Source organism: Nocardia colli (genome assembly GCF_008704205.1).
GTDB classification, from domain to species: domain Bacteria; phylum Actinomycetota; class Actinomycetes; order Mycobacteriales; family Mycobacteriaceae; genus Nocardia; species Nocardia colli.
This window is the reverse complement of record NZ_VXLC01000001.1, coordinates 1,260,498-1,375,840: the sequence shown is the minus strand read 5'-3', so window position 1 is coordinate 1,375,840 and position 115,343 is coordinate 1,260,498. Positions and strand designations below refer to the sequence as shown.

The window sequence follows — 115,343 nt, the reverse complement described above, 5'->3', positions numbered from 1 at the left end:
CACCGTTACGACGGACATGATCGATAAGCGTGCGGAATACGCCCGCTTCGGCATCGAGCACTACTGGATCGTCCGCATGGCCAATGACGACGGCCCGGCGATCTCCGTCGAGCGGCTGGTGCTGAACTCCGATGGAAGGTATGTCTCGAGCGGTCACCGAACCCGCACGGAACCGCTCGACACTGCGATCGAGACGCTGAGCCCATTGGACGTCCACATCACCTGGGAAGACCTCGACCTCGGCATCGACTGATCCGCGTACGTTGCAACCCTGCTGCGATTGATGCACAGTCCGCGCACGAAATGGATACGCACCGCCCTCGCACCCGCCGGACGGATCGCGCTGACCAACTACCTCGGCCAATCCGCCGTCGGGCTGCTCCTGTTCACCGGCATCGGATTCGGTGCGGCGGGGGCACTGTCGCCACTGGGCACATTCGTAGTCGCTCTGCTCGTCTTCACGGCCCAATTGGCGGTCAGTGCGGTGTGGTTGCGCCGGTATCGCTATGGGCCCGCGGAATGGCTGCTGCGGTGGATCACCAATGGCCGTCGGCCCGCCTGGCGAGTGCTGGAAAGCCGGACGGTGTAGCGAAGCAGTCGATTTTGGGCGGACGGGGACGGCATACTGGGCCTCTGCTGGGCACCCAGCGGCGAACCTGGAAAGGCAAGGCCATGAACATGACCGGCCCGCTTGCCGGAAAGACCGCCCTGATCACCGGCGCGGACACCGGAATCGGCAAGTCCATCGCCAAAACCCTTGCCGGGCAGGGCGCGCAGGTGGTGATCCAGCACCCGCACAGCCCCGAATCGGCCGCCGACGTGGTCAAGGAGATCACCAACGCCGGCGGTTCGGCGCTCGCGCTCGCCGCCGACCTCGGCGACCGGGACGAATACGAGGAGCTGATCCAGGCGCTGCTGGAGGAATGCGGGCACTGGGATGTGCTGGTGCACACCGGTGCGGCGGCCATCACCACGCCGCTACGGGAGATCTCCGCCGAGGAGTTCGATCTCGGCTTCGCGGCGCCGGCCAAGGCCGTGTTCAACGGGATCCAGCTCGCCGCGGCCCACCTCGCCGACGGTGGCCGCATCATCACCGTCGGCGGCTCGGCGACGCCCGGCAACGCCGTCGAAAACGCCGCGACGGAGGCCATCGCGGAGTTCACCCGCTCGCTCGCCCCGGATTTCACCGAACGGCGGATCACGGTCAACGCGGTCAGTCCCGGGACGGCGGGCGAGAACAACGGCGGCCAGGCCGAGGGCGAGCACGAACCGAGTTACGTCATGGGGACTGGCGCCGCCGAACGCCTCGGCGCGGCAACCGAGCTCACCGACGCGGTGGCCTACCTGGTGAGCGACGAGGCCGAAGCGGTGACCGCCCAGCACATTCGAGTCAAGGCCGCGACCGCCTGAAACATCCCATGACTCAAGCAAACTGCCGGTGAAACTCGGGCAACGCGGGCCGCTCGGCCGCACCCGATCGGCCGGTCAGCGAATGGTTCTGCGCGACCGCGAGACTCCGGGTGAACGATCTCGATCCGGATCGTGCACACCGGGTTCGCCGCGACCGAGCGAGCAAACGCTTACGCTGTGAAATATGACTCGTGTTACCGCGCAAGCGAGCAGAGTGGACAGCGCGACGACGTCATCGACGCCCGTGTATCGGAATGCCGAACTTTCCGATCTCGCCGATGTCGCGGCGATCGAGGCCGAACGCTTCGGCGATCAGGCCTACCCCTACTTCGTGCTGCGCCAGCTCTTCGACTTGCACGGCGCCAATTGGCTGATCGTCGAGGTCGGCGGCCTCGTCGTCGGTCACGTCCTGGTCGCGCTCACCCCCGACCGCCGCGGCTGGCTGCTCAGCCTGGCGGTCCGCACCCACAGCTGCGGTCGCGGCTACGGATCCACCCTGCTCGCCGAGGCGATCAACCTCTGCCGCCGCCAGGCGATGCGCAGCGTCCTGATCACCGTCCGCCCGACCAACCAGTCGGCATACAACCTCTATCGCCGCATCGGCTTCGCCTGGACGGGCTACGAGGAACGCTACTTCGGCGCCGGCGAACCCCGAGACGTCCTCGAATACAAATTAGCCAATACCTGATGCCTCAATAGTCCAGCACCACAGCACATTTCGAGCACTACCCACGGGACACGTTGCCCCACTGCGTAACCCGAGATCGACCCACACCCGCCCGATCGACGCGGACCCTCATCGAGGCCGTCAGCGATAGAAGTGTCGGCAGACGCCAGATCCGGCAAAGCTCATCGACCACGTGCGCAGCCGATCACCGCACTCACCCCACCTCACGCGGCCGGCCCGGATATACGGTGAGGAGACTCTTACGCCTTGCTAACCTGTCGTCACATCGATGAAACGCGAGCTCCATAGCGTATACAGGTATGTCGACACGGTTGGCCACACTGGAAGACGCGGCGGGGAAGCCACTACGGGACGTGGTTTATGCGGCGTTGCGCAGCGAGTTGATGAATGGCGACATCAAGTTCGGGGAGCGGCTGACGGAGCCGAAATTGTCGGCGCGGTTCGGGATTTCCCGGACGCCGATTCGGGAAGCGTTGACCGTGCTGTGTTCCGATGGATTGTTGCAGCGCGAGGAGTACGGGTTCAGCCCGGTGCGGCCGAGCATTCCGTTGATCCGGGACCTGTACGAGCTGCGAATCACGGTGGAGCTAGGCGGGATTCAGCGGGCGATGACGAATCCCGCGGTGACCCATGACCGTGCGTTGCTCGAGGTCGAGCGCGACGCGTGGCTGGCGTTGCGGGCCGATCCGCCGGTCCAGGAGCCCGGATTCGTCGTGCGCGACGAGGAATTCCACGTCACCCTGCTCACCGCGGCCGGAAATGCGGAGATGGTGCGCGCGCTGACGGCGGTGAATTCACGCATCCGGCACGTCCGGATGTACGACTTCATGGTCAACAATCGCATCGAGACGACCATTGCCGAACACCTCGGCATTCTGGATGCCGTTCTCGCCGAGGACCTTCCGCTCGCCTACCGGCTGCTGCACACGCATATCGGCGAATCACTCGACGTGGTGCTCGAACGAGTCACCCGGGCCATCGCGGCGATGGCCGCCGAATAACCCTCAACTGAATAGGGAGAAGCACGTGAGGCTGGAATTCGATACGGTGCTGGTCGCCAATCGCGGTGAGATCGCCTGCCGGATCATGCGATCCGCGAAGGCCCTGGGGCTCAAGACGGTCGCCGTCTACTCCGATGCCGACACCGGCGCGGCGCATGTCGAAATCGCCGATGTCGCAGTACGTCTCGGCCCCGGCCCGGCCGCCGAGTCCTACCTGCGCTCGGACCTGGTGATCGAGGCGGCGCTGGCCACCGGCGCCGGCGCCATTCATCCCGGTTACGGATTCCTTTCGGAGAACGCGGATTTCGCCACGAAGGTGGCCGAGGCCGGCCTGCGGTTCGTCGGCCCCACACCGGAGCAGCTGCGCGTCTTCGGTGACAAACACACCGCGCGCGAGGCTGCGCGGGCCGTCGGCGTTCCGCTGATCCCCGGCAGCGGCCTGCTCGACTCGGCCGAGCACGCGGTCGCCGAAGCCGCCCGGATCGGCTACCCGGTGATGCTCAAGGCGGTCGGCGGCGGTGGCGGCATCGGCATGCAGGCCTGTTTCGCCGCGGACGAACTGCGCGCCGCCTACCAGCGCGTTCAGCGCCTGGCGGCGACGAACTTCGCCTCGACCGGTGTCTTCCTGGAACGTTTCGTCGCGCGGGCGAGGCACATCGAGGTCCAGCTGTTCGGCGACGGCAACGGCCGCGTGGTCAGCCTCGGCACCCGGGATTGCTCGTTGCAACGACGCAATCAGAAGGTCCTCGAAGAGGCGCCGGCACCCGGCCTCAGCGCCGAACTGACCGACCAATTGCTCTCGGCATCACGAGAACTCGCCCGATCGGTCGGCTACCGCTCGGCCGGAACGGTGGAGTTCGTCTACGACACCGAACACGGCACCGCCTCGTTCCTGGAGATGAATACCCGGCTGCAAGTGGAACATCCGGTGACCGAGGCGGTGACCGGCGTCGACCTGGTCGCCTGGATGCTGCGCCTGGCCGGCGGCGACGCCTCGATGGTGGACGAACAGCCGGAGAGCGGTCCGCCGATCACCGGCTGGGCCGTGGAGGCCCGGGTGTACGCGGAGGATCCGGGCCACGACTACCGGCCCAGCGCCGGATTGATCACCGCCGCGGCCTTCCCGGTCGAGACCTACACCGGCGCCACCACCGCGAGCGCGGCGCCGCAAGGCCTCCGCGTCGACACCTGGGTGGGCACCGGCACCCAGGTCAGCCCGTACTACGACCCGTTGCTGGCCAAGGTGATCGCCACCGGCGACAGCCGTGACCACGCCTTCACCCGCCTCACCGGCGCCCTCGCGGACTCCCACATCTACGGCGTGCAGACCAACCTGCCTCAATTGCGCCAGGCGACAAGCGATTCGCGGGTATTGCGCGCGGAGCACGTCACGACGACGCTGGCCGAGATCCGCCCGGTCGGCCGCCGCCTCGACGTACTGCGCGGCGGCACCATGACGACGGTGCAGGACCACCCGGGCCGAATCGGCCTCTGGCAGGTCGGCATTCCACCGTCCGGCCCGATGGACGATCTGTCGTTCACCCTCGCCAATACCGCCGTCGGCAATCCGGTCGGCGTGCCCGCGCTGGAGTGCACGCTGCACGGCCCGCAACTGCGCTTCTCCGACACCGCGGTGGTGTGCGTGACCGGCGCACCCACCCCGGTCACGGTCGACGGACAACCCGCGCCGATGTGGCAGCCGATCACGGTGCCGGCCGGTGCGATGCTCGACGTCGGCGCACCGACCGACGCCGGCCTGCGCACCTACCTGGCGGTGCGCGGCGGCATCGACGCCCCGCTCTACCACGGCAGCGCCGCCACCTTCACCCTCGGCGGTTTCGGCGGCGTCACCGGCAAAGCCGTTGTGGCGGGCGATGTTCTGGGCATCGCACCGACCGCCGAGCACACCCTTGGCACCCCCGCCGAGGTGCCGGAGCACGAGCGCCCCGACTTCACCCACGACTGGCAGCTCGCCGTCGGCGAGGGACCGCAGACCTCCCCCGCCTACTTCACCGACGACGACATGACCCAGTTCTATACCCACCCTTGGCAAGTCGGCAGCCACGCCAACCGCACCGGCATCCGGCTCGAGGGACCCAAACCGACCTGGTCTCGCACCGACGGCGGCGACGCCGGGCTGCATCCGTCCAACCTGCACGACAACCCGTACAGCGTCGGCACATTGAACGTTTCCGGCGACACCCCGATCCTGCTCGGCCCCGACGGCCCCAGCCTCGGCGGCTTCGCCTGCCCGCTGACCGTGGTCTCGGCCCACCGCTGGAAACTCGGTCAGCTGCGTCCCGGCGACACCCTCCGATTCGTGCCCGTCACCGACGACGAGGCCGTCCTGCTGCGCGAGTCGAACTCCACCCGCGCGCACGACATCGTCCCGAATCCACGTGCCGCACTGCGTGATCACGGAATTCTCGGCGCCGTCGACGGCGACGGCGATCGCCCGCGGGTCGCCTATCTGCGCGGTGGTGACGACAACATCCTGGTCGAATACGGCGACATGGTGCTGGATCTCGGCCTGCGCATGCGCGTCCACGCGCTCGCCGAGGCGCTGGCGGGCACCGGCCTGCCCGGCATCCTCGACGTCACCCCGGGCGTGCGCGCACTGCACATCCACTTCGATCCCGAAGTGCTGCCGCAGTATCGGCTGCTCGGCACGCTGCACGAGATCGAACTCGCGCTCCCCGCGACCACCGACCTGGTCGTGCCGAGCCGCACCATCCGGCTGCCGCTCTCGTTCGACGATCCGTCCATCGCCGAGGCGATCGACCGCTACCGCAGCGGTGTGCGCGACACCGCCCCGTGGCTGCCGTCGAACACCGAGTTCATCCGCCGCATCAACGGACTCGACAGCGTCGACGACGTGCGCGCCACCGTGTTCGACGCGGAATACCTGGTGCTCGGCCTGGGCGACGTGTATCTCGGTGCACCGCTGGCGGTTCCGCTCGATCCGCGGCATCGCCTGGTGACCACCAAGTACAACCCGGCCCGCACCTGGACACCGTCGGACGCGGTCGGCATCGGCGGCAAGTACCTGTGCGTGTACGGCATGGCCTCGCCCGGCGGATACCAGCTGATCGGCCGTACCGTGCCGATCTGGTCCAGTTACCGGCAGTCCGCGCCGTTCGAACCGGGCACGCCCTGGCTGTTCCGGTTCTTCGACCGCATCGTCTGGGAACCGGTGAGCGCCGAACAACTCCTCGACCATCGCGAGGCGGCCGCGGCGGGCCGGTTCGACGCGGAGGTCAGCGACGGCACCTTCGCACTGGCCGACCACCTGGCGCTGCTCCGCGCGGAAGCCGAGTCGATCGCCGAGTTCACGGCCAAGCAGACGGCGGCGTTCGAGGCGGAGAAGGCGGCCTGGCGCGCGGCGGGCGAGTTCGACCGCCCGACCGCGACCGCGCCGGTCGCCGATCCGGCCGACGATCCGCTGGCGGACCTGCCGCCCGGCGCGACGGTCGTGACGGCGCCGATGATCGGCAATGTATGGCGCGTCGAAGTCGAAGCGGGACAACGTCTTACGGCAGGAGCACCGATCGCGGTGCTGGAAGCGATGAAACTGGAACTGCCGGTGCACAGCCCGGGCGCAGGCACGGTGTTGAAGGTCCTGGCCACGCCGGGCGCCAAGGTAGAACCGGGAACCCCACTAGCAGTGATCGGAGTCGACTGAATGACCGCCGGCGAGCTCTCCCCACCCACCCCGCCGGCTCCGCCGGCTGCCGTCCCCTTCGGCAACAGCACCTCACCCACCGAACGAGTGGCCGCCGCGTATCGGCGGATCGCCGAGGTGGATCGGCCCGAGGTGTGGATCACCCTGCGCCCGGAGAGCGAGGTCGCCGCCGACGCCGCGGCCGTCGAACAGCGTCTCGCCGACGGCGCCACACTGCCGCTGGCCGGTGTACTGGTGGCGGTCAAGGACAACATCGACGTCGCCGGGCTGCCGACGACCGCGGGCTGCCCTGAATTCGCCTATACCGCGGAGGTGACCGCGTCCGCGATCGAGCGGCTGGTCGCGGCGGGCGCGATCGTGCTCGGCAAGACGAACCTCGACCAGTTCGCCACGGGACTGGTCGGGACGCGCAGCCCTTACGGGGCGGTGCGAAATGCGTTCGATCCCGAGCTGATTTCCGGCGGTTCCAGTTCGGGCTCCGCGGCGGCGGTGGCGCTCGGCCTCGCCGATATCGGAATCGGCACGGACACAGCGGGTTCCGGACGGGTACCCGCGGCGCTGCACGGAATCGCCGGCATCAAGGCCACTTTGGGCATCATCCCGGCGCACGGTGTCGTGCCCGCCTGCGTGGACTACGACGCGGTCACCGTCTTCGCCACCGAGCTCGCCGACGCGGTGGCGGCCGCCGCGGTGATGTCCGGGCCGGAGCCGCGCGATCCGCGCAGTCGCACCTGGCCGGCCGACGTCCGGCTGGCCGCGCCCCTGGCCGCGCGGATCGCGATCCCACGGGCGGCCGACCTGGTCGCGCTGAGCGAGCCGTATCGGGAGGCGTTCGCGCGGACCGCCGCCGTCGTCGCGGATTCCGGCGCGAAGATCGAGGAGGTCGACATCTCCGGCCTGCTCGACGCCGCGCTGCTGCTGTACGACGGCGCGATCGTCGCCGAACGCTACGCCGCGGTCGGCGCCTTCCTGGAAACCGAGCCCGCCGGAGCCGATCCCACGGTCGCCGCGATCATCGAATCCGCCGGTGCGACAACCGGTCCCGCGTTCGTGGCGGATCTCGACACGCTGGCCCGCGCCCGCGCGTCCGCCGCCGAACTGCTCGGCGGTTTCGACGCCCTGCTGCTGCCCACCACCACCGAACACCCGAGTATCGCCGCGGTGCAAGCGGATCCGATCGGCATCAATCGACGCCTGGGCACCTTTACCAACTTCTGCAACCTGCTCGACCTGGCATCGATCGCGATCCCCGGCGAACTCACCACCGCGGGTGCGCCGTTCGGCGTGATGCTGGTGACCCCTGCCTTCACCGATCAGGTCGCTATCGATCTGGCTGCCCGCATGGTCGGCAGCGATCCCGCGCCGTTGCTGGTCGAACGCGGCGTCGACTTGGCCGTCTTCGGCGCGCACCTGCGCGGCCAACCACTGCATTGGCAGCTGGAACAGATCGGCGCCCGCTTCGCCGGAGACGTCCGCACCACCGACGCCTACCGTCTCACCGCCCTGGACACCACACCGCCGAAGCCCGGACTCGTCCGTCACGGGGACGGCCTCGGCGCGCCCATCCTCGGCGAACTCTTCCGCGTCTCCGAAGCGGGACTCGGCAGCTTCCTCGCCGCCCTGCCCGCTCCCATGGCCCTCACCAGCGTCGAATTGTCCGACGGCCGTTCGGTTATCGGCTTCGCCTGCACCTACGACGCCGCCATCACCGCCACCGACATCACCGCTTACGGCGGCTGGAAGTCCTACCTGTCGCGGTAGCACCGCCTGCGCACCGAGCCCCGTGGCCCGCCGATCAACCGGCGGGCCGCGTTCTGTGTGTGGGCTCTACATGAACCGCCATTTGCCCTGCCGCCCTCGGCATACCGCGATGAGCAGGCAATTCTTTGCCAGAACATTCGTCTTACACATTTGTACTAGACATCCGTGCAAGCGTGCTGTAGACATATGTCTAAGACATTCAGCACCAAGCAAGGGACCAGATCATGAGCACGAACTCCACCCAGCCCCGCATCCTCATCGCCGGTGGCGGCATCGGCGGCAACGCGGTCGCGCTGCAACTGCTTCGCGCAGGCATCCGCGCCACCGTGGTGGAGCGGGCCGACGCGCCGCGGCCGGGCGGGCAGGCCGTCGACCTGCGCGGGCCGAGCGTCGAGGTCGCCGAGCGGATGAACCTGATGCCGGGCATCCGCAAGTACCAGCTCGACGAGCGCGGCATGAAGTTCGTCGACGCCACGGGCCGCGACATCGTGCGGATGCCGACCGAGCTGTTCGAAGGCAAGGGTGGCGTGGCCGAAATCGAGCTCACCCGAGGCGATTTCAACCAGGTGCTGCTCGACGCGCTGGCCGAGGCGGGCGGCGTGGACTACCGCTACGGCGAGTGGATCGTCGAGCTCGCCCAGGACGCGAGCGGGGTCGACGTCACCTTCGCCTCCGGCGCGCAGCAGCGCTTCGATCTGGTGATCGGCGCCGACGGACTGCATTCCGGCACCCGCCGGATGGTGTTCGGCCCGGAGGAGCAGTTCTCCACCTACCTCGGCGGCTACATGTCCTTCTTCACCCTGCCGTCCCCGGACAGCGTGGAGAACAACTGGTTCACCATGCACTCGATGGTCGGCGCGACCAATATCGGGCTGCGCCCCGACGCCGACCCGGCCACCTCGAAGGCCCTGATCACCATCCGCACCGACGCGGATCCCGCACTGCGCCGGGATGTTCCGGCTCAGCAGGAGCTGATCCGGCAGCGGCTGGCCGGCGGCGGCTGGGAAGCGACCACCATCACCGACGCGCTGGGCGGGGCGAGCGACTTCTACTTCGACGAGCTGGCCCGCATCGACATGCCGACCTGGTCGAAGGGCCGGGTCGTGCTGCTCGGCGACGCCGGTTACTGCGGTTCACCGCTCACCGGCAACGGCACCGCGATGGCGCTGATCGGCGCGTACGTGCTCGCCGGTGAGATCGTCACGCAAGCAGGCGATCCCGAGCAGGCGCTCGCCCGCTACGAAGCGGTGCTCCGGCCGTTCATCGCGAAGGCGCAGGAGCTCCCGCCGGGTGGGCTGAAGGCGATGACCCCCAAGTCCAGCTTCGGCATCCGCGCGGGGCACACCGTCAGCAAGCTGATGACCTCGAAGGCGATGAAGCCGCTGATGATGAAGATGCTCACCAAGACCGAGTCCTACGACCTGCCCGACTACTCCGCGCAGACCGTCAGCCAGTAATCCGAACCGCAACGACCGGAGCCGTCCAGTACGGCTCCGGTCGTTGTCGTGCAGGACTATTCGACGACCGTTCGCCGGTCGAGCAGGAACGGGAGGGCGAAAGTGCGCAGTAGGGCGCGCTCCTCGTCCTCGCCCGCACCGGGCAAGGTCAACAGCGACACCATCACCCGGACGAACCATTGCCCGAGCCGGCGGGCGGCGGGGCCGGGCAGGTCCGGGCGGAAGCCGCTGACGAAGCCGGTCGCGAGGGTATCCACCACTTCCGACGAATTCGACAGCTGGGCAACGATTCCCGCGTTGGCCGGCTCGAACCACACGGCCAGGTGCGGAGTTTTGCGCACCTCGGCGATCAACGCGGTGAAACCGTCGAGCAGTTGCTCGCCGGGGTCCGCCGCCGCGGTGACCGCCGGATCGCGCCATACCCGCTCGACCACCAGCCGGGCCTCGCGGCCGGCGAAGGCGACGTACAGGGCCTGCCGATTGTCGAAGTATCGGTACAGCGTCGCCCTGGAACATCCTGCGGCCTCGGCTACTTCGGCCATTCCGACGCCGGTGACGCCCTTGTCGATGAACAACGCGCGCACCGCGTCCAGGATCCGCTCACTCGCCAGTTCCGCGCGCCCGTCCGCCAGCCAGTCCCCGGTCATGCCGCGCACCGGAACGGGACGGTGGTCGGCCGCCGGACGTACGGCCCCGGCGCGTACTCGACCGCATCGATGTCCACGGTGAAATTCGGGAAGCGATCGAGCAGTTCCTCCAGTGCCACTCGAGCCTGCATCCGCGCCGCAGCGGCACCGAGGCAGTGGTGCGGGCCGTGGCCGAAGGTGAGGATGCGCTGCGGATTCCGGTCGATATCGAGCTCCGCCGCGTCCGCGCCGAACGCGCGTTCGTCGCGGTTGGCCGAGCCGAACATCAGCAATACCTTGCGCCCCACGGGGATTGTCTTGCCATCCAATTCGACCGGGCGGGTCACGGTTCGCGCCAGACCCTGCACCGGCGCGGTCAGCCTCGCGAATTCCTCTATCGCCGTGCGGATTCGGTCCGGGTCGGCGGCCAGCTCGGCGCGCTGGTCCGGATGTTGTTGCAGCAGTTGCACGGCGCCACCGAGCAATCCCGTCGTGGTGTCGTTGCCGCCCGCGACCATCGTCCAGGTGTAGGCCAGAATCTGCACCAGCCCACGCACATCCGCGTCGTCCGCCGCCATGCCCGCCTGCACGAGCAGCGACACGGTGTCCTCCCCCGGGTCGGTCCGCCGCCGCTTGATCAGCTCGGCGAAGTAGCCCATCATCTCCATCGACGCGGGCAGCGCCTGGGTTTGCGCGCGATCGATGCTCCCCGCGACCACCGCGTCGGTCCAGCCGTCGAACCGGGCCCGATCCTCCTCCGGTACGCCGAGGTAATAGGCCACCACCATGCTAGGCAGCGGCTTGAACACCTGCTTGACGATGTCGCCGCCGCCGTCCGCGGCGATCCGGTCGAGGCGGTCGCGGACGAATCGGCGCACCACCGGTTCCACCTCGCTGACCTGCCGGGGGGTGAACCCGCGGGCGACGAGCTTGCGAAAGTCGGTGTGCTCCGGCGGATCCTGCATGACCAGCGGCGGATTGTCGGTCAGCCCGATCTGTTCCAGCTCGCCGTATTCCACGGTCAGGCCGTCGCGGGAGGAGTAGGTCTCGCTGTCGCGGGCGGCCGCGTAGACGTCGGCGTGCCGGGTGAGCACCCAGTAATCGTGGTCGGGGCGGGCCGGCGGCACCACGTGGTGCACCGGATCCTGTTCGCGCAGTGCGGCATACATCTCCCACGGCGACGTCCAGGTGGCGCCGGAGCGGAGCTCGAAGACGGGAGCAGGCTGATACGCATCGATCAACATGTATTGACGGTAAGACAAATACGCAAAAGTGTCTAGAACAAGTTCTACCCGTGGCGCCGGGCCGATTACCCTCCGAAACCGGTCCGGCCGCCCCTCGTCTCGGGATCATCGCCCGCGCACCCGCGGTTACCTTCAGCAGTGGCAACTTCGGTGTCCGTTGCCGGTCAGCTCCCGGAAGAGCCTGCGAAAACGTGTCCGGTGTCCCGAGTGGCCTGCCAGGCCGGTCACCCCTCGTGGACCGGCCCGGCAAGCACTCTCCCCCGGAGCCCGACCTGTCAACCCCTCGAAGACAGGTCACGCTCCGTTCCCCACCCCCGGTGGTGGACTGACCCACCGAACGCTCCGGTTCCCCCAAACCGGAGCGTTCGGTGTTGAGACAAACAATGCCTGCGCGGGCTTAGCACGGACTTAAGAACACCTTGCAGGCGTAAAACCGCAGGTGATGGCGTCAGATGGGTGACGAATGTGCCGCGTTTGTATCAACCGGTCCCGGATGACGGATGATGGAGACAGGTGCGTGCAGGAGATTGGGAGCAACGATGGAAACCGTGGTGGTCTGGGTATTGGCCTGCGTGCTGTATTGGTGGGGCCTGCTGTAGCCGTGGACAGAAACCTGGCCGGAACCGGCCAGGTCTACTACACTCGGTCGTAGAGCGGCGTGCACCGTTGCCGCCGCGTCTCCTCCGATGGGGGTCACGATGACGCACCCGACAGCCGCCCGGCCCGATCTCGCCGCAGGCCCGGCCTTCTCCCAATTACGTTGGGCTACCGCTCTGTTCGCGGTGGCGCTACTCACTCATGGCGCCGATCATCTGCGGCGCGGGATGGACACCGTCTCCAGCACCGTAATGGTGCTCGGCACAGTGCAATTCGTGCTCGGTGTCGCGACCGTCGTGCTGGTGTTCACCGGTCATCGGTGGGCGGCGCTCGCGGCCGTCGGGATCGGGTTCGTCAGTGCCGCCGGGTTCGTCCTGGTGCATCTGTTCCCGGACTGGTTCGGTCCGCTCAGCGACAGCTTCATCAACGCGCCCGCCGCGGCCAAGGTGAACGGATTCTCTTGGTTCGCGGCGATTTTCGAGATCATCGCCGACCTGCTCATCGGCATCGCCGGCTTGCGCGCCCGGCGCGCGGCGGCCTGAGGACGACGTAATCAGCGTCAGTGCACGGCTTCGACGGCCACCCTGGTGGCGTCGGCGATCACGTCGTTGCTCGATTCGGCTTCCTTGACCGACTTGCAGGTCTGGATCGCGATGACCAGCGGGGCGGCCGAGCCGTCCGGCCAGGTGACCGCCGCGTCGTGCGCGCAGCCGTAGTCGCCGGTGCCGGTCTTGTCGCCGGTGCTCCAGCCGGCCGGCACGCCCGCGCGAATTCGCTTGTCGCCGGTGGTGTTCGCCTTCAGCCAGCCGGTCAGCCGCGCCCGCTCCGGCGCGCCGAGCGCGTCACCGACCACCAGCGCGCGGTAGTCGGTGGCGAGCGCCGCCGGGGTGGTGGTGTCGCGTTCGTCGCCGGGAATGGCGGTGTTGAGCTCCGGCTCCCAGCGATCGAGGTGGCTCACCTGGTCGCCGATGCCGCGCAGGAAGCCGGTGAGTCCTTGCGGGCCACCGAGTTCGCGGAGCAGGAGGTTGCCCGCGGTATTGTCGCTCTGGGTGATCGCGGCCTCGGCGAGCTGGGCGACGGTCATACCCTCGGCGACCTTGGTCTTGGTGACCGGCGAATAGCTCAGCAGGTCGGCGTCGGTGTAGTGGATGACCCGGTCGAAGTAGCCGGTGTCGAGTGGATGCGCCTTCAGCAGGGCCGCGGCGGCCAGGCCTTTGAAGGTGGACAGGAACGGGAAGCGTTCGTCGGCGCGCGCGGTCAGCGTCTTGCCGCTGCCGGTGTCGACCGCGAACACGCCGATCCGCGCGTCGTACTTCTTTTCCAGCGCGGCCAGCTCCGCGGCCGACGAGTTGCCGGACTGGGCGCTGGAGGTCGGCGAGTCGGTATGTGCCGTAGTGGAATCGGGGCCGCATGCGGCGAGCAACGGTAGGACGAGAGCGGCGGTGGTCAAGGCCACCCGGGAATCACGCGTCAGCCGAAACATCCCATCACTTTCGCAGGCGGGCCGACGCCCGGCAAACCGAGACCTCAGTCCGTATGACCTGCGGCTATGACCGAGGCGGGTGCGCACCTCGGGTGCGCACCCGAGGTGCGCACCCGCCTCGATGTCACGATCAGCCCTGCGCCGGCGGCGGCGTCGAACCGGCATCGAGACCGGCCCGGACGCCCTCCTCGACGCGCTTGCCGAGATCGGGATCCACGTTCGTCCAGTACTCGAACACCCGGCTCAGCACCGGCTCCTGCACGCCGCCGAGCACGTGCCCGACGATGTTGTTCACCAGGCGCTCGCGCTGGTCATCGTTGAGTACCTCGCGAACCAGCGTCCCCGCCTGGGTGAAGTCGCCGTCCTCGGCGTGCTGGACGTAACCCGCCCGCACCATCGTCGGATCGAACTCCCACAGACCGCCGTCCGGCGCCTGCGCCGGGTCGGCGTGCGGTCCGCCATAGGAGTTCGGCGCGTACACCGGCACGGTCGCATCGTTGTAGGCGAACCGCATCGCGCCCTCCTTGGAGTAGGAGTTCACCGCCGCGGCCCGCGGCAGGTTCGGCGGCAGCTGCGCGTAGTTGGTGCCGATCCGGTAGCGGTGCGCGTCCGCGTAGGCGAACACCCGGCCGAGCAGCATCTTGTCCGGCGAGAAGCCGATGCCCGGAACGACATTCGACGGCTCGAACGCGGCCTGCTCGATGTCGACGAAGTAGTTGCCCGGGTTGCGGTTCAGCGTCCACTTGCCGACCTCGATCAGCGGGTAGTCCTTGTGCGACCACACCTTGGTCAGGTCGAACGGGTTGAACCGGTAGCCCTCCGCGTCGGCGGCCGGCATCACCTGCACGTGCAGGGTCCAGCTCGGGAAGTCGCCGCGCTCGATCGAGTCCCACAGATCCTTGCGGTGGAAGTCGGCGTTCTCGCCGGCGATCCGGTCCGCGTCGGCCTGGGTGAGGTAGTCCACGCCCTGGTCGGTCTTGAAGTGGTACTTCACCCAGAAGCGCTCGCCGGCCTCGTTGACCCACTGATAGGTGTGCGAGCCGTAGCCGTTCATGTGCCGGTAGGTCTTCGGGATGCCGCGGTCACCCATCAGCCAGGTCACCTGGTGCGCGGTCTCCGGGCGCAGGGTCCAGAAGTCCCACTGCATGTTGTGGTCGCGAAGTCCGTTGCCGGGCAAGCGCTTCTGCGACCGGATGAAGTCGGGGAACTTGATCGGGTCCTTGATGAAGAAGACCGGGGTGTTGTTGCCGACGAGGTCGTAGTTGCCGTCCTCGGTGTAGAACTTCACCGCGAAACCCCGGGGGTCGCGCCAGGTGTCGGGGCTGCCCTGCTCGCCGGCGACGGTGGAGAACCGGACCAGCGACTCGGTCCGCGCACCCGGCTGGAACAGCTTGGCCTTGGTGTAGCGGCTGACGTCGTTGGTCACCACCAGCTCGCCGTAGGCGCCCGCGCCCTTGGCGTGCACGATCCGCTCCGGCACCCGCTCGCGGTTGAACTGGGCGAGCTTCTCGATCAGGTAGTGGTCGTGCAGCAGGATCGGGCCTTGCGTTCCGGCGGTGAGCGATTCGTCGTCGCTCTGCACCGGGGTGCCGGTGTTGGTGGTTGTCGGCTTGGTCATTCTCGAAGCCTCCTCGTCGTCACGAATGCCCGGGGGTGGGCTGTACCCCCGCGGCTCAATCAGGATTGCTGCCGCTGTTCGCGCGGCAGGCCGGGCATAGGCCCCAGAAGACGACCTCCGCCTCGTCGACCGCGAAACCGTGGTCGTCGGCGGGGGTCAGGCAGGGCGCTGCGCCCACGGCACAGTCGATGTCGACGACCGTGCCGCAGCTACGGCACACCAGGTGGTGATGGTTGTCCCCGGCGCGGGTCTCGTACAGCGCGGCCGAGCCGGCCGGCTCGATGCGCCGCAGGAGTCCGGCGTGCACGCAGGCCCTCAGCACGTCGTAGACGGCCTGCGTGGACACCGAACCCAGGGCTTCCCGGACGGTGGCCGCCACCCGATCCGCATCGGAATGCGGCGCGGCGGCGACCGCGTCCAGCACCGCGACCCGCGGGGCGGTGACCCGCAGACCGGCCGCACGCAGCTGCGTCCGGGGATCGGTGTGGTTGGTGCGCATGCCTTCGATCCTCCACCTTTTCTGGAATTAGTCAAGAAAAGGACAGTGGCGCGCATCACATCCGCTGCCGCGGAATACATCCGGGCGGGTGGTCGTTGATCACCACTGTCGACGTCCGGACAGCCCCGGGCCTCACCCCTTTGTCGCTACGAGCGACCACCCGCCGAGAGGCGCTTGTGGGACGTCGACTCCGAGTCGTGACGCTGGCGTGGCGTCCGGCGACTCAGCGCCGCCAGGTTTTTTGACCTGGCGGCGTTTGTGTTTTCCGCCCGGCTCGCCGCCCAGGTGTCCCGGTCCTGGCGGGCCTGCGCGATAGCCTCGTGCGCATGGGGCGATTCGGTGGGTTCCTGGTTGGGTTCGCTGCGTTCTCGCTGGTCGCGGGCAATGTCTTCGCCGGCAGCGCGCAGGCGGCGCCGAGCCGTGTCGCCGGCGACCTACGGTGCACGCCGCAGTCCGGGCGGGAGTTCCCGCGGGCCCGGCCCGAGCAGGTCGGCCTGGATTCGGCGCTGCTCGCGGACGCGCTCACCTTCGCCGCCACCCGAAATCGGTTGAACGTACAGGTGTTCCGGCACAACTGCCTGATCGGCGAGGGGCCGACGAACGCGCAGACCGGGAACGTGGCGTGGAACATCTGGAGTTCCACCAAGAGCGTCGTCTCGATGCTCGCCGGGATCGCTTGGGACCAGGGCAAACTCGATATCTCCGCGCCGATCGACCGCTACCTGCCGCCGGAGCTCGGCGACACCGAGCATCGCTCGATCACCGTGGAGAACCTGCTCACCGAGACCTCGGGGTTGAAGGTCGGCGCGCTCACCGAGGGCATCAGCGGCGTGGTGCCGATCGACCCGAACAGCGCCGTGCAGGCGTTGGGCATGCCGCTGGTCCATCCGCCGGGTACCAAGTTCACTTACAGCCAGCGCAATGTCGACTTGCTCAGTTACGTACTCGAATTGGCGGTCGGCGAACCGTTGCAGCAATTCGCGCAGCGGGAGCTGTTCGATCCGCTCGGCATCGAACGCGGCGATTACTACTGGGCGCGCGACCGCGCCGGACACACCTACGGGTATGCCCATCTGATGCTTCCGCCGAACGATTTCGCCAAGCTCGGCCTGCTGGTGAGCAACGACGGGCGCTGGGGCACACAGCAACTCATCTCGGACAAGTATCTGCGCAAAGCGCTTCGGCCGTCCTCGGCCAACGAATGCTACGGATATCTGTTCTGGCTCGGACCCGAGTGCGCGGCGCCGCTCTACAACGTGCCCGAGGACGTGTTCATGATGGACGGCCTCGGGATGCAGAACGTTTTCGGCATTCCGAGCCTGGACCTCACGGTGGTCTGGACCGGATTCTTCGGTAACCGCAGCGGTAAAGGCGTGACCGGCAGCCTGCAGAATCAAGCGGAACTGCCCTACGAATTCTTCCGCAAACTGTTCGCGGCATTCCATGATCGGCCGCTGCCCGACCCGGGCCCGTTCGTCGAACCGCCGGTGGTGCTCGACCCCCGGACGTACGTCGATCCGGACATCCTGCTCGCGGTATTCGGCATCGGCCCGGACGCCTACCCCGGCTGCAATGTCTTCTCCTGCCTGAACTATCCGCTGGCCCCGCCGTTTTGGGACACCGCACCGGGTTGCGCGATCCTGGTCTGCCTCGGCCCGGACGCGCCGGGGATCCGGTGAATCTCCGGCACCCTCGCCATTCGCCGGTCGCCGCCTCGTTCGCGCGATAGCCTCGTGCGCATGGGGCGATTCGGTGGGTTCCTCGTTGGGTTCGCGGTGTTATCGCTGGTCGCGGGGAATCTATTCGCCGGCAGCGGGCAGGCTTCCGCCGAACCGGTGAGCTGCGAGGTGCAATCCGGTCGGGAATTGGCCCGGGCGACGCCGGAACAGGCCGGGCTGGACAGTGCGCGGCTGGCCGCGGCATTGACCTTCGCCGCCGGTCGAAATCGCATCAATATCAAGGTGTTCCGGCACAATTGCCTGATCGGCGAGGGGCCGAACAACGCGCCGACCGACAATGTGGCGTGGAACATCTGGAGCGCGACCAAGAGTGTGGTCTCGCTGCTCGCCGGAATCGCCTGGGACCAAGGCAAACTCGATATCTCCGCGCCGATCGACCGGTATCTGCCCGCCGGACTCGGCGACGCCGGGCATCGATCGATCACCGTGCAGAACCTGCTCACCGAGACCTCAGGGATGAAGGTCGGCGTCTTGGCCGAGGGCGCCACCGGCGTCGTGCCGATCGACCCGAACAGCGCGGTGCAGGCGCTCGGGGTGCCGCTGGACAACCCGCCGGGCGCGGTATTCAGCTACAGCCAGCGCAATGTCGACCTGCTGTCCTATGTGCTGGAATTGGCGGTCGGCGAACCACTTCAGCAATTCGCGCAACGAGAACTGTTCGATCCGCTCGGCATCGAACGCGGTGACTATTACTGGGCGCGCGACCGCGCGGGGCACACCTACGGTTACGCGCATCTGCTGCTTCCGCCGAACGATTTCGCCAAGCTCGGACTGCTCACCAGCAATGACGGGCGTTGGGGCGCACAGCAACTCGTCTCGGCCGACTACCTGCGGCAGGCGCGCGAGCCGTCGATGGCCAACAAGTGCTACGGCTATCTGTTCTGGCTCGGACCGGGGTGCGCGGAATCGGACAGCATCCTGCCCGCCGATGTGTACATGATGGCCGGGCTCGGCCTCAACAACATCTTCATCATCCCGAGCCTGGACCTGGTGGTGATGTGGACCGGATTCTTCGGCAATGTCAGCCAGTACGGGATCTCCGGCACCATCCAGAACATCGCGGAACTGCCACACGAATTCTTCCGCCGGTTGTTCGCGGCGTTCCAGGAACCGCCCATGCCCGACCCGGGACCGTATGTCGAACCGCCGGTGCGATTGAACCCGAGCCAGTTCGTCGATCTGAACTTCGTGCTCGCGGTTTTCGGAGCCGGACCGTTCGCCTATCCCGGCTGCGATGTCCTGTCCTGCTTGAACTTCCCGTTGGCCCCGCCCTTCGCGGACAACGCGCCGGGCTGCGCGATCATGGCCTGCCTCGGCCCGGACGCGCCCGGCATCCGCTGAATCACACGCCGAGGAAGGGCAGCTCGCCCTCCTTGGCGCCGTGCGCGCGGAAGTGCTCCGGGGTGACGACGATGAACGGCGCGTCGGACTCGGCGATGAGTTCGCCGTCGAGTTCGAGCCGGGCGTAGATGTGCAGCTTGCGGTCGCCGTCGCGGCGATCGATGTGCGCGGACACCGCCATCTGGCGATGCAGCGGCGCGGGCTTGACGTAGTTCACCGTGAGTTTGGCGGTCACCGCGGGGATCCCGCTGTGCGTCGGCACGGTGCCCGAGGCCTCGTCCAGCACGGCCGCGACCACGCCGCCGTGCGCCAGGCCCGGTGCGCCCTGGTGTTTCTCGTCGAAGGTGCAGGTGCCGGTGAGACGCCCGTCCACCAGCGCCGACACCATCGCTACCCCGGCTCGATTGGCCGGTCCACAGCCGAAACAGTTGTCCCCGTGTGCGGACTCCGGTCCCTGGCCGCTCCCGGTGCCCTGTGGGCCATGATCAGCGGCTTCGGCGAGTCCGGTCATGCGCACCCCCCAATCAGGAATCAACTGTGTCCTGAGTGAAGTTACGCCACACTTACCCATCGCCGCTTCCCGCGGCAGACCCCGCGGCCGGTGATCCGCTACGGTTCAACCGATTCACCGCATTGCCGTTAGGAGCCGAGCAGTGACCGACCGCGTAGTGCCCTCTGCGGAGGATGGATTCTTCAGCGCCCATCGGATGGGGGCGTTCGCCGACGCGGTGCTGGCGATCGCGATCACGCTGCTGGTCATCGAGATCAAACGGCCGGAGGGCGCAGAGCTGGCGAGCCCGCACGCCTTGGCCGAATTCCTCTGGCACGAGAAGGCGTCGTTCGTCGCGTTCGTGCTGGCGTTCTTCCTGCTGTGGTCGGTGTGGCGCAGGCACCACATCTTCATCGACGAGGTCGAGCGGCTGGACCGGGCAACCACCGCGGCGCACGCGCCACTGCTGCTGTTCGCCGCCTTCCTGCCGTTCCCGACCGCGATTTTCGGGCACGCGTCGGACAACAAGCTGGCCGCGTGCCTGTTCGCCGCGACCGCCGCGGCGCTGTTCGGCAGCGAGGCGATCATGAAGGAATTCGCCTGGCGACGTGCGGAACTGCGCCCCGGCGTCGATCCGGCGAAACTCCGGCTCAGCGCCAACGCGTCCGTGGCGGTCACCGCGGTCTTCGCGGCGACGGCCGGGCTGGTGTGGGTCACGCCCTACATCTGGTACGTCTGGTTCTTCGTTCCGCTGGCCGCCTCGTTCGGCGGGAAGCTGCTCGATCGCCTCCGGCCGGAGGGCACGGTGCGCCGGGCCGAGCACGCGCAGGCCTAGCCCGGACGCACGCGGGGGTCAGTTCAGCGGGGTGATCCAGCCGTGCAGGTCGTCGGTGCGCAGCGCGGCGGCGTGCCGCTTGCGCAGGGCCTGGGAGATCGGGCCCGCCTGCCCGTCGGCGACCGTGCGACCGTCGACCTCGAAGACCGGGGCGGCGCCCGCGGAGGTGCCGGTGACGAAGACCTCGTCGGCGATGTAGAGCTCGGTCAGGTCGACGGCGCGTTCGACCACCGGGATGCCGTCCTCGGCCGCCAGGGTCAGGATGGTCCGGCGGTTGATGCCGTCGAGGATGTCGCAGGACACGTCCGGGGTGATCAGCGTGCCGTTGCGGACCAGGAAGATGTTGGCGGCGCTGAGCTCACAGACGTGTCCGTTGCCGTCGAGGAAGATGCAGTCGTCGTAGCCGCTGTCGATCGCGTCCTGCTTGGCCAGCACCGAATTCACATACGCGCCGTTGACTTTCGCGCGCGACGGGATCGCGTTGTCCGGAATGCGCCGCCACGGACTGGATTTCAGCCGCATGCCGTCCTGCGGGACGATCGGCACCGCGTCGTAGACGAAAATGCTGACCTGGATCGCGCAACCACGCACCCGGGTACCGGGGATCGACTCGACGACATGCACTGTCGCCCGGACGAATACGTCCTCGACCGGCGCATTCTGCCCGACCACCTCGACCACCGCGGCGTAGAACCGCTGGTAGTCCCACTCCTGCGCGAACCGATCGATCCCGATGATCTTGCACGACTCCTCGAGCCGCCGGAAGTGATCGTCCAACCGGAACGCGGTCCGTGCCGCCCCCGCCACATGAACCGGAAACACGGTGTAGACGCTGAGCCCGTACAACACCGCCGACGATGCGACCCCGACCGTTGCCGCCTCGGCCGCAACGATCCGGTCACCTAGATACACCTGGGGATAGGGGTTTGCCATCGGCGGAGGCTAACAGCCCCGCGGGCGAGCAGGCGACCCGATTTCGGGCCGGTCGCCTGCGGCGACGTCATTCGTAGTGCTTACCGACCTTGGCGATCCACACCGCGTCCTCGACAACTTTGTAGACGATGCGGTGCTCCTGAGTGATTCGGCGCGACCAGTAGCCGGCCAGGTCGTGCTTCAGCGGCTCGGGTTTGCCGATGCCCTCGAATGGGTCGTTCATGATCGCCTTGATCAGCACGTTGACCTTCTTCAGCACGGTGCGATCACGCGGTAGCCACGCGCTGTATTCCTCCCAGGCCGATTCGGAGAAAACGAGCTTCATTCGAGGAGCTCGCGAGCGATGCCTCCACCGCCCTCGAGCTCTTGAATCGACTGACGTAGGCGGGCGCCATCGGGTCCGCTGAGCAGCTGGACCGTGGTCATCAGCGAGTCGTAGTCTTCCTTGGACATCAGCACCGCATTTCCCCCCTTCGACACGATCTCTACCGTGTCGTGGTCGTCGTTTACCTGTTTGACCAGAGGAAATAGGTGCTTTCGTGCTTCGCTCACAGTAATCGCAGCAGCCATAAATCCTCCTCAACCGGTACCAGATACGGTACCACTTCGCGAGCCGCGGGCGAATGCTCCGGCCACACTCCGAAGTCGGGTCGACCGGGAGGCGCGGCGCGGCTGGTTACGCTCGGGCTTGTGACTCAGGGACAGCAGAGCGGGCAGGCAGTGCAGACAAAGGAGTTCATCATGAGTCCAGCCGACGAGGCCCGTGAAGCAGCGGTGACGGCGGCCGTCGGGAAGCTCGACCTGCCGGCCAAGGCCCGGTTGCTGATGGGGCAGGACATGTGGTCGCTGCCCGCGCTGCCGGAGATCGGTTTGCGGTCGCTGGTGATGTCCGACGGGCCGATCGGGGTACGCGGGGTGCGCTGGACCGCCGACGATCCGTCCATCGCACTGCCGTCGCCGACCGCGCTCGCGGCCACCTGGGATCCGGAACTGGCCAGGCGGGCCGGGCGGCTGCTCGCGCAGGAGGCCCGGCGCAAAGGCGTGCACGTGCTGCTCGCGCCGACGGTCAATCTGCATCGATCACCGCTGGGCGGAAGGCATTTCGAGAGCTACTCCGAGGATCCGTATCTGACCGGGCGGATCGGGACCGGCTACGTGAGCGGGGTGCAGGACGGCGGAATCGGCACCACGGTCAAGCATTTCGTCGCCAACGACGCCGAGACCGAACGCTTCACGGTGAACAATGTCGTGTCCGAGCGGGCGTTGCGCGAGCTGTATCTGGCGCCGTTCGAGGCGATGGTCCGCGCGGCCGGGCCGTGGGGCGTGATGGCGGCCTACAACCAGGTCAACGGCACGACGATGACCGAGCACGGCGAACTGCTGAACGGAATACTGCGCGGGGAATGGGGTTTCGACGGGATCGTCGTCTCGGACTGGATGGCCGCCAGGTCGACTGTCGCCGCGATCACCGCGGGGCTGGATGTCGCGATGCCGGGACCGCGTGGGGTCTACGGGGAAGCGCTTGTCGCGGCGGTGCGCAACGGCGACGTGGACGAGTCCGTCGTCGATGCGGCAGTGCGCAATGTGCTGCGGCTCGCGGCGCGGGTCGGGCTGCTGGAGGGCGCGGAGCCCGCGGTTACCACGCCGCCCGCCCAAATCGACGGCGTCGCGTTGGCGCGGGAAATCGCCTCGCGCGCTTTTGTTCTGGTGCGTAACGAGCAATCCACCCTCCCCCTCGACGCGAGCCGGACGAAGGTCGCGCTGATCGGCCTGGCCGCCCGCGATGCCCGCATTCTCGGCGGCGGTTCGGCCACCGTGTTCCCGGAGTCCGTGGTGTCGCCGCTGGACGGGCTGAACGCCGCGCTGCCGGACGGCGCGCTGACCTATGCGATCGGCGCCGCCCCGAGCGACGTCCTCGGGGCCGCGGATCGCGGATTCGACTTGCACGCCAGGGTTTTCGACGCGGATGGCACCCTGCTCGGGGAGAGCTCGCTGCCCAACGGCATGGTCAACTGGCTCGGCGAACTGCCGGACGGCATCGACTACGACGCACTGCACTCCGTCGAGGTGTACGGCACGTTCACTCCTGAAGAAACCGGCGCGCATGTGTTCGGCACCAAGGGTGTCGGCGATTTCCACCTCACCGTCGATGGCACCGTACTGTTCGAGGGCGACGAATCCCTCACCGGCGCAGACCCGTTCGAGGCTTTCTTCGGCACGCCGACCGAACGCGGCACGGTCGACCTCACGGCTGGAACTACGGTCGAGGTGCGCATGACCCATACGCCGATGAAGGTGGCGGATCCGCCGATCCAGGCGATCCTGTTCACCCTCGCGCACAGCGATCCCCGGCGCGATCCGGACGAGCTGATCGCCGAGGCGGTCGAGGCGGCCCGCGCCGCCGACGTCGCGGTGGTCGTGGTCGCCACCACCGAGCAGGTCGAGTCCGAGGGCTTCGACCGCAGCAGTTTGAAACTCCCCGGCCGCCAAGACGAATTGGTCAGCCGGGTCGCCGCGGCGAATCCGAACACCGTGGTGGTGGTGAACGCCGGCTCACCGGTCGAAATGCCTTGGCGCAACGACGTTCCCGCAATCCTGCTGAGCTGGTTCCCCGGCCAGCAGGGCGGCGCCGCGCTCGCCGAGGTGCTGCTCGGCGGCACCGAGCCGGGCGGCAGGCTGCCCACCACCTGGCCTGCCACCCTGGCCGATTGCCCCGTCTCGGAGGTCACCCCGGCCGACGGCGAACTCGTCTACCGCGAGGACCTGTTCATCGGCTACCGCGCGTGGGAGCGAGCGGGTACGACTCCGGCCTACCCGTTCGGGCACGGGTTCGGTTACACCACATGGGATTACGAGTCGATCACCAACGACGGCAGCACGGTGACCGTCCGCCTGCGCAACACCGGCGACCGACGCGGCGGCGAGGTCGTGCAGGTCTACCTTGCGCCTGTCAACGATTCGGCGCTCCGTCCCGCTCGCTGGCTGGCCGGTTTCGCCCGCGTCGAGGCCGATCCGGGCGAACTGGTCGAGGCCGAGATCCGCATCCCGGATCGGGCCTTCGAGATCTGGGACGACGGCACGTGGCGAAAGGTGCCCGGCACGTACGCGATCCGAGCCGGGCATTCGATCGCCGATCAACGGCTGACCATCGACTACGAACTGGGGTAGACGACCGCGGCCGTGGATCCGGTAGGGATCCACGGCCGCGTCGTACCGAAACGTCCTCAGCGCTCGCTGAGCAGAACCTCGGCGATCTGAATGGTGTTGAGCGCGGCGCCCTTTCGCAGGTTGTCGCCGGAGATGAACAGCGCGAGACCGCGGCCGTCGGGCACGCCCGGATCCTGCCGGATGCGACCGACGAGGGAATCGTCGGCGCCGGCCGCCTGCAGGGGGGTGGGCACCTCGACGAGCTTGACGCCGGGCGCCTTGGCGAGGATCTCCTTGGCCTGTTCGACCGAGAGCGGCTGGTCGAATTCGGCATTCACCGACAGCGAGTGCCCGGTGAACACCGGCACGCGCACGCAGGTGCCGCTGACCAGCAGGTCGGGCAGGCCGAGAATCTTGCGGCTCTCGTTGCGCAGCTTCTGGTCCTCGTCGGTCTCGCCGGAGCCGTCGTCGACCAGCGAACCGGCCAGCGGCAGCACGTTGAACGCGATCGGCGCGACGTACTTGTTCGGCGCGGGGAAGTCGACGGCGCTGCCGTCGTGGGTGAGCTGCTCCACGTCATCGATCACCGCGCGCGCCTGCGTCGCAAGCTCTTCCACGCCGGCCAGGCCGCTACCGGACACCGCCTGGTAGCTCGACACGATGAGGCGACGCAGGCCCGCGATGTCGTGCAACGGCTTGAGCACCGGCATCGCGGCCATGGTGGTGCAGTTCGGGTTCGCGATGATGCCCTTGACCAGGTTGCGGGTCTGCTCGGGATTGACCTCGCTCACCACCAGCGGGACGTCGGGGTCCTTGCGGAAGGCAGACGAGTTGTCGATCACGGTGACGCCCGCCGCGGCGAAGCGCGGGGCCTGGATCCGGGACATGGTGGCGCCGGCGGAGAACAGCGCGATGTCGAGGCCGGACGGATCGGCGAGTTCGGTGTCCTCCACGACGATCTCGCCGCCGCGCCACGGCAGCGTCTTGCCCGCCGAGCGCGACGACGCGAAGAACCGCACCTCGTCGGCCGGGAAGTTGCGCTCCTCCAGCAGTTTTCGCATGACGGCGCCGACCTGACCGGTCGCGCCGACGACTCCTACTCGAACACCCATGGCTTACCGTCCTGTTCCGGCGTGCACCACGGCGACCTCGTCGCCGCCGAGATTGAACGCCCGGTGCAGCACCTGGACGGCCTCGTCCAGTTCGCTGTCGCGGACCAGCACCGAGATCCGGATCTCGGAGGTGGAGATCAGATCGATGTTCACGCCCGCGTCGGCCAGCGCCTCACAGAACGTGGCGGTGACCCCGGGGTGGCTCTTCATGCCCGCACCGACCAGGGACACCTTGCCGATGTGGTCGTCGTAGAGCACCTGCGAGAAGCCGATCTCGGCCTGCTGCTTGGTCAGCATCTCGACGGCGCGCGCGCCGTCGGTCTTGGGCAGGGTGAAGGTGATGTCGGTCTTGCCGGTATCGATCTTGGAGACGTTCTGCAGCACCATGTCGATATTGATCTCGGCGTCGGCGACCGCGCGGAACACCTTGGCGGCGTAGCCGGGGACGTCGGGCAGCCCGACCACGGTGACCTTGGCCTCGCTGCGATCGTGCGCGACGCCCGTGAGGATTGCTTGCTCCAAGGGGATGTCCTCCATCGATCCGTAAACGTAGGTGCCCGGCTTGTCGGTATAGGACGAGCGAACATGCACAGGCACGTTGTACCGGCGCGCGTATTCGACGCAGCGCAGCATCAGCACCTTCGCGCCGCAGGCCGCGAGCTCCAGCATCTCCTCGTAGGAGACCTGCTCCAGCCGCTGCGCGTCCGGCACGATCCGCGGGTCGGCGGTGAAGACGCCGTCCACGTCGGTGTAGATCTCGCAGACGTCGGCCTCCAGCGCCGCGGCCAGCGCGACCGCGGTGGTGTCGGAGCCGCCCCGGCCGAGCGTGGTGACGTCCTTGCTGTCCTGGCTCACGCCCTGGAAGCCGGCGACCAGCACGATCTGCCCGTCGTCCAGCGCCTGACGCAGGCGGCCGGGGGTGACGTCGATGATCTTCGCGTTGCCGTGCGCGCCGGTGGTGATCACGCCGGCCTGCGAGCCGGTGAACGAGCGGGCCTCCGCGCCGAGCGAGTGGATGGCCATCGCCACCAGCGCGTTGGAGATGCGCTCACCCGAGGTGAGCAGCATGTCCATTTCCCGGGCCGGCGGCGCGGGCGCCACCTGCTGGGCGAGGTCGAGCAGTTCGTCGGTGGTATCGCCCATGGCCGAGCAGACGACCACCACGTCGTGGCCTGCCTTCTTGGTCTCGACGATCCGTTCAGCGACGCGCCGGATGCGCTCGGCGGTAGCCACCGAGGATCCTCCGTACTTCTGAACAACGAGAGCCACGACAGGGTCCTCCAAGATCGACTACCAGCTGCTAACAGCCACCCAGACTACCGGCCGTGGTCCAGCGAATTCCGGCTGGCTCCTCAGCCGAGCGCCGCGGCGGAGCTGTTTCGCTGGTCGGACTCGGTCGCGAACTTCGCCGGAAGCGCCGCCGCAGCTCCGGCATTGCGTGCGGCCGCCGCCGGGTGCATGACGCACGATGGAGTGATGAAGAGCACGGTATTAGCGGTGACCACCGGTCGGACCGAGGTTGTGCAGGACATCACCGGCCAATGCGCGTCGTTCGTGCGCGACGCGTCCGGCGGCGGGGACGGGTTGCTCAATGTCTTCGTGCCGCACGCGACGGCCGGGGTCGCGGTGCTGGAGCTCGGTGCGCGCAGTGACGACGATCTGCTGGCGGCGCTGCGCGATCTGCTGCCCGCGGATGATCGCTGGCGGCACGCGCACGGGTCGCGCGGGCACGGGCGCTCGCACGTGATGCCCGCGTTGATCGCGCCCTACGCGACGATCCCGGTGATCGGCGGGGCGATGGCGTTGGGAACCTGGCAGTCCGTCGCGCTGGTCGATCTCAATATCGACAATCCGGATCGGCAGGTGCGGTTGTCGTTCCTCAGCTGAGTCAGCCGTCCGCGGGCACGTGCAGGCGGGCGAGTTCGGTGCGGTTGGCGATGCCGAGCTTGGCGTAGACGTGGGCCAGATGGGTTTTCACGGTGCCGCGACTGATGAACAGGCGCGCGGCGATCTCCGGATTGGACAGGCCGTCGACGGCGAGGTCGACGACGGAGCGTTCCATCGGCGTGAGACTCGCCCAACCGGAGTCCGGTCGGTTGCGTTTGCCGCGTGCCTTGGTGGCGTAGTCGACGGCCTGGGTGATGCCCATGGATCGGCCGCGATCGAGGTGGCCGGCCAGGTCCTGTTCTGCGACACGGGAATCCAGCAGGGTACGGGCTATCACCACCGAACTTCCGGGTGCCGACCCGGTGTCGGCGCGGGCGCGCTCGGCGGCACCGAGCAGGACGGCCGCCGGTTCGAGGGTGCCGCGCCGGGCCAGCACCGCGGCCAGCGACTCGAGACTCGCTACGCAACCGAGAACGAGTTCGCGCTCCGCGCGGAGACGTAATGCTTCGTGGTGCAGGCGCAGCGCCTGCTCGATATCGCTGTCGTGCAACAGGAATGCCTGCTGGTCGAGCACGTCGGCGTGCACCGCGGGCAGTGCCCGGATCATCGGCCCGGCGGCGAGCGTGTCGAGAAGTGCTGCGGCCGAGACGGATTCGCCGAGCTCCCGCAGTGCTGCCGCGAGCACGACCTGGGTCCACGGAGTGAGCGGCCCGTCGGCGGTGTCGCCGGGCGTGCGGCCCTCCCTGCGGCACCACGCGATCGCCTCCGCCGGGTGGCCCGCCGCCAGCGCGAGCATGCCGTGCACGCGCTCCCAGCCGGGTACGAACGGCGAGGCTTCACCGTCGAGCAGGCGATCGATCGGCTCGAGCACCGCGGACGCGTCGTCGAAAAGTCCCTGATACACGCGTATTTCGGCGAGGGCCGCGCGGGCCGAGCCCAGGTGGTGGAAGTCGTGCAGCGGTTGCGCGGTGGCGACCGCCTGCTCGGCGAGTTCGGCGGCGCGCGGCAGGTCGCCGGACCGGGCGGTCGCGGTGGCGAGCCAGGTCAGGGCGAAAGCGGCGAAGCCTCGATCGTTGCGCTTGCGCATGCCGACGAGGGCCTGCTCGAGTTGTTCGATGGCGCTGCGGTATTCGTCCCGGAACAGGTGGATCAGGCCGAGCAACGCCTGGGTCGAGTCGGCGACGAAGCCATCGTCGGCATGGAGTGCCTCGGTCCGTAGCGCCTCGGCGTCGGCGGACGCCCGGTCCAGGTCGAGGCCGAGTTGCTCGACCGCGCAGAGCGAACGAGCCAGTCTGCCGACCGCGTCCGCGCCGAGTTCGGCGGCTAATGCCGCTGCGGCGCGGGCGGATTCGTAGCCGACGAAGCCGTACACCGCCGTGTCACACACCAAGGCCAGCCCGGCCAGCACGCGCGCCTGTAGCTCGTCACGCTTTCCTTTGCCGCGGTCGACAGCCAGTTGCAGCACCTGCACGCCCTCGACACCACGCGGTTCGAGATACCAGAACCACGCCATCGCCGCGGCGAGCCTGCGCCCGTCGGACGGATCGTCGCGACCCAGTCCCCAGTCGATGGCCGCGCGAATGTTGGCCAACTCCACCGTGATTCGCGCCCGCCAGGCGTCCTGGTCGGTGTTGCGCAACGGTTCGGCCTGCTCGACCAGGGCGAGGTAGGCGGCGAGGTGGCGATCGCGCAGCGGCTCGGTCTCCGCGGCCTCGGCGAGTTGCAGCAGCGCGTAATCCCGGACCACGCCCAGCATTCGATAACGCGCCACCGCGCCGGTGGTATCCGCGGTCACCAGCGACTTGTCGATCAACCCGCGCAACGTCCGTAAGGCGCGACCAGGCGTCGCGTCGAGCTCCCCCACCACATCGGCGGAAAACCCCGGCTCGAACACCCCGAGCCGCCGGAACAGCACCCGTTCGTCGTCATCGAGCAGCTCATGACTCCAGCGCATCGACTCCGCGAGCGTCTGCTGCCGGAACGGCGCGGTGCGGGCGCCGCCGTCGAGCACGGCATAGGGCTCGTGCAGCGAGTCCGCGAGCTGGGCCAGTGACAACGTGCCCGCCCAGCCCGCGGCGAGTTCGAGGGCCAGCGGCAATCGATCCAGGCGGTCGCAGACCCGCCGGGCCGCGGTGCGCGCCTGCGGCGTCGGCTCCCCCGCGTGCGCTCGGTCGAGGAACAGCGTCAACGCGTCCGCCAGCCCGAGCGCGGGTACCCGGCGCACCTGCTCACCGCCGACGCCGAGGGGCGCGCGGCTGGTCGCGAGCACGCCGAGTCGCGGACAACGCCCGAGCAGTCCGGTGACCAGCGCCGCGACACCGTCGCCGAGGTGCTCGCAATTGTCGAGGATCAACAGGGTTTCGCGATCGGTGAGGCCACGCGCCACGGTCGCGACCGGATCCGCGCCGCCGGGTATCAGCACATCGAGGGCCGCGGCGACGCGCTGCACGACCGCCGCGTCGTCGTGTTCGTCCTCCAGCGCGACCCATCGCACACCGTCCGGCCACACCTCGGACACGGTGCGCGCGGCCCGGAGCGCGAGCCGCGTCTTGCCGCAGCCACCGGGTCCGACCAGCGTGACGACCCGGCCCGGTCCGACGGCGGCACCGATCGCCGCCAGTTCCTCGGCGCGGCCGATGAACGAGGACAGCTCGGCAGGTAGTGCGTCGGTGGAGTCGGACATCGCGTCAGCAGTCTGACACGCCGGGCCTACCCGGGCGACCCATATCCGGTCCGGTAACTCGGCCACCTCACCCGCCGGATATCGGCCAGGTGGCAGATGTTCCGCGCCCGCCGCGGCGGAAGTATTTCTCTCAACGACGCGGACAGCGTCACCGACAAGAAGGACACACCATGACGAACACAGCAAACCGCCGGGTCGTTGCCAACATCTCGCTCTCGCTGGACGGCCGCACCAACGGTCCGGGCGGCGACTACGACATGAGCTGGATCGTGCCGCACGCCGTGAGCGACACGACCCGCGACCGGATGGTCCAGATGACCGAGGCGGCCACCACCGCGCTGCTCGGCCGCAAGAACTACCAGGGCTTCGGCGGTTACTGGCCGACCGTAGCGGTCGACGAGAACGCCGACCCGCGCGACCGCGCCTTCGGGCAGTGGCTCGACGGCGTGGAGAAGGTGGTCTTCTCCAGCACGCTCACCGAGGCGCCGTGGCAGCACTCGCGGATCGCCGACGCCGACCCGGTGGCCACGGTCAAGCACCTGCGCGAGCAGGACGGCGGCGACATCGTGGTGCTGGCCAGCAGCAGCGTGATCAAGGCGCTGCTCGCGGCCGACGAGGTCGACCGGATCCGGATAACCCAGTGCCCCGAGATCGCCGGCGGCGGCGCCCGCCTCTTCGAGGACGGCCTGGCCGCGTCGAGCTGGTCGCTGACCGACCTGTCCAGCACCGAGTCCGGCGCGCTGTACCTGATCTACGACCGGATCCGCGGCGAATGATCTCCCCCCGACGGCGACGGCCGAGCAGCGCACGCTGCTCGGCCGTCGCCATGGGTCAGGCGCGGGTCAGCCAGGTGACCTGGTTGCCGTTGCCGAATTCCTTGCGTGCGGTCGGGGTGAACAGCGTCGGCTTGAACTCGCCGGCGAAGGCCGGGACGCCGGTGCCCGCGACGACCGGGTAGCTCTTGATCACCAGTCCATCGATCTCATCGAGCAAGGCGGCGGCGAGCTTCCCGCCGCCGGCCAGCCAGATATCTTGGCCCTCTTCCTTTTTGAGCCGCTGAACCAGGGCTACCGGGTCCTGCTCGACCAGCTCCACCGCCGGGTCGTCGATCCGGCCGAGCGTGCTCGACACCACGTACTGGCGCATGTGGCCGTACGGGCTGGTCAATCCGATGGCCAGCCCCGGCTCGTAGGTTCCCCGGCCCATCACCAGCGTGTCGAACTTCTGATTCGGCGCATCCGGCGCCACCCCGAAATGTGGACGGACATGAGTTGGCAGGGTCTCCGGGTATTCCTGACCGAGCCACTCGATGAAGTCCGCGGGCAGCGGATAGAAGGAGATATCGCCATCCGGAGCGGCGATGTAGCCGTCGAGCGACATACCGACGAAGTAGATGAGCTTTCGCATAGCAGAACCTCTTTCGAAATAATGATGATCAGGCGCGGGTGAACCAGGTGACCTGCGCGCCGTTGCCGAATTCCTGGCGCCGGGCCGGGGTGAACAGGGTCGGCCGGAACTCGCCGGCGAACGCGGAGATGCCGCCGCCCGCGACTACGGGATAGCTCTTGATGATCATCTCGTCGATCTCCCCGAGCAGTTGAGCGGCAAGCCTGCCGCCGCCGCAGAGCCAGATATCTCGGCCCTCTTCTTTTTTGAGCCGCTGCACCAGCCCGACCGGGTCGGTGTCGATCAGTTCGACGCCCGGGGCATCGATGCGGCCGAGCGTGCTCGACACGACGTACTGCTTCATGTGCGCGTACGGGCTGGGGAACCCGGCGAACAAGCCCGGCTCATACGTGCCGCGGCCCATGAGCACCGTGTCGAAGTGCTTGTTCGGCGCGTCCAGCGCCATCCCCACCTGCGGCCGAAATTCGGTCGGGACGAACTCCGGATACTCCGCGTTGATCGACGCGGCCATCTCGGCATCGACCGGGTAGAAGTCGTATTCGCCGCCCGGACCTGCGATGTATCCGTCGAGTGTGACACCGACGTAGTAGACGAGCTTTCGCATACCAGTACCGCCTAAACCGTTGTACTCTGTTCGTAGTGGTTGAAAGGTAGTACTACAGATGGAGTGGTGTCAAGTGCGGACTAATCCCGAGCGCCGGCAAGCCCTGCTCGACGCGGCCATCGAGGTCCTGGCCAGCGACGGAGCGCGCGGACTCACCTTTCGCGCGGTGGATAAGGAGGCGGCGGTGCCGGCCGGCACCGCGTCGAACTACTTCGCCAACCGGGACGACCTGATGACTCAAGTGGGCAGTCGCTTCTACGAACGACTCACGCCGAGCGCGGCCACCATGGCCCAGCTGACCGACGGCCCGAAGAACCGTGCGCACATCCGGCAGCTGATGCAAGACGTCGTCGAGCGCATCGAGGCGTTCCGCACCGGCTACCTCGCACTGCTCGAGCTGCGACTGGAGGCGACCCGGCGACCGGAGCTGCGCGCCGTACTGACCGAGCGGGTGCGCGCGGACATGGAGTTCAACGTGCGCAACCACCTCGACGCCGGACTGCCCGGCGACGAAAAGTCCGTGCAACTGCTCTATTTGGCGTTGAACTGGTTGATCGTGGACCGCCTCACCCTGCCCGGCGTGTTCACCGAAGAACAAAGTCAGCAACTGATCGACGCCGCGGTCGATCGTCTCGTCGGCCCCTGAAACCGCGCGGTCTTCATCGCCGAATCCTTGTGACCCACGTCACCGATATTCGATAATGAGTCGATGATGGCGAAAGTCGGAGATCGGCTGCTCGTACACGGACACGTTGTGGGACAGGGCGATCGGCAAGGCGAGATCATCGAAGTTCGCGGACCCGAAGGCGCACCGCCCTACCTCGTGCGTTATGCCGACGGACGGGAGTCGCTGGTGTTTCCGGGTCCGGACGCGATAGTCGAACCCGCCACCTGACGCACGAACCGGCACAAATCTTCCGCGTGGAACTTGTTCACATACTTCCGATGTCCACTTTTGGACACATAAGGCCATGTCGGCAGCGCCCATGGACTATCGACCGCGACGACGAGGTTGACGGAACAGATAACCGATAGAGAGAATCGGGCGCAGTTGTCCATCGGGGGTCGGAAGGTTTTGCATGCGCACGAGAACCGATATTCGATTCGTCGTCGACGCCGATTCCGCGCAAGTGATGGATGCGCTGGCCGCTGTCGAAATGCTCCCGGAATGGTCGCCGGGATATACCGATGCCCGAGTCGCATCACGTGACGAAGCGGGAAGACCGGTCCGGGTTTTCGTCAAGACCGAACTGCTGGGCAGCTCGGATATGCAAGTGCTGGAATACGATTGGACCGACGGACGGTCATCGTGGCAGGTCACCGACAGTACCCGGGGCGCGAAGGGCGGCGGCTGGTTCGAGGTCACCGAGGGCACGGACGGCACCGACGTGTGGTTCCACGCGGAGGTCTACCTACCCATCCCGGTGCCCGGGCTACTACTCAAGCGCACCGTGCGCAAGCAGAACGAGATCGCGGTGCAGAATTTCATCGAGTTCGCCGAGTCGTTTCCGGAAGCGGAAACAATGAAGCCGTATAGCTATAACGAATAACCGGCAGTCGGCACACGCCCGTAGCGAAATCGCGCGACGCGCAGCCCAGCAAGCAGGCGGCGACCCGATCGGGGTGCGACGATGTGCACCATGATCGGTTCCAAACGGGTTCGGCTCACACCGGTGGCCGAAGGCGAGTCGGTGACGCAGCTCGAGCTGTTCTTCGACCTGGTGCTCGTCTTCGCGTTCACCATGGTCACCGACCTGGCGGCGGAAGAGACCAGCGCGAAGAACATGTTGCGCGCGTTTCTCGTGCTGGCCTTGATGTGGTGGTTGTGGATCGCGTACTCCTGGCTCGGCAATGTGATCCGGGCCGACGAGGGCTTCGCCAGGGTCGCGATGTTCGTCGCGATGGGCGGCGCCTTCTTGGCCGCGTTGACCATTCCCGAGGCGTTCCACGATCTGCCCGGCGGCTGGTACGGCCCCTTGGTCTTCGCGATCGCGTACCTGGTGGTGCGGCTGGTGCACGTCATCGTGTTCTGGATGGCCAGCGCCGAGGACGCGCAGCTGCGCGGTCAGGTGCTGCGCTGGTCGCTCGGCTCGATCACGATCGGCACCACGCTGCTGGTGATCGCCGCGATGACTTCCGGCGCGGTGCAGATCGCGCTGTGGATCGCCGCGATCGCCGGTGACTACCTGTGGACCCTGGTGGCGGGCACCGACTGGCGATTGAATTCGGCGACCCATTTCGCCGAACGCTACGGCCTGATTGTCATTGTGGCGCTCGGTGAATCGATCGTTTCGATCGGAATCGGTGTGGCCGGGCTGCCTATCTCCTGGCCGATCGCGGTGGGCGCACTGCTCGGGCTCGCGGTATCCGGACTGCTGTGGTGGACGTATTTCGATGTCGCGGCACTGTCCATCGAACACGAGCTGAAGCATGCCGACGGCAAGCGGCAGATCAAGATCGCGCGCGGCGCCTACACCTTTTGGCATTTCCCGATGATCGTCGGAATCATCGCGCTCTCACTGGGATTGAAGAAAGTCCTCTACTATGTCGGCGACGCTTCACATCACACGCTGAAAGACGCGTTGTACGGAATTCCGTTGTTCGCGTTGTACGGCGGAGTCGTGCTGTATCTGATCGCACTGGTCGGCGCGAAACACTATGCGACGGGGCAGATCAGCGCGCCGCGGGTGATCGTCATCGTCGCGCTGCTCGCGCTGATCCCGCTGGCCGCCGCGCTGCCCGCCTTGGCATCGCTGGCCATCCTGTGCGCGGTGCTCGGCATCCTGATCGTCTGGGAAACAGTCCAATTCGCGCAGCCGCGGGACGAGATCAGGCACGGGGTATCCGGCTGAGGTGATGCCGCACGCTGTGTTCGGCCGGCGTCGGCCCGTACGCGGACGGCGGCACCCGGACATCGTTGCGCACCGCGTGCCGGATCTGATCGATGTTCTCCCGCAACACATCCGAGACCAGCTCGTCGGTGCGCGGATCCTCCAGCACCTGGAACAGGATGCGGAACGTGGTGTCGGCGATCAGCCGGATGATGTCGTCGTGGAACGGGATGTAGCGCACCCGGCCGGCCTGCGGATCCTTCTTGATCAGCTCCAGGATCATCTCGTCCATCTCGGCGCGGTTCTCCTGTAGCGCCGCGGCGATATTGCGGGTGTAGTGGCCGGTGCGCATCACCGAGGCCACCTCGTCCATCACCGCGATGGTCATCGGCCGCTTGATCGTGTCCACGATGGTCAGGACGAACCGGTTGATCAGCGCGGCGGTGATCCGGTCGCCGAACACGCGGTCGGCGACGCGACCGAGCCGGACCACGATCACCACGATCCGCAGCAGCCGGAAGCCGCGGAAGAACGGGCTGGTCACCGGGATCATGCCGAGGACCTCGTACCAGTAGACGAACGGGAACGTCCACGGCCAGCCCGCGCGCCGCCAGCGCCACAGGAACTCGACGGCGAACACGCCGCAGATCGTCCAGTCGACGATCACGATCACGCGATGGGTGTGTGCCGAGACGTCGAAGAAGCTGATCCAGACGACCAGCACCACCGACACGACGGCCAGGGCCAGCATGCAGAAGTCGGTCCACAGTGCGGGCGGCTTACGCGGGTAATCGCCCTCCGGGAGTTCCTCGCCGACCGGAGTGCTGCTCGCAGCTGTCACCTGAACTGTCCCTTCAACGCCGAACGGTCGTGCCGACACTAGTCGGCACGACCGCGCTTCGGCTGGACCGCTACTTTCCGGAGCGGATGATGGCCTCGATATTGCGCTCCGCGAGCGCGGCGATGGTCAGCGACGGATTCACCGTGCCGGTGCTGCCCGGAATGGCCGCACCGTCCATCACGTACAGACCGGGATGCCCGTGCACCCGGCCGTAGCCGTCGGTGGCCCGGCCGAGCACCGCGCCGCCCAGCGGATGCGCGGTGAACAGCGCGTTCGCGTCGTAGCCGAGGGCACCGTATTCGAGGACGGCGTCGGCTCGTTCGGCGATCCGGTGATCGACCGCGCGGGCCGCGGCGACCATGTCGTCGCGGTTGCGCGACGGCCAGGACAGCCCGACCCGGTTGGTGGCCGCGTCGTAGCCGAACCGCGTGCGGGCCGGGTCCAGGACCATGCCGAGCGAGGCGAGCGCGCCCGTCTCGAACGGAATGCCCGGGATGTACCAGCTTTCCAGGCTGAGCGGAAGGCCCGAATCGTCGAAGATCCGGCTCGCGCTCGGCACGCCCTGCCCGAAACCGGCCAGCGCGCTCGCGCCACGGCCGAGCACCACGTCGCCGTTGGTCCCCCAGCCGTCGCCGACGTGCTCGTTGAGGTTGGGCAGTGCGCCGGTCGCCTGCGCGCGCACCAGCAGCTCCGAGGTGCCGACCGAGCCCGCGCCGAGGAACAGCTGATCGCAGGTGAGCGTGCGGGTGCCGAGCACCTCGCCGGTCGGCGCCAGCTTCGACACCCGCACCGAGTACCGGCCGCCCGGCTCCTGGGCGATGGACTCCACCTGATGCCCGGGGAAGATCGCGGACCGGCCGGTGCCCTCCGCGTACTTCAGATAGTTCTGGTTGAGGTCGAACTTGGCGCCGTTGGAGTTGCCGAGGTTGCTGCGCGCGGCGGTGGCCGAGGCGCGGGAGCCGCCGGCCAGTTCGGCGCGCAGGATGTCCCAGTTGAAGATCGAGTCGTTGGGCGTCGGCTGGTAACCCGCCTTGCGCACCTGGTCGTCCCAGGCCCTGGAGTGCGCGAACGGCTTGGCGGCGTAGATATCGCCCGGCATCGAGTTGAGCCGCAGCATCTCCCGCACCCGCGGGTAGTAGACGCGGTCCAGCTCGCCGTATTCGACCGTGCCGCCGAAGAGGTGGTCGAAGAAGCGGCGTTCCGGCGCGACCATGGCGCCGGTGAAGATCACCGATCCGCCGCCGACCGCGGCCGCGCGCCAGACATCGATGCCCGGGTAGTTGGTGCAGTCCAGGACGCCGCCGAAGCTGGCGAAGGTCATCGGCACCTTGCTGACGCCGGTGAAGTTCGTCCGATGCCAGAAGCCGCGACCGTCCGGCAGGTCGTCGCCGGTGAAGATCTCCCGCCACGGATCGTTGGGCCAGCGCGACCCGCGTTCGAGCACCGTGTTGGCGATCCCGGCCTCGGCCAGGCGCAGCGCGGTGACCGCGGCGCCGAAGCCGGAGCCGATCACGATCGCGGGCGAATGCTCCGGCGGGTCGGGCAGCGGCGCGAAGATCTCCGGTACCCACGACTGGAACAGCAGGTTCCACACCGGATCCGCGGACGCCGGTGCGGCGCCGGGCAGCGTTCCCGCGACAGCACCGAGTAGCGCGGCCGTACCCGCCGCTTTGAAGAAGGCGCGTCTACGCACCCAGCCACCTCCCTCATCACGCATGGCCGAGCGCAGATTACCGGTATTCCGGCTGGCTGAACAGTCGTTGCCGGACCGTCATCCGTTGTCCCCCTTCCATTGTCCCGCCGGATGGGACCGCGCCGACGCTCAGCGGCGGCAACGACCGCGTGACGAACAGGCCACGCGATGCCGTCGGCAGATGGACGGGAGGGGCCGGCGACTCACTCCGCGAACGGTGCCCGATCCGCCTTGCAGGTCGCGCCGGGCGCGGGAAGTTGCTGGTCGATGAGGTAGCGCTCCTGCAACCGCCGGGTGCAGTCGACCGTGGTGTCGTGGCCGTAGCCGCCCTCGATGACCACCAGGCGCGCGTTGACCAGCGCCTGCTGCGCCTTGCGGGCCGCGGTCAGCGGCGTGACCGGATCGAAGCGGTTGTTGAACAGCAGCGCGGGCACGTCCGAACGCAGGATCCACGGACCGGCGTAGCGCTGCGGGTAGCCGCCCTGCGGCGACGGCCACGAGGCGCAGGACTGCCGCAGGTACAGCCAGAAGCCGCTGAAAACCGAACCCTCGGCGCCCAATTCCTTTGCCAGCGCGGGCCATTGCTCCGGCTCGCGCGGAAAAGTGTTGTCCGCGCACGAGATCGCGATGAATGAGTCGAGGAAGCCGGGCGGCACCGCGTTCGCGTCGAGCACCGCGCGCACGACGTCGGGGTTGCCCGCGGCGCCGCGCTCGAGTTCGGCGAGCAGTTGGGCCAGCGCGGGCCAGCCGTCCTTGGGGTCGTACAGCATCAGCGTGTGCGGCGAGACGACGTCGTCGAAGGCGACCGTCCGGGCGCGGTCGCCCTCGCCGACCACGATGGGCGCTTGCCGCAGCCGGTCGAGCAGCGCAAGGTCGCGGGCGCGTAAATCCTCACCGCCGCTTACCTTTTGATCGCTGCGAATCTGCCCGATCGGGTCGGCGGCCGGCTTGCTCGCGCCGGCGAAGGCACAGCGCGGCTGACCCGCCTGGGCACACAGCCGGAAGAACTCGTCGAGCACCTCGTCGGTGCCGGTCGCCGCGGCGGCGACCTCGGCGCGGGTATCGGAGGTGTAGGCGTCCGGGTCGATCATCGAGCTCAGGCTCAGCGCGCGCACCCGATCGCCGAAGACCGCGCCGTACACCTCGCCGAGATAGCTTGCGTACGAACCACCTTCGTAGGTCAGCCGCTTGTCCCCGACCGCGCGGCGCAGCAGATCCAGGTCGCGGGCGGCGTCGACGGTGGTCAGATGCGGCAGCAGGGCCGCGCTGTTGGCCGCGCAGCCCGCCGACAGGTCCCGGCTGAACCGCGCCTGCGCGGCCTCCTGCTCGGCAGTCACCGGCGGAATCCAGGTACCGGCCCAGAACCGTTGCTCCGCTTCGGGATCGGCGAAACACCGGACCGGCGCGCTGCGCCCGACGCCGCGCTGATCGAAGGTGACCACGTCGAAGCGGCGGGCGATCTCGCCGGGGAACATCTCCGCGCTGCCCGCCCACTTGATGCCGGAGGCGCCCGGTCCCCCGGCCGCGGTGAACAGGGTGCCGATGCGGTGCGACTGATCGGTCGCGGGCTGGCGGACCAGCGCGAGCCCGAGCGTCGCGCCGTCCGGGTGCGCGTAGTCGACGGGCACGGCCGCCGTCGCGCATTGCAGCTTGCTCAGGGTCTTCTCCTGGCACGGCGCCCAATCCAGCCGCGGCGTCGGCGCGGCGTCGGCCTGGGCGACCAGGTCGGCCACGGCCTGCTCGTGTTTCTTCGGCGTACCGCAACCACTCACTACCAACGTCGCCGCCAGCGCACCGACGACGACGATCCTCCACCCACGCATATCGAACATCTTGTGCCGCAACGGCACGGCCGTCGTCCACCACAGGGATGAATTGCACCCTGAGATCTCCGCCACCTCCTAGGTCATCAACAGCCGGACCACCGCGATGAGGCCGACCACCACGATGACCGCGCGCAACGCGGTCGGCGGCAGCCGCCTGCCCATCTTCGCACCGAGCTGGCCGCCGATGATGGAGCCGAGCGCGATCAACACCACCGCCCGCCAGTCCACGTCGGCGATCACGATGAAGATCACCGCGGCCACCCCGTTCACGATGGTCGCGAGCACGTTCTTGATGCCGTTGAGCACCTGCATGTCGTCGTGCACGAACACGCCGAGCAGCCCCATCAGCAGCACGCCCTGCGCGGCGCCGAAGTAGCCGCCGTAGATGCCGGTCGCGAAGATCGCCACGAGCAGGATCGGGCCGCCGTGCTTGGGCGCCGGGCTGTCGCCGTTCTCCCGCCGGCCCTTGACCCAGCGCGACAGGCGCGGCTGCACGACGACCAGCACCAGCGCCGCGATGATCAGCACCGGCACGATCGCCTTGAACGCGGTCGCGGGCAGCACGAGCAGCAGGATCGCGCCGGTGATGCCGCCGAGCAGCGACGCGGTGCCGAAGCGCAGCAGCCGTTCGCGTTGCCCGGCCAGCTCCCGCCGATACCCGTGCACCCCGCTGAGCGAGCCCGGTACCAGGCCGATCGTGTTGGACACGTTCGCCGTCACCGGCGGCAGCCCGAAGGCCAGCAGTACCGGGAAGGTGATCAGCGTGCCCGAACCGACGACGGCGTTGATGCCGCCCGCTCCGATGCCCGCGCCGAAGACCGCGAGCTGTTCCAGCCATGTCATATGTTGAATCCGTTCGACGTCCCGTCGGACCATACGGTCCGTACAAGCGTTTGCTCTGTCCGAACGCTAGCCGCAAGGTCGGATGACCGGACGACGGGACCGGGGTTCCAAGGTGTATTGCCACACGGTAAACTCGCCGACATCATGCAGCGGGCACTTCTTCTCAGCCGCCGCGACGGGGTCTGATCGGACCGGCTCCCGTCGCGGGGTTTCGCCGCGCCGGTCGACCCACCCTTTGGGAAACACCACACCCTCGGAGTAATCGCCATGTCCCCTGCTGACGCTTTCGTATCCGGCTCGCGCACCATCACGCCGCCGTCCAAGCCCGCCCCGGCCGATCAGGCCGGGTGGAACGCGCAGAAGAACTCCTCGATGCCGACCTTCCGGTATCGCCCGTTCGCCGAGGAGGTCGAGCCGGTCACCGTGCCCGACCGCACCTGGCCGGACAAGATCATCGATGTCGCGCCCGGCTGGTGCGCGGTCGACCTGCGCGACGGCAACCAGGCGCTGATCGACCCGATGAGCCCGGCCCGCAAGCGCCGCATGTTCGACCTGCTGGTGCGGATGGGCTACAAGGAGATCGAGGTCGGCTTCCCGTCGGCCAGCCAGACCGATTTCGACTTCGTCCGGGAGGTCATCGAGGACGGCGCGATCCCCGACGACGTGACCATCCAGGTGCTGACCCAGTGTCGCGCCGAGCTGATCGAGCGCACCTTCGAGGCCTGCGCCGGCGCGCAGAACGTGATCGTGCACTTCTACAACTCCACCTCGATCCTGCAGCGCAAGGTGGTCTTCCGCGCCGATCGCGCGGCGGTCAAGAAGATCGCCACCGACGCCGCGACGCTGTGCCTGCAGATCGAGCAGCGCTACCCCGACACCAACTGGCGCTATGAATACAGCCCGGAGTCCTACACCGGCACCGAGCTGGAGTACGCCAGGGAGGTCTGCGACGCGGTCTCCGCGATCATCGCGCCGACCCCGGCCAAGCCGCTGATCATCAACCTGCCCGCCACCGTCGAGATGGCCACGCCGAACGTCTACGCGGACTCGATCGAGTGGATGAGCCGCAACCTGGCCCGCCGCGACTCGATCGTGCTGTCGCTGCACCCGCACAACGACCGCGGTACCGCGGTGGCCGCCGCCGAGCTGGGCTACCAGGCCGGCGCGGACCGGATCGAGGGCTGCCTGTTCGGCAACGGCGAGCGCACCGGCAACGTCTGCCTGGTCACGCTGGGCATGAACCTGTTCTCCCGCGGCGTCGACCCGCAGATCAACTTCTCCGACATCGACGAGATCCGGCGCACGGTCGAGTACTGCAACCAGCTGGCGGTCGCCGAGCGCCACCCGTACGGCGGCGACCTGGTCTACACCGCGTTCTCCGGCAGCCACCAGGACGCGATCAACAAGGGCCTGGACGCGATGAAGGTCGCGGCCGACGACGCGGACTCCGACGTCGACGACATGATCTGGGCGGTGCCCTACCTGCCGATCGACCCGAAGGACGTCGGGCGCACCTACGAGGCGGTCATCCGGGTCAACTCGCAGTCCGGCAAGGGCGGCGTCGCCTACATCATGAAGACCGATCACGGCCTGGCGTTGCCGCGCCGGCTGCAGATCGAGTTCTCCCAGGCGGTCCAGCGGATCACCGACGGCGAGGGCGGCGAGGTCACGCCGAAGGAGATGTGGGACGTCTTCTCCGACGAGTACCTGAGCCCGATCCGGCCGCTGGAGCGGATCCGGCAGAAGGTCACCGCGTCCGAGACCGACGGCGGCACCGACACCATCGCCGTCGTGGTGAAGGTGGACGGGGTCGAGCAGGAGATCACCGGCACCGGCAACGGCCCGCTCGCCGCGTTCATCGACGCGATCGCCGCGGTCGGCTTCGACGTGCGCGTGCTGGACTACTCCGAGCACGCCATGTCCGCCGGTGACGACGCGCAGGCCGCCGCCTACGTCGAGTGCGCGATCGGCGACAAGGTGGTGTGGGGCGTCGGCATCGCCACCTCCATCACCACCGCGTCATTGCGCGCGGTGGTCTCCGCGGTGAACCGAGCACACTGAGCGCAACCCCGGCGGTGCGCGCGGCGGTCTCCTCGGCCAACCGAGCACGCTGATAGCGCAGGTCGAGTACGGTGGAGCCGGGCGTGGTGGTCGTCGATCGACCCCGCGCCCGGCTCTCGATCTTGCTGTCGGAGACCAGATATCGGCGGCGTGTCATCCGGGCGCGTCCGCTCTTCATACCGCGACGCGAGCCCGCGAACCCCGTGCTAGCGTTGGTTTCGCACTCAAGCGCCGAGCTCTCTGCTCGTAGTCCCGAGCAGATGGGGGAACTGTGACAACTAACGACCACAACCCGACCTCACCGCCGTGGCTGCAGAGCCAGTCGGTGGACACGGCCGATGGCGCCGAGTCGGAGCAAGCCGCCGACCCGTCGGCCGAGCAGCCCGGCGACGTGGAAGTGGCGGAGTCCGAGGCCGCCGAAGCGCCGGAGAAGCCGGAGCAGGAACCGGCCGAGCCCGGCTTCAGCGGCTCGACGGACCAGACGGTGTCCTACCCGCAGGCCTCGATGCCGCCGCAGTCCTACGGCCCGCCCGAGGGTTTCGCGCCGCCCGCACCCGCCGAGCAGTACGGCGGCTACGCGCCGCCGAACGCCGGAGCGTTCGCGCCCACTGGCGCATATGAGCCGTATCAGACCGGCCAGTACCCTCCGGTGAGCGCGCACAGCGGCAGCCATCAGATCGCGCCCGAGCCGCAGAACCCGGGCTACGGCGAGTACCGGCAGGAGATCGGCCCCGACGGCCTGGTCCGCCGGGTACCGCAGGAACACGCCGAAGCCCCTGCGCCGCAACCCGATCAGCCGGCCGCGCCGATCTACAGCTGGGCGCCGCCGCCCCCGCCGGTGACCCACCAGCCGCCGCCCGCGTATCAGCCGCCGCCCGCACCGATGGGCCAGCAGCCGCCCGGACCGCCGATGGGCCAGGTGCCGCCGCCGAGCTGGCAGGGCGGACCGAACCCGCACCAGCCGTCGCAGCCGTTCCAGCCGCAACACGTGCCCGCGCCGGGTCAGCCGGGCCACTCGGTCAACGACCTGAACCTGCTCAAGCGCGCCCGTCGCGCACCGCGCAGCGGATGGCGGCGGGCCGTGCACAAGGCCACCGGCGGCGTGCTCAACCCCGGCGAGTCCGCGGCCGACGTCGTCTACCGCGACCTGGTCGACCGGGTGAATCAGCCGGTGCGCGGCGACTACCGGATCGCGATCCTGTCGCTCAAGGGCGGCGTCGGCAAGACCACCACCACGGTCGGCCTCGGCTCGACGTTCGCGTCGCTGCGCGGCGACCGGGTCATCGCGATCGACGCCAACCCGGACCTCGGCACGCTCGCCCACCGGGTGCCGCGCCAGACCCGCTCCACCGTGCGCAACCTGCTCGAAGACCAGCACATCAGCCGGTACTCCGACGTGCGGGCACACACCTCGCAGGCCCCCAGCCGACTGGAAGTGCTTGCCAGCGAACAGGATCCGGCCGTCTCGGAGGCGTTCAGCGAGGCCGATTACCGCAAGGCGATCGGCATCCTGCAGTCGTTCTACAACATCATCCTGACCGACTGCGGCACCGGCCTGATGCACTCGGCGATGGCCGGCGTGCTGGACATGGCCAGCTCGCTGGTGCTGGTCACCTCGCCCGCGATCGACGGCGCGCGCAGCGCCTCGGCCACGCTGGACTGGCTCGATCACCACGGCTACGGCAAGCTCGTCGAGCGCACCGTCGTCGTGGTCAACGCCTCCCGGCGCGGCGCGTCCACGGTCGACCTCGACCAGCTGCGCAAGCTCTTCCTCGACCGCACCCGCGCGGTGCAGGTGGTGCCGTTCGACGATCACCTCGCCGAGGGCGCGGAGATCGACCTGGAGCTGGTCAGCAAGCCGACCCGGCGGGCCCTGCTGGAACTGGCCGCGATGGTCGCCGACGACTTCGGTTACGTCGGCGCGCAGCAGTACCACCACCCCGGCCCGATGGGCCACTAGAACAGTCGAAAAACATTGCGGCCCGGCGCATCTCGCGCCGGGCCGCCTTGTTTTGCCGGCCTAGTACTTGCCGAACAGGACCGCCGCGTTGTGGCCGCCGAAACCGTACGAATTGTTCATCACGTACTGCACATCGGTGTATCGCGCGGTGCCGCTGACGATGTCGAGAGCGATGTCGGTGTCCTGGTTGTCGAGGTTCAGCGTCGGCGGGATCACGCCGTCGCGCAGGCTCAGCACCGAGATCGCGGCCTCCAGCGCACCGACCGCGCCGACCGAGTGGCCGAGCGCGGATTTGGGTGCGTAGACCGCGGGGTGCTTGCCGATCGCGGCCTCGATTCCCTTGGCCTCGGCCAGATCTCCGAAGGGCGTTCCGGTGGCGTGCGCGTTGACGTGGTCGACGTCCGTGCCGGCGACGCCCGCGGTTTCCAATGCGCGCCGCATGGCCCGGGCGTTGCCACGTCCCTCCGGATCCGGCGCGACCAGGTGATAACCGTCCGCCGTCAGCCCGGCACCGAGCAACCGGGCCAGCGGCCGGGCACCCCGCGCCAGCGCGTGCTCCTCGGACTCCAGCACGAGCAACGCCGCGGACTCACCGAAGACGAAACCGTCCCGATCGCGATCGAACGGACGCGAGGCGCGTTCCGGTTCCCCGACCCGTGAACTGAGTGCGCGCATGTTCGTAAACCCGGCCAGCGCAAGGGCATTGATCCGCCCCTCGACGCCGCCCGCGACGATGATGTCCGCCTCGCCGAGGATGATCGACCGCCACGCGTGCACCAGCGACTCACAGCCCGACGAGCACGCCGACACCGGCGTGACCACGCTCGCCCGCGCGCCGAGTTCCAGCCCGAGCACCGCGGCGGGGCCGTTCGGCATGGCCATCGGGATGGCGAACGGCGAGACCTTGCGATACCCCTGGTCGCGCAGGATGTCGTTCGAGTCGACGATCACCTCCGCGCCGCCGACCCCGGTCCCGATCGAGATGCCGAGCCGGTCCTGATCCACCTCCGGCGCGCCGAGCGTGTCCCAGATCCGTTTGCCCATCACATAGGCCACCTGCTGGACATAGGACATGCGCCGCTTCTTGATCCGATCGAGCTCGGCGGTCGGATCGCTCTTGAACGTCGCGCCGATATTGATCGGCAACTGCCTGCTCTCGACCTCCGGATCGTCGAGCACCCGCACACCGCTCTCCCCCGCCAGCAACCCCTTCCAGGTGGACTCCGCGTCCGCGCCGAGCGCGGAGGAGACCTCCACCGCGGTCACCACCACGCTCCGGAATCCTCCGTTGCGCGTAGAGAACTGGGTGATATCACGCATCGCCGTCGCGTGTCCTTTCGTCGAGCCGCACCACGCGGAAAGCCTGTCCAGCAATCTATTTGGCCGAACCGGGCGGCGACATGTGCGGAACTCTCACAGGACGGACCCGGGAATTGTGGGAATGTGCCAACGACGCAACAACAGTCGGCCGCTTAGGCTCCACCCTCGACTCCCGTACCAGTGCCTTCGCGTCACACTATCGTGATCACCGCGCGGGCGGCTGTGGAAAGCGGACAACTCGGCGCGACGTCGAAATCACTTCTCCCGCTGGGCCGTAGACCGCGGCGCGGACTCCGCGACCACGCTCGCCGCGGCATCGTGGAAGGCGGCCAGGACCGCGGCGATAGCCGGGCTGCGCTCGGCCCGGGGCCGGGTGGCCAGCTCGAACATGCGGGCCGCCCGGACGCCGGTGAGGCGCAGCAGCGACAGGTCCGGATGCGACACCGAGTAGCGCGGCATCAACGAGACGCCGTAGCCGCTGATGACCAACGCCTCGATGACCCGGAAGTCGTTGAGCCGCTGAGCTATTCGCGGCTGCACGCCGGTCTGGGTGGCGATCGAGCGGAGCACGTCGTCGATCGGGTAGCCGCCGCGCACGCTCAGCCAGGTCTCGTCGGCCAGTTCCCCGGGGATCACCGAGGCGTGGCCGGCCAGCCGATGAAACGGCGCCACCACGACATCGATGGGTTCGCGCATGAGCAGGCGGACCGCGATCCGTGGGTCGGCGATCGGCGCCGCGCGCTCGTCGCGATGGGTCAGCACCACGTCGAAATCGGCCAGCAGCCGGGTGACTTCGGACGGCGGCAGGTCCACGTCACTCGCGACGAGCTCCACACCGCTACCCGCGAGCGCGGACAGCACCAGCGGCAGCAGCAGCGAGCCGGCCGAGGGGAACAGCGCGACCCGCACCCGCCCGCGCGGCGAACCGCGATAGTTGGCCATCTCCGCGACCGCACGATCCATCGCGGCGAGCACCTCGTCCGCGCGCACCACCAGCGCCCGGCCCGCGTCGGTCAGGCGGACGCGGCGGCCGTCGGGTTCGAGCAGCGCGACGCCCGCCTCCTTGGCCAGCACCTTGAGCTGCTGGGAAACGGCGGAGGGGGTCATCGAGAGCGCGGTGGCGACGGCGGCGATGGTGCCGCGATCGGCGAATTCGCGCAGCACCCGGAGTCGCTCCACCGACATCGGCGGCCCAACCGGCTGGTCAACCACGGTTTTCCCAGGTGACGGACCCGCCGGACGACCCACTTCGATCATGAAGCAAAACTACATCAATAGTCCATATTAATTCGATTGTTCTGATGGTTAGGCCCGCGCACGATTGATCGCATGACCGCTCGTGATCGCCTGCTCGGATTGACCGTCGTTCTGCTCTGGGGACTGAACTTCCTCGCCCTGCGCGCGGGGCTCGACCACTTCCCGCCGTTCTTCTTCGCGGCGCTGCGCTTCGCGGTCATCGCGGTTCCGGTGCTGCTGTTCGTCCCGCGCCCGAAGGTCCGGCTGCGCTGGCTCCTGTTGTACGGCACCGGTTTCGGCATCCTCCAGTTCGCGTTCCTGTTCACCGCGATGCGCGCGGGCATGCCGACCGGACTGGCCTCGCTGGTGTTGCAGTCGTCCGCGCCGTTCACCGTGCTGCTCGGCGCGCTGTTGCTGCGCGAGCGGATCCGGCCGGTGCAGGTCGCCGGGATCGTGGTGGCGATGGCGGGCATGGCGGTGATCGGCTGGGACCGGCTCGAGCACGCCTCGCTGCTGCCGGTGCTGCTGACCCTGGCCGCCGGTCTCGGCTGGGCGTTCGGCAACATCGGCGCGCGACAGGCCACCGTCGAATCCCCCGGCCTCAACACCATGCACCTGACGCTGTGGATCGCCGTGGTCCCGCCGCTGCCGATGTTCGTGCTGTCCGCCGCGACCGAGGGCCCGACCACCGGTCTGCACGCGATCGTCGATTCCTTCTCCGCGGCGGGCTGGCCGGCGCTGGCCGCGGTGGCCTACACCGCCCTGCTCGCGACGGTCGTCGGCAGCGGCATGTGGACATTCTTGATGAGCCGCTACCCCGCGGGCGTGGTCGCGCCGTTCACGCTGCTGGTTCCGGTCGTCGGCATCGCCGCCGCCTGGGCGTTCCTGGACGAGACGCCGACACCGCTGTCGCTGATCGGCGGCGTGATCGTCATCGCGGGCGCGTTCGCCGCGACCGCCGGTAAGCGCTCGAAGGTCGACCAGGCGCAGGCCGCGGAACTCGACGCGGCGGCGGGCACCCCGGAGCTCGTCAAGGCCTGACCCCGCGCGCAGAGCGACGCCGCCCGTCCCGCCCGGCCCGTCGAGCGGGACGACGGGCAGCACGGATATTTATGTGTACCAACAGGTTCGGGAAACCGTCGTCACAGGTTTGCCTATCCGATCCCGGATATCGCTATGCTCACATCCGCCGACCGAATCAGCCTTCATCTCGGACCAGGCACAGGGCGGGTACGCCGGTGCGGACCTGCCGCTTTACAGTAGTGACAACATGTAATAAAGGTCCCGAGGCTAGGCACAGAGCGGCGCATGGCAGAAAATCGGTGGACCGTATCGCGGAGGACATTGCTTCGCGGAACGGCTGTGGCGGGGGTAGCGACAGCGGGGGCACTCACGGCCGGGGCGCTGAGATCCGGGCCTGCCGCGGGTAGTCCGGGCGGCAGGCGGGTCGCGGTACTGGGCGGTGGCGTCGCGGGCTTGACCGCGGCGCACGAACTGATCGAACGTGGCTTCCAGGTAACGATTTTCGAGCGCCGCGCGTGGGGCGGCAAGGCTCGCAGCGTGCCGGTGCCCGGCACCGGCGCCGCCGGCCGGCCGGACCTGCCCGGCGAGCACGGCTTCCGCTTCTTCCCCGGCTTCTATCAGCACGTGCCGGACACCATGCGCCGAATTCCGTTCGCGGGCAACCCGAATGGCGTGTGGAACAACCTGGTCGCGGTGCCCGAGGCGCGCTTCGCCCGGCGCGACGGCGACGACTTCCGGCTGCCGCTCGGCCCGCGCGCCCGCACCGGGTTCACCCCGGACAGCTTCCGCGAGACCGTCGGCGCGACGATCTCGACCACGCTGCACATGCCGGTCAACGAGGGCCTCTACTTCGCCAACCGCCTGCTCGTGTTCAACAGCAGCTGCGACGCCCGCAGGCTCGGTCAGTGGGAACACACCTCCTGGCGCGACTACGTCGGCGGCAACGCCCGCTCGCACGAGTTCCGCGCGCTGCTCTCCCGCACGCTGACCAGCATCATGGTCGCCGCGAAAGAGGACGTGGCCAGCGTCCGCACCATCGGCAACATGGGCGAGCAGTTCCTCGGCAACCCGGCCGAGATCGGCAACGACGGCGGCCTGGACCGGGTGCTGAACGGCCCGACCAACGCCGTCTGGATCGAGCCGTGGCTGCAGCGGATGCGCGAGCTGGGCGTGCAATTCGAGCTCGGCGCCGAGGTGCACGGGCTCGACGTGCGCGACGGCCGGATCACCGCGGCGCGCATCGTGGACAAATCCGGTGCACAACGCAGCATCGGTGCCGACTACTTCGTGGTCGCCATGCCCGCCGAACAGGCGCGCGCCCTGTGGTCGAAGGACGTGCTCGCGGTGCGCCCCGAGCTGGCCGCGATGGATCGGCTCTTCTCCGACTGGATGAACGGCATCCAGTTCTATCTGCGCAGGCCCGCCGACATCTCGCGCGGCCACACCGCCTACATCGACGCGCCGTGGGCACTCACCTCGATCAATCAGAACCAGGTGTGGGCGCGCAAATTCACCGACTTCGGCGACGGCTCCGTGCAGGACTGCCTCTCGGTCGACATCTCCGACTGGAACACCCCGGGCATGCTCTACGGCAAGCCCGCCAAGGAATGCACCCACGACGAGATCGCCCGCGAGGTCTGGGCGCAGATCGCGGCGCATCTCAACGACCGCGGCGACGTGCTGCGCGACGCCGACCTGCACTCCTGGCACCTCGACCCCGGCATCACCTGGCAGGACGGCCCGCACCGCAACGCCAACGCCGACCCGCTGCTGATCAACACCGCCGGCTCGTGGGAGTTCCGGCCGGAACCGCACGGCGCGCTCGAAAACCTGTTCCTGGCAGGCGATTACGTCCGCACCAACGTCGACCTGGCCACCATGGAGGGCGCGAACGAGTCGGCCAGGGCCGCGGTGAACGCGCTGCTCGACGTGTCGGGCTCGAACGCCGAACGCTGCCGGATGTACACGCTGTACCGGGCGACCGAGCTCGAACCGCTACGCCGGATGGACGCGGACCGCTACGCCGCGGGCCAGCCCAACCTGTTCGACGTGCAGATCTGATGTGATCGATCTCCCGGCGGCGCACCGCGATCCGGATGCTTGAATCGGGTATGCGCGAGTCCACCGAAGAGCTCACCGACCCCGTCGAACTGCGAAATCTGCTCGGCGAGGTGGGATCCCGCGCCGCGAACAAGGAGCGGGTCACGCTGCATCCGCGGGATCGCGACTGGATCGCCGCCACTCCGTTCCTGGTGATGAGCACCAGCGACGCGCAGGGCAACTGCGACGCGTCGCCGAAGGGCGATCCGGCGGGCTTCGTCCGGGTGCTCGACGACCGGACCCTCGCGATTCCCGAGCGGCCCGGCAACCGGCGCGCGGACGGCTACTTCAACATCCTGGCCAATCCGCACATCGGCCTGCTGTTCGTCATCCCGGGCCGCAGCCAGACCCTGCGGATCAACGGGCGCGCCCGCCTCGTGCGCGACGCCCCCTACTTCGACGAGATGGTGGTGCGCGGCCACCGCCCGATCCTCGCCGTCGAGGTCGACATCGAGCAGATCTATTTCCACTGCGCGAAGGCGTTCCTGCGCAGTCATCTGTGGCAGCCCGAGCAGTGGCCGGACGACGGCCTGCCGTCCTGGCCGCACCTGGTCAAAGAGGTGCAGACCGACACCACCGAAACGCTCGAGGAACTCGAACGCCACTACGCCCCCGCCAACTACAACAGCAAGCTGTACCAGGGCTAGCCGAGCCGAGTGGGCCACGCCACCGGCCCGGGCCGCGCCGGTAACCCCGGTCGAACATAGACTCGCGGCGTGGCAGACATTTCGGTGCGTGGGCGAATCGCCCTGCGGGCCGCGGCGGCAGCGTCGTGGGCCTCGCAGAAGGCGGGACGCGGCAAGGGATCGATGATCGGCGGGCTCATCGCGCTGCAGATCGACAAGACGATCATGGACCAGCTCGGCCGCGGCCGGCGCACGGTGCTGGTCACCGGCACCAACGGCAAGTCGACCACGACCAGGATGACCACCGCGGCGCTCAGCACGCTCGGCGAGGTGGCCACCCAGGCCGACGGCGCCAACATGGACGCGGGCATCGTGGCCGCGCTCAGCGCCCATCGCGGCGTCGAACTGGCCGCGATCGAGGTGGACGAGCTGCACCTGCCGCACGTCACCGACGCGCTGAATCCCGCCGCGGTCGTGCTGCTCAATCTGAGCCGCGACCAGCTGGACCGGGTCGGCGAGATCAACATGATCGAACGCAAGCTGCGGGCCGGCCTGGCCCGGCACCCCGACACCGTGGTGATCGCCAACTGCGACGACGTGCTGGTCACCTCGATCGCCTACGACCACCCGAACGTGGTGTGGGTGGCCGCGGGCAGCGGCTGGTCGATGGACGCGACCAGCTGCCCACGCAGCGGCGAGCCGATCCTCTGGGAGGGCGAGCACTGGCGTAGCACCGGCGCGGATTTCGAACGGCCGGAACCGGATTGGTGGCTGGACGGCGACGATCTGGTCGGTCCGGACAAGCAGCGATTCCCGCTGAAACTGGCCCTGCCCGGCCGGGCCAACCGCGGCAATGCCGCGCAGGCGGTCGCCGCGGCGATCGCGCTCGGCGCCGACCCGGCGGCCGCGGTCACCGCGACCGGCACGGTGCGCGAGATCGCCGGCCGCTACCGGACGGTGCAGGTCGGCGAGCACGCCGCCCGGCTGCTGCTGGCGAAGAATCCGGCGGGCTGGCAAGAAGCGTTGTCCATGATCGAGCCGAGCTCGGCCGGGCTGGTGATCGCGGTGAACGGGCAGGTGCCCGACGGCGAGGACCTGTCCTGGCTGTGGGACGTGCGGTTCGAGCACTTCGAGGGCGTCCAGGTGGTCGCCTCCGGCGAGCGGGCCACCGACCTCGCCGTGCGCCTCACCTACGCCGGGGTCGAGCACACCACGGTGCCGAATCCGTTGCGCGCCATCGCCTCCTGCCCGGCGGGGCACGTCGAGGTGCTGGCAAACTACACCGCATTCCGGGATCTCAACCGCGACCTCGAGGCGAAGTCATGACTGAATCGACCGTGCGCATCGGTCTGGTGCTGCCCGATGTGATGGGCACCTACGGCGACGGCGGCAACGCCCTGGTGCTGCGGCAGCGGCTGCGGCTGCGCGGCTACGACGCCGAGGTCGTCGAAATCACCCTGGCCGACCCGGTTCCCGACTCGCTGGACATCTATACCCTTGGCGGCGCGGAGGATTCGGCGCAGCGCCTGGCCACCCGGCACCTCCAGCGCTACCCGGGCCTGCAACAGGCCGCCGCGAACGGCACGCCGGTGCTGGCCATCTGCGCCGCCATCCAGGTGCTCGGCCAGTGGTACGAGACGTCCTCGGGCGAGCGGGTGGACGGCGTCGGCATGATCGACGTGACCACCTCGCCGCAGCCCAAGCGGGCGATCGGCGAGGTGACCACCGCGCCGCTGCTGTCCGGGCTCAGCGCGGCGCTGACCGGCTTCGAAAACCACCGGGGCGGCACGAAACTCGGCGGCGACGCGACCGGGCTGGCCAAGGTCACCCGCGGCGTCGGCAACGGGGTCGGCGACGGCCTCGAGGGTGTGGTGCAGGGCTCGGTGATCGGCACCTACATGCACGGTCCCGCGCTGGCCCGCAATCCGGAACTGGCCGACCTGCTGCTCATGCGCGCGCTCGGCGTCACCGAATTGCCGCCGCTGCCGATGCCGGAGGTCGAGCAACTTCGCCGTGAACGTCTGCGCGCGTAGGAACTCCGGCACCAGATAACACAATGCGAGGTCGCGGCCTCGCCAATCCACAAACGCGACTCGGCCGATAAGCTCCGGGGCGCTGAGCTATCGACGCGCTACGCTCCCCGCTATGACGACGATCACGCCGGGGTTGCCTGCCGAATCAATGGCGCAACCGGTAATGCCACGCCGTCCTCCGATATGGACTCGCTGGCGCAGCATCCTGCGGCCGCGTCCGTTGTATCTGTCCCTGATCGTTTCCTCGGTGGTCGCGCTCAAGGCGTTCGAGATGTCTTTTGCCGCACTGCACCATCTGGCCGTGCGCAATCTGGTGGAAGCCGATCTCGCGTCCAATGTGCCGATCGCCATCGACGGCCTCGTTGTCGGTTCCATCGTGGCCACCGCGTCATTCCCGAAACGCAGTGCCGGGTGGTGGTATGCGACCGGGCTTTTCGTCCTTTCGACGCTGGTATCGGTGGCCGGGAATATCGAATACGCGCGCGAGATCGGCGGCGGCCCGGTGTCCTTGATCATCTATGCCGGAATGCCGCTCACCCTGCTGTTCGCGGTGCATCTCACGTTGATTCTGCTGGGCCGCAGCACCGCCGCGCCCGAACTCCCGGACGCGGTCGGCACGGAAACAGATCACTACGTGACCGCCGAGGAACTACCGGAGCAAACGACATCGCCGCAGCTCAACGCGCATCCGCAGGTCAATGGCCAGGCACCGGTCAACGGGCACGAGGCCGCGAAGCCCGCGGCCGGACCGTTCGCCGCGGGCCCGAATACCCCGATGCGCTTCAACACCTTCGACGCCGAGGGCCGAAAGCTGGTCAACCACCGATAATCCCGCGGCGACATCCAGGTAGTTACCAACTCACCCACGCTCGACTACTTCGATGGAGAAAACGCATGTCTCTCACAGTCTGGCAGGACCAGGACGTCGATCAGTTCCGTGAAGTAGCGAGCCGGCTCGCGTCGGTGATCCAGAGCAGTGTGGATCGATCGGGTGCGCTGAGCCAACTCACCGAGTCGGTGGAAAGCGGGGACGCGTTCACCGACCTGTTGATCGAATTCGCCGGGCGCTGGTTCCATGAAACCGGCGGGCAATCGGTGTTGATCGGGCCGGAATTGTTCTGGCTGTTGTCCGAACCGAACCTGCGTAAAGGCATCAGCAGTGCGCTGCGCGGACCGGAAACCGCGCCCGATCTCGAGTACTCGGTCAGCCGGCGCAGCCGGAAACTGTTGCTGATCTGTGTTTTCGAGACATTGGCGCAGAACCAGTGGCTGGCGGGCAACATCGGCGAGCACGTCGGGATGAACGGCGTGAATGGCGTGAACGGCAGCGTCAACGGAATAGCCTGATCCGCCGCCCGGCAATTAAGTTCACGGCGTTTCTAACTCTCCCCTCGACCCCCTCGGCGCGGATAGCGTCGAGGTTTGCCGAGTTTTGAGGAGAGTGCCGTGTCCGACGTGGGCCCGCATCGGCGTGGTTTGCCCCCGAGCGCCGCATGACCGCTGTCACCACGCCGGACGCGCCGACGGTGGGCGCGGACGCGCCTGCTGTCGTGCCGCGCCGCCGGCGCACCTATCGTCGCCTGCTCGGTCCGGCGCTGACCCGGATCGGCGCGCTGGCGCTCGTGCTCGGGGTGTGGGCCGTGGTCACCGCCGCCGGCCTGGTCGATCCGCTGTACCTGCCGTCGCCGCACGCGGTCTGGGATGCGTTCGTGCGCGCCAACTCTCGCCATCAGATCGCCGCGGGCGTGGATCGCACGGTGATCGGTGAGCAGAACTATTACCTGTGGGAGCATCTGCTGGCCAGCCTGCAGCGGATCGCCGCCGGGGTCGGCCTCGCGATCGTGGCCGGCCCGCTGATCGGGTTCGTGATGGGCATGCTGACACCGGTGCGGCTGGTCACCGAGCCGATCCTCAACTTCCTGCGGTCGCTGCCGCCGCTCGGCTATATCGGCCTGCTGATCGTCTGGTTCGGCATCGGCGACATGTCCAAGATCTGGTTGCTGTTCCTGGCCGCGTTCCCGCCGATCGCCGTCGCGACGCTGAGCGGCGTCACCGGGGTCAAGCAGGACTATCTCAATGCCGCCCGCTCGCTGGGCGCCGGTCGCGCCCAGGTGATTTCGCGGGTGGTGCTGCCCGCGACGCTGCCCGAGGTGATCGGCGGCATCCGGATCGCCACCGCGTTCGCCTGGACCACCGTGGTCGCCGCCGAGCTGAACAACGGCATTCCCGGCATCGGCGGCCTCGCGTATATCGCGGGCACGCAGCTGAATACGCCGCTGACCATCGCGTGCATCATCGTGATCGGCTGCGCCGCACTCGTGCTCGATTCGGTCATCGAATTCGTCGGTGACCGAGCAGTTCCGTGGAAGGGCAAAGTATGAGATCCGTAGTCCGCCGGGCGATCACCGCCGGTCTGGCCGTCGCCGCCGTGGTCGCGACCACCGCGGGGTGCGTCGAGTCCGGTCGCGGCGACACCGGAACCGCAGGGGCGCAAGCGGTATGCCCGTTCGCCGCGGATCCCGGCGTGACCGCGACGGCGCGGATCGGCTTCCAGGCCATCCCCAATGCCGACCTGTTCGTGAAGGATCGCGGCCTGCTCGCGGCCTGCCTGCCGAACGCGAAGGTCACCTGGAGCCAGTTCTCCTCGGGCGCCGATGTGGTCCAGGCGTTCGGCGCGGGCAGCCTCGACATCGGCACCATGGGGTCGAGTCCGGCGACCAAGGCGCTGTCCGCGCCGCTGAACCTGCCGGTGCGGGTGCTGTGGATCCACGACGTGATCGGCAAGTCGGAATCGCTGATCGCCAAGGACAATTCGATCACCTCGCTGGCCGGGCTGCGCGGTAAGCGGATCGCGACACCGTTCGGCAGCACCGCGCATTACAGCCTGCTCGCCGCGCTCGGCAAGGCCGGTCTGGCCGCCGACGTGCAGTTGATCAACATGACGCCGGACGCGATTCCCGGCGCCTGGAACGGCGGCCAGATCGACGCGGCCTGGGTGTGGGATCCGACCCTGTCGAAGCTCGCCGAGTCCGGCGGTCACATCGTCACGTCCAGCGCCGACACCGCGGCCGCGGGCGCGCCGACCTTCGATCTGGCCGTCGCGAGCAAGCAGTTCCTCGACGAGAACGCGCGGTTCGCGGTGGTGTGGGCGAAGTTGCAGGACTACGCGGTGACGCAGCTGCGGACCAAGCCCGAGGAGGCGGCCGTCTCGATCGGCGCGCAGCTCGGTATCGAGCCGAAGCTGGTGGGGCCGCAGCTGGCCGGGTACACCTACCTCGGCGCGGCCGAGCAGGCCGACGCGAAGTACCTGGGCGGCGGTTTCGGCGCCGATCTGCACAAGACCGCCGAATTCCTGTTGAGCCAGGGCGGAATCGCCGCGGTCGGCGACGAATCCGCTTACCGCACCGGCATTTACGGCGAGGCAGCGAAGGGCGCGAGCTCGTGACCGAGCTGGTCCGGCTGACCGGGGTGAGCAAGAGCTACCCCGGTGACGACGGCTCGACGCAGGTGCTCGCGCCGACCGACCTGATCATCGACAGCGGCGAATTCGTCTGCGTCGTCGGCCCTTCCGGCTGCGGTAAGTCGACCTTGCTGAACCTGCTGGCCGGCTTCCTCGAGCCGACCGAGGGCACGGTCCAGGTCGGCGGCCGCCCGATCACCGGGCCGGACCCGGACCGCGGCGTCGTCTTCCAGCAGCCCAACCTCTACCCCTGGCTGTCGGTCCGGCAGAACGTCGAGTTCGGGCCCAAAGTCCGTGGCGTACCGCGCGATCGACGCACCGCTGACGCCGATCGCATGCTCGCCCTCGTTGGCCTCGATCACCTCGGCGGCCGCCGCCCCTATGAGCTCTCCGGCGGCCAGCAGCAACGCGCCCAGATAGCCCGTGTGCTGGTCAACGATCCGCAGATCATCCTGATGGACGAACCGTTCGGCGCACTGGACGCCCTCACCCGGGAAAATCTGCAGGGCGAACTGCAAACCCTCTGGCGCGACCGGAAAAAGACGGTCCTCTTCGTCACCCACAGCATCGACGAGGCCCTGCTCCTGGGCACCCGGGTGCTGGTCATGGGCACCCGTCCCGGCCGGGTGATCTACGACGAGCCAACCACTTTCAAATCCGCGCCGGCGGACCCGTCCTTCACCGCCCTGCGCGCCCATCCCGATTTCATCCACATGCGGGACGAGGTCTCCGCGCACATCTACGCCGCCCACGCCTGACGCGGCCTCACACCAGGAGAACGGCGACGTCGTATTGCTGACACCACGGGTCGCGGGTGACCAGCGTGAGATCCTCATACTGGGCCTGCGCCACCAGCATTCGATCGAACGGGTCCCGATGAATCATCGGCAGCCGACCGGCCGCAGCCGCGTGGTCGAGGCCGATCGGTAGCTGGATGAACCCGCCGTTCCCGATGTAGTCCGCCAGCCCGACCGGCCCGTGCAGCTTGCCGAGGGCCTGCTTGATGGCGACCTCCCAGATCGTCGCCGCGCTGACCAGGATGTCCGGGTCGTGGGTGATCCGTTCCTTCAGTGCGTCGGAAAGCGCCGGATCGTCGGTCAGCCACCACAGCACCACGTGGGTGTCGAGCAGCAGCCTCACGGCATCATCCCGAAGTCACCGGCGATCTGGGCGTTGGTCTCGTCGGAGTCCCAGTCGGGGGTGAGGACCAGCCGCCCGCGCAGCGAGCCGCGACCGCCCCGGTTCGCGCTGCGACTCAGCGGGACGACCTTGGCGACCGGCTGACCGGCGCGACTGATGATGATCTCCTCGCCGCGTTCGACCCGTTCGATGATGCGCGACAGGTTCGTCTTCGCCTCGTGGATGTTGAACTGCCCGGCCGCTTCGCCCGCCATGACCCACCTCCTTAGCTAAGAGGTTAGTCCACCGCAGTCGAGCGCGCCACCCGCTTTCCGGATGCCGCCGGTCAGCGCGGGATAGCGCAGAGGTCGTGGGCCAGGCGCATCTTGTCGAGAACCGGGTCGGGCAGCACGAAGGGGTAGAGGTCGGGGTGGCCCATGGAGCGGTTGACCATGTTGAGCGACCAGGCGAGGGGGAGCCAGAGGTCGATGATCTTGTCGAAGCCTGCCCGGCCGACCTGGGGGCGGTCCAGGGAGGCGCCGGCGGGGGCGATGCCGAACGCGGCGGCGGTGTCCAGGGTGTCGCGGATGTGCAGGTAATGGGCGAAGGTTTCGGCCCAGTCCTCCGCGGCGTGCATAGTCGCGTAGGAGGAGACGTAGGCCGATTCCCAGCCCGCAGGAGCGCCGTCGGAGTAGTGCCGGTTCAGGGCCGCCTGATAGTCGGCGTCGGGATCACCGAAGAGTGCCCGGAAGCGTTGCGCGGCTTCGTCGGTGGCGACCAGGATCATGTAGTAGTAGTGGCCGATCTCGTGGCGGAAGTGGCCGAGCAGGGTGCGGTAGGGCTCGTCCATCTCGATGCGCAGCTGTTCGCGGTGCGGGTCGTTGGCCTCAGCCAGGTCGAGGGTGATCACGCCGTTCTTGTGACCGGTGATCACCTTGCCGCTGGCGCTGGTGAGCAGGTCGAAGGCCAGGCCGCGGTCGGGGTCCTGGTCGCGGCCGACGATGGGCAGGCCGAGCTCGGTCAGCTCGACGATCAGCCGTCGCTTGGCCGCTTCGGCTTCGGCGAAGGCGGCCAGGCCCGCGGGATCGAGGTCATTGGGGCGGGTCCGGGTGAGCCGGCAGGATTCGCACAGCACGGGTTTGCCGTTGGGCGTCGCGTTCCCGTTGCCGTCCGGGGCCGTATCCGCGGCGGGTTCGGGCACGGCGACGAGCCAATTGCATTGCGCCACATGGAGGTTGTCGCAGAGCCGGAACCGGCTGGCATCCACGACGCCGGTCATCGACTCGTTCGGCGCGCCGCCCGGCGGCGCACCGATCACCACCAGGGCGAGGTCGGCGAGGCTGAAACCCAGTGGGCTGGAACAGGACAGGCACACCGAGTTCTCGAAGGCCAACTGCTGACCGCAGTTGGGGCAGGCGAAATCACGCACGCGGGTTACACCTCCACCGGAGAGACATCGACCGAGACGGTAATTGTGCTCTCCTTGGCGTCGGTGTAGATGATGCCGCGCAGCGGCGGCACGTCGGCATAATCGCGGCCCCAGGCGACGGTGACGTAGCGCTCGTCGCCGAATTGATCGTTGGTGGGGTCGAAGTCGATCCAGTGACCGGTGCGGTCGAGCTCGTCGGCGTCCGGCACCCACACCGCCGACCAGGCGTGCGTGGCGTCGGCGCCGACCATGCGTTCCTTGCCGGGCGGCGGGTCGGTGGCCAGATATCCGGACACGTAGCGGGCGGCCAGGCCGTGGGACCGCAAGCAGGCCACGCCGATTCGCGCGAAGTCCTGGCAGACGCCCGCTCCGGCCGCGAACACGTCGGCGACCTTGGTGGAGACGGTGGTCGAGCCGGACCGGTAGGTGAAGTCGGTGTGGATGCGCGTGTTGAGTTCGGCCACCGCTTCGATGAGCGGGCGGCCCGGCGTCAGCGATTCGGCCGCGTACGCCCGGACCTCGGGGGTGATCTCGGGCGGTTGCAGATCGAGGGTGAACTCCACGGCGAGCGGGCCGGTCGCGCCGGTCGGGCGGGCATGCTCCCACGGTTGGGCCGCCGGTCCGTTCGCGGCGCGGTCGGGACGGTCGACCTCGACCAGGGACTCGCCGGTGACCACCAGGGTCCGATGCTCGGCGGTGACGTGGAAGTAGGACGTGGTGTTGCCGTACACATCCGGGCCGACCGACTGATCCGAGGGCACCGGATCGATCGAGATGTCGTGCGAAAGCAGCCGCTGCCCAGGGAATTCGCGTGGTGTGAGGTACGCGCGCCCATAGGAGCTGGTGACCTCGTCGGAGTAGCAGTACGTGGTGCGGTGCGCCACCCGATAGCGCCGGGCCGCGCCGTTGCGGCCGCTCATCCGACCACCCGCGTGCTGCCCCACAGCGGCTGGAAGCCGGCGGGCAGCGACAGTCTGGAGGTCTCGAACGACTCGGACAGTTTGCGCAGCCGCAGGTGCACGCCCTCCAGCAGCTCGAGCAGTTCGGTGCGCTTGCCGTCCTCGTCGGTGACGTCGAGATCGTCCGGGTCGACGCGGCGCAGCATCCGCTGCGCGTCGGCCAGCAGGCGTTGCGGCCGCGACGATCCCGAGGCGCCGGGCAGCGCCTGCAGGTCGGCGTCGAGGCGGTCGAGCTGGTAGGCGAGCGAACGCGGATTGGCGGTGTCGAAGAGCAGCAGGCCGGCGACGGCGGAGATACGCACCGAATCCCCGTGCCGCCGAAGGTAACTCACCTGGGACTCGGCGGCGCGCAGCACCGACTCGGTGACCACCCGCTCGGCCTCGTTCGGGTAGGTCTGGGTCAACGCCGCCGACATCAGCGCGGTCAACGCCAGCCCGCGCTCGATGCGCTTGCCGATATCCATGACGTACCAACCGGAATCGCGCACCAGCGATTCGGCGCCGATGCCGGACAGCGACAGCAGCGCCGCCAAGGTCAGCGAATGCACCGCCGACAGCGCGGTTTCCTTGTCCCCGTGCGCGCCCCGGTATTCCGCGAGCGCGCGGTCCACGGCGCTCAAGATCATCCAGGTATCGGCGGACAGCTGATCGCGCACGGCGCGGGCGGCGTTCTCGTAGCGATCGATCGCGAAGGCCAGCGAGCCGGGCAGGTCGCGGTCGATGGTCAACGCCGCCAGGTATTCGTAGCCCTCCCGGGACGCACCCGCGACCGCGGGCGTCCACGCCGGTCCGGGCGGCGTGCCGCCCTGTTCCTCCGCCGCGCTCGCCGCAGCGGCCATCGCCCGGTGCAGCACGCCTGGTCGGATGGTCACGTTCATTTCCTCGGCTATACCCGAGTCGGCGTCATCGACACTCGCCACCTCGGAGTCGGCCTCGACCGAAATCGGCGGTTCGCCCATCGACTGCTGCTGACTCGCCCCTGTCTGCGAAATCCCGGATCCACTCGACTGCGATTGCGACTGGCCAACTCTCGCGGCCGGCGTCGCGTCCGTGGCGGTGTGCGCACTATCCACAGGGCTGCCGTCGGTGACTTCGTGATCTGTGGAATCCTGCTCTGCCGCAGCATCATCGGCATCGGCGATCCCGGAGAGCACGGCGGCCGGAGCGACGGTCGCGGTGGCCCGGCCCAACGCCGCCATCAAGACCGGCACCGCCTCGGCACCCTCCAACCAAGGCCGATAGCGGTAGTCCTGATAACGCGCATGTGTGGCGATGAGCAGCCGAGCCGCGGACTCGGCCCGCTCGCTGTAGCGCCCCATCCAGAACAGATCGTTGAGCACACGCGGCGAACTGATGGCCGCGACCACCGGGGCGGCCCGCCGTTCGCGTTCCTCGTGCGGCGCCTCGGTGCCGACCGCGGGCACCGCGGTCGGCGCCGCCCGCACCCAAATGTCTTTGGCCGCAACCTTGATCACCGCCCGATCGGGCACCGTGCGCTGATGCAACTGCCCGAGCCCACCCGCCATCGCGGTGTACCCGCTGCGCCGGGCCATCGAGAACAGCCGCATGCCGACCGGCGCCGGCGCCAGCCCGCCGTAGCCTTCGACCGCGGGCGCCACCGAGAACTGCGCGGGCTCCTGCCCGACCCACTGCCAGCCGGTCTCCTCGATCCGGGCGCGCAGCTCGGCGCGCTGCCGGATGGACAATTCGGGACCGAAGAGCGTCGCGCCGTCGACCGCGGACCGAATGATCAAGCGGTGCAGGTTCTTTGTCAGATGAGCGCGTTCCTTCTCGTCGCCGCCCCAGTAGGTCGGTGCGCTCTCCAGCAGCAGGTCCTCCCCGAGCAGCGCGCGGGACAGCCGCGGCAAGAATCCGGTCAGCGCCGGGTTCTCCAGCAGCCCGCTACCCAGCGTGTTCACCACGGTGACCGCGCCCCTGCGCAACACCTCCACCAGCCCGACCACGCCGAGCCGCGAATCCGGCCGCAGATCGAGCGGATCGGAGAACTCGGCATCCACCCGGCGCAGCACCACATCGACCCGGCGCAGCGTGCCGAGCGAGCGCATCCACAGCGCGGCGTCGCGCACCACCAGATCCGCGCTCTCCACCAGCGGGAAGCCGAGCATGGACGCGAGATTGGCCTGATCGAAGGCGGTTTCGGAGTGCACGCCGGGACTCAGCACCACGACGAACGGATCGTCGGCCTCCCCCTCCTGCGCCGACTCGATCAACATCAGCCGCATCGCCCGGGCGAACGGGGTGAGCGGGCGCGGATTGGAATGCTCGAACGCCTCCGGGATCGCCGTGGACACCACCCGCCGGTCGGCCAGCGCGTACCCGGCGCCGGACGGCGCCTGCGCCCAGTCCGCGGTCACCCGGAACTGGCCGTCGCTCCACCGGCTGATGTCACACCCGTGCAGGAACAGCTGATGCCGGCCCGGCACCGTAATCCCGTGCGCGGCACGGACATAGCCGCGATAGCCGAAGATCACCTCGGGCGGCAGCAGCCCGCTGGTGAGCGTGCGGCGCGGGCCGTAGACATCGGTGAGCACCTCGTCGAGCACCCGCGAGCGCTGCACCAGCCCGGCCTCCAGCCGGGTCCAGTCGTCCGCGGCGATCAGCAGCGGGATCGGATCGAGCCGCCACGGCGTGGTCACCGCCTGCTCGCTCGCGCCGGTGACCTCGGTGTAGGTGATGCCGTCGTCCTCGATCAGCCGGCGTACCCGGCTGTCGAGCCGGCCGAGGCCGGAGGTGCCGAGCTCGACGAAGTCGGCGGAGAGCTCCGACCACATCCGGCGCACCTTGCCGTCCGCGTCGACCAGCTCGTCGTAGTAACCCTCGGTGGGCCTGCCGCATTCGTCGTAGGGCGCGATCTGCACGCCGCCGCTCCGGTAGCGCGCGAACTGCTCGGCCACCTGCTCACGCACGCCGGGCACCGCCGTCGTCTCCCGCAGTGCGTCTTCGCGCATCGTCACCGCGCCGACCTCACTTCCGCTGCCAGAGGTGCCTACCGGTCGCCGGCCGATCCCCAGACGGTCCGCGCCCGGCGCAGATCGAGGATGCCCTGCACACCGCTGTCCATGGACTGTGCCGCCATTTTCGCACGTAACTCCCCCGGATCGACCCGTGCCGTGGTGTGTCCGGCCGCCTCGAAGCGCCGGTTGCGCCGCGATTGCGCCGCTACCGCATTGACCGGAGGCTCGGCGTAGGCCATGCCACCCGGGTGCGCCACGTGATAGGTGCAGCCGCCGCGGGACAGGCCGGTGCCGGCGTCGATCAGGTCGAACACCAGCGGCACGTCGACGGTGATCGACGGATGCAGCGAGTTCGGCGGCTGCCATGCCCGGTAGCGCACGCCCGCGACCTGCACGTCGGCCTTGTCGGTGGCCAGCAACGGGACCGGCATGCCGTTGCAGGTCAGCACGTAGCGGCCGCGATCCGCGCCGGCCACCCGCACCTGGAGACGTTCCACCGAGGAATCGACGTAGCGGGCGGTGCCTGCCGTGGTGGTCTGCTCGCCGAGGGTGTTCCACGGTTCGATCGCGCCGCGCAGCTCGATCTCGATATCGCCGAGCATGACGGTGCCGATGCGCGGAAAGCGGAATTCGGTGAACGGGTCGAGCCAGCCCGCGTCGAAGTCGATGCCGTGTTCGCGCAGGTCGGCGGCGACCTCGGCGATATCGGCGAGCACGAAGTGCGGCAGCAGATATCGTCCGTGCAGATTCGCGCCGTGCCGAATCAGCCGCGCCCGCAACGGTTCCGACCAGAAGCGCGCGACCAGGCCGCGCACCAGCAGCGATTGCACCATCGCCATCTGGAAGTGCGGCGGCATCTCGAAGCCGCGCAGTTCCACCAATCCGAGCCTGCCCCTGGCGGTTTCGGGACTGTAGAGCTTGTCGACGCAGAACTCGGCGCGATGGGTGTTGCCGGTGAGATCGGTGAGCAGATGACGCAGCGCGCGATCGATGTGCCACGGCGCCGAACCCACCGAGCGGGCGGCCGAATCCGCCACCTGCGCAACCTGACTCGATTTGGCCAGCCGCGCGATCTCGGCGAACGCGATCTCCAGCTCGTAGAGCGTCTCCTCGCGTCCCTCGTCCACCCGCGGCGCCTGCGACGTCGGTCCGACGAAACGCCCGGCGAACAAGTAGGACAGCGACGGATGCCGCTGCCAGTAGGTCAGCATGGAGACCAGCAGGTCGGGGCGGCGCAGCAGCGGCGAGCGCGCGGGCGTCGCACCGCCGAGCGTGATGTGGTTGCCGCCGCCGGTGCCGCTGTGTGTGCCGTCGACATCGAACGATTCGGTGCTCAGCCGGGCCAGGCGGGCCTGCTCGTAGAGGGTGGACAGCAGCTCGGACTGTTCGGCGAACGAGACGGTCGGCTGCACGTTGACCTCGATCACGCCGGGGTCGGGCGTCACCGAGAAGGTGTGCAGGCGAGCGTCTACCGGTGGCGCGTACCCCTCCAGCACGACGGGGCGATCGACCGCCACTGCCGCGGCTTCGATTCGGCGCACCAGGTCGAGGAAGTCGTCGAGTTCCGCGATGGGCGGCAGGAATACGTGTAGTCGTCCGTTGCGAACCTCGCCGACCAGGGCGGTCGTCGGCTCCCAATCGGCGGGTTCGACGATCGCGGGTTCCTCGGTGCGGTCGACCGCGAGCGGCTCGGCGAACAGCGGATCGCGGTCGGGACGTTGGGGTGGCGTGTGCCAGGAAACGGAGTCCAGTGGCAGCCGCAGTCCGGCCGGAGAATCGCCTTCCGTCAACACGATTCGACCGGCTGGTTGATCTGCGGTTACCCCGCGGCGCAACCGCCAGTCCGCGCTCGCCCAGCCGGAGCCGTCGTCGCGGCGATACAGCGACAGCACGTAGGCCGTCGGTTCGGTGACCTCGGCGTCGAGGCGAGCCAGCAGCTCCTTGCGCGCCTGGGCCGAGTCCATATCCGGGTCGAGGTCGTCGATCGGGTCGACCGGATCCCCTTCCGGGGCACGGACTTTCCCGGCCAGCCGGAGCAGCGGGTCCTCGTAGGCCGGACGGACCTGACCGTCCGGCAGACCCAGGCTCAGCCCGACATGTGCGATCAAGTCCCGGGCGACGCCGGAATCCGTGCCACTTCCCACCGCCGATCCCCACGGGTCGGCGAGCAGGTCCTGCCGCGTCCAGGCCGGCTCATCGTCGTCGCGCCACGCGACCGCGATCTCCCAGCGCGGCAACGGTTCTCCCGGATACCACTTCCCCTGCCGATACTGCACCAACCCGGTCGGCGCGTAGATCCGGCGCAACCGATCGGCGAGATCGACCGCGCGTTCGCGCTTGTGCGCGCCATCGGCCTCGGTGGTCCATTCCGCCCCGGTCTGGTCGTCGATGGAGACGAACGTCGGTTCACCGCCGACAGTCAAACCCACGTCCTCGGCGGCCATCCGCGCGTCCACCGCGGCGCCCGACGCGGTGATCCGCTCCCACTGAGATCCGGTGTAGGGCAAGGTAACCCGAGGATCCTCGTGGAACCGCCGGACAGTATTGGCGAACTCCATGGTGGCGCCGGTCGGCCCGGTCGCCCCGGTGATCGGCGCGGCGGACACCGGATGCGGCGTCGCCGCCAGCGGAATGTGCCCCTCCCCCGCGAACAACCCCGACGTGGGATCGAGCCCGACCCAGCCCGCGCCGGGCAGGTACACCTCGGTCCAGGCGTGCAGATCGGTGAAGTCGGCCGGCGGCCCCGACGGCCCGTCCAGCGACGGCACATCCTGCGCCAGCTGCACCAGGTACCCGGAGACGAACCGCGCCGCCAGACCCATCTCACGCAGGATCGACACCAGCAACCAGGCCGAGTCCCGGCACGATCCGAGCGCCCCGCGCAGCGTGTGATCGGGCGTCTGCACCCCGGCTTCCATCCGGATCGTGTAGCCGACGTCCTGGCGCAGCGCCTGATTGAGATCGACCAGGAAGTCGATGGTGCGCGGCCGATCCGTGACGTGGTGCGCGCGTACCCAGTCCTCGACCAGCTCGCCCGGCCCGGAACCCGGCCCTGCTTCGTCCACCGGCCGCAGGTACGGCTCGAGGTCAGCGAGCAGTTCCGCGCTGTAGCCGAACGGGTAGTGCTCGGCGGAGTCCTCGATGAAGAAGTCGAACGGGTTGACCACCTCGAGGTCGGCGATCAGCCCGATGGTGATCGACAGCTCCCGCGCGGGCTCCGGAAATACCAGCCGCGCAAGGAAATTGCCGAATGCGTCCTGCTGCCAGTTGCAGAAGTGCTCGGCCGGGGTCACCCGCATGGAATAGGCGTCGATCTTGGTGCGCGAGTGCGGCGCCGGGCGCAGCCGCACCACGTGCGGGTGTACCTCGACCGGCCGGTCGAAGGTGTAAATGGTCCGGTGTTCGAGCGACACCTTGATGCCCATGCAGCAAGTTCACCACATGCCGGACGCGGCGTGAGACACAATCGCGCAGCGGTCGCCGGTGCGCCGAACTGCGCAAACTCCGGTCGCGATCCGACACACGCCGCCGGCCTCCCGCGGCGGGCGGCGCGGGAGTGGTAGACACGAAGATAACGAACCGATCACGTCTGGAGGACGCATGCGTGCGCCGGATTGTTCGTCCTGTGAGTCCGCCGTCGATCACTGCCACGGCACCCTGATCGTGCACTCGACCAGGCTCACCGAATGCACCGAGAACGACTGCGCGGACCTCGACTACGTGCGGCACACCTTCGTCGTCGACTGTGCCGACCTGGCCGGCGGCTGCGCCTGTGCCGAGCCCCACCCGGCCCGTCGCCTGGCTTGAACGGCCGCGTACGTACCCTGTCCGGGTGAGCTATGACCACGTCTTGCTGCCGTCCGGTGTCGCGTCATCGATCGCCGAGGTCGACGCTTACCTCGCCACTCAGCAGGGACTCCCCGAGGCGGGCCTGGTCGCGCAGATCGCGGCCGAGCTGAACAAGGCCGACGCGGAGGTCCCGGAGGACGACAGCTTCCTCAGCGTGCACCCGGTCGGCGGCGCGCCTACCGGCGCGGCGTTGCAGGTGCCCTGCCCCTACGACGCGATCGGCTTCGTCCGGCAGCTGCTGTTCGCGATCGCGACGCCGCTGGACTACGCGGTCTACGACCCGCAGCTGGCCTGGCTGATCGACCCGGCCGGGCACGTGCCCGCCACGGTCACCCACGGCGGCGCGGGCGAATTCCCCTACCTGACCAAAACCCTTGCCGATCAGTGGGTTTCCGAGCTGGCCCCGCCGAATCCGTACCTCGTGGTGGAACGCGACGAACAGATCTACATGCAGACGTACCGGGAGAAGACCGGCGCGTTCACCCTCGAATACCGAGATGGCTCCCCGGACAAGCACTTCGGCACCACGGTGCTGGACGCGCCGACGGTGTCCGCGGTGATCTGGGACTGGGCCACCGACGACCGCACCCGGATGCAGACCCTGCCGTGGTCGCGGGTCGAACTCTGACTCACTGGTTCTGCACGGCCAGCCGCCCGGCCAGCGCGATGAAGGAGACGCCGAACACCCGGCGCATCCAGGTCACCACGACCGGCCGGGAGATGACGTGGTTGCGCAGCGCCGACGCGCACACCCCGTAGATCGCGAACACCACGAACGTGGTGAGCATGAAGACCAGGCTCAGTTCGAGCAAGCGCGCCAGCGCATTCGGTGAACCGTTCGGCACGAACTGCGGCAGGAACGCGAAGGCGAAGATGGTCAGCTTCGGATTGAGCAGATTCAGCAGCACCGCCGAGGTGACCACCTTGCGCACCGACTGCGCGCCCTGATCCGCGTCTTCCGGCACGGTGAGCGCGCCCTTGTCCCGGAAGGTGCTCCACGCCATGTAGATCAGGTACGCGACGCCGAGATACTTCAACGTCTGGAACGCGACCGCGCTCGCGTTGAGCAGCGCGGCCAGCCCGGTCATCGCCGCGACCAGGTGCGGCACGGTCCCGATGGTGCAGCCGAAGGCCGCGATCACGCTGGCCTTGGTGCCCCGGGAGAGCCCCGCCGCCAGGGTGAACAGCGCGCCGGTGCCCGGCGTCACGCAGATGACGAGCGTGGTCAGCAGGAATTCGATGCTCATCCCCGACACAGTAACCCGTGCCCGGCGCGCCGCAACCCCCGTAGATTCGGGGCTGGAAATGCGGCTAGAGCGCGCGCCGGCCGGACAGCGCGCGGCCCAGCGTCAGCTCGTCGGCGAATTCCAGATCGCCGCCCATCGGCAGGCCCGACGCCAGCCTGGTCACGCTCAGGCCGGGGAAATCGCGCAGCATCCGCACCAGGTAGGTGGCCGTCGCCTCGCCCTCGGTGTTCGGGTCGGTCGCGATGATCACCTCGGTGACATCGATGCCGTCCTCCTGATTTCCGATGCGCGCCAACAGTTCCCGGATCCGCAGCTGGTCCGGCCCGACGCCGCTCAGCGGGTCGAGCGCGCCGCCGAGCACGTGGTAGCGACCACGGAACTCACGGGTGCGCTCGATCGCCTGCACGTCCTTGGGCTCCTCGACCACGCAGATCATGGTGCGATCGCGGCGCGCGTCGGCGCAGATGCGGCACTTCTCGCCGTCGGAGACGGTGCCGCAGACCACGCAGAACTGCACGCCGTCGCGCACCTTCTGCAAGGCGGCCTGCAACCGGTCGATCTCCGGCGGCTCCACCTGCAGCAGGTGAAATGCGATGCGCTGGGCGCTCTTCGGACCGACGCCGGGCAGCTTGCCCAGCTCGTCGATCAGATCCTGAACCGGACCCTCGTACAACGGCTATGTCCCCGTGGCTCTCAGAAGCCCGGCAGCCCGGGCAGCGAACCGCCGCCGAGCCCACCCGAGAGCGGGCCGAGCCGCTCGGCCGCCAGCTGCTGCGCGTTCGCCATCGCGTCGTTGACCGCGCCGATCACCAAGTCCTGCAACGTGTCCACGTCTTCCGGGTCGACCGCCCGCGGATCGATGGTCAGCGCGACGACCTCGCCGGACGCCTTGACCGTGACCTTGACCAGCCCGCCACCGGCCTGCCCGTCGACCTCCGCGGCGGAGATCTCGGCCTGTGCTTCCATCACCGCCTGCTGCATCTGCTGCGCTTGGGCGAGTAACTGCTGCATGTCGAACTGACCACCGGGCTGCACGGCATATTCCTCTCTGGGGAAAGTGTCACTGATCAGCCTAGTCCCTGCGACGCGCGGGACGCCGTGCCGCCTCTGGCCGCTGAACCGCCCGCCCGCGCGAATTGCGTTCGGCGATATCGGTCCCGACCGGTCGTTATGTCTTTGATGCATGGCCGGTAACAGGTTGAGTACGCCGGGGTCGGGAACAACAAGATCGACCTACCATCGGGAAGTAGGTCGGGAGTTCTGGAGTACCGATATGAGCACGATGAGGGCACGTTTCCTGAGCACCGCGGTGCTTTCGCTGGGGGTTCCCGGCATCTTCCTCGGCATCGCCGCACCGGCGGCGACCGCGGATTCCGGCGTCACCGAGGCGGCCGCCGATTACGGCGGCGGTTGCGTCCTCTACCCGGACAATCGAGCGGCCACGATCGACTCGCTGCGCTTCCGCTGTTCGCCCGAGCAGCAGGACGCCGTCTTCCGGGACGCGGAGCGCGGCGACGTGCCGATGGGCGTGCAGAACGGCTGGGTGACCCGGCCGCCGGCGATTCAAGGCATCGCGCCGGCGTTCTGGATCGGCAAGGTCTTCTACACCGGCCCGGACGGCGGCACGCTGACCAACCGGATCACCGGCGCGGGCTACGAGGCCTGGCCCGCGTATGTGTACAGCGCGCCCGCGATGCTCGACGGCAGGCCGACCTGGGCACTCAACTACGACCCGTCCCCCACCCCGCAGGTCTACGACGAGATCCGGGAGGTCACCCCCGGCGTCTGGTTCGGCTATTCGTGGTGGCGCGGCGCCTTCCAGAACACCCTCCTGCTGACCTTCGTCCTGGGCTGACCGCGCAAAGTTGACTCTCCCCCCGCTGGAGGGTGTTCGCTGAGGGACATGACAGCGACCGTCTCCATCGGGGAGTTCGCCAGGCTGACGTACCTGACCGTGAAAACGCTCCGGTACTACCACGACATCGAGCTGCTCGAGCCGATCGAGATCGATACGGGGTCCGGCTACCGGCGTTACTCGACCGACCAGGTGGCCCAGGCCCATCTGATCCGGCGCCTGCGCCAGCTCGACATGCCGTTGCCCGAGATCAAGGCCGTGCTGGCCGCGCCGGACGACGACATCCGCAACGCCGCGCTGCGCGCGCATCTGGAGCGGATGGAGGCCGAGCTGGCCCGGACCCGCTCAGTGGTGGCGTCGCTGCGGTCGCTGCTCACCCCGGCCGCGCCGCTCGCGGTCGAATACCGCTCGATCCCGGCCTTTTCCGCGCTGGCCATCGCCGAGGTGGTCAGCCGCGACGACATCGGACCCTGGTGCGCCGCCGCCTACCCGCTGCTGCACGAGACGTTGGGCGCGGCGGGCCTCGAGGCCGACGGCATCGACGGCGCCACCTATTCGATGGACTTCTTCGAGCACGATCTCGGCGAGGTGGTCGCCTACGTCCCGATCCCGGCCGCCGCCCGGCTCGCGCCGACCGGCCGGGTCTCGGTCATCGAACTGCCGGCCCGCCGCTTCGCCATCGCCCTGCACGAGGGCGACTTCGAGGATTTCGACCGCACCTACGGCGCACTGGGCAGCTATGTCGCCGAACACGACACCGCGCTGGCCGAGCCGGTGCGCGAGCGCTACCTGCTCAGCCCCGACGACACCGACGACCCGAACAACTACCGCACCGAAGTCTGCTGGCCGATCGGCCTGCTCTGAAAAATGGAGAACCCCATGACACTGTCCCTCGCGCACATCACCATCGACAGCTTCGACGCGGCCGCGCTCGCCGGATTCTGGGCCGAGCTGCTCGATCAGCCGGTCGACCCGGACGCCTCGGAGCAGTTCGCCACCGTCGGCCGGACCGCCGGTTCGGCACCGATATTGATGTTCATCCAGGTGCCCGACAAGACCCCGGGCAAGAACGTGATCCACCTCGACTTCCACGCCGAGGACTGGCATCAGCACATCGAGCGCGCGGTCAGCCTGGGCGCCAAGCGAATCGGCGACTTCGACGAGTACGGCGCGCAGTGGACCACGCTGGCCGACCCGGAGGGCAACCTGTTCGACATCGGCGCGGCGTAGCCGCCGAAACCGAAAGCGCAGCCCGACCCACGCGGGGTCGGGCTGCGCTTTTCGTTATGTCCTGTGCGTCAGGCGAGTTCGCGCGCCAGGTTGCCCAGCACCTCGGCCTGGATCTTCTTCAGCCCGAGCGGGGCGAAGATGCCCTCGAAGATGCCGGCCACGCCGCCCGCGCCCTGCCAGGTGGTGCGCAGGCTGACCTGCGCGCCCGCGCCGTCCGGCGTCACGGTCCAGGTGTTGACCATGGTGGAGTTCGAATCACGCTCGGTGACAATGGAATCCGACACGGTGACGACCGCGTGCACGTTGCGCGAGCGCTTCTCGGTGGCCTGCAGCGTCCACTCGGCCACGGTGCCCGCGCCCTTGCCGCCCTCGACCACCTTGTAGTCGCGGTAGTGCGACGACAGAATGCGCGGCCGCACCGTCTCGTAGTCCGCGATGGCCTCGAGGGTGCGCTTCGGATCCGCCGCCACGGCGATCGAACTGCTGGCGCTGACCTGTCCCACAATGAGCTCCTTGTCCGGGTACGGTATGTCGACCGGTACCCATCCTGCCCTGTAGCGGCCACCGCACCGCATACCGGTCGAGTCGTGTGGCGAACTTCTCCGAGCCGGTCGATATTCCGGTTCGCAACATATGCGTGACATTTCTCCCGAGACCCCGCCCTCGCGGTGGTCTCACACAGAGGTGCGTACTAGCGTCGAGGGGTGGCAGTGAGTCTGTTGGGGAAGGCCGGACACGCTCCGGCCGCACACGAATCCGGATTTGCCGCGCATCGGGCTGGAGTGGACCGACTCCTGGCGAGTTATCGCGCGATTCCCCGGGACGCGAATGTGCGGCTGGCGAAGAAGACCTCGAACCTGTTCCGGGCCAGGGCGAAAAACCCCGCGCCCGGCCTCGACGTATCCGGGCTGGCCCAGGTGATCACGGTGGACCCGGTGGCGAAAACCGCCGACGTGGCCGGCATGACCACCTACGAGAACCTGGTCGCCGCGACCCTGCCGTACGGTCTCGCGCCGTTCGTGGTGCCGCAGCTCAAGACGATCACCCTCGGCGGCGCGGTGACCGGCCTCGGCATCGAGTCGACCTCGTTCCGCAACGGCCTGCCGCACGAGTCGGTGCTGGAGATGGACATCCTGACCGGCAACGGCGAGATCATCACCGCCACCCCGGACAACGAGCACGCGGACCTGTTCCGCGGCTTCCCGAACTCCTACGGCACGCTCGGCTATTCGGTCCGGCTGAAGATCGAGCTGGAGACCGTGCAGCCGTACGTGGCGCTGCGTCACCTGCGCTTCCACGACCTGCGCGAGCTGGAGCGCACGCTGGCCACCATCGTCGACGAGAAGGCCTACGACGGTGAACGAGTCGATTACCTCGACGGCGTCGTGTTCACCGCCGACGAGAGCTACCTGACCCTCGGCCGGCAGACCGACGAGCCCGGCCCGGTCAGCGACTACACGGACATGGACATCTTCTACCGGTCCATCCAGCACGACGCTGATCCGTCGGGTCGCTCCGCCGGTTCCGCTCCCGTGCAGCCCAAGCGCGACCGGCTGACCATCCACGACTACCTGTGGCGCTGGGACACCGACTGGTTCTGGTGCTCGCGCGCGTTCGGCACGCAGAACCCGAAGATCCGCCGGTTCTGGCCGAAGCGCTACCGGCGCAGCAGCTTCTACTGGAAGCTGATCGCGCTCGACCACAAATACAACATCGCCGACAAGCTGGAGGCCCGCCAGGGCAACCCGCCGCGCGAACGCGTCGTGCAGGACATCGAGGTGCCGGTCGAACGCACCGCCGACTTCGTCGAATGGTTCCTGCGCGAGATCCCGATCGAGCCGATCTGGCTGTGCCCGCTGCGGCTGCGCGACACCGGCGCGCCCGCGACCACCGAGCGCACCTGGCCGCTCTATCCCCTCGAGCCGAACCGGACGTACGTCAACGTCGGGTTCTGGTCCGCCGTGCCCACCGTGCCCGGACAGCAGGAAGGAGCGGCCAACCGTGCGATCGAGCGCACCGTGACCGACTTCGACGGACATAAGTCGCTGTACTCGGATTCCTATTACGACAAAGATGAGTTCGCGGCGCTGTACGGCGGCAATACCTACACCGAATTGAAGAAACGCTACGACCCAGACCAGCGGCTGCTGGATTTGTATTCGAAGGCGGTGCAACGCAAATGACGACATTCAAGGACCGTTCTGACGTCTTAGGCGACCTCGGAGCCAAACTCAGCATTGCCGAGATCTTCGAGACGCTGATCGACGGCGAGGTACCGATCCGGCTGACCGCCTACGACGGCAGCGCGGCCGGACCCGAGGACTCGAAGTACGCGCTGGACATCAAGACCCCACGCGGGATCAACTACCTGGCCACCGCGCCCGGCGATCTCGGCATGGCCCGCGCCTACATTTCCGGCGACATGACCGCCGACGGAGTGCATCCCGGCGATCCCTACGACATCCTCGCGGCGATGGACGGGCTGAAGTTCCATCGCCCGTCCGCGCTCGCGCTGGTCACCATCGCCCGCTCGCTGGGCTGGGAGCGGCTCAAGCCGATCGCGCCGCCGCCGCAGGAGACGCTGCCGCGCTGGCGCCGGATCGCGCTGGAGGGCCTGCGGCACTCCAAGACCCGCGACGCCGAGGCGATCCACCATCACTACGACGTCTCCAACAAGTTCTACGAGTACGTGCTCGGCCCGTCGATGACCTACACCTGTGCGTGTTACGGCGACGAGGACTGGACGCTGGAGCAGGCGCAGGAGAACAAGTACCGCCTCGTCTTCGAGAAGCTGCGGCTGAAGGAAGGCGACCGGCTGCTCGACATCGGCTGCGGCTGGGGCGGGATGGTCCGCTACGCGGCCAAGCGCGGGGTCAAGGTGATCGGCGCGACGCTATCCGCCGAGCAAGCCGAATGGGCGCAGGCGAAGATCGCCGAGCAGGGGCTGTCCGACCTCGCCGAGGTGCGGCACTCCGATTACCGCGACATCGCCGAGGGCGAGTTCGACGCGGTCTCCTCGATCGGGCTCACCGAGCACATCGGCGTGCACAACTACCCGTACTACTTCGAGTTCATGAAGAGCAAGCTGCGCGACGGCGGCCTGTTCCTCAATCACAGCATCACCCGGCCGGACAACACCCGGACCACCAAGGCGGGCGACTTCATCGACCGCTACGTGTTCCCGGACGGCGAGCTGATCGGCTCCGGCCGGATCATCTCCGAAATCCAGAACACCGGTCTGGAGGTGCTGCACGAGGAGAACCTGCGCGAGCACTACGCGCTGACCCTGCACGAGTGGTGCAAGAACCTGGTCGCGAACTGGGACGCGTGCGTCGCCGAGGTCGGCGAGGGCACCGCGAAGGTGTGGGGCCTGTACATGGCGGGTTGCCGGCTCGGCTTCCAGCGCAACGTGGTTCAGCTGCACCAGGTGCTCGGCGTGAAACTCCCCCCGGACGGCGACTGGACCGTGCCCCTGCGGCCCTGGTGGCAGCCGTAGCTTTCGCGTTACTGCCCGTCCGCTTCCAGGAGTTCGTCCAGGAAGCGGGCGGGCAGTTCGATGTCTCCGGTATGGGCTGCGGCGGTGGGCATTTCGGCGTGCAGTATGCGCAGGATCGAGACGACGCCCGGTCCCGCGTCGAGTAACGGCCTGGTCCAGCCCAATCCGGCGCAGGTGGCGGCGGCGGGCAGCAGCAGGCCGGTGGCCTCGCCGACCCAGCCGGACGCGGCGAGGCATTCGGCGAGCAGCAGGGAGGCGTCCAATTGCGCACGGGGACGGCCCTTGTCGAGCATGCGGCCGTGCAGGGCGCGGGATCGGCGGACCGCGCGGTCGTCGGAGCCGAGGCTGCCTTTAGCCAGCAGAGTGCGGATCGCGGCGATCTCTTCGGCCTCCGCGGTCATCACCGCGGTACCGGCCATTCGACGACCGGCATGCAGTGGGGCCGAGGGGGATTCGGATTCGAAGGGCTGCTCGTCCGCGGGGTCCAGTAGGCCGAGGCGCAGCCGTTCGGCGCGGATGTGCGCGGCGAGCCGGAACAGCCGGTTGTCGTGGGCGATCCGCGCACCCTCGTCGAGTCTGGTTGCGGCGGTGAACAAGTCGCCGCGCACCGCCTTGACCCGGGCGCCGATGACGAACGTCGAGATCAGGAAGTCCACCGGGCCGACCCGGGCGACCAGCTGATGACTCTCGTCGAGCAGCTGCTCGGCGAGATCGAGATCGCCACGGCGGTAATTCAATTCGCCGAGCATCGCGGCCGCCACCCGCACCGCGTGCGAGCGCGGGCCGGACCGCTGCTTGGCGACCTCCCACGCCTCCTGGAAACACTGGGTCGCGGTGGGGATGTCGAGCTGCTCGTAGGCGGCGGCGCCGCGCCCGCACAACCCGAACACCGCGCCCAGCGGATCCTTGGACCGCGCATGGTATTCCGCCGCCCAGTCCTGTATCTCCCGGGCGCCGTCGAAGTCGAACTCGCACAGCCGCACGAACGAGGTCAGGTTCGCCGCGGTGGACACGGTCCAGGCGGGCAGTCCGTCCGGCGTCTTCAGGCACTCCGCGACCCGGTCCAGCACGCCCTCGGTGTGATCGCGGGCGATCTGGTCGGCGGCGCCGAGCACGGCGGCCTGGCAACGCTGCCGGTTCACGTCCTCGTCGGTGGCCGAACCGCGGGCGAGGATGTTGGACAGCCGGCCGAGCGCCGTGCGAGCCGCGCCGGACTGCTGCAGGTTCACGTTGGCGCGCGCCACCGCCATCAACAGCTTGGATCGCGAAGCCACCTGCTGCATCGGCAGTTTCGAGACCGTGCCGAGCAGCGTGGCCAGCCGGGACTTGTCGATCAGGTCCATGCCGCCGGTCTCGAGCAGGTCGAGCGCCATCTTGAAATCGGTGGCGGCCAGCGCGTGATCGACCGACTTGCGCAGCAGCTGATGCTCGGCGTACCAGCGGGCGGCCTTGCGGTGCAACGACTTCAACCGTCCTGGCTGGGCGCGTTCCAGTCGCGCCCGCAGATGCTCGGCGAACAGCGGCTGCATCCGGAACCACTCCGGGTCGTGCACGATCCGGCGCAGGAACAGCTCGCGCTGCTCGGCCTGCTCCAGCAGCTGTTCGGCGTCCGCGTCCTCGGACAGCGCCGCGGCCAGCGAACCGCACACCCGCTCGGTCACCGAGATCGCCATCAGGAAGTCGAGCATCCTGGGTTCCAGTGTGTCCAAGACGTTTTCGGCGAGGTACTCGCGGATGCCGTGATTGCCCTCGGACAGATTGGCGATCAGCTGCGCCGGATCGGCGTTGCCGCGCAGCGACAGGCTGACCAGCTGGATCGCCGCGGGCCAGCCGTCGGTGGCCGCGTGGATCTGTTCGACCTGCGTCTCCGACAGCGGAAACCCGTGGTGCCGCACCAGGATCTCCGCGGTCTCCTCGACGGTCAGGCGCAGCGCGGCCGAGCCTATCTCGACCAGCTCGTCGTGCACCCGCATCCGGCTGGTCGGCAGGCCGGACTGCTCCCGGCTGGTCACCACGAAGCGCAGATGGTGACATCCGTTGTCCAGCAACGCTTCCATCGCCCGGTGCGCGCCCGGGTCGGTGACCCGGTGCCAGTCGTCGACCACCACGACGACCGTGCTGCCGCCGGCATGGATCTCGTCGATCAGCGTCGAGATGACGAAGGCGGCCGCGTCCGCGGGGCGTTCCTCGAGCACCTGATCCAGGCCGGTGCCCACGTCCGGGCGGACCCGGCGGATCGCCTGGATCAGGTGGGCGAGGAACCAGATCTCGTTGTCGTCGTCCTGATCCACGCCGATCCAGGCGACCGGGATGCCGCGCTCGGTCAGGTCGGTCCGCCACTGCGCGGCCACGGTGCTCTTGCCGAAACCGGCGGGCGCGTGGATCGCCGCGAGCCTGCGCCGGCCGCCCGCGCGCAGGATGTCCAGCAGGCGCGGGCGCGGGACCGGCTCCCGGGCCGGGGTCGGCGGCCGAAATTTGGTGGCCGCGGTCGGCGGCAAGGTGGTGGCCGACCCGGTCGCGCCGGTGTGCTGCGACACCGAGGGGCGCAGCGTCAGCGGCCAGCTGCGCCGGGCGGTCACCGCGGGCCTGGACTTGGTCGACGCCGAGGACTCGACCGGATGGGCCATCGGCTCGGGCGCGGCGATGGTCTCCAGCAGCGCCATCTCGTCGGGCATCTGGTCGTGCTCGCGCTGCACCGCGCGCAGCAGCTGCCCGAAGTCGTAGGCCGAGGGCGGGCGTTCGGCGGGGTCGATGGACATGGCCTGCTGGATCGCCTCGGCCACGCTCGGCGGGATGTCGTGCTCGCGCAGATCCGGCACCGGCTGGGTGGTGATCCGCAGGAACTGCGCGACCACCTTCTCCCCCGCCTGCCGCTCGAACGCGGCGTGCCCGGTGAGCAGCGCGAACAGCGTCGCGCCGAGGCCGTAGACGTCGGAGCGGATGGTCGGGTCTTCCCCCTTGAGCACTTCCGGCGCGGTGAACGCGGGCGAGCCGGTGATCAGGCTGCTGGAGGTCTGGAAGCCGCCGGGGATCCTGGCGATGCCGAAGTCGGTCAGCTGCGGCTCGCCGTAGCCGCTGAGCAGCACGTTCGCCGGCTTCACGTCGCGGTGCAGGATCTGGGCGCGGTGCGCGCTCTCGATCGCGCCGGCCAGTTTCACCCCGGCCCGCAAGGAATCGGCCCAGGTGAGCGGGCCTTGATCGCGGATAACCTGCTCCAGCGAACCGCGGGTGCAGTACGGCATCACGATGAACGGCAGCCCGCTCAGCGTGACGTCCACCTGCAGGATGTCGACGATATTCGGATGGCCGGACAGCCGGCCCATGGCCTGTTCCTCGCGCAGGAAGCGCTCGCGGCTCTCCACCTCGATCTCCGAGGAGAGCACCTTCACCGCGACGACCCGCTCCAGGGCCCGCTGGATACAGCGATAGACCACGCCGAAGCCACCCCGGCCGATCTCCTTCGCCTCCGACAGGCCCATCGCCTCCAGCTCGTCGGCGATCCCGATGAGCGGGTGGCGCTGGGTATCCGAGTCGGCCGGGGTCGAGTCGGGGCCGACTTCGCCCGTACGCGTCCGTGGTTTCACGTGACCACCTCGAACTCACATCGAATCGGCGTCACCGTCGAACAACAAGCACACCGACGCACGGACATCACCCGGTACCCCGCGCGATGTCCGATATGTCTGCGCATACTCCAACGTAGCGCGGGCGCGGCACCCGGTGGGAGAAGTTTCGGAACAGGATGCTTTCCACCTCCGCCTTCCCCCTGATTCGCCCAGCTCAGCGCTCCCGAGCGGGCCTGGTGTCCGGTGCGATCAGGAACGAGATTCGCTCCATTACATTCTGCCGCTTGGTGTTGTGGAAGGACGCAATTTCCCAGCGACCGGCCTGGCGCACGAGCGTGTACGTCTGCGTCTTCGACAGATCCTCCGGCCGTTTGCGATCGCCCTTATAGGTATCGCCGCGACTGTTCACCACCGCGGTGTCCGCGCCGTAGAACCGGATGTCGAGGAACGAGTCGGCCAGCTCGGTGCCTTTGAGGAAACCGCCGAACAGCGCCCGGTGGCCCTCGGTCAGATCGGCGCGGCCCTGGTAGTGGGTGCCGACATAGCTGGTGTAGGTGGCGTTCTCGGCGAACAGGTTGCCGTAGGCGTCGGCGTCGCCGCGTCCCCAGGCCGCGGTCAGCTCGTCCAGGAGCGCGCACACCTCGTGCAGGGATTGGGGTGTCGCGGCGGGGCCGGACGGGGTGACGGTTTCGCATTCGGTGGTGCCGAGGTTGTGCACATCCGCGGTGTTGTCCAGCCAGAGGTAGCCGCCGCCGGCGGCGACGCCGAGGGTGATGACCGAGGCGGCGAGGACGCGGGTGACGGTGCGGCGGCGCTTGGTCTTGGGGGCGTTGATCTGAATGTCTTTGGTGTTCATGGCTTCTCCGTGAATGTCGGTGGGGGTGCTTTCAGCGCTGGGCGGCGGGGCGAGCGCCCGGGGCGAAGCGGAAGGTGAAGCGCTCCATCAGCTTCTTGCGCTTGGTGTTCTGGAAACTGGCGATCAGCCACCGGCCGTCCTGGCGGACCAGCGTGTAGGTCTGCACCTTGCCGAGCCGGTCCGGCGTCTTCGGGCTGCCCTTGTAGAGGTCGCCGCGGCTGTTGACCACCGCGGTGTCGGATCCGTAGAGGCGGATGTCCACCACGTCCTCGGCCATCTCGGTGCCCTTCAGGAAGCTGCCGAACAGGGCGCGATGGGATTCGACGATGTCCGCGCGGCCCTGGAAGAGGGTGCCGAACCAGGCGGTGTAGGTGGCGTCCGCGGTGAAGACCGCGCCGTACGCGTCGGCGTCGCCGCGACCCCAGGCCGCGACCATTTCGGTGAAGACGGCGCGGATTTCCTGGCGCTGCTGGTCGAGGTTGTTGCTGCTCATGATGACCTCCGTGATAGATTCTCTGCGTAGAAGAGCTTTCTTCTTTGAAGAAGTTTCTTCGTTGAGGAAGAGATTATGAGATGGAGGTCGGCCGTGTCAACACCTTCTGCGCGCTCGGATGCGAGCAAGGTCTACCAGCGGTATCTGAGTGCGGTCATGCTGCATGGACAGGCCGGGGCGCGGGCCGTCGACCTGGGCGCGACCGATCTGTACGCGCTGAACATCCTGGAGTTGACCGGGCCGATGACGCCGGGCGAGCTCGGCACGCGCAGCGGACTGACCACCGGTCCGACAACGCGGCTGATCGATCGGCTGGAAGCCGCGGGTTACGTACGCCGCGTGCCGGTGCCCGGTGACCGACGCAAGGTATTGGTCGAATTAGTAGGCACGCCAGCGGAATTGGACGAGGTGCTGGCACCCGCTCGCCGCCGGATCGGCGAGATCGTCGGCGGCTACACGCCCGAACAACGCGAGGTGCTGTTCGACTACTTCACCCGCGCCGCCGACGCATTCCGCGACGCGACCGAAGACTTGCGCACCGACTGACACCAGCGCGCCGCGCACGTTTCATCCCGCCGCGCACGAATTCGCCGACGATCTCACGCGCGGCAGGCTGATTCGTGCGCGGCGGGCCGCAATCGGCATCTCAGCGGACGGCGAGGGCGATGAACTGGGTGATCTGGTTGTCGGCGAAGTTGTTGTCGCTCACCAGGATCAGGGTGCGTTCGCCGGAGGGCAGGCGCGGGCCCCAGGTCATGCCTTCGACATTGTCGATATTGCGCAGGCCGACGTCGGCCAGGTCGACCAGCAGGCGCTTGGCGGCCGGACGCGCATTGCCGAGCGGGGCGTCGAGCACGTTGGTGGCGCCCCGCAGGTCGGCCTCGTAGATCCTGATCTTGTTGCCGACGCCGAAGACGAAGGAGCGTTCCAGCACAAGGACTTTCGCCGGATCGACCGGGTCGACGGCCAGGATCGAGGCGATGCCGTTCATGCCCAGGTCGGGCTGCGGCCGGGACTCGGCGAACACCGGCTCCATGGTGTACGGGTATTGCGCGAGCAGCTGACCGGTCCGGGTCTGCACGGTGATCCGCGAGGTCGCGCCCGCGGTCGTCGTCGCGAGCGGACCGTCTTGCAGCAGTGGGGCTTCCACCGAGGTCAGGAAGAGGGAACCACCGGCGGCGAACGTCGCGCCCTCCAGCGCCAGGTTCTGCCGGGGACCCGAATTCGGCTGCATCCGTTCGTTGTCCGGGATCGGCAGCTCGCCCGCGAAAGTTCCGTCGGGGCGGGTGATCCGGACCGAGGGGTCGGCCAGCACCGTGTCGGTGCGCTCGCCCTCCTGCGACCAGAAGTAGTCCCCGGACCACGGATCGATCCGAATCTCCTCGGGGTCCAGCGACTTCGGGCCGTACACGGTGCCGCCGGGAGTCAGCAGCGGCCGGGTGCCGGTGAATTCCACCGGGCCGAGGCCGTTTTCGCCGACCGCGAAGCGCGCGGTATAGAACCGGGCCGGGTTGCGCTCCGAACGGTCGTCGCTGATCAGCACGTAATCGCCGGTGCGCGAATCGAAATCGATGCCGGACAGGCCGCCGACCCTGGTGCCCTGGAAGTCCAGATCGTTGGGGATCACCTGCTCGCCGAGCAGCCGGACCGCGTGGCCCGACTCGGGCTCCGCGCCGGCCGGCGCCGCGGCCAGCGCCAGCGCGACGGCCGCGACCAGCAGGGTTTGCGCACGTCGTGCCTGTCCACGTCTCACGAAGACCACGCTATCCATAATGCGGTACCAACAGGTGAACAGCACCCGAATCCGCCGAACCACCCGTGAAACGGCGAAAGCCCGCCACCGCGAAACGCGGTGGCGGGCTTTACCGTTGGTGACTACTTACGCAGCGAGGCCGGAACCTCGAAGCGATCGCCGTAGGTCTTGGCGAGGTAGTCGGCGCGCTCGACGAACGCCGCCTGCCCACCCGGGTAACCGACTACGAACTGGTGCACGCCACCGGTCCAGGCCGGGTAGCCGATGCCGAAGATCGAGCCGATGTTGGCGTCGGCGGTGGTCTCCAGCACACCCTCGTCGAAACACTTCTGCGTCTCGATCGCCTCGATGAACAGCATGCGGTCGATCAGATCCTGCAGCGGCACGGTGAAGTCCGCCGTGGTCTTGAAGTGATCGCGCAGGCCCTGCCAGATGCCGGTGCGCTTGCCGTCTTCGTCGTACTCGTAGAAGCCGGCCTTCTCCAGGCGACCCGGACGACCCTCGGACACCAGGTAGTCGATGACATCCTGGGCCGGGTGCCGCTTCTTGCCCATGGTGGTGTCGCCGTGCTCGGCGGCCTCCTGGGTCTCCTTGGCGATCTTCTGCATGAGCTTGAGGTTCAGCTCATCCGACAGCTGCAACGGCGCGGCCGGGTAGCCCGCCTGCAGACCGGCCTGCTCGATGGTCGCGGGCTCGATGCCCTCGGTGAGCATGGAGATGGCCTCGTTGACGAAGGTGCCGATCACGCGCGAGGTGAAGAAGCCACGGCTGTCGTTGACCACGATCGGGGTCTTCTTGATCGCGAGGGTGTAGTCGAACACCCGGGCCAGCGCCTCGGGCGAGGTCTTTTCGCCCTTGATGATCTCCACCAGCGGCATCTTGTCGACCGGCGAGAAGAAGTGGATGCCGATGAAGTCTTCCTGGCGCTTCACACCGGCCGCGAGGCCGGTGATCGGCAGGGTCGAGGTGTTCGAGCCCAGCAGCGCGTCCGGGGTGACGATGTCCTCGATCTCCTGGAACACCTTGTGCTTGAGCTCGGTGTTCTCGAAGACGGCCTCGATCACGAAGTCCACGCCGTCGAAGTCCTTGGCGTCGGCGGACGGGGTGATCCGGTCCAGCAGCGCCTTGGACTTCTCCTCGGTGGTCTTGCCGCGGGAGAGGGCCTTGGCCTCAATCTTCTCCGAGTAGTTCTTGCCGCGCTCGGCCGCCTCGATGGTGACGTCCTTGAGCACGACCTGGTAGCCCGCCTTGGCGGAGACGTACGCGATGCCCGCGCCCATCATGCCCGCGCCCAGCACGCCGATCTTCTTGATGTCCTTCTTCGGGACATCGTTGGGCCGCGAGCCACCGTTGTTGATGGACTGCAGGTCGAAGAAGAACGCCTGGATCATGTTCTTCGCGACCGGGCCGGTGAGCAGGTGCACGAAGTAGCGCGACTCGATCAGCGACGCGTTGTCGATGTCGACCTGCGCGCCCTCGACCGCGGCGGACATGATCGCCCGCGGGGCCGGCATGTTGGTGCCCTTGAGCTGCTTACGCAGGTTGGCCGGGAACGCGGGCAGGTTCGCCGCGAAGGCCGGGGTGGACGGGGTGCCACCGGGGATCTTGAAGCCCTTCTTGTCCCACGGCTGCACGCCACCCTCGGGGTTGGCCTTGATCCAGGCCTTGGCCGCGGGGACCAGTTCCTCGATCGAGCCGACGACCTCGTTGATCAGGCCGATTTCCTTGGCCTTGCCCGGGCGGTACTTGTTGCCCTGCAACAGCACCTGCATCAGGGCGTTCTGCAGGCCGAGCATGCGCACGGTGCGGGTGACGCCGCCACCGGCGGGCAGCAGGCCGAGGCTGACCTCGGGCAGGCCGAGCTGCACGCCCGGCACGTCGGCGGCGATCCGGTAGTGGGTCGCCAGGGTGATCTCCAGGCCACCGCCGAGCGCGGCGCCGTTGATCGCGGCGACGACCGGCTTGCCCAGGGTCTCCAGGCGGCGCAGCGCGTCCTTGATGGTGAAGAGTTCGTCCATCACGCCCTGGCCGTCGTCCGGCCCGACCTTGATCATGTTCTTCAGGTCGCCGCCGGCGAAGAAGGTCTTCTTCGCCGAGGTCAGCACCACGCCGGTGATGTTGTCCTTCTCGGCCTCGAGCTTCTCGACGGTCGCGGTCATCGACGTCTTGTACAGCTCGTTCATCGTGTTGGCGCCCTGGTTCGGGTCGTCCATCGTCAGCGTGACGATGCCGTCCGAATCCTGCTCCCAACCGATCATGTTGGTTTCGCTCACAGCTCTGTGTCTCCTTGAATTCTCAGCTGCCGGTTGGGTTTAGACGCGCTCGATGATGGTCGCCACGCCCATGCCGCCGCCGATGCACAGGGTGATCAGGGCGTAGCGGCCGTTGCGGCGCTCCAGCTCGTCGACCATGGTGCCGGTGATCATCGCGCCGGTGGCACCCAGCGGGTGGCCCATCGCGATCGCGCCACCGTTGACGTTCAGCTTCTCGTCCGGGACGTTCAGGTCCTTCTGGAACTTCAGCACCACCGAGGCGAACGCCTCGTTGATCTCGACGAGGTCCATGTCCTCGATCGTCAGGCCCGCCTTGGCCAGCGCCTTCTTGGCGGCCGGGGTGGGGCCGGTCAGCATGATGGTGGAGTCGGCGCCGCTGGTCGCGGTCGCGACGACGCGCGCACGCGGGGTCAGGCCGGACGCCTTGCCCGCCTCTTCGGTGCCGACCAGCACCAGCGCGGCGCCGTCGACGATGCCCGAGCTGTTGCCGCCGTGGTGCACGTGGTTGATCTTCTCGACGAAGTAGAACTTCTGCAGCGCGACCGCGTCGAAGCCGCCCATCTCACCGATCACGGCGAAGGACGGGTTGAGCTTGGCCAGGTCCTCGGCGGTGGTGCCGGGACGCATGTGCTCGTCCTTGTCCAGCACGACGATGCCGTTCTGGTCCTTGACCGGAACAACCGACTTGGCGAAGTAGCCGCCGGTGGTGGCCTTGGCGGCCAGCTCCTGCGAGCGCACCGCGTAGGCGTCGACGTCATCGCGGCTGAAGCCCTCGATGGTGGCGATCAGGTCGGCCGAAACACCCTGCGGCACAAAGTAGGTGTCGTAGTTGGTGGCCGGGTCCAGCGCCCACGCGCCGCCGTCGGAGCCCATCGCCACGCGGGACATGGACTCGACGCCGCCGGCCAGGACCAGGTCGTCGAAGCCGGAGCGCACCTTCTGCGCGGCCAGGTTGACGGCCTCGAGGCCGGAGGCACAGAACCGGTTGAGCTGGAAGCCGCCGACGGTGTCCGGCAGGCCGGCCACGGTCACCGCGGTGCGGGCGATGTCCATGCCCTGGTCACCGACGGGGCTGACGACACCAAGGATCAGATCCGAGATCCGGTCTTCGTCGAGGTTCGGGAAGCGGCCGCGCAGCTCCTGGATCAGACCAACAGTCAAGTCGATCGGCTTGACCGAATGCAGCGAGCCGTTCTTCTTGCCGCGGCCGCGCGGAGTGCGGATGGCCTCGTAAATGTAGGCCTCTGTGGTCATATCGGAGTGTTCCTTCCTTAAAGGTGCGGCGGCCGGACGTCGTCCGTCCGAGCGCTCTGTGCGGCTACCCCGCGCGATGCGGGGTAGCCGCGGGTAACCTCGCCGACCGGTCCCGCGACCGACCGTCCTGACGCTGTACAAAACGCGGCATGCGACGGCGGACGCAGGTTCCGATCGCCCATACGCCTGGGCATACCATAGAACCTCGTCGTACCGGAGCTCACGGCCACCCGTTCATACTACCGTGGTGTGCGAACTCCGGTTAACTTAACGTCCTGGCGGCGGTGGTTGTCAACCACTCAGCCGTGTGGCCCCCAGCTCACTCTTCAGCAATTCGAGGGCAGCCTCGTCGGGGTCGCGCCGATCCTCGGGCGCCACCGGCACCGCCGCGGCGCGAATCATCTCCTCTTCGTCCTCGGGCGTGGTCTCCGGTACCACCCCGCCACCTGCCTCGTTGCCGACCGTGGGCTGCGCCGACTCGGGCGGCGCGGAATCAAAAGGGCCGGGATCGTCCGGTAGATCGGGAAAATCGGGCGGCGGAATATCGTCGTCGCCGAACGGGCGCGGCTTGTTCGCGCCGCCCGCCGGGTCCGCGGCAGCGGCGTTCTTGGCCTGGCTCGGCCGCGAGAAACGCGGCGGCGCAGGCGCATCCGTGCCGCGCGCGGGCGCGTTGCCGGATTCACGCGCGGCCGGCTGCCCGGCCCCGCGCTGCGGCTTCGCCTGCCCACCGCCCCGCGGTGTCGCCGCAGGTCGCGCCGCGCCGCCGCCGGCCTCCCAGCGCACATCGTGCGCCCGACCGAGGACCGCGTGCACCGCCGAGCGCACCGCGTCCAGGTTGCGCGGATCCGAGAGCCGCTGGGCCAGCGGCGCGTGCTGATGGGCGAAGACGATCGTGTCGCCTTCGATGCGGGAGACCGAGGCGCCGGCCAGCATCGCCTGCACGGCGGCGCCGAACTCACGCACCTTGGCGCGGATGTCCGCCCAGGCAGCCTCGACCTCGCGCAGCAGGTCCGCGTTCGGGGCGGTCGACGGTTCCGGTTCGGCGACCGGATCGGGCTGCACCGCAGCGGGCGGCGCGGCGGCCGGTTCGACAGGAGCCTGCTCGGCAACCTCCCGGATAACCGATTCCACTCCGGAAAACGCCTGCACCGGTTCGCGTTCGGGCTCATCCGCGGCCGGTACCGGCTCGGGCGAACCGGCCGGAACTTGCTCCGGCGCGGCCGCGGGCGGTACGGAAGACGCTGCGGGGCTGACGGATTCGGGCTGCGCCGGAGTCGATGCGCCCGACTGTTCGAACGCGGTATCCGACGCCGCGGCGATCGGATCTGCGCCGGTGACAGCGGGCACGGCTGCGCCGATCTCAGCGGTATCGCGGGCCGTCGCCGCCGACGCTCCGTCCGTTGAAGCATCCTGACCCGCGGCACTCGCCGAGGCGGTGCCGGAGTTCGAAGCACCCGATTCGGTCCGGACAGCATCGGCCGGTGCCGCTTCGGCCGCCGCGACAACCGGCTCGTGGCGGGTCTGCGCAGCACCCACATCGCTCGCAGTCGTCGCGGGCGGGGCGGCCGTCGTTGTAGACCCGGCAGTACCCGGGCTGCCCGCGTTCTCCGGCGCGCCGCCGGACGATCCAGCAGTCTCCCGGCGGATGGCGGCCAACGCCTCCGCGCCCCGGCGACGGGTCGACTCGGGCGAGCTGGAAATAGGAGCGGGCCTGGACACAGCCGCCACGGCCGCATCCGCGGGCGCGGAGCCCGACGAGGCCGCGGGCAACGGCGCGACGGCCCCGCCGGCGAATCCGCGTTCGAGCCGCTCCAACCGCTGCAACGTGGCGGATTCGGCATCCGAGACCGACGGCAGGAGCATCCGCGCACAGACGACCTCGAGCAGCAGCCGCGGCGACGTCGCGCCGCGCATTTCCCCGAGCGCCTCGTGCAGCAGTTCCGCATAACGCGCCAACGTGGCCGGACCGAGCCGCCCGGCCTGATCACGCATCCGATCGAGGACATCCCCCGGCCCGGAGACCAGCGCGCGCTCGATCGCGTCGGGCACCGCGCGCATCAGGATCAGATCGCGCAGCCGCTCGAGCAGGTCGACGGCGAACCGGCGCGGGTCGTGCCCCGCCTCCATCACCCGGTCGACCGTGCCGAACAGCTCCGCGCCGTCGTTGTTTGCCAGCGCGCCGATCGCGTCGTCGATCAGCGCGACGTCGGTGACGCCGAGCAGCGAGACCGCCCTGGAGTAGGTGACGCCCTCGGGTCCCGCACCGGCCAGCAGCTGGTCGAGCACGCTGAGGCTGTCGCGCGGGGAACCACCGCCGGCGCGAATCACCAAGGGGTACACCGCCTCTTCGACGGTCACCTGCTCCTGGTCGCAGATCTTGCCGAGCAGGCCGCGCATGGTGGCGGGCGGCAGCAACCGGAACGGGTAGTGGTGGGTGCGCGAGCGGATGGTCGGCAGCACCTTGTCCGGCTCGGTGGTGGCGAAGATGAAGATCAGGTGGGCCGGCGGCTCCTCGACGATCTTCAGCAGCGCGTTGAAGCCGGCCGTGGTGACCATGTGCGCCTCGTCGACGATGAAGACGCGGTAGCGGGATTCGGCGGGCGCGTAGAAGGCGCGGTCGCGCAGTTCGCGGGTGTCGTCGACGCCGCCGTGGCTCGCGGCGTCGAGTTCGATCACGTCCAGATTGCCGGGCCCGCCCGGGCCGAGCGCGATGCAGGACGGACAGACGCCGCACGGCTTCGAGGTCGGCCCCTGCACGCAGTTCAGCGAGCGCGCGAGGATGCGCGCGGACGAGGTCTTGCCACAGCCGCGCGGGCCGGAGAACAGGTAGGCATGACTGATCCGGCCGGTGTCCAGGGCGGTGCTCAGTGGGTCGGTGACGTGCTCCTGACCCACTACCTCAGCGAACGTTGCCGGTCGGTACTTCCGGTACAGAGCCACGGCCAGAGGTTACCGGCGCGCACCGACAAAGAACATTCGCGCTGACCGCCGGGCCCGGCGCGGCGGAACACCAACAGCGGAGACCCCTTGAATGTGATCCAAATCACAAGATTCTGCGGCCCTTATTAACCCCCACTGACCGATAGCAACAGCGGCAACGCATGAGCTATCGCTGACGAAGCACCGGTCGATCGCGGGAAATTACCGCCCAATTCCCCCATGTAGACCGGAAAATATGTACTCATGCCCCGATTTACCGCAGGTTTGTGGAGATAACGAAAGCGTCAACGAGGGTGACACCGACGCAATCGGCTGGCTACCGTGGCAATCGGCAACTTCGGTAGCCAAACCTTCATCAGGTTGGTTGCCCCGGCCGGTCCCTCATCCCGACCGGGGCACAACCAAAGTTCCCGCACCGCCGAGTTCCAGCGCAGCCGAGTTCCACATCCATCGGAGGAACTTCTCACCGTGCAAAAGCCTGATGACATCGCCACCGCGTTGCTTTCCAGCACCGACTTCGCCGGCGATCGTTCCGCGGTCGATCTGCTGAGCCGCGCGATCAGCCCGCAGGACTTCGCGCTCAAACGCGACTCCCTCCCGGTTGCCGCCACCGCCGATCCCGCCACCTCCGCCGCCATCCTCGAGCTGCTCGAACGCGGCCAGGTGCCGACCATGGCCGCGATCCGCACCCTCACCGCGCAGAACGAGATGCGCCGCGAGGCCGAACGCATCGAGCGCCTCGGCCGCCGCGCCCAGCGCAGCATCGACGACTTCGGCCGCGCGCTGGCCACCCTGGCCGACGCCCACTGGACCGCGCACGGCATCGGCCCGACCCGCCGCGACGTGCTGTCCTCCGAGCAGGTCATGACGCTGATCCGCACCCGCATCGGCGACATCGCCCCGTCGGCGGTGAAACACCTCTGGCTGATCGAGCGCGCCCAGCGGGCCGGCTGGATCGCCTCCAACGCCAACGCCGGATCGCTGTGCGCCGGTCGCCGTTTCCACTCCGACCAGTACGGCAACCGAGTCTCGCTGCGCCCGGTCAACACCATCGGCACCGCGGTCGCCGCCTACCTCGGCGACTACCTGACCGAGCACGAGCGCGCCCCGCGCTGGTCCACCGTCGCCCAGGAACTGCGCGACGATCGCGGCCGCCGGATCTTCCACAACACCGCCGACGCCCGCGCCCAGGAACTCTGGCTGACCACCGCCGAATGGGTGGCCATGCGCGACGATCTGCCCGTTCCCGGCAAGCGCGGCCAGCGCGCGGTGGCCCGCAAGTCCCGCGCCTGAACGGTCCCGCTCAGCGGCCGTATTCGGCAAACATCCCATGTCCGAACCGGCGCGCGACTCGTAGACCAGCGCAAATCCGGCGGTGAGCATTCGGTAATTTCCTTGCAACGCATATCGCGTGGAAGGAGCTTCCCGTGTCCACATCCCTGGATCCCGCGGCCACCGCCTGGCTGCTCGTCAGCACGGCCCTGGTGCTGCTGATGACCCCGGCGCTCGCGCTGTTCTACGGCGGGATGGTGCGCTCGACCGGCGTGCTCAACATGCTGATGATGAACTTCATCGCGATCCCGCTGGTGACCGTCGCCTGGCTGCTGTTCGGCTACAGCCTGGCCTTCAGCGACGACGCCGGCGGCGGGCTGATCGGCAACCTCGACCACCTGGCCATGACCGGCATCGACCCGACCACCCTGCACGGCGCGGTACCGGAACTGCTGTTCGCCACCTTCCAGCTGACCTTCGCGATCCTGACCGCGGCACTGGTCAGCGGCGCGATCGCGGACCGGGCGAAATTCGCCGCGTGGATGATCTTCGTGCCGGTGTGGGCGCTCGCCGTCTACGCCCCGATCGCGCACTGGGTATGGGGTCCGGACGGCTGGCTGGCCTCGTTCGGCGCGCTGGACTACGCGGGCGGCCTGGTGGTCGAGATCGCCTCCGGCGCTTCGGCACTCGCGCTCGCCCTGGTGCTCGGCCCGCGCATCGGTTTCAAGACGGACGCGATGCGCCCGCACAACCTGCCGTTCGTGCTGCTCGGCGCGGGCCTGCTGTGGTTCGGCTGGTTCGGCTTCAACGCCGGGTCGGCGCTGTCCGCGAATGGCGTTGCGGCAGCGGTCTTCCTGAACACGCTGGTGGCCGGCTGCCTGGGCATGCTCGGCTGGCTCGCGGTCGAGCAGATCCGCGACGGCAGGCCGACCACCTTCGGTGCGGCGTCCGGCGCGGTGGCCGGTCTGGTCGCGATCACCCCGTCCTGCGGCTCGGTGAACACGCTCGGCGCGCTGATCGTCGGGCTCACCGCCGGCGTGGTGTGTTCGTTCGCGGTCGGCTGGAAATTCAAAGCGGGCTATGACGATTCGCTCGACGTAGTCGGCGTGCACTTCGTCGGCGGCATCGTCGGCACGGTGCTGATCGGCCTGCTCGCCACCCAGGTGATGACCGGCGGCGTCGAGGGTCTGTTCTTCGGCGGCGGGCTGGCGCAGCTCGGCAAGCAGTTGGTCGGGGTGCTGGTGGTCGCGGCGTACGCGTTCGTGGTGACCTTCCTGCTCGGCAAGCTCATCGATCGCACCCTCGGCTTCCGGGTCAGTCAGGAAGAAGAGACGGCGGGCATCGACTTCGCGCTGCACGCCGAGACCGCCTACGCCGAGGGCGTGCACGGCCATGCCCCGCGGCGGTTCGGCGAGGGGCATTTCGGCCAAGGCCACCTGGGTGACCGGGATCACTGATCGCATGGCGGCTCCCTCTATCGACACCGAGGTAACGGCGTTACGCTAACGTCGTTAACCCACTGCGCCGAGCAAGGGAGCCGCGCGTGCTGATCCGGATCGCACAGATCGTCACCCGATATCCGCGGGCGATCCTGCTCGCCGCCGCCGCGCTCGCGATCCTCTGCGGGGTGTTCGGCGCGACGGCGGCGGCGCATTTGAAGTCCGCCGGATTCACCTCGCCGGACGCCGAGTCCTCCCAGGTCGCGCGGTTGCTCGCGGACAATTTCGACGGGGCCGCGCCGAACTACGTGCTGCTGGTCAGCTCGGATTCGGGCGCCGACGCACCAGCCACCCGCGCGGTCGGCCTGCACCTGACCGACACGCTGCGCGCCCGCCCGGATGTCAAAGGCGTGCAGTCGTATTGGACCGCGCCGCCCGCGGTGGCCTCCGCGCTGCGCAGCACCAGCGGCAAGGAAGCGCTGGTCTTCGCCTACCTGACCGGCGACGACACGCAGTCCCAGGAGACCGCGGGCGCGCTCACCGAGCAACTGACCGGAACCACCGACGGCATCACCGTCCGGCAGAGCGGCACCGCCGCCGTATTCCACGACGTGAACAAGCAGATCACCCACGACCTCGCCCTCGCCGAAGGCGTCGCGATCCCGGTGTCGCTGCTCGTGCTCGTGCTGGTGTTCGGCAGCCTGATCGCCGCCGCGCTGCCGCTGACCGTCGGCATCTTCGCCATCCTCACCACGCTGGCCATCCTGCGGATGTTCACGCTGATCACCGACGTGTCCATCTACGCGCTGAACATGACCACCGCGATGGGTCTGGCGCTGGCCATCGACTACAGCCTGTTCATCGTCAGCCGGTATCGCGAGGAGCTGGCCAACGGCCTCGAACCGGTGGCCGCGACGATCCGCGCCGTGCAGACCGCGGGCCGCACCGTGCTGTATTCCGCACTGACGGTTGCGCTTTCGCTGGCCGTGCTGAGCATCTTCGACATCTACTTCCTGCGGTCGTTCGCCTACGCCGGGGTCGCGGTGGTCGCGGCGGCGGCCGCGGCGGCGATCCTGATCCTGCCCGCGGCGCTGGTGCTGCTCGGGCACCGGGTGAATTCGCTCGACATCCGAGTTCCGTTGCGGCGCTTGTTCGGTCGTTCGGCCCCTGATCCGATGCAGCCGCCGGTACCGGAGCAGAGCTGGTGGTATCGGATGGTGACCTGGGTGACCGGGCATTCCATCCCGGTCGCGCTGATCCTCGTCGCACTGTTCCTCGCGCTCGGATCGCCGTTCCTCTCCGTGAAATTCGGCTATCCCGACGACCGGGTGCTGCCGACCACCGCCGCCACCCGCCAGGTCGGCGACGTGCTGCGCGCGGAATTCCCGGCGGCCAACGCGGGCAACAACACCACCGTCGTCCTGGACGGATATCAAGGCGGCCCAGGGCCGATCGGCGACTACGCCAAGGGATTGTCCAAGGCGGACGGCGTTTCGGCGGTGCTGTCCAGCGCCGGCGTCTACATCAAGGGCGGCCGGGTCGCCAACGGTCCGGCCGGAATGGCAAACGGCACCGGCGAATACATCAATGTGGCGACCCGCGTCGACCCGTTCTCCCCGGCGGGTGAGGCACAGTTGCGCGAACTGCGCGCCGTGCCCGCACCGGGGCAGACGCTGTTCGGCGGCGGCGCGGCGGTCAATGCCGACGCCCTCGACTCGCTCGGCAAGCGGCTGCCGCTGGCCGTCGCGCTGATCGCGCTCGCCACCTTCGTGGTGCTGTTCCTGTTCACCGGCAGCCTGATCCTGCCGCTGAAAGCCATTGTGCTCAACACACTTTCGCTGTGTGCCGCGTTCGGCGCGATGGTCTGGATCTTCCAGGACGGGCACCTGTCCGGCCTGCTCGGCTTCACTCCGGTCGGCTACATGACGCCGACCATGCCGATCCTGATGTTCTGCCTCGCGTTCGGCATGTCGATGGACTACGAGGTGTTCCTGCTCTCCCGTATCCGCGAGGAATGGCTCGCCTCCGGTCGCGTGGTCGACGGCGTCGTCGTGCGCACCGCCGAGGACAACGTGCACGCGGTCGCCGTCGGCGTCGCCCGCACCGGCCGGATCTTCACCGCCGCGGCCGTGCTCATGGCCATCGTGATGGGCGCGATGGTCACCTCGAAGGTGTCGTTCATCCAGCTGATGGGCCTCGGCCTCACCCTGACCGTGCTCGCCGACGCCACCCTCATCCGCACCATGCTCGCGCCCGCCCTGATGAAGCTGATGGGTACCTGGAATTGGTGGGCGCCCGCGCCGCTGGCCCGGCTGCACGCCCGAATCGGGTTGAGCGAACACGCCGATCCCGATCCCAGCGAGCGCGTGCTGGCCGGGCGCGAATGATCGGAGCACGCAGGTCGCGGTCCGCCCGCGGCACCGGCGCCCAGCTGCGCACCGAAATCCTCGACGCGGCACGGGAATTGCTGGCCCGCACCGGGCACGCCGATGCGGTATCGATTCGCGAGATCAGCAAGCTGGTCGGCGTGAGCGCCCCCTCGATCTACCGGCATTTCGCGGACAAGGACGCGCTCATCGAGGCCGTGGTCGTGCAGGTCTTCGAGGACCTGGACGCCGCGATCGTCGCCGAGACCGATCCGTCCGTCTCGCCGATCACCCGGCTGTGTCAGCAGGGGCTGGCGTATGTCCGGTTCGCCAGGGAGCACCCCGAGCAGTATCGGCTGGCGACCGTGCCGACCATGTCCGTCGGCGCGGTGGATCAGGTGCTCGGCAGCGGTGCGTTCCAGCACTTTTCGCAGACGGTGCAGGAATGCATGGACGCGGGCGTGATCACTCCCGGCGACCCGATGCCGGTCGTGCTCGATCTCTGGGCCGCCGCGCACGGAATCGCGTCGCTGCTGATCGCGAAGCCCTACATTCCGTGGGGCGATACCGAGGTGGTGGCCAATCGGGTGCTGCGCGCGGCGTGCGTCGGCCATGTGGTGGTGGACATGATCGGCGCCGATACCGAGCCGGACGAGTTCGCCGCCTGGGTGAGCGAGCTGCGCCGCGACCGCTGAGCCGTCGCGGATTGGAATCTGCCTGCGTTTTTCCCTCGTTATCCAGGACTTTCTCCTCGATGCTTTGCCTCGACAGCTCCACCTAGATGAGGGATCGCAGTACATGAGGATGAGGAAGCTTGCCGTGGTCGCGGCATTGGTGACCATGGCGACCGGAGTTGCCGCTGGCACTTCCGTCGCCGCACCGCCGGCCAACGATGATCCGGTGAATTTCACCGCCCATGCCACCGACGCGTCGTCGATCATCACCACCGACTCCGGGTCGATCGTGGTCGAGGACGACACCTTGAAGATCAAGGCGGCCAACGGCACCGTCGTCGCCGGCACCCCGCTGAAGTTCCGCATCGACGACTTCGAACTCCCGATCGCGGCCGACATCGCGGGCCACACCGCGACGCTGACCCCGCAGCTCGATCCGGCGAAGGCCACCTACAAGCCGGTCGCGCTGCCGTTCGAGGACAAGGCCCCGTGGAAGACCGAGTACGACCGTGAGCAGGCTGCCTGGAGCCGGCTGACCAGCACCATCTCCATGGGTGCCACCATCGGCACCCTGGTCGGCGGCCTCGGCGGCGCGGCGGTTGGTTGCGTCCTGGGCGGCGCGCTCGGCGGCACGATTGTCGGCGGCACCATCGTCGGCCTCTTCGGTCCGTTCGTCGGCGGCATCATCGCCGGCTGCCTCGCGGGCGCCGCCGCCATCGGTGCGCTCGGTGTGATCGGCGGTCAGATCTTCGTCACCGCCCCGGTCGCGATCGGTGCGGCGATCCAGTACTTCACCACCATCAACCAGCCCTTCGTGGCGCCGAAATAGCTCGCGGTCGCCACTGCCGCGACAAAGCCCCGCCCAGCATCCTCTCGCCTGGGCGGGGCTTTTTCGTGCGCGAGCAGGGCGGGCGATGCCCGACTTCCTCGAGCCGTGACCTGGGAAAACACTGTGTGCGACAACACAGCGGCGGTTTGAGGCTTGGTGAGTTGCGGTCACCGGTGTTAATTTCATTTACATGTCTGCTGGCCGATCGAACGCGCTGCGGGTCACCTATGTGACCGCCGCGCTGGGTCTTCGGTTGCCGCTGACGCGCGAACTGTGTTGTCGCCCTTGCTGCAGCTGAGCTGTTCTTCCAGCTCGTTTGCTGCCTAGTCGCCCATGTAGGCACGTCCCGCCAGGCGCGGGACCTCGGCAAGGAATCTTCACCATGTCCCTTCCTACCCTTGAACGATCCGTCGCCAGGACCGCAGGCGGCCGCATCCGGGTCCAGCGTCCAGTGGTCGCCCCTGAACTGCGCATCGCCGACAACCCGGCGGCCGCGGTTCTGCGCTCCGCCACCGGTGGCCCGGTCTCGCGCGACAATGCCGCACGCTCGACGGGTCTGAGCATCGCCACGGTCAACCGACAGGTGTCCGCGCTGCTTGCCGCCGGTTTGCTCCGCGAACGTCCCGACCTCACCGCCTCGGGCGCGGTCGGACGTCCGCGGGTGCCCTTCGAGATCGACCACGAGGCGTACCTGACCCTCGGCATCCACATCGGCGCCGCGGTCACCAAGATCGTGGCGGCCGACCTGCGCGGCCGCATCCTCGGCGGCCTGGCCATCGCCACCCCGCAGACCGGCCAGGAATTCGCCACCACCACCGTCGCCCGCAGCGCCAAGGCGTTCCTGCAGCGGTGGCATCGGCGCAAGCCGCTCTGGGCCGGCGTCGCCATCGGCGGCCGGGTCGATCCGCTCACCGGCGTGGTCGACCATCCCAAGCTGGAGTGGCAGGGCGCGCAGATCGGCGCCGTGCTCGGCGAGGTGCTCGAGCTGCCCGTGTCGGTGGCGCCGCACGTCGAGGCGATGGCGGCCTCGGAGTTGTTGCTGCCCACCATCGAATCGCGCGACGCCGCCAACGGACGCGTCGCCGGTCCGGAACGCGGCAGCAGCCTGTACTTCTACGTCCGCGAAACCGCCGGTGTCGCGGTAACCCTGGACGGTCGCGTGCACACCCCGAGCAACGGCCCCGGCTCGATCGCGCACCTGCCGACCGGCTCCGACGTCGAATGCACCTGCGGCAGGCGCGGTTGCCTCGAGGTGACCGTCGGCGATCGTTCGCTGCACTCGCGGGCCGTCGGGCGCGGAATCATCCCCGCGCACAACGGAACCGCGGGCTCGACCATCCTCGACCTGTACCGTGCGGCCGAGTCGGGCTCGGAGCCGGCCCGCGAGCTGCTCGCCGAGCGGGCCACCATCCTCGGGCACACCGTGGCCATGGTCCGCGACATGCTCAACCCCGACCGGGTGATCCTCGGCGGGCAGGCCTTCACCGGCTACCGCCCGGCCGTCGCGCACGTGGCTCGCGCATTCAACCAGGGCTCCTCCCTCCCGCCCACCGACATCCGGATCAGCGGCTTCGGCGGCAAGGTTCAGGAATTCGCGGCGGTGGTCACGTCACTGAGCGTGCTCTACGCGGACCCGCTCGCCGCTATTCGCCGAACCACGTTGAGCGACTGAGGGTTCAGCTCAGCAGTTGCTGAGCGTTGCCGCCGAGGACCAGTTCGCGGACTTGTGGCGAACGGGTCGCTCGCTCGACGGTCAGGCGTGCCGTGACCGGGTCTCCGTAGGGCACATCCGAGCCGAACAGGGTGCGCTCGGGGATCTCGGCGATGGCGATGCGGACGGCGAAAACGATACTGGCGGTGGACAGTTCGAGGTACATGCTCGGGGTGTCGCGGACCAGCTCGATGGCGTCCATCCAGTGCGCTCCGCCGAGCTGAGACACCACGAGCGGTACCTGTGGATAACTTCGCGCCAGGTCGGCCAGGGTGTGCAGGTCGGCGGCGGTGGTGGGCGCGGCGCCGTGCACGACCACGGGGAGCCCACCGTGGTCGGTCGCCGCGCGCAGTACCGGCTCGAGCAGCGCCGCCTGACCTGACGGCGGGGTCAGCTCACCGATACCGCGCAGCCCGCGGCCGACCACATCGCGGTCGACCAGCAGGCCGACGTCCGGTGCGTCCAGCGGCACCGAGCCGAACCCGATGAACCGGTCCGGGTACGCGGTGAGCGCCGCATCCAGCTCACGCCAGGCGATCTCGCGGGCCTCGTTGCCGCCCCCGGCCAGCGCCCGGTACAGCAGGTCCATCTCCTGCCGCAGCTCCGCCAGGTCTCGGGCGCGCTCCGGATGCGGCCGGGACATGAACAGCACGGTCTTGTCCACACCCGCCTCGTCGAGCAGCGCGATGTGGTCCTCGACCGGAACGTGTACGTGGCTGTGTGCGTCGATGATCAACGGTCCTCCTCAGGAATCGAGTTGCACCGCCGAGTGTTGATCCCTGACACCATGGGAAGGTCAAATCATGCTGATCGGTGAGCTGGCGGAGCGCACCGGCATCAGCGAACGCCTACTGCGCTATTACGAGCGCGTCGGCCTGCTCTCCGCCGAACGCCGCAGCAACGGTTACCGCGAGTACGACGAGGACGCCGAACACCGCGTCACCCAGATCCGCGCCCTGCTCGCCGTCGGCCTCCCGACCCGCGCCATCGCCCGACTTCTCCCCTGCACCAGTGCGGACGGCGCCCTCCGCGCCTGCCCCGGCGTCCTCCCCACCCTCCAGGACCGCCTGGCCGAATTGGACCGCCGCGCCGCCGAACTGGCCACCGCCCGCGACCTGCTCCGCCACGCCATCCTGGACACCGAACGCTCAGTCCAGGACTGAACAGTCAAGTGCTGGGTCAGCGGTGGGGGTCGCCTGCGGTCGAGAACAGCCCTTCCAGGGCGGTGATGAAGAACGGGAAGTGCCCGGCGAAGCGTTGCAGGTTGCGGTCGCGGTCGAAGCCGCCGAACCAGTAGAGGCCGGGTTGGGAGTCGGCGGAGGGGTTCAGGTCGCGGAAGGCGCGGATCCAGTTGTCGGCGCGGCCGCCGATCACCATGAAGGGCAGCGCGCGGGAGAAGACGGTCTCCTGGTCGATCGGCGGAACCTGTTCCCGCCTGGTCGATTCCAGGCCGCGCTGAAGTGCCCGGATCTGACCGGTCAGCGCGACGCCGTGGGTGGTCCGGACGGGCAGGTACTTCGGCAGCAGCACGGTGGCGATGCCGGCGAGCGCGATCGCGACACCGACGAGCGCGTGACCGGAGGTGAGGGCCAGCGCGACGGTCGCGATAACGCCGGCGACGATCAGCGCACCGCCCAGCGCCATCGCCAGGCCGGGGCGGCGACGGTCGATGAAGGTGCCGCGGGTGACCGCGTCGGCGATCAGCGCGGTGCGTACCGGTCCGGACTGCACCCGTCCCGGCGCACGCAGTTCGGTGATCGTCGCGGCGTCCGTGCCGTCGGGCAGCAGCGCCCGGTAAACGGCCTTCTCGTAGTCCCGCAACTGATCATCGGGCGTGTTGACCCGGGTGATCCGCCAGTCGGTCTCCCCGAGCGGCGTCACCCAGATGTAGCGGCGCACAGCAAGATCCACCACCGTCGCGGCGATATCGACCGGATCGACATGCTCGTCCAGCAGCAGCCCCGCCTCACCGGGCAGCACCCCGTCCGGCGAGGTGAACTGCACCCGCTCGCCATCGCGCACCAGCGGATCGATCGTCGCCGAACCGGCTCCGGCAGCGGCATTCTGACGGCGCGCGCGCAGCACGAAGGCGACCAGCCCGGCCAGCGCGAGCAGCAGCACCCCGAACGCGACGAGCACCGGTGTGGTGATCCCGAACGGTCCGGCAGCGCCGGTGTCGCGCACGTCCGCATTGCTCGGCACACTGCCCGGCGGCAGTTGCAGGGTGAGATCGATCGCATCACCCTTCTTCAGGTCGGTCTGCTCCAGATGGAGCACGCCGTCCACCTCGGTCTTCACGTCGGCGCACGGCCGGGTGTTGCCGGGCGGCCCGAGTTTGCAGTCCACGATGCCCATTTCGAAGCTCGGGCTGATCAACGTGGCGCTGATCGACGCGATATCGCTGCCCATCACGCCGAGCCAGTTGAACACCTGGCTGCCCGGTACGTCGTTGACCAGGTTGTGCACCGAATAGGTGAACGTCGACGTACCCGGCTTCGCCTCGATGGTGAATTGATCGTTCGCCACCGTCGCCGTGCCGGCCCCCTTGGTGTCGACGTCGGTGACCTTGAAATAGCGTTCGACGTCGTCACTCACCTTCAGCCGCAACGGCAGCGACATCCGGAACGAACCGTCGGCCGGCACCTCGACCTGTTCGACCACCTCGAGTACGCCCTCGCGGCTGAGCTTCAGATCGGCGATGATGGAGACACCGCTCGGGGCGGGCTGGGTGTGGGCGATCGGGGCGGTCGCGAGCAATCCCACGGTGGCGAGCAGCAGCGCGCCTACGGCGCCCCCCCGAAAAGTCAGCATGGCTGCCTACTTTAGACAGCTTGCTATTCTGCGTCATCGGCTGTCGGTGATCATTGAGACGAGGGGGTACGGGGGCGTGACCCAACCACCGTACGGATACGGACCGGTTCCGCCTGGTGGGCGACCGGTTCCGCCCCCGCCTGGGTACGGTCAGCCTGCGCCCGGCTACGGGCCGCCGCCGGGATACGGTCCGCCACCCGGATATGGACCACCGCCGGGTTACGGACAGCAGCCGGGCTATGGGCAACAGCCCGGGTACGGACAGCAGCCGGGCTACCAACAGCCGGGATATGGTCCGCCACCTGGATATTCGCCGCCCGGGTACGGTCCGCCGCCCGGACATCGCGCACCGCCGCCGATGCCGTACGGCCCGCCCGGACGTCCGCCGCACACGCCGCGTCGCAGGTCCGGTGGTGGCGGCGCGTGGATCGCCGTGCTGGTCGTCGTGGTCTTCCTGGTCGCCGGCGGCCTGGTCCGCAACGCCATATCCACCGGCAAGAACGACAACAACGCGACCGGTCCCGCCCCGAGCCTCACCTTCGCCCCCGACGGCGCGGTCGGCCCCGCCGAGACCGGCGCCAACCCGCTGCTGGCCGACCCGAATGCGACGCTCATCCCTTCGCGCTGCGCGTACTCCCCGTGGGGCACCGACGTGGACGCCGCACGCAAGTTCTTCGACAGCGCCGCCGGCTGCCTCGAGGCGGCCTGGAAACCGGTGCTGCAGAAGGCGAATCTGCCGTTCACCGCGCCGTCGCTGAACGTGAGCGCGACCACCACCGGCATCACCACCCCGTGCACCGGCTCGACCAGCAACTTCGCCGCCTTCTACTGCCCGGCGAACAAGACCATCTACATGCCGATCAGCCAGCTGCAGACCGACTTCTTCAAGAACAACTGGATCGTCTACCTGTCGGTCTTCGCCCACGAGTACGGCCACCATGTGCAGGCCATGTCCGGCATACTGCGCAAGGCCAACAGCGACCGCGCCGACGCGGGCCCGCGCAGCACCCGAGGCCTCGAGCTGTCGCGCCGAGTCGAGTTGCAGGCCAACTGCTTCGACGGCATGTACCTGAACTCGTCCTCCGGCGCCGGCTCGCTCACCAACTCGCAGCTCAACCTCGCGCGCAAAGATGCCTACGGGCGCGGCGACCAAGCCGGCGACATGCGCGACCACGGCACCTCGGAAAACGGCGGCCAATGGTTCGAGACGGGTTTGGACAAAAACCGTGCCGCCCAATGCAATACCTTCACCGCCTCGGCCTCGGCCGTCAGCTAGCGGTTCAGGCGGGCCGCGGCCCCTGCACCTCGTCGGCGAACGGCGAGCTCGGCCGGCGCGCGTAGGTGTACTCCGGCGCCACGGTGATCACGTCGCACACCTGCACCAGTTCGCCGGGCACGTCCCCGTCGAAATGTGCTGCGCTGGGCACGATCACGGCATCCGTGCCGAGCCGCCGTGCGACGTTCATCAACCGCCCGACGGTGTCCTCGGTCTCCGCGCCGAACACCACCGTCTTGGATAGGTCGTACCCGAACCGCTGTGCCAGACTGCGGATCAGCACCTCATCCCACTGCTGCCGCGCGCCGGAAACATCTCGACGCAAATACCCCACTGCTGCTGGACGTCGCCTCATCAGACCGCTCCCTTCCGCCCAACACCCTCCCGGCAAAGCGCCGACCCCGGCAATGCCCGACCACTGCCAGTCCCCCGCCACTGCACCGAATTTCGCCGGAATCCGCGCTCGGCACCGGCAGCGGCGCGGACTATCCGTGCGTCAACTCTGCTTCGCTGCCGCCTTGGCCTGTTTCTTGAATTCCCTTACCTGAGCCAGTGATTCGGCATCCGTGACGTCGGCGACGGAACGGCGCGAACCTTCGTCACCGTAGGCGCCGGCTGCTTCCCGCCAACCGACCGGTTGCACCCCGCGCTGCTTTCCGAGTAGCGACAGGAAGATTCGCGCCTTCTGCTCGCCGAATCCGGGCAGCGCCTTCAGCCGGCGCAGCACCTCTTTCCCATCCGGCTTGTCCTGCTTCCACAGGTTCTCGGTCTTCGCGTCGTAGTTCTCGATGACGTAGCGGGCGAGTTCCTGGGCGCGGCGGGCCATCGAGCGGCCGTAGCGGTGGATGGCCGGCGGAGTGGCGCAGAGGTCTTCGAATTCCTGCGGGTCGGCCTCGGCGATGCGGTGGATGTCGAAGCCGCCCATCCGGTCGGCGATCTTCTTCGGGCCGCGGAACGCCTGTTCCATCGGATACTGCTGGTCGAACAGCATGCCGAGCAGGGTGGCGAAGTGGTCCTCGGTCAATAGCTCGTCCGCCTCGACGTCCTGCGCCAGGCAAAGCTTGCGACTCATCGCCCATTCCTTCCCACCGTGACAAACCTGCTCGGACGGATTCGATCATCTCACTTGTCAACACAGCGCGAAGGCGTCCTGCTCATCGCGCCTCGAGCCGCACCGTCGCCCGCCTTATCCGGGGTCGGAGTCGGTGGGCGCGGTGGGTCTTCACGTGATTGGATTGCCGCATGCAAGGGGGGTTGGCGGTCGATACCGGGCGGGCCGCGCGGGTGCTCACCGAACTGGGCGCGCCGTGGATGATCAACATCGTCACCTCGGTGCTCGCCGGGTTCGCGGTGGGTGCGCCGGCCTGGGGATTGTTCGTCGCGGCGATCTCGGGCGCGATTCCGATGATCGTCATTCTGCTGGGTGTGCGGCGCGGGATCGCGAGCGATCGCCATGTGAAAGAGATCGATGACCGGCACTGGGTGATCCTGGCGATTCTGGCGATCGTGTGCGCCGGCTTGATCGTCGAGATCGTGCGCGGCGCGCCGCGTGAGCTGATCGGCTGGACCGTTGCCGCACTGGTGGTGCTGGTCGGGATCGGCATCGTGACCGTGCTCGGCGGCTGGAAGGTCAGCGTGCACACCGCGGTCGGCGCGGGCACGACCGTCCTGCTGGCCATGGTCGCTTCTCCGTGGTTCCTGCTTGCCCTTCCGCTGACGGCGCTGGTCGGATGGTCGCGGGTATGGCTCGGCGATCACACTCGCGGCCAGGTCATCGTGGGCGCGGTGCTCGGCGCGACGTTGGCCGCCGCCACGTACCTGCTCGCCGCGTGACCGGCCTCACATCCCTACCGCGCGTCGCCATACCCCCGCGCGTAGGCTCCTGCGCATGCCTCAGCAGACGGCAGTACCTACATCGGCACCCCACGAGGTGGCCACGGCTAGGGATGGAAACGGGCCCATGGACACCTACACTTTGCGCCCCGATCGATTCGATCGAGCAGGCCAGGATCAACTCGTCGACGTTCGCGACTTACAAGCCGCACTGCCCGGTATCCGCAGGTTGCGGGACTGGGCGCACGACGCACTCGCGCTGCGTCCCGGCGAGCACGCGCTCGACATCGGCTCCGGCACCGGCACGGAGGTCATGGCCTTCGCCGACGCGGTCGGACCCGACGGCTCGGCGGTGGGCGTCGAGCCCGACCCGAACCTGCTCGCCTCCGCCGAACGCCGCGCCGCCCAGACCGGTTCGACCGCCAAATTCCATTCCGGCGATGCCTACGGCCTGCCGTTCGGCGCGGGCAGTTTCGATGCCGCGTTGTGCGAGCGGGTGTTTCAGCATCTGACCGCGCCCGCCCGCGCCGCCAACGAGATCGCGCGCGTGCTGCGCCCCGGCGGCCGCGTCGTGGTGGTGGACAGCGACTGGGGCACCGCGATCGTGCACCCGGGCGAGCGTCAGGTGGTGCGCGAGGTGGTCGACACGCTGATCTCCGCGACCACCAACCCGTTCTCCGGCCGCAGGCTGCCCGGGCAATTGACCAAGGCGGGCCTGGTGATCGACGAGATCGGCTCGCACGCGCTGGTGCAGGATCGCACCGTCGGCGTCGGCTCGCTGGTCACCCGCATTTCGGCGATGGCGGTGGCGCGCGGCGTGATCACCGAGGAGCAGCGCGCGCGGCTGGTCGAGGACCTCGAGGCAGGCGCGGCCAGCGGCGACATTCACCTTTCGGTGACCATGTTCGCCGTGCTGGCGCACAAGCCGGACTGATCGCAGACAGCACAGCGGGCGCGTACCTCGGTACGCGCCCGCTGTTTTCGTTCTACTTGTCGAGCAGCTTCTCGGTGGCCGCGAGCAGCACGCAGGTGGCCAGGCCGTCCATCGCTTTCTCCAGCTCGGGCAGCTTCGGGAAGCTCGGCGCGATCCGAATGTTCTTGTCCTCCGGGTCATTCCGCAGCGGGAACGCCGAGCCGGCCGCGGTGAGCGCGATGCCCGCGTCCTTGGCGAGCGCGATCACCCGGGCCGCGGTGCCCTCCAGGACGTCCAGGCTGACGAAATAGCCGCCCTTGGGTTCGGTCCAGGACGCGACCTTCGACGCGCCCAGCCGGTCCTCCAGGATCCGCAGCACGGCAGCGAATTTCGGCTCCAGGATGGCGCGGTGCTTCTGCATGTGCGCGCGCACGCCGTCGGCGTCCTTGAAGAAGCGCAGATGGCGCAGCTGGTTGATCTTGTCCGGGCCGATGCTCTTCTTGCCCGCATGGCCGAGGTACCAGTTCAGGTTCGCGGTGGAACCGCCCAGGAAGCTGACGCCCGAACCGGCGAAGGTGATTTTCGAGGTGGAGGCGAATACCAAGGGGCGGTTGGGGTTTCCCGCCGCGGCGGCCAGGCCGAGCACGTCGTACACCGGAGCCGCGGTGTCGGTCAGCGGGTGCACGGCGTAGGCGTTGTCCCAGATCAGGCGGAAGTCCGGAGCCGCGGCCGGCATCGAAACCAGTTCCCGGACAACCTCTTCGGAGAACGTGACGCCGGAAGGGTTGGAGTAGTTCGGCACCACCCACATGCCCTTGATCTGCGGATCGTTCGCGACCAGCTCGGCGACAGCGTGCGCGTCCGGGCCGTCGTGGTGCATCGGGACCGGGATCATCTCGAAGCCGAGCACCTCGGTGATCGAGAAGTGCCGGTCGTAGCCGGGGCTCGGGCACAGGAACTTCAGCTTCTCCTCGGCGGCCCACCGGCGCTCGGAGTCGTTGGTGCCGTACAGCATCGCGAACGCGAGCACGTCGTGCATCAGCTCGAGGCTGGCGTTGTTGCCGGCCAGCAGGTTGTCCACCGGGATGCCGAGCAGCTCGCCGAAGATCGCGCGCAGTTCCGGAAGTCCGTGCTGGCCACCGTAATTGCGGCAGTCGGTGCCGGTGCCGTCGCGGTAGTCGCCCTCACCGGGCAGGGACAGCAGGTCCAGGGACAGGTCGAGTTGTTCCGGCGAGGGTTTTCCGCGGGTCAGGTCCAGCGTGAGCTTCTCGGTCTTGAGCGTCGCATAGTTCGCGTGCTGAGTCTCGTGTTCGGACACGAGTTCCTCGTGGCTCATCAAACCGATCTGCGTTTGCCGGGGCATCCTGGGCAGCCTTTCGAAGCAGCGGGGACGTGGGTTGTGGCCGGACCGATGTGCGGCGGCCGGACGTGCGGCCCGTCAGGCGCATCGGGCGTCAACGGACCGTAGTTCACGTTACCCGTGTGTTGCTCGGAATTGGAGGCGTTATTCAGCAGCCGGTTTTCGCCCGGGCGAGGCCCCTCAGAAATTAAGGGGACCCCGCGCACCCGGCAGAGCCCATTGACCCTTGCTGCCTTCCGGCCCTGGGGGAGTTCACAGGATGCGCGCCGCGCGGGATCCGTCGGCCAGTGTAGCCGCTCCCCCGCCCATCCCCCTCCTCCGGGTACCCGAAACCGCGTGAAAACCGGGCCGAACTGCGATTTTCCTGGTCCGAACGGACCCGTTTGGCGTCAACCCTCCCCCACCCGGTATGCTTCCCCACGGAGGATTCGCCTAGTGGCCTATGGCGCTCGCCTGGAACGCGGGTTGGGTTAACGCCCTCAGGGGTTCAAATCCCCTATCCTCCGCCACGAAAGGCCCTGACCGAATGGTCAGGGCCTTTTCTATTCGGCGCTCCCAAGGTCATCGGCTGAGCCCCCGAGGTCCATACTGTGCGACGTGACACCATTTCGCGCAGGCGCACTCGCCTTCGGAGCGGTGCTCGTCACGGCCATCGTCGCCTTCGCCATCGCTGTGGTCGTCGACAACGAAGTCATCAAAGCGATCGGTGTGCTCGGTGCGCTGGCGGGCTCCGTCGGCCTGGCGACCATGACGTATCAGCACTTCATGCGAAAGCATGGCGAGCCCCCGGCGCAGGAGCACAACCCGCCCACCGAGGAGGCCGGTGCCGCGACACCGGACCTCGGGATGACGCCTACGGCACAGGTGAGCCAGGTCGCCGGCTGGTTCAACCGCATAACCATCACCCAGAACTCACCCGTCACGCAGCCGAATTCGAACCGGGCGTCGTCCGCCCGCTGGGTTCCGCTCGTCATCGCGCTGGCGTGTCTGGCGGTGCTGATCCTCGCCCTGGTCAAGTTCTCTGGTGGTCCGGAATCGAATGCCCGAAGCGGTCACCCACCAGTCGATCTGACCCCGCCGAACGTGAACTCCGCTGCCCCGATAGACAATTGGACACCCACCCCGCAGGACATCACCGACATCATCGGCCTGCCCTGTGTTCAGCTATGCCAGCAAGCCCAGATGCAGGTCAGCACGGCAATCGACATAGACCCGCCCGCAGGTGACAATCTCCCCGACCTCGTCGCCCTGCCGGGTAACCAGTTGAAGCCCATCAACGGTGCGGGGATCAAGCCGACATCCGAAGGACCGATCGACGCGGGTCGCTGCATTCCGGAAACAGGCTTTGACAGCACCGGCCCGATCGCCGCAGGTCCACCTATGTGTCTGCGGACAACTGCGGGACGCCGGGTCATGCTCGTCAGCCGCCAGAACAACGGCTCCGACTATATGACCCTCGTCTACGCCGTGCTGCCTCGATAGCCGAACTCCATGGGTGCGGGATCGCTCGATCCGGTCCCGGCGACGCGCCGATCGAATGTCGCGGATGTCTTGTGACCGTTCGGGTTACGCGCAGCCGGAGTTGAGTTTGTACAGGTGGATCTTGCCGGCGTAGTCGTGCACGAACAGGAGCCAAGGCGAATCGTCACAGGCGCGCGCCGATCGGTCGACCGCGAACGGCAACGGCCAGCGGCGATCGGCGGATTGTGGACCGCCGTATCGCTCGACCAGGCGCTGATACTGCTCGCTGCCCTCGGGCGCGGAATCCAGGCGACTGTAGGTGACCTCGTCGATGCGCGGCGGCGGGGTCAACATCCAGGTGAGCGAGTCGTAGCGGGACAGGAAGAACAGCCAATCCACGACGAGCGCGGCAAGAACAACGACAATCACCACGGCCACAGCCGTAAGCCATTTTCTCGAACGAGTGCGTGCTTCAGTCACCGGGATAGTTCACCTTGATCATGTGATAAGTCAGCGGGAAAGAGCTTCCGCTGCCCTGCTGGAGCGTCCAGGGCACCTGCTTGTTCTCTTTCGAATGGTAGTCGACCACGTCGGCCATCACCGTCTCGCCGTTCGGCATCGTCACCGGCTTCTGCCCGACGTAAATCGCGGTGTGGTTGATGGTTCCGGCGTTGGCGCCGTCGTTCAACTCGTACTGAACGATGTCGCCGGGTTTCAGACCGGCCTTGCTCAAGGCCAGCGGGTCAGCGGAAGCTGTCGTGGTGGTGATCCCACCGGTTTGCACCTCGGTGCCGCTCGGGGTTCCCGATTGCGGATTGTCCCGGAGCAGATATTCGTGCAGATTTGGTGCGCCACCCCAGGTATACGACTTGTCGACTTTGGCAGTGTCATCGTCGTAGTACCACCGGCCGTTGTCATCGCGGTGCATTTGCGGGACGCCACCATCGCCCTCGTCCTTGAATCCGCCGGCGCGCAAGCACTGTGAGACGAAGTTGGTGCAATCCGCGTCGCCCAGGTCCTCGTAGTCGGGATTGCGGCTCAATGCCCAGCGGTTGGCGTACTCGATGGCCGCGGCCCGTTCCGGCGAGAGGGACGTATTGCCTGCGTTGATGTCGATGTTGTTGCTGATCGGCGCCATTCGGCGAATCTCGTCGATGGCCTCCTGAATCTTCGGCTTCCACTGCGCGTCGGCCTCGGCGATGGTGGTGGCGAAGCTGATGAGGCTGCTGCTGAGGTTCGCCGCCTCGTTCTCGTCGGTCATGCCGTGCACCGTCCAGGCCTGATCGTTGCCTATGACGACCGGCTCGACCTCGTGCAGTTGAACGAGTTGCTTGATCTGCCCGACCGAGTATTCGATTGCCCCGTGCAGGCTTTCGGACGCGCTTTCGAGGTCGTAGTAAGCCGTTGCCACGGCTCGCATTTCGCGTTGCTCTCGGACGGCACGATCTTCCGCGGCGTTCTTCGCCGCGCCCGACCAATGCAGGTCGTCGTGCAGCGTCGTGTATACCGAGTTGGACGCCGACACGATCGCGTCACCGATCTTGCCCGCGTTGGCGGCCACGTCTTTCAGCACCGCCACGTTCCACGATGTCACTTGATCCCGGGTCGGGATCGATCCTGTCGGACTCACAAATCATCGCCCCCCGTGCGGATCTCCCGAGTTCAGATCGCTGAATGACGACAACTTGCCCGCGGTCGCGGTGTCGGTATCGGTGTATTCGTCAGCAGAGATCTTCAACAGGTTTCCGAGTTCCTTCATCCTGGCCTGGAGTACCGCCTTGGCCTGACGACTCGCATTGTCCGCATCGGTGAACAAAGCAGCGCAGCCCAGGCCATTCAACTGAGTGACCGCATTGGCTCCCCCGAGTCGCGTCCAATGATCGACGTTGCCCGACTCCGTGAACAATTTTGTAGCCGCTGCGCGCAGGCTGGCCGGTTCGACCTCCACAAGACACCCCCTATCCGAGGATCGAGACTATCTCCCGGAGTTAGCGACATCGAAGCTGGGTCTACCCGAGTCCGGGACACGGCTGGCGCTGTCGACCTGACATAGGTGCCGAAAGACATTGCCCTGGTTCCGGTTTGGAATGTCGTAGGCTCTGGCGCAGGAAGGCCCTGATCAGTTGATCAAGGCCGCTCTGTTGCCTCATGCGACGGCGGTCAGCCCAGGGGTGATTTGGTTGCGCGGCGGCTGTCGATTGTGGCGAGGATGCCGGCTATGGCGGCGATGGCTAAGCCTGCGTACAGGATGATGTTGCCTGCGATGGTGGCGATGTTTCCTGAGGTCAGGTTGTTGACGAGGGCGCCGCCGAGGAGGCCGCCTAGGGCTATGAAGGCGGCGATCAGGGTGGCGAGGAGAGGGGTCCACCACCAGCGGGCGGTGAGGGCTACGGCGATGGCGAATACTGCTATTACGAGGATGCCGGGTGGGAAGCCGGGGAATTTGGCGGGGTCGGCTATCCATTGGATTATCAGGCCCAGGATGCCGATAATCAGTCCGTAGAGGGACAGTTTGGTGTTCTTCGGCAGGGCTATCAAGCGTGTACCAATTGTGTTCATTGTCAATGCCTTTCGAGTCGGCCGGGGACTGTTCGAACCGGGTTATCGCGGGGAGGCGACTTCGGCGTCGGCCGGTGCACGCCAGCGGACGGCGGCGATTCCCAAGAGGACTGTTGCGGCGAAGCTGAGCATTTGCAGCCACGCGGCGAGGAATTCGATCGTCTCGGTGGGGGTGACGAGCCGGGTCCGGAAGTCGGCGTCGGCGAATCCGCCGAACAGGAAGAACAGCGACATCACGACCGCCGTCAGGGGGATGTATCGCCATCGAACCGTCGCGACCACAACGGCGAAGCCGAGATAGATCAACGGCCCAGGACCGTCGTAACCGGTTAGGACACTGCGAGATTCGATGATCTCGGGGCCGGCGTCACCGATGGCGGCGAGCACGAGGGCCGCGCACGTCGCGAGGATGAAGAGCCGGTGCCTGCCTGCCGTTGTGGTCATGAACACACTGTCGGTCAGGAGGGGTGGTCGGCACATCCGCCGCGCAGCGGATCAGCCGGTACGCCGCGGCGCGTAGTCGCCGCACATCCCGGCGCGCTCGAACCGAGATGTGCGGCTTGGATTCTCGCGGATCAGAAGTGGTAGGCGTCGACCTCGCCGAGGTAGCGGGCGCGGGTCGGCTCATCGATGAACGAGGCCTCGAACGAGTTGCGGGCAAGGGTGCGCAGGTGGTCGGCGGTCAGGTTCAGGGCATCCTGGATGCCGTCGAGGTTCTCCTGCACGTAGCCGCCGAAATAGGCCGGGTCGTCGGAGTTCACCGTGGCGACCAGGCCGAGGTCGAGCATCTTGCGCAGCGGGTGGTCGGCCAGCTTGTCGATCACCCGCAGACGCACATTGGAGAACGGGCACACGGTCAGCGGGATTCGCTCTCGCACCAGGCGCGCGACCAGCTCCGGGTCTTCCAGCACGCGGATGCCATGGTCGATGCGTTCGACGCGGAGCACATCCAGCGCCTCGGCCACATACGACGCGGGCCCCTCCTCGCCGGCGTGCGCCACCGCGCGCAGCCCGAGCTCGCGGGCGCGTGCATAGACCGCGGCGAACTTGGCGGGCGGATGACCGACCTCCGCGGAGTCGAGTCCGACCGCCACGATCCGATCCAGGTACGGCTCGGCGGCGCTCAGCATCTCGAGCGCGGACTCGGCCGACAGATCCCGCAGGAAGCACATGATGAGCTTCGTCGTGATGCCATACCGCCGCTCACTGTCCCGCAGCGCCGCCCACAGGCCGTCGATAACGGTCGCGAACGGCACCCCACGCGCGGTGTGCGCCTGTGGATCGAAAAAGATCTCCGCATGCCGCACGCCCGCCGCACTGGCGCGCACCAGGTACGCCTCGGCCAGCTCGGTGAAGTCCCGTTCGACCCGCAGCACATCCGTCAGCCGGTAGTACAGATCGAGAAACGACTGCAGATCCTCGAACTTGTAGGCGTGATGCAACTCGTCCACCGAGGCGAACGGCAACTCTGCGCCATTGCGTTCGGCCAGCGCAAACGCCAACTCCGGTTCCAGCGTTCCCTCGATGTGCAGATGCAGTTCGGCTTTCGGTACGGGCATTCCGGGGATCCTAGCTAGTTGATCTGGTAGATCCAGATGCCCGGGGTGGTCAGTTCGCCGGTGGCGGACCAGCGGTAGGTGCGGGCCAGGCCGGGGCCTTGGTAGTGGCGGAGGTAGTCGAGGAGGGCGGGGCGGGTGTGGTGGCCGGTGGCGAGGCCGTTCAGGGTGATGGTGGTGAGGTCGTAGGCTTCGACGGCGTTCCAGCCTGCGCCTTGGTTGTTCAGGGCGCGGAAGTCGAAGTAGAACTTTCCGGTGACCGGCGCGCAGATACAGGACAGGAACGCGCCACGGGTCGAAATCGGTGATGGGGCAACGAAATCCGTGCTGAGCGCGCCCTCGGTGGTGACGAAGGGGGCGGTGACGCCGGCCTGTTTCAGCTGCTGGGCGAAGGCGGCCGCTTCGGCGCTGTAGCCGGAGTAGAACACCGCGTCCGGGGTGGCGGCGGCGATCTTGTGCACCGCCGCACCGAAGTCGCGGCCACCCTGTTGGACATCCGCCCGGCAGCTGGGGTCGGCCGCGCTGCCGAGCATCGCGACGACATCGTGCGCCAGGCCCTTGCCGAACCCGGAGTCGTCACGAACAACGCAGATCTGGCTGAAATGTGCAGTGTCGGTGAGGTATTTGCCCAAGGCCCGACGATAGACATCGGTGGCGGCCACGCCACGGAAGAAACTGCGCCAGCCCTTGGCGGGGTCGACGGGGGTGGTGCCCGCAAAGAGGAAGGACAGCCCGGCGTCGCTGAAAATCCCTCCGGCGGACTGGATCCCGCCGGACAGCGGACCGACCAGCGCGACAATCGACGGGTCGTCCACGATCTGCCGCGCGACATCGGCCGCGGACTGCGGGAACCCGCCGGAGTCGAATTCGCGCACGGTGACCGGACATCCGGGGTTCGCCTTGGTGAACTGGTCGACGGCCAGTTTCACGCCGCCGATCAGGCCGCGATCGGTCCCGGCGTCGGATCCGGTGAGCGGTGCGGTCGAGGCGATGGTCACCGGCTCGCACGTGGCCTTGCCGTCACCGGCCGGACTGGCGGCGGTGCTCGGCCGCGGCACTTCCTTGCCGTCTGCGTCGATCTGCATCAGCGCCTGGAACGGTGCTGGACCTCCGGTGGTGCCCGGCGCGACGGCGGCGGACCAATCGATCGGTTGCAGTGCAACAGGTCCGGTTACATCGCCGGTCTTCACCTCGGAGTGATCGCCTGTCGCCCAAAGGATCCCGGCGACCAGAGCGACGACCACCACCAGCACCAGCCCACCGATACCGGCGCGGCGCAGCGATCGGCGCGCGGGCCGGCGCGCGTCCTGTGGCGCCGACTGCCATACCGGCGGCGGGCCCTGCGGTTCCGCCAAAGCTTGCTGCGCCGCGACGGCGAATTCCGTACAGGACGCGAATCTTTCGTCGGGATTCTTCGCGAGCGCCTTCGCCAATACCTCGTCGATGCCGGGCGGCAGAGTCGACCGCAGGCGGTGCAGCAACGGCGGTGGCTGCTGAAGGTGACCGGCGATCATCGCGGCAGGAGTGCCCGCCGCGAATGGCGACGTGCCCGACAACAACCAGAACAGGCTGCACGCCAACGAATATTGGTCCGATCGATGATCGACGGGGACGAACGACAATTGTTCCGGCGACGCGTACGCCAACGTCGCCGCGATCCCGCCGGCCTCGGTCAACGGCCTGGACTCGTCTCGCAACCGGGCAATGCCGAAGTCCGTCAACAGAACTCGCTCACCCTGCGCCGGGTTGGCGCGAGCCAGCAGGATATTGGCCGGTTTCACATCGCGATGCAGGACTCCCGTGGCGTGCGCGTAGTCGAGTGCTTTAGCCGTCTCGGCGATGATCTCGGCGGCCCGATGCGGTGGCAGCGTGCGCGGATCGACTGCGCCGGCGTCGATGCCGTCGACGTACTGCATCGAAATCCACAGCTGCCCCTCGTCGAGACCGCGGTCGTACACGGTCACGATGTTCGGGTGGTCCAGCCGCGCGACCAGATCCGCCTCACGCTCGAACCGGGCTCGAATCTCGGTGTCGGCATACAGATCCGGATAGAGCAGCTTCAACGCGGTCAGCCGAGGCAGGCGCGGATGTTGCGCCAGATACACCGATCCCATTCCGCCGCGGCCCAGCTGACGCTTGATCACGTATCCGGCGAAAACCTCACCAGCGCGCAGCATCCAGCCCCCTCAGACTTCGAGTCCGCCGAACCGGGCATCGCGCTGCCGGGCTCGGCGCCGACCGCGGGTAGCACCGAGCCAATCTTAGCTTCGAGATAGCCTGTTGCACTATCGAATCGGATGCGCCAAGATCTGGCCGGGGTTCGACGGGGAGGGGGATCACGTGCTGATCGAATTGGCGGTCGGGGACGCCTACGGTGCCGGGTTCGAGTACGCGAGTGCGGGCATTGTCGCTGAACACAACACGCTGGCCGGGTATATCCAGCATCCGACGCATCTCGGGATTCGGCCCGGTGCCTATACCGATGACACGCAGATGACGTTGGCGGTCGCGGAGTTGCTGGTGTCGGGTGAGCCGTGGCGACCGGCGGGGCTGGCCGAGTACTTCGTGCGGGCTTACCACCGCGATCCGCGCGACGGCTATGCCGGTCGGTTCCAGCAGTTCCTCGATACCGTGCACAGCGGCGAGGATCTGCTGAGCCGCATCGACCCGTCCAGCGACAAGAGCGGATCCGCGATGCGCGCCGGGCCGGTCGGGTTGCTGCCCACCGTCGACGAGGTGCTGCGCTACGCGGAAGTGCAGGCTCGGGTCACGCACAACACACCCGCCGGGATTTCAGCTGCGCAGGCCGCCGCGTTGGCTGTGCACTACTGCCACTACCAGCTCGGTCCGGTGTCCGGACTCCCCCGCTGGGTCGGCGCTCGGCTCGATCCGAGCTGGGCGCGACCGTGGCGCGGCAAGGTCGGATCGAAGGGCTGGATGAGCGTGCGCGCCGCACTGACCACATTGAGTTCTAGCCATAGTCTCAGCGAAATCCTGCGCACCTCAGTGGCTTTCACCGGAGACGTCGACACCGTGGCGACCATCGCGCTGGCGGCCGGATCACGCTCGCCGCAGATCGAGCAGGATCTGCCGGACGCACTGGTTAACGGCCTCGAGAACGGCACCTTCGGTCGCGACTATTTACGAGACCTGGACGCGCGGCTGCTCGCGAAATTCGCCTGACCCTGGTTCACGAATCCAGCACCACGATTCGCGCACCGTCGACGAGCAATCTGCTGGGTGTGAGTCCGCACATCGCGTGGAAGGTATCGCTGAAGTGCGAAGGGCTGGCGAAACCCGCGTCCGCCGCCGCGGTGGTGAGATCGGCGACCTTCGCGACGGCACGGCCGACGCTGAGCATCCGCGCCCACATCCGATAACGGCGAAAGCTGGTGCCCGCGTCCCGGGCGAACAAATGCAGGAATCGCGAGGTCGACAAGTGCGCCTCGGCGGCCAGCTCGGCGGCCGAGTTCGGCCGGGCCGGATGGGTCAGCAATGTCGCCGCCGCGGCCGCGATCCGGTCGTCTACTGTCGCCACTCCAGGACCACAGGCCAGGTCGACGGCGGCCACCGGATCGAATTCCGGCTGCGCGGCCAGGCTTATCAACTCTTGCTCATTACGATGGGCCGAACCGAATCCACCAGAGCGAGTGGTCATTCGGTCCCAGCTGCTTTTCGCCCGGGGCGAGCCGGGATCGATGTAGCAGAACAACATCCGCTCGCCGGTGGCCACGACTCGATGCACCATGCGCGGCGGAATCAGCGCGGACCGCACCGTCTGCTCGATCCCGTCGGCCCGCACCGTGAACGGCGCATCGAGACCGACCGCCAGGCACAGCACCGAGCCGCAATGCGCGTCGAGCCGCAGCGAAGGACCTCGATATACCGCGTGCCCAGGCCACAACCACACGGTCGCGAGACAGTGTGTTTCTGGAAGTGCCGCACCGCCCATACTCGCCATGCTTGCACGACCGAGGGAAAGGGTGGATCGAGGATGCGATTCGAATACGTCGCGCAGGCAGCGCTGGTGCTGATCGGCGTGATCCATATTGTTCCGGGCATCGTCGCCTGCGCACCCGGTCGCGCCGGCGCGGTCTACGGCACCGGACTCGGCAATCGCGACCAGGAGTTGCTCTTGCGGCACCGCGCGCTATTGCTCGCACTGGTCGGAATCGGACTGGTCGTCGGCGCGTTTGCCGAGCCGATTCGAGTTGCCGCGATCATCGCGGCCGTGATCAGCATGATCAGCTTTCTGGCACTCGCGCTCACCGTCGGGTTCCGCGAGCTGAATGGCAAGACCAAGCGCGTCGCGTGGATAGATGTGGTCGCACTGGTCGCCCTCGTGCCTTCCGCACTTGCCTTTGTCTGACGAAAGCGTGGGGCACCGAATGGCACCCCACGCTTTACCGCTTACTCCCCCAAATACACCGGCAACTGACGGTGACCGTTGGAGACGAAACTGCCGACCGGCTGCAATTCCGCGGGATCCACCGCGAGCCTGAGGTTCGGGAAACGCTCGAACAAGGCGGGGAGCGCGACCGCCGCTTCGAGCCGGGCGAGCGGTGCGCCGATGCAGTGGTGCGCGCCGTGCCCGAAGGACAGGTGGTCCTTGTTGGTGCGGTGGATGTCGAACTGATCGGCCGTCGCACCGTGCAGGTTCGGGTCCCGTCCGGCGCCGGCGTAGGAGGCAAGAATGGCCTCCCCCTTGGGGATTCGGATGTCGCCGATCTCGATGTCGTCGACGGCGTAGCGCAACGGCAGGTGCGCGACCGGCGCCTCGTAGCGCAGCGTTTCCTCCACCACATCCGACCAGGGCACCCGGCCCTCGACCACGTCGGCGCGCTGTTCCGGATGGGTCAGCAGCGCGAAAATCGCCTGGTCGAGCAGGTTTACCGTGGTTTCGTGGCCAGCGTTGATGACCAGCATCAAGGTGTCGACGAGTTCCTTCTCCACCAGTTGCGCGCCGTCCTCGGCGCGGGTGGCGATCAAGACGCTGGTCACGTCGTCGCCGGGCGTCTCGCGCCGGTAGGCGACGAGTTCGCTGATGAGCCGGTACATCTCGAGATAGTTGGCTTGCGCCTGCTCGGGGGTGAACGAGGTGTCGAAGAACCCGTCCACGCACTTGTGCAGGCCGCCGCCCAAATGTTCGGGCACGCCCATCATCTCGGTGATCACCTGGATCGGCACCGGATACGCGAATCCCGCCCGGAGATCGACCGATTCGCCGGGCAAGGTGGCGGCCAGCGCGTTCAGCAGGTTGTCGGTGATCGCCTCGATCCGCGGGCGCAGCGCCGTGGTGCGGCGATGGGTGAACGCGGGCGAGACCAGTTTCCGCAGGCGCCGATGGTCCGAACCGTAGGCGGTGAACATGTTGTCCACCGCGACCCAGGGCAGCAGCGGCCAGGCCTCGGTGATCTCCCCGTTGATGAACGAAGACCAGTGCTGCCGAGGATCTTTGGACACGCGCGGGTCGGCGAGCAGGCTCTTGAGCACCGCCGCGTCGGTAGCCGACCACGCGGGCACGCCGCCCGGTAATTCCACTACCGCAACGGGTCCGCGCGCCCGGATGCGCGCGGACTCACCTTGGATGTCGGCACCGGTCGTGTCCAGAACTATCGGTTCATGCTCCATCGGACGCTCCTTACATCATGTTCAACGGAGGGGACTGGGGGAAGACGACCGGCAGTGCCGCTACCGCACGGTGGAAAGGCCCTGGCCGCCAGACCAATTCGTCCGGCGCCACGGCGAGTTCGATCTCCGGCAGCGCGTCGAGCAGCTGATCGATGGCGTCCTGCACGATCAGATAGGCGACGGACTTGGCCGGGCAGGCGTGCGGTCCGGCGGCCCAGGCCAGATGCGAGCGGTTGCCGGTGCGGTCGCCGCCGCGGATCT

General features: G+C 68.2%; 103 protein-coding genes, 1 tRNA gene, 1 other RNA gene and 1 pseudogene (2 of these 106 cut by a window edge). 53 read left to right on the top strand and 53 right to left on the bottom strand.

Going from position 1 to position 115,343, the window contains the following annotated elements; translation table 11 throughout:
- From F3087_RS06485 to F3087_RS06450, 8 genes and pseudogenes are all read left to right on the top strand, one after another.
- A protein-coding gene (locus F3087_RS06485) for a Uma2 family endonuclease (RefSeq protein ID WP_150400778.1) crosses the window boundary here: on the top strand, window positions 1-253 show its 3' portion. Its footprint begins 386 nt before the window's first position; the window shows 253 of its 639 coding nt (coding positions 387-639); the start codon falls outside the window, past its left edge; it ends in the stop codon at window positions 251-253.
- Between the two features lie 15 nt (window positions 254-268).
- Window positions 269-589 (top strand): annotated as a pseudogene (locus F3087_RS06480) (DUF418 domain-containing protein); the annotation flags it as partial.
- An 83-nt stretch (window positions 590-672) separates the two neighbouring features.
- Window positions 673-1,410, top strand: coding sequence for an SDR family NAD(P)-dependent oxidoreductase (locus tag F3087_RS06475; RefSeq protein ID WP_191093782.1), 738 nt, complete (start codon window positions 673-675; stop codon window positions 1,408-1,410).
- Between the two features lie 184 nt (window positions 1,411-1,594).
- A complete protein-coding gene (locus tag F3087_RS06470; RefSeq protein ID WP_150400776.1) occupies window positions 1,595-2,098 on the top strand; it encodes a GNAT family N-acetyltransferase in 504 nt (167 codons plus the stop codon).
- Between the two features lie 299 nt (window positions 2,099-2,397).
- Window positions 2,398-3,099: a GntR family transcriptional regulator gene (locus F3087_RS06465; protein WP_150400775.1), complete on the top strand. Its 702-nt coding sequence runs from the start codon at window positions 2,398-2,400 to the stop codon at window positions 3,097-3,099.
- An 85-nt stretch (window positions 3,100-3,184) separates the two neighbouring features.
- The gene (gene uca / locus F3087_RS06460; protein ID WP_396897534.1) at window positions 3,185-6,781 is read left to right on the top strand and encodes an urea carboxylase; all 3,597 of its coding nucleotides are present in this window, start codon (window positions 3,185-3,187) and stop codon (window positions 6,779-6,781) included.
- Complete coding sequence (gene atzF / locus F3087_RS06455; RefSeq protein WP_150400773.1) at window positions 6,782-8,542, top strand: allophanate hydrolase; 1,761 nt, start codon at window positions 6,782-6,784, stop codon at window positions 8,540-8,542. It abuts the gene before it with no gap.
- Between the two features lie 224 nt (window positions 8,543-8,766).
- Window positions 8,767-9,999 carry an FAD-dependent monooxygenase gene (locus F3087_RS06450; RefSeq protein WP_150400772.1) on the top strand — a complete coding sequence of 411 codons (1,233 nt, stop codon included), beginning with the start codon at window positions 8,767-8,769 and terminating at the stop codon, window positions 9,997-9,999.
- A 56-nt stretch (window positions 10,000-10,055) separates the two neighbouring features.
- Here the strand turns inward: F3087_RS06450 and F3087_RS06445 are convergent, their stop codons facing one another.
- Both F3087_RS06445 and F3087_RS06440 read right to left on the bottom strand, forming a co-directional pair.
- Complete coding sequence (locus tag F3087_RS06445) at window positions 10,056-10,646, bottom strand: TetR/AcrR family transcriptional regulator (protein ID WP_150400771.1); 591 nt, start codon at window positions 10,644-10,646, stop codon at window positions 10,056-10,058.
- The gene (locus F3087_RS06440; RefSeq protein ID WP_150400770.1) at window positions 10,643-11,869 is read right to left on the bottom strand and encodes a cytochrome P450; all 1,227 of its coding nucleotides are present in this window, start codon (window positions 11,867-11,869) and stop codon (window positions 10,643-10,645) included. Before F3087_RS06440 ends, F3087_RS06445 begins: the two co-directional genes overlap by 4 nt.
- A 698-nt stretch (window positions 11,870-12,567) precedes the next feature.
- On the opposite strand from F3087_RS06440, the gene F3087_RS06435 reads away from it, so the two are divergent.
- Window positions 12,568-13,008, top strand: coding sequence for a hypothetical protein (locus tag F3087_RS06435; RefSeq protein ID WP_223884848.1), 441 nt, complete (start codon window positions 12,568-12,570; stop codon window positions 13,006-13,008).
- 17 nt (window positions 13,009-13,025) lie between these two features.
- On the opposite strand, the gene bla is transcribed toward F3087_RS06435, so the two are convergent.
- From bla to F3087_RS06420, 3 genes are all read right to left on the bottom strand, one after another.
- Complete coding sequence (gene bla, locus F3087_RS06430) at window positions 13,026-13,949, bottom strand: class A beta-lactamase (protein ID WP_150400769.1); 924 nt, start codon at window positions 13,947-13,949, stop codon at window positions 13,026-13,028.
- A gap of 130 nt (window positions 13,950-14,079) precedes the next feature.
- Entirely contained in the window at window positions 14,080-15,567 is a 1,488-nt protein-coding gene (locus F3087_RS06425) for a catalase (protein ID WP_150400768.1), read from the bottom strand.
- A 55-nt stretch (window positions 15,568-15,622) separates the two neighbouring features.
- Window positions 15,623-16,066, bottom strand: coding sequence for a Fur family transcriptional regulator (locus F3087_RS06420; protein WP_150400767.1), 444 nt, complete (start codon window positions 16,064-16,066; stop codon window positions 15,623-15,625).
- Between the two features lie 326 nt (window positions 16,067-16,392).
- On the opposite strand from F3087_RS06420, the gene F3087_RS06415 reads away from it, so the two are divergent.
- A complete protein-coding gene (locus F3087_RS06415; RefSeq protein WP_150400766.1) occupies window positions 16,393-17,745 on the top strand; it encodes a serine hydrolase domain-containing protein in 1,353 nt (450 codons plus the stop codon).
- Between the two features lie 60 nt (window positions 17,746-17,805).
- Window positions 17,806-19,146 (top strand): serine hydrolase domain-containing protein, encoded by a 1,341-nt coding sequence (locus F3087_RS06410; protein ID WP_150400765.1) that lies wholly within the window; start codon window positions 17,806-17,808, stop codon window positions 19,144-19,146.
- A 1-nt stretch (window position 19,147) separates the two neighbouring features.
- Here the strand turns inward: F3087_RS06410 and F3087_RS06405 are convergent, their stop codons facing one another.
- Entirely contained in the window at window positions 19,148-19,657 is a 510-nt protein-coding gene (locus tag F3087_RS06405) for a PaaI family thioesterase (protein ID WP_191093781.1), read from the bottom strand.
- A gap of 142 nt (window positions 19,658-19,799) precedes the next feature.
- On the opposite strand from F3087_RS06405, the gene F3087_RS06400 reads away from it, so the two are divergent.
- Window positions 19,800-20,471: a TMEM175 family protein gene (locus F3087_RS06400; protein WP_150400763.1), complete on the top strand. Its 672-nt coding sequence runs from the start codon at window positions 19,800-19,802 to the stop codon at window positions 20,469-20,471.
- A gap of 18 nt (window positions 20,472-20,489) precedes the next feature.
- Here the strand turns inward: F3087_RS06400 and F3087_RS06395 are convergent, their stop codons facing one another.
- The 3 genes from F3087_RS06395 to F3087_RS06385 all read right to left on the bottom strand — a co-directional run bounded on the left by F3087_RS06395 (window position 20,490) and on the right by F3087_RS06385 (window position 21,974).
- On the bottom strand, window positions 20,490-21,404 hold the full coding sequence (locus F3087_RS06395; RefSeq protein ID WP_150400762.1) for an aminotransferase class IV: 915 nt from the start codon (window positions 21,402-21,404) through the stop codon (window positions 20,490-20,492).
- 67 nt (window positions 21,405-21,471) lie between these two features.
- Entirely contained in the window at window positions 21,472-21,729 is a 258-nt protein-coding gene (locus F3087_RS06390) for a Txe/YoeB family addiction module toxin (RefSeq protein ID WP_150400761.1), read from the bottom strand.
- Window positions 21,726-21,974, bottom strand: a complete 249-nt coding sequence (locus F3087_RS06385; protein ID WP_150400760.1) for a type II toxin-antitoxin system Phd/YefM family antitoxin — start codon at window positions 21,972-21,974, stop codon at window positions 21,726-21,728. Before F3087_RS06385 ends, F3087_RS06390 begins: the two co-directional genes overlap by 4 nt.
- Before the next feature lie 171 nt (window positions 21,975-22,145).
- On the opposite strand from F3087_RS06385, the gene F3087_RS06380 reads away from it, so the two are divergent.
- Window positions 22,146-24,572, top strand: a complete 2,427-nt coding sequence (locus F3087_RS06380; RefSeq protein WP_150400759.1) for a beta-glucosidase H — start codon at window positions 22,146-22,148, stop codon at window positions 24,570-24,572.
- A 56-nt stretch (window positions 24,573-24,628) separates the two neighbouring features.
- Here the strand turns inward: F3087_RS06380 and F3087_RS06375 are convergent, their stop codons facing one another.
- Window positions 24,629-25,663 (bottom strand): aspartate-semialdehyde dehydrogenase, encoded by a 1,035-nt coding sequence (locus F3087_RS06375; RefSeq protein ID WP_150400758.1) that lies wholly within the window; start codon window positions 25,661-25,663, stop codon window positions 24,629-24,631.
- A 3-nt stretch (window positions 25,664-25,666) separates the two neighbouring features.
- On the bottom strand, window positions 25,667-26,932 hold the full coding sequence (locus tag F3087_RS06370; protein WP_150400757.1) for an aspartate kinase: 1,266 nt from the start codon (window positions 26,930-26,932) through the stop codon (window positions 25,667-25,669).
- 207 nt (window positions 26,933-27,139) lie between these two features.
- Between F3087_RS06370 and F3087_RS06365 the strand changes: the two genes are divergently transcribed.
- On the top strand, window positions 27,140-27,550 hold the full coding sequence (locus tag F3087_RS06365; RefSeq protein ID WP_150400756.1) for a YjbQ family protein: 411 nt from the start codon (window positions 27,140-27,142) through the stop codon (window positions 27,548-27,550).
- 1 nt (window position 27,551) lies between these two features.
- Here the strand turns inward: F3087_RS06365 and F3087_RS47280 are convergent, their stop codons facing one another.
- Window positions 27,552-30,233, bottom strand: coding sequence for a helix-turn-helix transcriptional regulator (locus F3087_RS47280; protein ID WP_150400755.1), 2,682 nt, complete (start codon window positions 30,231-30,233; stop codon window positions 27,552-27,554).
- A gap of 170 nt (window positions 30,234-30,403) precedes the next feature.
- On the opposite strand from F3087_RS47280, the gene F3087_RS06355 reads away from it, so the two are divergent.
- A complete protein-coding gene (locus F3087_RS06355) occupies window positions 30,404-31,009 on the top strand; it encodes a dihydrofolate reductase family protein (protein ID WP_150400754.1) in 606 nt (201 codons plus the stop codon).
- A gap of 55 nt (window positions 31,010-31,064) precedes the next feature.
- On the opposite strand, the gene F3087_RS06350 is transcribed toward F3087_RS06355, so the two are convergent.
- Window positions 31,065-31,640 carry a dihydrofolate reductase family protein gene (locus F3087_RS06350; protein WP_150400753.1) on the bottom strand — a complete coding sequence of 192 codons (576 nt, stop codon included), beginning with the start codon at window positions 31,638-31,640 and terminating at the stop codon, window positions 31,065-31,067.
- 28 nt (window positions 31,641-31,668) lie between these two features.
- On the bottom strand, window positions 31,669-32,244 hold the full coding sequence (locus F3087_RS06345) for a dihydrofolate reductase family protein (RefSeq protein WP_150400752.1): 576 nt from the start codon (window positions 32,242-32,244) through the stop codon (window positions 31,669-31,671).
- A gap of 58 nt (window positions 32,245-32,302) precedes the next feature.
- Here F3087_RS06345 and F3087_RS06340 point away from each other — a divergent pair, with 58 nt between their 5' ends.
- From F3087_RS06340 to F3087_RS06325, 4 genes are all read left to right on the top strand, one after another.
- Window positions 32,303-32,890 carry a TetR/AcrR family transcriptional regulator gene (locus tag F3087_RS06340; protein ID WP_150400751.1) on the top strand — a complete coding sequence of 196 codons (588 nt, stop codon included), beginning with the start codon at window positions 32,303-32,305 and terminating at the stop codon, window positions 32,888-32,890.
- 63 nt (window positions 32,891-32,953) lie between these two features.
- Window positions 32,954-33,139, top strand: a complete 186-nt coding sequence (locus F3087_RS06335; RefSeq protein ID WP_150400750.1) for a DUF1918 domain-containing protein — start codon at window positions 32,954-32,956, stop codon at window positions 33,137-33,139.
- Window positions 33,140-33,323: 184 nt separating this feature from the next.
- Complete coding sequence (locus tag F3087_RS06330) at window positions 33,324-33,794, top strand: SRPBCC family protein (RefSeq protein WP_150400749.1); 471 nt, start codon at window positions 33,324-33,326, stop codon at window positions 33,792-33,794.
- A 90-nt stretch (window positions 33,795-33,884) separates the two neighbouring features.
- A complete protein-coding gene (locus tag F3087_RS06325) occupies window positions 33,885-35,096 on the top strand; it encodes a low temperature requirement protein A (RefSeq protein WP_150400748.1) in 1,212 nt (403 codons plus the stop codon).
- Here F3087_RS06325 and F3087_RS06320 read toward each other — a convergent pair.
- The 4 genes from F3087_RS06320 to F3087_RS06305 all read right to left on the bottom strand — a co-directional run bounded on the left by F3087_RS06320 (window position 35,074) and on the right by F3087_RS06305 (window position 40,278).
- Window positions 35,074-35,916, bottom strand: a complete 843-nt coding sequence (locus F3087_RS06320; RefSeq protein ID WP_150400747.1) for an ion transporter — start codon at window positions 35,914-35,916, stop codon at window positions 35,074-35,076. The genes F3087_RS06325 and F3087_RS06320 overlap by 23 nt on opposite strands.
- 70 nt (window positions 35,917-35,986) lie before the next feature.
- Window positions 35,987-37,609 (bottom strand): GMC oxidoreductase, encoded by a 1,623-nt coding sequence (locus F3087_RS06315; RefSeq protein WP_150400746.1) that lies wholly within the window; start codon window positions 37,607-37,609, stop codon window positions 35,987-35,989.
- 203 nt (window positions 37,610-37,812) lie between these two features.
- Window positions 37,813-39,432 (bottom strand): alpha/beta fold hydrolase, encoded by a 1,620-nt coding sequence (locus F3087_RS06310; protein ID WP_150400745.1) that lies wholly within the window; start codon window positions 39,430-39,432, stop codon window positions 37,813-37,815.
- Window positions 39,433-39,510: 78 nt separating this feature from the next.
- The gene (locus tag F3087_RS06305) at window positions 39,511-40,278 is read right to left on the bottom strand and encodes a sulfite exporter TauE/SafE family protein (protein ID WP_150400744.1); all 768 of its coding nucleotides are present in this window, start codon (window positions 40,276-40,278) and stop codon (window positions 39,511-39,513) included.
- A 267-nt stretch (window positions 40,279-40,545) separates the two neighbouring features.
- On the opposite strand from F3087_RS06305, the gene leuA reads away from it, so the two are divergent.
- Window positions 40,546-42,339 (top strand): 2-isopropylmalate synthase, encoded by a 1,794-nt coding sequence (leuA, locus tag F3087_RS06300; protein WP_150400743.1) that lies wholly within the window; start codon window positions 40,546-40,548, stop codon window positions 42,337-42,339.
- Window positions 42,340-42,664: 325 nt separating this feature from the next.
- Window positions 42,665-44,299 (top strand): MinD/ParA family ATP-binding protein, encoded by a 1,635-nt coding sequence (locus tag F3087_RS06295; protein WP_150400959.1) that lies wholly within the window; start codon window positions 42,665-42,667, stop codon window positions 44,297-44,299.
- Between the two features lie 60 nt (window positions 44,300-44,359).
- On the opposite strand, the gene F3087_RS06290 is transcribed toward F3087_RS06295, so the two are convergent.
- Together F3087_RS06290 and F3087_RS06285 are read right to left on the bottom strand one after the other, a co-directional pair.
- Complete coding sequence (locus F3087_RS06290; protein ID WP_150400742.1) at window positions 44,360-45,619, bottom strand: KasA/KasB family beta-ketoacyl-ACP synthase; 1,260 nt, start codon at window positions 45,617-45,619, stop codon at window positions 44,360-44,362.
- Between the two features lie 255 nt (window positions 45,620-45,874).
- Window positions 45,875-46,804 carry a LysR family transcriptional regulator gene (locus F3087_RS06285; protein ID WP_150400958.1) on the bottom strand — a complete coding sequence of 310 codons (930 nt, stop codon included), beginning with the start codon at window positions 46,802-46,804 and terminating at the stop codon, window positions 45,875-45,877.
- Window positions 46,805-46,948: 144 nt separating this feature from the next.
- On the opposite strand from F3087_RS06285, the gene F3087_RS06280 reads away from it, so the two are divergent.
- The 10 genes from F3087_RS06280 (at window position 46,949) to F3087_RS06235 (ending at window position 56,855) form a co-directional block, all read left to right on the top strand.
- Entirely contained in the window at window positions 46,949-47,896 is a 948-nt protein-coding gene (locus F3087_RS06280) for an EamA family transporter (RefSeq protein ID WP_150400741.1), read from the top strand.
- 267 nt (window positions 47,897-48,163) lie between these two features.
- A complete protein-coding gene (locus F3087_RS06275; protein WP_150400740.1) occupies window positions 48,164-49,939 on the top strand; it encodes a hydroxysqualene dehydroxylase in 1,776 nt (591 codons plus the stop codon).
- 50 nt (window positions 49,940-49,989) lie between these two features.
- Window positions 49,990-50,625, top strand: a complete 636-nt coding sequence (locus tag F3087_RS06270; RefSeq protein WP_150400739.1) for a pyridoxamine 5'-phosphate oxidase family protein — start codon at window positions 49,990-49,992, stop codon at window positions 50,623-50,625.
- A gap of 69 nt (window positions 50,626-50,694) precedes the next feature.
- Window positions 50,695-51,930 (top strand): Mur ligase family protein, encoded by a 1,236-nt coding sequence (locus tag F3087_RS06265; RefSeq protein ID WP_150400738.1) that lies wholly within the window; start codon window positions 50,695-50,697, stop codon window positions 51,928-51,930.
- The gene (locus F3087_RS06260; RefSeq protein WP_150400737.1) at window positions 51,927-52,637 is read left to right on the top strand and encodes a type 1 glutamine amidotransferase; all 711 of its coding nucleotides are present in this window, start codon (window positions 51,927-51,929) and stop codon (window positions 52,635-52,637) included. The genes F3087_RS06265 and F3087_RS06260 overlap by 4 nt, the downstream gene beginning before the upstream one ends.
- Before the next feature lie 112 nt (window positions 52,638-52,749).
- Entirely contained in the window at window positions 52,750-53,466 is a 717-nt protein-coding gene (locus F3087_RS06255) for a DUF2637 domain-containing protein (RefSeq protein WP_150400736.1), read from the top strand.
- Between the two features lie 65 nt (window positions 53,467-53,531).
- Window positions 53,532-53,984, top strand: coding sequence for a hypothetical protein (locus F3087_RS06250; protein ID WP_150400735.1), 453 nt, complete (start codon window positions 53,532-53,534; stop codon window positions 53,982-53,984).
- Window positions 53,985-54,130: 146 nt separating this feature from the next.
- Window positions 54,131-55,018, top strand: coding sequence for an ABC transporter permease (locus F3087_RS06245; protein ID WP_150400734.1), 888 nt, complete (start codon window positions 54,131-54,133; stop codon window positions 55,016-55,018).
- A complete protein-coding gene (locus tag F3087_RS06240; RefSeq protein ID WP_150400733.1) occupies window positions 55,015-56,082 on the top strand; it encodes a taurine ABC transporter substrate-binding protein in 1,068 nt (355 codons plus the stop codon). Before F3087_RS06245 ends, F3087_RS06240 begins: the two co-directional genes overlap by 4 nt.
- Window positions 56,079-56,855 carry an ABC transporter ATP-binding protein gene (locus F3087_RS06235; protein WP_150400732.1) on the top strand — a complete coding sequence of 259 codons (777 nt, stop codon included), beginning with the start codon at window positions 56,079-56,081 and terminating at the stop codon, window positions 56,853-56,855. The genes F3087_RS06240 and F3087_RS06235 overlap by 4 nt, the downstream gene beginning before the upstream one ends.
- Window positions 56,856-56,862: 7 nt before the next feature.
- Here F3087_RS06235 and F3087_RS06230 read toward each other — a convergent pair whose 3' ends face one another.
- From F3087_RS06230 to F3087_RS06205, 6 genes are all read right to left on the bottom strand, one after another.
- Complete coding sequence (locus F3087_RS06230) at window positions 56,863-57,237, bottom strand: type II toxin-antitoxin system VapC family toxin (RefSeq protein ID WP_150400731.1); 375 nt, start codon at window positions 57,235-57,237, stop codon at window positions 56,863-56,865.
- The gene (locus F3087_RS06225) at window positions 57,234-57,491 is read right to left on the bottom strand and encodes a type II toxin-antitoxin system Phd/YefM family antitoxin (protein ID WP_150400730.1); all 258 of its coding nucleotides are present in this window, start codon (window positions 57,489-57,491) and stop codon (window positions 57,234-57,236) included. Before F3087_RS06225 ends, F3087_RS06230 begins: the two co-directional genes overlap by 4 nt.
- A 71-nt stretch (window positions 57,492-57,562) precedes the next feature.
- Window positions 57,563-58,645, bottom strand: a complete 1,083-nt coding sequence (locus F3087_RS06220; RefSeq protein WP_150400729.1) for a zinc-binding metallopeptidase family protein — start codon at window positions 58,643-58,645, stop codon at window positions 57,563-57,565.
- 5 nt (window positions 58,646-58,650) lie between these two features.
- Window positions 58,651-59,565, bottom strand: a complete 915-nt coding sequence (locus tag F3087_RS06215; protein ID WP_150400728.1) for a transglutaminase family protein — start codon at window positions 59,563-59,565, stop codon at window positions 58,651-58,653.
- Window positions 59,562-62,573, bottom strand: a complete 3,012-nt coding sequence (locus F3087_RS06210; RefSeq protein ID WP_150400957.1) for a circularly permuted type 2 ATP-grasp protein — start codon at window positions 62,571-62,573, stop codon at window positions 59,562-59,564. The genes F3087_RS06215 and F3087_RS06210 overlap by 4 nt, the downstream gene beginning before the upstream one ends.
- Before the next feature lie 38 nt (window positions 62,574-62,611).
- Window positions 62,612-66,004, bottom strand: coding sequence for a transglutaminase family protein (locus F3087_RS06205; RefSeq protein ID WP_150400727.1), 3,393 nt, complete (start codon window positions 66,002-66,004; stop codon window positions 62,612-62,614).
- Between the two features lie 175 nt (window positions 66,005-66,179).
- Between F3087_RS06205 and F3087_RS06200 the strand changes: the two genes are divergently transcribed.
- Both F3087_RS06200 and F3087_RS06195 read left to right on the top strand, forming a co-directional pair.
- Entirely contained in the window at window positions 66,180-66,386 is a 207-nt protein-coding gene (locus F3087_RS06200; RefSeq protein ID WP_150400726.1) for a hypothetical protein, read from the top strand.
- Window positions 66,387-66,411: 25 nt separating this feature from the next.
- Complete coding sequence (locus F3087_RS06195) at window positions 66,412-67,056, top strand: hypothetical protein (protein ID WP_150400725.1); 645 nt, start codon at window positions 66,412-66,414, stop codon at window positions 67,054-67,056.
- A gap of 1 nt (window position 67,057) precedes the next feature.
- Here F3087_RS06195 and F3087_RS06190 read toward each other — a convergent pair whose 3' ends face one another.
- The 3 genes from F3087_RS06190 to F3087_RS06180 form a co-directional block, all read right to left on the bottom strand.
- Window positions 67,058-67,675, bottom strand: coding sequence for a LysE family translocator (locus F3087_RS06190; protein ID WP_150400724.1), 618 nt, complete (start codon window positions 67,673-67,675; stop codon window positions 67,058-67,060).
- Window positions 67,676-67,739: 64 nt separating this feature from the next.
- Window positions 67,740-68,348, bottom strand: coding sequence for a recombination mediator RecR (gene recR, locus F3087_RS06185; protein ID WP_150400723.1), 609 nt, complete (start codon window positions 68,346-68,348; stop codon window positions 67,740-67,742).
- A 20-nt stretch (window positions 68,349-68,368) separates the two neighbouring features.
- Entirely contained in the window at window positions 68,369-68,710 is a 342-nt protein-coding gene (locus F3087_RS06180; protein WP_150400722.1) for a YbaB/EbfC family nucleoid-associated protein, read from the bottom strand.
- 238 nt (window positions 68,711-68,948) lie between these two features.
- Between F3087_RS06180 and F3087_RS06175 the strand changes: the two genes are divergently transcribed.
- Genes F3087_RS06175 through F3087_RS06165 form a run of 3 tightly spaced genes read left to right on the top strand, consistent with a single transcriptional unit; the run spans window position 68,949 to window position 70,760 of the window.
- Window positions 68,949-69,530 (top strand): hypothetical protein, encoded by a 582-nt coding sequence (locus F3087_RS06175; RefSeq protein WP_150400721.1) that lies wholly within the window; start codon window positions 68,949-68,951, stop codon window positions 69,528-69,530.
- A 48-nt stretch (window positions 69,531-69,578) separates the two neighbouring features.
- A complete protein-coding gene (locus F3087_RS06170) occupies window positions 69,579-70,394 on the top strand; it encodes a MerR family transcriptional regulator (protein WP_150400720.1) in 816 nt (271 codons plus the stop codon).
- 15 nt (window positions 70,395-70,409) lie between these two features.
- Complete coding sequence (locus tag F3087_RS06165) at window positions 70,410-70,760, top strand: VOC family protein (RefSeq protein WP_150400719.1); 351 nt, start codon at window positions 70,410-70,412, stop codon at window positions 70,758-70,760.
- A 68-nt stretch (window positions 70,761-70,828) separates the two neighbouring features.
- Here F3087_RS06165 and F3087_RS06160 read toward each other — a convergent pair whose 3' ends face one another.
- A complete protein-coding gene (locus F3087_RS06160) occupies window positions 70,829-71,263 on the bottom strand; it encodes an SRPBCC family protein (RefSeq protein WP_150400718.1) in 435 nt (144 codons plus the stop codon).
- Window positions 71,264-71,470: 207 nt separating this feature from the next.
- Between F3087_RS06160 and F3087_RS06155 the strand changes: the two genes are divergently transcribed.
- Both F3087_RS06155 and F3087_RS06150 read left to right on the top strand, forming a co-directional pair.
- Window positions 71,471-72,943 (top strand): FAD-binding oxidoreductase, encoded by a 1,473-nt coding sequence (locus F3087_RS06155; RefSeq protein WP_150400956.1) that lies wholly within the window; start codon window positions 71,471-71,473, stop codon window positions 72,941-72,943.
- Window positions 72,940-74,256, top strand: a complete 1,317-nt coding sequence (locus F3087_RS06150; RefSeq protein WP_150400717.1) for a class I SAM-dependent methyltransferase — start codon at window positions 72,940-72,942, stop codon at window positions 74,254-74,256. Before F3087_RS06155 ends, F3087_RS06150 begins: the two co-directional genes overlap by 4 nt.
- An 8-nt stretch (window positions 74,257-74,264) precedes the next feature.
- Here F3087_RS06150 and F3087_RS06145 read toward each other — a convergent pair whose 3' ends face one another.
- The 3 genes from F3087_RS06145 to F3087_RS06135 form a co-directional block, all read right to left on the bottom strand.
- Entirely contained in the window at window positions 74,265-77,840 is a 3,576-nt protein-coding gene (locus F3087_RS06145) for a serine/threonine-protein kinase (protein WP_150400716.1), read from the bottom strand.
- Window positions 77,841-78,036: 196 nt separating this feature from the next.
- On the bottom strand, window positions 78,037-78,678 hold the full coding sequence (locus F3087_RS06140; protein ID WP_150400715.1) for an SgcJ/EcaC family oxidoreductase: 642 nt from the start codon (window positions 78,676-78,678) through the stop codon (window positions 78,037-78,039).
- A 31-nt stretch (window positions 78,679-78,709) separates the two neighbouring features.
- The gene (locus tag F3087_RS06135; protein ID WP_150400714.1) at window positions 78,710-79,171 is read right to left on the bottom strand and encodes an SgcJ/EcaC family oxidoreductase; all 462 of its coding nucleotides are present in this window, start codon (window positions 79,169-79,171) and stop codon (window positions 78,710-78,712) included.
- A 93-nt stretch (window positions 79,172-79,264) separates the two neighbouring features.
- Between F3087_RS06135 and F3087_RS06130 the strand changes: the two genes are divergently transcribed.
- Complete coding sequence (locus tag F3087_RS06130; protein WP_223884847.1) at window positions 79,265-79,717, top strand: MarR family winged helix-turn-helix transcriptional regulator; 453 nt, start codon at window positions 79,265-79,267, stop codon at window positions 79,715-79,717.
- A gap of 100 nt (window positions 79,718-79,817) precedes the next feature.
- On the opposite strand, the gene F3087_RS06125 is transcribed toward F3087_RS06130, so the two are convergent.
- The 4 genes from F3087_RS06125 to F3087_RS06110 form a co-directional block, all read right to left on the bottom strand.
- The gene (locus tag F3087_RS06125) at window positions 79,818-80,924 is read right to left on the bottom strand and encodes an esterase-like activity of phytase family protein (protein WP_223884846.1); all 1,107 of its coding nucleotides are present in this window, start codon (window positions 80,922-80,924) and stop codon (window positions 79,818-79,820) included.
- Between the two features lie 122 nt (window positions 80,925-81,046).
- Window positions 81,047-83,197: a 3-hydroxyacyl-CoA dehydrogenase NAD-binding domain-containing protein gene (locus F3087_RS06120; protein WP_150400711.1), complete on the bottom strand. Its 2,151-nt coding sequence runs from the start codon at window positions 83,195-83,197 to the stop codon at window positions 81,047-81,049.
- Between the two features lie 39 nt (window positions 83,198-83,236).
- Complete coding sequence (locus F3087_RS06115; protein ID WP_150400710.1) at window positions 83,237-84,451, bottom strand: acetyl-CoA C-acetyltransferase; 1,215 nt, start codon at window positions 84,449-84,451, stop codon at window positions 83,237-83,239.
- A gap of 291 nt (window positions 84,452-84,742) precedes the next feature.
- Entirely contained in the window at window positions 84,743-87,391 is a 2,649-nt protein-coding gene (locus F3087_RS06110) for a DNA polymerase III subunit gamma and tau (RefSeq protein ID WP_150400709.1), read from the bottom strand.
- A gap of 468 nt (window positions 87,392-87,859) precedes the next feature.
- On the opposite strand from F3087_RS06110, the gene F3087_RS06105 reads away from it, so the two are divergent.
- The 6 genes from F3087_RS06105 (at window position 87,860) to F3087_RS06080 (ending at window position 95,643) form a co-directional block, all read left to right on the top strand.
- Window positions 87,860-88,684, top strand: coding sequence for a hypothetical protein (locus F3087_RS06105; RefSeq protein ID WP_150400708.1), 825 nt, complete (start codon window positions 87,860-87,862; stop codon window positions 88,682-88,684).
- A gap of 134 nt (window positions 88,685-88,818) precedes the next feature.
- Window positions 88,819-90,120 carry an ammonium transporter gene (locus F3087_RS06100; protein WP_150400707.1) on the top strand — a complete coding sequence of 434 codons (1,302 nt, stop codon included), beginning with the start codon at window positions 88,819-88,821 and terminating at the stop codon, window positions 90,118-90,120.
- 86 nt (window positions 90,121-90,206) lie between these two features.
- The gene (locus F3087_RS06095; RefSeq protein WP_150400706.1) at window positions 90,207-92,489 is read left to right on the top strand and encodes an MMPL family transporter; all 2,283 of its coding nucleotides are present in this window, start codon (window positions 90,207-90,209) and stop codon (window positions 92,487-92,489) included.
- Window positions 92,486-93,163 carry a TetR/AcrR family transcriptional regulator gene (locus F3087_RS06090; protein WP_150400705.1) on the top strand — a complete coding sequence of 226 codons (678 nt, stop codon included), beginning with the start codon at window positions 92,486-92,488 and terminating at the stop codon, window positions 93,161-93,163. Before F3087_RS06095 ends, F3087_RS06090 begins: the two co-directional genes overlap by 4 nt.
- Before the next feature lie 103 nt (window positions 93,164-93,266).
- Window positions 93,267-93,971, top strand: coding sequence for a hypothetical protein (locus F3087_RS06085; RefSeq protein ID WP_150400704.1), 705 nt, complete (start codon window positions 93,267-93,269; stop codon window positions 93,969-93,971).
- A gap of 382 nt (window positions 93,972-94,353) precedes the next feature.
- Window positions 94,354-95,643, top strand: a complete 1,290-nt coding sequence (locus F3087_RS06080; RefSeq protein ID WP_150400703.1) for an ROK family transcriptional regulator — start codon at window positions 94,354-94,356, stop codon at window positions 95,641-95,643.
- A gap of 4 nt (window positions 95,644-95,647) precedes the next feature.
- Here the strand turns inward: F3087_RS06080 and F3087_RS06075 are convergent, their stop codons facing one another.
- Window positions 95,648-96,418, bottom strand: a complete 771-nt coding sequence (locus F3087_RS06075; RefSeq protein ID WP_150400702.1) for an amidohydrolase family protein — start codon at window positions 96,416-96,418, stop codon at window positions 95,648-95,650.
- A gap of 67 nt (window positions 96,419-96,485) precedes the next feature.
- On the opposite strand from F3087_RS06075, the gene F3087_RS06070 reads away from it, so the two are divergent.
- The gene (locus tag F3087_RS06070) at window positions 96,486-96,845 is read left to right on the top strand and encodes a MerR family transcriptional regulator (RefSeq protein WP_150400701.1); all 360 of its coding nucleotides are present in this window, start codon (window positions 96,486-96,488) and stop codon (window positions 96,843-96,845) included.
- A 16-nt stretch (window positions 96,846-96,861) separates the two neighbouring features.
- On the opposite strand, the gene F3087_RS06065 is transcribed toward F3087_RS06070, so the two are convergent.
- A complete protein-coding gene (locus F3087_RS06065) occupies window positions 96,862-98,493 on the bottom strand; it encodes a DUF2207 family protein (RefSeq protein ID WP_150400700.1) in 1,632 nt (543 codons plus the stop codon).
- Between the two features lie 358 nt (window positions 98,494-98,851).
- Here F3087_RS06065 and F3087_RS06060 point away from each other — a divergent pair, with 358 nt between their 5' ends.
- Entirely contained in the window at window positions 98,852-99,769 is a 918-nt protein-coding gene (locus tag F3087_RS06060; RefSeq protein WP_150400699.1) for a neutral zinc metallopeptidase, read from the top strand.
- A gap of 4 nt (window positions 99,770-99,773) precedes the next feature.
- On the opposite strand, the gene F3087_RS06055 is transcribed toward F3087_RS06060, so the two are convergent.
- Together F3087_RS06055 and F3087_RS06050 are read right to left on the bottom strand one after the other, a co-directional pair.
- Window positions 99,774-100,124 (bottom strand): hypothetical protein, encoded by a 351-nt coding sequence (locus tag F3087_RS06055; protein ID WP_150400698.1) that lies wholly within the window; start codon window positions 100,122-100,124, stop codon window positions 99,774-99,776.
- A gap of 141 nt (window positions 100,125-100,265) precedes the next feature.
- A complete protein-coding gene (locus tag F3087_RS06050; protein ID WP_150400697.1) occupies window positions 100,266-100,841 on the bottom strand; it encodes an HhH-GPD-type base excision DNA repair protein in 576 nt (191 codons plus the stop codon).
- A 170-nt stretch (window positions 100,842-101,011) separates the two neighbouring features.
- Here F3087_RS06050 and F3087_RS06045 point away from each other — a divergent pair, with 170 nt between their 5' ends.
- Together F3087_RS06045 and F3087_RS06040 are read left to right on the top strand one after the other, a co-directional pair.
- Entirely contained in the window at window positions 101,012-101,602 is a 591-nt protein-coding gene (locus F3087_RS06045) for a phosphatase PAP2 family protein (protein ID WP_150400696.1), read from the top strand.
- Between the two features lie 127 nt (window positions 101,603-101,729).
- Window positions 101,730-102,536: a methyltransferase domain-containing protein gene (locus tag F3087_RS06040; protein ID WP_150400695.1), complete on the top strand. Its 807-nt coding sequence runs from the start codon at window positions 101,730-101,732 to the stop codon at window positions 102,534-102,536.
- A gap of 52 nt (window positions 102,537-102,588) precedes the next feature.
- Here the strand turns inward: F3087_RS06040 and F3087_RS06035 are convergent, their stop codons facing one another.
- Both F3087_RS06035 and ffs read right to left on the bottom strand, forming a co-directional pair.
- Window positions 102,589-103,878 (bottom strand): aminotransferase class I/II-fold pyridoxal phosphate-dependent enzyme, encoded by a 1,290-nt coding sequence (locus F3087_RS06035; protein ID WP_150400694.1) that lies wholly within the window; start codon window positions 103,876-103,878, stop codon window positions 102,589-102,591.
- A gap of 184 nt (window positions 103,879-104,062) precedes the next feature.
- An RNA gene (ffs, locus tag F3087_RS06030) (signal recognition particle sRNA small type) lies at window positions 104,063-104,157 on the bottom strand.
- A 139-nt stretch (window positions 104,158-104,296) separates the two neighbouring features.
- On the opposite strand from ffs, the gene F3087_RS06025 reads away from it, so the two are divergent.
- Together F3087_RS06025 and F3087_RS06020 are read left to right on the top strand one after the other, a co-directional pair.
- Window positions 104,297-104,384: transfer RNA gene (locus tag F3087_RS06025), tRNA-Ser, on the top strand.
- A gap of 127 nt (window positions 104,385-104,511) precedes the next feature.
- Window positions 104,512-105,357 (top strand): hypothetical protein, encoded by an 846-nt coding sequence (locus F3087_RS06020; protein ID WP_150400693.1) that lies wholly within the window; start codon window positions 104,512-104,514, stop codon window positions 105,355-105,357.
- Window positions 105,358-105,441: 84 nt separating this feature from the next.
- Here F3087_RS06020 and F3087_RS06015 read toward each other — a convergent pair whose 3' ends face one another.
- The 7 genes from F3087_RS06015 to F3087_RS05985 all read right to left on the bottom strand — a co-directional run bounded on the left by F3087_RS06015 (window position 105,442) and on the right by F3087_RS05985 (window position 111,628).
- Window positions 105,442-105,768 (bottom strand): hypothetical protein, encoded by a 327-nt coding sequence (locus F3087_RS06015; protein WP_191093780.1) that lies wholly within the window; start codon window positions 105,766-105,768, stop codon window positions 105,442-105,444.
- Between the two features lie 40 nt (window positions 105,769-105,808).
- Window positions 105,809-106,930: an amidase domain-containing protein gene (locus tag F3087_RS06010; protein WP_150400691.1), complete on the bottom strand. Its 1,122-nt coding sequence runs from the start codon at window positions 106,928-106,930 to the stop codon at window positions 105,809-105,811.
- 39 nt (window positions 106,931-106,969) lie between these two features.
- Window positions 106,970-107,284 carry a type VII secretion target gene (locus F3087_RS06005; RefSeq protein ID WP_150400690.1) on the bottom strand — a complete coding sequence of 105 codons (315 nt, stop codon included), beginning with the start codon at window positions 107,282-107,284 and terminating at the stop codon, window positions 106,970-106,972.
- Window positions 107,285-107,496: 212 nt separating this feature from the next.
- On the bottom strand, window positions 107,497-107,895 hold the full coding sequence (locus F3087_RS06000; protein WP_150400689.1) for a hypothetical protein: 399 nt from the start codon (window positions 107,893-107,895) through the stop codon (window positions 107,497-107,499).
- 42 nt (window positions 107,896-107,937) lie between these two features.
- Entirely contained in the window at window positions 107,938-108,339 is a 402-nt protein-coding gene (locus F3087_RS05995; RefSeq protein ID WP_150400688.1) for a hypothetical protein, read from the bottom strand.
- 131 nt (window positions 108,340-108,470) lie between these two features.
- Window positions 108,471-109,454, bottom strand: coding sequence for an adenosine deaminase (locus F3087_RS05990; protein ID WP_150400687.1), 984 nt, complete (start codon window positions 109,452-109,454; stop codon window positions 108,471-108,473).
- A 14-nt stretch (window positions 109,455-109,468) separates the two neighbouring features.
- Window positions 109,469-111,628 carry a bifunctional serine/threonine-protein kinase/ABC transporter substrate-binding protein gene (locus F3087_RS05985; protein ID WP_150400686.1) on the bottom strand — a complete coding sequence of 720 codons (2,160 nt, stop codon included), beginning with the start codon at window positions 111,626-111,628 and terminating at the stop codon, window positions 109,469-109,471.
- 163 nt (window positions 111,629-111,791) lie between these two features.
- On the opposite strand from F3087_RS05985, the gene F3087_RS05980 reads away from it, so the two are divergent.
- Window positions 111,792-112,634 (top strand): ADP-ribosylglycohydrolase family protein, encoded by an 843-nt coding sequence (locus F3087_RS05980; RefSeq protein ID WP_150400685.1) that lies wholly within the window; start codon window positions 111,792-111,794, stop codon window positions 112,632-112,634.
- Between the two features lie 7 nt (window positions 112,635-112,641).
- On the opposite strand, the gene F3087_RS05975 is transcribed toward F3087_RS05980, so the two are convergent.
- Window positions 112,642-113,361, bottom strand: a complete 720-nt coding sequence (locus tag F3087_RS05975; protein WP_223884845.1) for a helix-turn-helix domain-containing protein — start codon at window positions 113,359-113,361, stop codon at window positions 112,642-112,644.
- A gap of 84 nt (window positions 113,362-113,445) precedes the next feature.
- Here F3087_RS05975 and F3087_RS05970 point away from each other — a divergent pair, with 84 nt between their 5' ends.
- Window positions 113,446-113,820 (top strand): phosphopantetheine adenylyltransferase, encoded by a 375-nt coding sequence (locus tag F3087_RS05970; RefSeq protein ID WP_150400684.1) that lies wholly within the window; start codon window positions 113,446-113,448, stop codon window positions 113,818-113,820.
- A 41-nt stretch (window positions 113,821-113,861) separates the two neighbouring features.
- Here the strand turns inward: F3087_RS05970 and F3087_RS05965 are convergent, their stop codons facing one another.
- Entirely contained in the window at window positions 113,862-115,082 is a 1,221-nt protein-coding gene (locus tag F3087_RS05965; RefSeq protein ID WP_150400683.1) for a cytochrome P450 family protein, read from the bottom strand.
- Between the two features lie 10 nt (window positions 115,083-115,092).
- On the bottom strand, window positions 115,093-115,343 hold the 3' end of the coding sequence (locus F3087_RS05960; protein WP_223884844.1) for a cytochrome P450. It continues 1,018 nt past the right edge of the window; 251 of the gene's 1,269 nt are visible here — the last part of the coding sequence; its start codon lies beyond the right edge, outside the window; the stop codon is at window positions 115,093-115,095.

Coding starts and splice junctions, on each gene's coding strand:
- F3087_RS06345 (WP_150400752.1), bottom strand. CDS start 32,244: ATGCGAAAGCTCGTCTACTACGTCGGTGTCACACTCGACGGATACATC.
- F3087_RS06405 (WP_191093781.1), bottom strand. CDS start 19,657: ATGACCGGACTCGCCGAAGCCGCTGATCATGGCCCACAGGGCACCGGG.
- F3087_RS06425 (WP_150400768.1), bottom strand. CDS start 15,567: ATGACCAAGCCGACAACCACCAACACCGGCACCCCGGTGCAGAGCGAC.
- F3087_RS06375 (WP_150400758.1), bottom strand. CDS start 25,663: ATGGGTGTTCGAGTAGGAGTCGTCGGCGCGACCGGTCAGGTCGGCGCC.
- F3087_RS06165 (WP_150400719.1), top strand. CDS start 70,410: ATGACACTGTCCCTCGCGCACATCACCATCGACAGCTTCGACGCGGCC.
- F3087_RS06355 (WP_150400754.1), top strand. CDS start 30,404: ATGACGAACACAGCAAACCGCCGGGTCGTTGCCAACATCTCGCTCTCG.
- F3087_RS06385 (WP_150400760.1), bottom strand. CDS start 21,974: ATGGCTGCTGCGATTACTGTGAGCGAAGCACGAAAGCACCTATTTCCT.
- F3087_RS06250 (WP_150400735.1), top strand. CDS start 53,532: ATGTCTCTCACAGTCTGGCAGGACCAGGACGTCGATCAGTTCCGTGAA.
- F3087_RS06140 (WP_150400715.1), bottom strand. CDS start 78,678: ATGAACACCAAAGACATTCAGATCAACGCCCCCAAGACCAAGCGCCGC.
- F3087_RS05995 (WP_150400688.1), bottom strand. CDS start 108,339: ATGACCACAACGGCAGGCAGGCACCGGCTCTTCATCCTCGCGACGTGC.
- F3087_RS06190 (WP_150400724.1), bottom strand. CDS start 67,675: ATGAGCATCGAATTCCTGCTGACCACGCTCGTCATCTGCGTGACGCCG.
- F3087_RS06070 (WP_150400701.1), top strand. CDS start 96,486: ATGCTGATCGGTGAGCTGGCGGAGCGCACCGGCATCAGCGAACGCCTA.
- F3087_RS06415 (WP_150400766.1), top strand. CDS start 16,393: ATGGGGCGATTCGGTGGGTTCCTGGTTGGGTTCGCTGCGTTCTCGCTG.
- F3087_RS06270 (WP_150400739.1), top strand. CDS start 49,990: ATGCGCGAGTCCACCGAAGAGCTCACCGACCCCGTCGAACTGCGAAAT.
- F3087_RS06240 (WP_150400733.1), top strand. CDS start 55,015: ATGAGATCCGTAGTCCGCCGGGCGATCACCGCCGGTCTGGCCGTCGCC.
- F3087_RS05985 (WP_150400686.1), bottom strand. CDS start 111,628: ATGCTGCGCGCTGGTGAGGTTTTCGCCGGATACGTGATCAAGCGTCAG.
- F3087_RS06245 (WP_150400734.1), top strand. CDS start 54,131: ATGACCGCTGTCACCACGCCGGACGCGCCGACGGTGGGCGCGGACGCG.
- F3087_RS06135 (WP_150400714.1), bottom strand. CDS start 79,171: ATGAGCAGCAACAACCTCGACCAGCAGCGCCAGGAAATCCGCGCCGTC.
- F3087_RS06045 (WP_150400696.1), top strand. CDS start 101,012: ATGCAAGGGGGGTTGGCGGTCGATACCGGGCGGGCCGCGCGGGTGCTC.
- F3087_RS06035 (WP_150400694.1), bottom strand. CDS start 103,878: ATGCCCCGGCAAACGCAGATCGGTTTGATGAGCCACGAGGAACTCGTG.
- F3087_RS06420 (WP_150400767.1), bottom strand. CDS start 16,066: ATGCGCACCAACCACACCGATCCCCGGACGCAGCTGCGTGCGGCCGGT.
- F3087_RS06350 (WP_150400753.1), bottom strand. CDS start 31,640: ATGCGAAAGCTCATCTACTTCGTCGGTATGTCGCTCGACGGCTACATC.
- F3087_RS06115 (WP_150400710.1), bottom strand. CDS start 84,451: ATGACCACAGAGGCCTACATTTACGAGGCCATCCGCACTCCGCGCGGC.
- F3087_RS06085 (WP_150400704.1), top strand. CDS start 93,267: ATGAGGATGAGGAAGCTTGCCGTGGTCGCGGCATTGGTGACCATGGCG.
- F3087_RS06475 (WP_191093782.1), top strand. CDS start 673: ATGAACATGACCGGCCCGCTTGCCGGAAAGACCGCCCTGATCACCGGC.
- F3087_RS47280 (WP_150400755.1), bottom strand. CDS start 30,233: ATGTCCGACTCCACCGACGCACTACCTGCCGAGCTGTCCTCGTTCATC.
- F3087_RS06000 (WP_150400689.1), bottom strand. CDS start 107,895: ATGAACACAATTGGTACACGCTTGATAGCCCTGCCGAAGAACACCAAA.
- F3087_RS06325 (WP_150400748.1), top strand. CDS start 33,885: ATGATCGGTTCCAAACGGGTTCGGCTCACACCGGTGGCCGAAGGCGAG.
- F3087_RS06450 (WP_150400772.1), top strand. CDS start 8,767: ATGAGCACGAACTCCACCCAGCCCCGCATCCTCATCGCCGGTGGCGGC.
- F3087_RS06080 (WP_150400703.1), top strand. CDS start 94,354: ATGTCCCTTCCTACCCTTGAACGATCCGTCGCCAGGACCGCAGGCGGC.
- F3087_RS06090 (WP_150400705.1), top strand. CDS start 92,486: ATGATCGGAGCACGCAGGTCGCGGTCCGCCCGCGGCACCGGCGCCCAG.
- F3087_RS06365 (WP_150400756.1), top strand. CDS start 27,140: ATGAAGAGCACGGTATTAGCGGTGACCACCGGTCGGACCGAGGTTGTG.
- F3087_RS06440 (WP_150400770.1), bottom strand. CDS start 11,869: ATGTTGATCGATGCGTATCAGCCTGCTCCCGTCTTCGAGCTCCGCTCC.
- F3087_RS06200 (WP_150400726.1), top strand. CDS start 66,180: ATGCGTGCGCCGGATTGTTCGTCCTGTGAGTCCGCCGTCGATCACTGC.
- F3087_RS06210 (WP_150400957.1), bottom strand. CDS start 62,573: ATGCGCGAAGACGCACTGCGGGAGACGACGGCGGTGCCCGGCGTGCGT.
- F3087_RS06390 (WP_150400761.1), bottom strand. CDS start 21,729: ATGAAGCTCGTTTTCTCCGAATCGGCCTGGGAGGAATACAGCGCGTGG.
- atzF (WP_150400773.1), top strand. CDS start 6,782: ATGACCGCCGGCGAGCTCTCCCCACCCACCCCGCCGGCTCCGCCGGCT.
- F3087_RS06470 (WP_150400776.1), top strand. CDS start 1,595: ATGACTCGTGTTACCGCGCAAGCGAGCAGAGTGGACAGCGCGACGACG.
- F3087_RS06330 (WP_150400749.1), top strand. CDS start 33,324: ATGCGCACGAGAACCGATATTCGATTCGTCGTCGACGCCGATTCCGCG.
- F3087_RS06290 (WP_150400742.1), bottom strand. CDS start 45,619: ATGCGTGATATCACCCAGTTCTCTACGCGCAACGGAGGATTCCGGAGC.
- F3087_RS06335 (WP_150400750.1), top strand. CDS start 32,954: ATGATGGCGAAAGTCGGAGATCGGCTGCTCGTACACGGACACGTTGTG.
- F3087_RS06380 (WP_150400759.1), top strand. CDS start 22,146: ATGAGTCCAGCCGACGAGGCCCGTGAAGCAGCGGTGACGGCGGCCGTC.
- F3087_RS06445 (WP_150400771.1), bottom strand. CDS start 10,646: ATGACCGGGGACTGGCTGGCGGACGGGCGCGCGGAACTGGCGAGTGAG.
- F3087_RS06465 (WP_150400775.1), top strand. CDS start 2,398: ATGTCGACACGGTTGGCCACACTGGAAGACGCGGCGGGGAAGCCACTA.
- F3087_RS06395 (WP_150400762.1), bottom strand. CDS start 21,404: ATGGCAAACCCCTATCCCCAGGTGTATCTAGGTGACCGGATCGTTGCG.
- F3087_RS06205 (WP_150400727.1), bottom strand. CDS start 66,004: ATGGGCATCAAGGTGTCGCTCGAACACCGGACCATTTACACCTTCGAC.
- F3087_RS06310 (WP_150400745.1), bottom strand. CDS start 39,432: ATGCGTGGGTGGAGGATCGTCGTCGTCGGTGCGCTGGCGGCGACGTTG.
- F3087_RS06340 (WP_150400751.1), top strand. CDS start 32,303: ATGGAGTGGTGTCAAGTGCGGACTAATCCCGAGCGCCGGCAAGCCCTG.
- F3087_RS05965 (WP_150400683.1), bottom strand. CDS start 115,082: ATGGAGCATGAACCGATAGTTCTGGACACGACCGGTGCCGACATCCAA.
- F3087_RS06255 (WP_150400736.1), top strand. CDS start 52,750: ATGACGACGATCACGCCGGGGTTGCCTGCCGAATCAATGGCGCAACCG.
- F3087_RS06225 (WP_150400730.1), bottom strand. CDS start 57,491: ATGGCGGGCGAAGCGGCCGGGCAGTTCAACATCCACGAGGCGAAGACG.
- F3087_RS06285 (WP_150400958.1), bottom strand. CDS start 46,804: ATGTCGGTGGAGCGACTCCGGGTGCTGCGCGAATTCGCCGATCGCGGC.
- F3087_RS05990 (WP_150400687.1), bottom strand. CDS start 109,454: ATGCCCGTACCGAAAGCCGAACTGCATCTGCACATCGAGGGAACGCTG.
- F3087_RS06435 (WP_223884848.1), top strand. CDS start 12,568: ATGACGCACCCGACAGCCGCCCGGCCCGATCTCGCCGCAGGCCCGGCC.
- F3087_RS06215 (WP_150400728.1), bottom strand. CDS start 59,565: ATGAGCGGCCGCAACGGCGCGGCCCGGCGCTATCGGGTGGCGCACCGC.
- F3087_RS06150 (WP_150400717.1), top strand. CDS start 72,940: ATGACGACATTCAAGGACCGTTCTGACGTCTTAGGCGACCTCGGAGCC.
- F3087_RS06410 (WP_150400765.1), top strand. CDS start 17,806: ATGGGGCGATTCGGTGGGTTCCTCGTTGGGTTCGCGGTGTTATCGCTG.
- F3087_RS06060 (WP_150400699.1), top strand. CDS start 98,852: ATGCCGTACGGCCCGCCCGGACGTCCGCCGCACACGCCGCGTCGCAGG.
- F3087_RS06305 (WP_150400744.1), bottom strand. CDS start 40,278: ATGACATGGCTGGAACAGCTCGCGGTCTTCGGCGCGGGCATCGGAGCG.
- F3087_RS06175 (WP_150400721.1), top strand. CDS start 68,949: ATGAGCACGATGAGGGCACGTTTCCTGAGCACCGCGGTGCTTTCGCTG.
- leuA (WP_150400743.1), top strand. CDS start 40,546: ATGTCCCCTGCTGACGCTTTCGTATCCGGCTCGCGCACCATCACGCCG.
- F3087_RS06050 (WP_150400697.1), bottom strand. CDS start 100,841: ATGAGTCGCAAGCTTTGCCTGGCGCAGGACGTCGAGGCGGACGAGCTA.
- F3087_RS06065 (WP_150400700.1), bottom strand. CDS start 98,493: ATGCTGACTTTTCGGGGGGGCGCCGTAGGCGCGCTGCTGCTCGCCACC.
- F3087_RS05970 (WP_150400684.1), top strand. CDS start 113,446: ATGCGATTCGAATACGTCGCGCAGGCAGCGCTGGTGCTGATCGGCGTG.
- F3087_RS06260 (WP_150400737.1), top strand. CDS start 51,927: ATGACTGAATCGACCGTGCGCATCGGTCTGGTGCTGCCCGATGTGATG.
- uca (WP_396897534.1), top strand. CDS start 3,185: ATGCGATCCGCGAAGGCCCTGGGGCTCAAGACGGTCGCCGTCTACTCC.
- F3087_RS06055 (WP_150400698.1), bottom strand. CDS start 100,124: ATGAGGCGACGTCCAGCAGCAGTGGGGTATTTGCGTCGAGATGTTTCC.
- bla (WP_150400769.1), bottom strand. CDS start 13,949: ATGTTTCGGCTGACGCGTGATTCCCGGGTGGCCTTGACCACCGCCGCT.
- F3087_RS06275 (WP_150400740.1), top strand. CDS start 48,164: ATGGCAGAAAATCGGTGGACCGTATCGCGGAGGACATTGCTTCGCGGA.
- F3087_RS06170 (WP_150400720.1), top strand. CDS start 69,579: ATGACAGCGACCGTCTCCATCGGGGAGTTCGCCAGGCTGACGTACCTG.
- F3087_RS06040 (WP_150400695.1), top strand. CDS start 101,730: ATGGACACCTACACTTTGCGCCCCGATCGATTCGATCGAGCAGGCCAG.
- F3087_RS06280 (WP_150400741.1), top strand. CDS start 46,949: ATGACCGCTCGTGATCGCCTGCTCGGATTGACCGTCGTTCTGCTCTGG.